Source organism: Neorhizobium sp. S3-V5DH, from assembly GCF_004343065.1.
Classification (GTDB): Bacteria; Pseudomonadota; Alphaproteobacteria; order Rhizobiales; family Rhizobiaceae; genus Neorhizobium; species Neorhizobium huautlense.
Genome location: NZ_SMCL01000020.1, coordinates 1 through 110,240, shown reverse-complemented (window position 1 = coordinate 110,240; position 110,240 = coordinate 1). Strand labels below are relative to the sequence as shown.

Here is a 110,240-nt window from a genome sequence, read left to right as displayed (position 1 = left end):
TTGCCCTCAGCCATTGCGGTGTTGCGATCACCCCAATGACAAACGAGGCCGGAGCATCATAACAGACGCTCCGGCCTCTCAATGTATAAGGGCGGGATATTCTTTCCCGCCCCCGATCTCCTTCAGGTCAAGTCAAAGCCGCGCTTCAAGGATCAGATTGAACGGCGTTGCCATGGCCCGCCTGAAGTGGGTGAAACCTGCCTTGTAGAACAGATCCCGCAATCGCGCCTCGCCGGCTTGTGCCCCCAGCACGGTGCGGCCGCCGTCGGAAATGGCATGCGCACAGCAGATGGTTGTCGAGGCCGCGTAATAGAGGCGCGCGACGGGCGAAATATTGTCCTCCACGCGATCATTGGCAAAGGGCTCCACCAGCATCACGGTACCGCCAGGGGCGAGCATTCGTGCAGCGTGTTTTGCAGCAGCGAGCGGGTCGCCCATGTCATGGAGGCAATCGAAGAAGCAGATCAGGTCATAACCTGCCCCAGGATAGTCTTCCGCACGTGCCTGTTCGAACGTCGCCCTGTCTGCGACGCCCGCATCGGCTGCAATCTTCCTCGCCTCGAGAACGGATTTATGGTGCGTATCAAAACCCCGGAAGCGCGAGGCCGGGAAGGCTTCTGCCATCATGACCGTGGAATGGCCATAACCGCAACCGACATCGGCAACAGACGCCCCGGCCGTCAGTTTTTCGATGATGCCATCAAGCGAAGGCAGCCATTCAGGGACAAGACTGGCCTTGTAGGCGTTCCGGTAGAACGAAGCGACGCCGCAATAAAGACGGCCGTCGTGGTCTCCCCAGGGGATTCCGGATCCTGTCCGGAAGGCCTCAAGCGCCTTGTCCTCATCCGCCCACATGGAGGCCGGCACGGCCCAGGCGCCTGCGACGAAAACCGGGCTTTCGTCATTCGCAAGTACCAGCGCCTGTTCCGGGGTGAGTTCGAAACGATCCGTTGCGGCGTGGTAGGCGAGATAGCCGCCTGCGACCTGCGAGTTCAGCCACTCGCGCACATAGCGCTCCGCACAGGACGTGCGGTTTGCAAGCTCCCGCGAAGTCAGCGGGCCTGCACCTGCCATTGCCTTGTAAAGGCCGAGGCGGTTGCCGATGCTGATCATCACGCCTCCATAACCGGCGGAAAGATCCCCGATGGCACGGGAAACGATTGCGTCCAGCTTTGCCGGATCTATCGCAGTGCTCGTAACATAATCCATATTGCTATCTCCTTTTCATTCATCTGTTGTGATGATGACTGGAAGATCGCAGGTCAGGGGCTCGACCGGCAGAGCGGGAAACACCAAAATCGGGTCGTTTGGGCCACCTGGTTGCAGCGGCACGAATCGATATGGAGAAGGGTGATGTCGCGTGAGGCGACCGGAACGGATGTCAGGCCGATACATGTGAGCCTTGTGGCTATTCCCGACGCGGTGGTCTCGACGCTCAGCGGTGTGTTCGACGTTATGAACGCCTTTTCCGTTTTCCCGCCTCCGGGACCTGCAAGATCGCAACCTTTCGAAGTACAGATCGTCGGGCTTGAGGCGGGTCCGCTACCGCTGGCAAGTCGCGTGCCGATTACCGTGCAGCGGAGTATTGGAGAAATCGAAACTACCGAGATCATCATTGTTCCCTCCATATTGCTCGCAGCAGATGGCTGGCAGAAAGGTCGATATCCGCAGCTGGTTGCCTGGATACGCAGCATGCACGACAAGGGCGCCCTCCTGTGCTCGGCATGTTCCGGCATCTTCCTGCTGGCAGAAACAGGTCTGTTCGACGGCGCCGACGCCACCGTGCATTTCGGCTACGCCGATACCTTTGCGAAGACCTTTCCTAAGGTTTGCATCCATCCTGAACGGGTGCTGGTTGTCTCAGGCGACCGCGAGAATCTCGTTACGTCCGGCGCGTCGATGACATGGCACGACCTCGTTCTTTATCTGATTGCTCGTCATGCCGGAGCCGCAGCAGCGCAGGCTATTGCCCGCAGTTTTGCGCTTCAATGGCATCAGGACGGGCTTGCGCCTTACATCGTGTTCGAAGGGCGCAGGGACCACGGCGACACGGCCGTCAGATCGGCGCAGGATTGGATTGCTGCGCATTTCTCGGTTGCCAATCCGCTCGAAGAGATGATCCGCCATTCCGGGTTGACCGAGCGCACCTTCAAACGGCGCTTCACCAGTGCTTTAGGCATCAGCCCGCTCAGTTATGTTCAACGGCTGCGGATCGAGGAGGCCAAGCGCCGGCTGGAGCGTACGGATATGTCGGTCGACGAGATCAGCTGGCAGGTCGGATACGAAGAACCCGCCTTCTTCCGCCGCCTTTTCAAACGGGTGACCGGCCTTGCTCCGGCAGCTTACCGGAGGCGTTTTTCCATTCCTGATTTTGCCCGTTCAAGCCAGCGCTCCCGTTGAGCGACCATCTCCGATTGAAAGTTCCGGGAACAAATCGCGCGCCGAGGCATTGAAAGCCAGGCAGAAGGAGGAAGCATCATGACTTATGATCCCAATGACAGATTGAATGAACCTCGCACAACCCCCGGGGTGAACAACAATATGGAAGTTCGCCGCAGCTCCTCGTGGGTGCCGTGGGTAGCCGTGCTCGCCGTCATTCTTGTCGGCGCCTTCGTTTGGTCGCAGATGGGCAGTTCGCCCACCGATCCCCAAACCACCTCTTCAACCACGCCGCCGGCCGCCGACAACGCCTCTCCGGCCCCGGCTCCTGCAACTCCGGCTCCGCCGGCTGCCAATCCTGCTCCAGCAACACCGCCTGCCGGTGGTACTGGCGGGACCGGTACGCAGCCTTAAGCCTTCCGTTCTTCCGTGAACGAACTGAAGCCGCCCGACTTTGCCTCGGGCGGCTTCTTTTTTATGCTCTGCGCCCCCGCAGCAGCGTCCGAGCGGATGTTTGTGGCTCCGCAATCCGATCCGCTTCGAGCGAGGCAAATATCCAATCGATGAAGACGCGCACGATGGGCGTGGCACGCACTGCAGGACGGCAAGCGACATAGAAGGAATCGTTTGCTGCCACGCTCAAGTCGAAAGGAACCACGAGTTCGCCGCGGGCGATCAGATTGCTGGCGGTGATCGTGTCGCCAAGTGCAATGCCCTGTCCATGCAACGCGGCTTCCGTGGAGAAGCGGGCGTCTCCCATAAAATGCTGCTGCCGACGCGGCAGCTCGATGGCGTCCGCGGCCGAAAGCCAAGTATTCCACTCACGGCCATCCGCATCGCCGTGCAGCAAGACGTGGTCTTCGAGATCACGCATGGAGCGCAGCGGCCGGCTGTTCAAAAGCGTCGGGCTGGCGACTGGGAACAGTTGCAAATTGCTCCAGAGCCGTGTCCACGCGTCCGGCCAATTGCCGTCCCCATAGAGAATACAGACGTCCACGTCAGGTGAATGAAGCTGCGCCGGGTCATTGGAGGCGAAGATCTTCAGCCTGACGCCCGGAAATTGCTCCGTGAAGGTGTTGAGCCGCGGAACGATCCAGAAGGACAGGAGCGCCGGAACGCAGGTGATCGACAGCTCACCGCTTGTCGCAGGGCGCTTCATTTGCGCGGTGGCGGCAGCAATCTCGCCGAAGGCTTGAGTGACGGCGGGAAGCAGTAATGCGCCCTCAGATGTGAGTTTGAGCCGCTTGCCGCCGCGCTCGAACAAGGAAACGTTCAGCGACTCCTCCAGCGCTTTAATCTGGTGGCTGACCGCCCCATGAGTAACGTTTAACTCACGCGCCGCTGCCGAGACCGACCCGCTGCGGGCCGTCGCCTCGAAAGCGCGCAACGGATTGAGGGGCGGCAGCCGGCCGGTCATTTTGATCCTTATTGTGAGTTTTTCTCACACAAACCCCTAGAACAATCTCAATTGCTTTTCCAGTCTCTCCTGATTGATAATGATGAAAACGAGGGCGATTGCCCCATGGGAACAAAAATTAGGCTGCGTCCCCCGACGCGGCAGAAAAAAAGGCGAGGCATGCATGGCTTTCGACGGCAAGAAGCTCGAGGAATTGCGAGCCAAATATCTCAACAGCCACGGCGGCGAGATCTTCGATGCAAAATTCAGGAAGGTCGGCGAGAAGATCTTCAACAAGGCGGGTACGCGCGTTGCTCCCTATGCCGGAATACCGACGCTGCTTGACGCTCCCTACCTGCCGGTTGATGCACAAAACCCGGATTTCGGTGATCTGCAGGTGGCCATGATCGGCATGCCGATGGACCTCGGCGTCACCAACCGGCCAGGCTCACGCTTCGGGCCGCGGGCGTTACGCACGATCGAGCGGGTCGGCCCCTATAACCACGTCCTGGAATGCGCACCGGCGCATGAACTGAAGGTCGCCGATATTGGCGACGTGCCTTTCCGCAGCCGCTACCGGTTGGAAATGAGCCACGACGACATCGAGAAGCGGATCAATCAGATCGTTGATGCCGGCGTGCTGCCGCTGTCGGTCGGCGGCGATCACTCGATCACTCATCCGATCTTGAAGGCAGTCGGCAAGAGGGCTCCCGTCGGGCTCATCCATATCGATGCCCATTGCGATACGAGCGGCCTCTTCGACGAAACGAAGTTCCACCACGGCGGTCCCTTCCGCAACGCCGTACTGGATGGCGTACTTGACCCGACGCGCACGATACAGATCGGTATCCGCGGGGCGGCCGAATATCTGTGGGAATTCTCCTATGAGTCGGGCATGACAGTGATCCACGCGGAAGAAGTGACCGGCCTCCGTATTCAGGCGATCGTCGAGAAAGCCAAGGCGATCGTGGGCGACGGTCCGACCTATGTTTCCTTCGACATCGATAGCCTCGACCCGAGTTTTGCACCCGGTACGGGCACGCCTGAAATCGGTGGCCTCACCACCCGCGAAGCGCTCGAATTGATCCGCGGCCTGAAAGGCATCAACATTGTCGGCGGTGATGTCGTCGAGGTCGCGCCACAATATGACGCCACTCACAATACGGCGCATGCTGGCGCGCAGATGCTGTTCGAAATCCTGAGCCTGATGGTGTTCAGCCCTTCCGTGAAGGGCCGAAGCTGATTTAAAGTTCGATAGAAGAGTGGGAACAAGCCGGTCCAGGCCAAGAACCGTCCGGCAAACAAAGGAGAGACATCATGTCCGATATCTTCAACAACAAGATCGGCCGCCGTGCCGTGCTCGGCGGAGGGATCGCCGGTGCTTCCATGCTGGCCATGCCGGCCGTGCTGCGCGCTCAGGACAAGAGCCTGAAGGTCGGCGTATACGGCGGCTACTTCAAGGACTCTTTCGACAAGAACATTTTTGCCGACTTTACAAAGGCCAGCGGCATTGCTGTCGAATCCGTCGCGGAACCGACCGGCGAGGCTTGGCTGGTGCAGCTCGAGCAGGCCGCCAAAGCCGGTGCCGCACCTGCCGACGTCTCGATGATGTCGCAGGTCTCGATGCTGAAGGGCCAGTCCACCAATCTCTGGGCACCACTTGACCTCGCCAAAATTCCAAATGCGAAAAACCTGATCGACCGTTTCGTCAACAAATATCCCGACGGCAAGGTCGCAGGCATCGGTGCAGTCTCCTGGTACATCACGCTCGTGTCGAACACCGACGTGTTCAAGGAGGCACCGACATCCTGGGCCGCAATGTGGGAAAAGGACAAGGAAGACAAGCTCGGTCTGCTCGCCCTGGTGTCCAACTCCTTCCTTCTCGAAGTGACTGCCAAGACCTTCATGGGCGGCACCAAGGCGCTTGACACCGAGGAAGGCATTGTCAAGGCGCTTGAGAAGCTCGCCGAGCTGAAGCCGAATGTGCGCCTGTGGTATCGCGATGAGGCGCAGTTCGAACAGGCGCTGAAATCCGGCGAAATCCCGATGGGGCAGTACTACCACGATGTCACCGGTCTTGCCGCCGCGGATGGCAATCCGGTGCGCTCCACCTTCCCGAAGGAAGGTGGCATCCAGGATTCCGGCTGCTGGGCACTCTCACGCGCATCCAAGAAAACGGAAGAAGCTCACACTTTCATCAACTACATGTGCCAGCCGGCCATCCAGGCGATCTTGTCGCGCAAGGTCGGCACTGCTCCGACCATTAAGCGCGACCTGCTCGATCTAACCGCGGAAGAATTCGCCGCCGTATCTTCCGAAATCGAGCCAATCGTCCCGCGCTACGATCTGTATCAGACCAAGTCCGACTTCCTGAACCAGAAGTGGACCGAGATGATCGCGGGCTGACGGGAACCGCTTGTCTTCTGTGACGAGGGTTACGCTCAGGTTCGGGAACGGCTAACATCGGCCGCAGCCGCTTAATCCCTCCCCCTTGAGGGGAGGGTCCCCCACCACTCGCCGAGCCGATTGACGAGAGCAAAATGTCCGGATTGATCCTTGAGCATGTGACGAAGCAATTCGGCACTTTCACCGCAGTCAACGACGTGAGCCTCGCGGTGGCGGACGGCAGCTTCGTCTGCCTTCTCGGCCCCTCGGGCTGCGGCAAGACCACGCTGATGCGGATGATCGCCGGCCTGGATTTGCCGACCGGCGGCTCAATCAGGCTCAGCGGCGCCGACATCACCCAGGTGCCTACCCATAGGCGCGATCTCGGCATGGTCTTCCAGTCATTGGCGCTCTTCCCCCATCTGACGGTCGGCGAAAATATCGCTTATTCGCTGCGCATCCGGGGCGCGGACAAGGACGCGCAGAAGAAGCGCGTCGACGAACTTCTGGCGATGATCCATCTGCCGGGTTTCGCCGACCGCTCGGTCAACAAACTCTCGGGCGGCCAGCGCCAGCGCGTCGCGATCGCCAGGGCGCTTGCGATCTCGCCAAAACTTTTCCTGCTCGACGAACCGCTGTCGGCGCTGGACGCCAAGCTTCGGGAAGCGATGCAGGTTGAACTGCGCCAGTTGCAGCAGCGGCTCGGCATCACCACCATCGTCGTCACCCACGACCAGCGCGAAGCGATGACAATGGCCGACACGGTCGTGGTGATGAACGGCGGCGAGATCCGGCAGGCGGCCGCGCCAGTTGATATCTACCGCCGCCCGGCCGACAGCTTCGTTGCGGACTTCATCGGCCAGACCAACCTCCTGCCATTCGAAACCGACAGCACCGGCCGCGCCGCCGTGCTCGGAACATCTATCGAAGGACTGGCTCCGCTCACCGGACCGGAGAAGGGTCTGCTTTCGGTGCGTCCCGAAGACGTTCAACTGGCGCCCGCAGGCAATGGCTTGATTCCTGGGACAGTGACCTTCGTGCGCGACCTCGGAGGCACGATCGAGACATTCGTGGAGGCAGGCGGCCAGCAGGTGATTGCGGTTTCTTCGCCGCGAAACCGGCCAGCGGTTCACGTCGGTCAGACGGTCGGCATCAAGCTCGATCCAGCGACAAGCGTGGTGCTCGCCAAATGAGACGTGAACCGCCGCAACGCCTAGGCGATTACGGGCCGCTGTTCTTCCCGGCCGGCATGCTGACCCTGTTTTTCGTGGTGCCATTTGCCACGATGATCGCCGTTTCATTTTTCCAACGCCAACAAGGCGGCTTTTATACGCCGGCCTTCGTGCTAGACAACTATGCGAGGTTCCTGAGCCTCTTCTTCGGCAAAGTCCTCGGCTTTTCCCTGTTTCTCGCCGTCGCGGTCGCCATTGCCTGCGTCGTCGTCGGGGTGCCCTTCACCTATCTGCTCGCTCGCTCCTCACGCAAGACGCAGATCGCCTGGCTGGTCGCGCTGCTCTCCATCCTTTCCCTTTCAGAGGTGATGATCGGTTTTGCCTGGTCGACGCTTTTTTCGCGCACTGCCGGCATCACCAATCTCTTCGTCTGGCTGGGATTGATGAGCCAAGCCCAGGCCCTGACGCCAAGCTTTGGTGCGGTGATGACAGCCATGGCCTACCAGGCGTTCCCCTACACTGTCCTCGTCCTTTATCCAGCCCTGGTCCGGCTTGATCCGACGCTTTCGGAAGCTGCGCGTACGCTTGGTGCTTCGCCGGCAAAGGCCTTTTTTACCGTTGTTGTGCCAGCCTTGCGCAACACCATCCTCGCAACGCTGATCATGGTCTTCATCTTCGCGCTTGGCTCCTATCTGCTGCCGCAACTTTTGGGGCGGCCGCAACATTGGACACTCTCGGTTCTCATCACAGACCAGGCAATCTATCAGTCGAACATGCCGTTCGCTGCCGCAATGGCAGTTTTCCTGGTGCTGGTGTCGCTCGCACTGGTCGGCCTTGCAGTTTATGCCGGACGGCAGAAGGAGGCGAAATGACAGCGCTGCGCCGCCTGCTGTTCTTCGTCGTCGGTCTGTTTTTGGCCTTGCCTCTGATCGTCGTTGCCGGCGTTTCGATCAATCAGCGGCAGACGCTTGCTTTCCCGCCTCAAGGCTTTTCGCTCTCCTGGTACGCCCAGATCTTCACCAATCCAGAATGGCGCAACGCCCTGGTCGCCTCGCTGACGCTGGCGGCCACATCAGCCCTGCTGGCACTGCTGATCGCCCTGCCGCTCGCCTGGTTCCTGTGGCGCCGCCTGGCGCCCTGGGCCAATATCTTCCAGCTTCTCGGGGTCGCCCCCTTCACGCTACCACCCGTCATCACGGCGCTTGGTCTCCTTACCTTCTGGGCGACAACCGGCTTTTATGGTCAGTCCTGGACGGCGGTCATCAGTCACGGGATTTTCTTCGTCACTCTGCCGCTTGTGACACTGTCCCTCGGCTTTTCAGCCATCGATCGCTCTCTGGTCGAGGCGGCAGCGACAATGGGCGCCGACGATCGGACGATTTTCCGTACCATCGTTCTGCCGCTCATCCTGCCGTATATCGTCTCCGGTTACGCCTTCGCCTTCGTGCTGTCGCTCAACGAATATATCGTGGCCTACATGACGATCGGCTTCACCATGGAAACGCTGCCCATCAAGATTTTCAACGCGTTGCGCTATGGATATACGCCGACCATGGCTTCGGTGACGGTGCTGTTCCTGGTCATTGCGGCGGTCATTTTCGGTCTGGTGGCACGGTTCGGTGACCTACCGAAACTGCTCGGTGCTCTCTCGGAGGACAAATGAAAATCGCCGGCTTTCAGATGGAGCCGGTCGTCGGCGATATCGAGGCAAACCTCGACAAAATTGCAGGTGCCGCGGCAAAAGCTGCACAAGAAGATGCCAGGCTGCTTATCGCTCCGGAACTGGCATTGACAGGTTACGGTGCCGCTGAAGCCTTTCCCGAACTCGCCACACCCGCTCACGGACCGGTGACGGATAAACTGTCGGAGATTGCCGCCGTGCATGGGATTGCCATCCTTGCGGGCTTTGCGGAGAAGGCGTTTGAAAACACCTTCAACAGTGCCTTCTTTACCGACGGCAAGGGACAGACGGCGGTCTACCGCAAATGCAATCTCTACGGGCCCTATGAACGGAAATGGTTCCGTCAGGAAGACCCACGCGAGGTTCTGGCGGATATCAGCGGCATCCGGATCGGGTTCCTGATCTGCTACGACGTGGAATTCCCCGAAAACGTGCGTCGTCTCGCCAAGGCGGGCGCCGATCTTGTCGCTGTACCGACGGCGCTGCCGGCCGGTTCGTCGGGGGATTTTATCACCGAACACATGATTAAGGTGCGCGCTTTCGAAAACCAGGTTTTCGTGGCCTACATCAATCATTGCGGCTCCGATCCGCTCTTTTCCTACGCTGGCCTGTCGTCCATCGCCGCGCCGGACGGCAAGCTGCTGGGGCGAGCATCGATCACCGACGAGGCACTGATCTTTGCTGATATAGACCCTTCGGTCTACGCTCGCTCGCGAGCGGAAAACACGTACCTTGCCGACCTGTGATCACGGCCGCTTGCATCAGTCCCGCCTACTCGTGCCACTTCTGGATGGAACGGTTTACTTTTTCGTCAGTTAGCTAAGCGTCATCAGTGGCGGGTAGGGACCAACGGAGAAAGACCATGCTCAAGATAATCTCGATATCTCTTCTGTCACTTGGACTGGCGACGAGCGCCTTTGCTCAAAGCAGCGGCGGCGGCAATGCGCAGGACCAGCCTGGTGATCCTTTGAATAAGGTCAACCCAGGTGCGACACATGCGCCACAAGCCACCGACGATATGACCACCCACAGCACGCGCACCAACTGTGCGCCCAATCTGCAAACGAAGAGCACCTCGAACATGCCGGACAAGACCGGTAATACCAACGTCACGGCAGGTGAGGCTGGTGCCAATACAAGCGGCCAGTCGTCGGATTGCTGAGGTGTTGACTGATAGACGAAAAGGTCGGCGTGAGCCGGCCTTTTTTTGATGGCCGGCACAAGCGTCCGTCGGGCTTTCCATTATTGGGTTCCCGCCCTACCTGCATTCGTCGGACGAACGGATAAGGAGGAAGCCGATGATAGTCCGGTCAGGCAGCTGCCTCTGCGGCAAGGTGACATACAGCGTGAGGGACGCTCCTCTTCGCATCGGCCTTTGCCACTGCGTCGACTGCCGCAAGGAAAGCGGCTCGAGCTTCGTTACCTTCGGCCTCTGGCCGCGGAACGCCTTTAAAAGCTCGGGCGATGTGCGATATTTCCGCGGCCGCGGTTTCTGTCCGGATTGCGGTTCGCGTGTCTTTAACGAGAGCGACGGAGACGCCGTGGAGATCCGTGTAGGGTCGCTCGACATGGCGCCTTCCGATCTCGAACCGACCTACGAAATTTGGGTGAAGCGTCGGGAAAATTGGTTGCGTGCGCTTCCGATCGCTCAATACGAGCAAGATCGAGACAGAGAGTAGCGGGACGCCTCGCTGGCACTCCATCAAAGGGGTTTTTCATGCCGCAGAGGGATTTGCTTGCAAGAGCGATCGCGATCGCCGTTGACGCACATGAGGGACAATCGTCCAAGACCGGGGGCCCGTTCATCGAACATGTGCGACGAGTGGCCGAACAAGTTTACGGAAGCGACGAAAAGCTTGTCGCTTGGCTGCACGATGTCGTCGAGAAAGGACCGGGCTGGTCATTGGATCGCCTGCGCCAGGAGGGTTTTCCTGAACAGATCGTCGCGGCAGTGGATGCATTGAGCAAACGCGACGGCGAGGACTATTTCGAATTTGTCCGGCGTTCCATCTCCAACTCGCTTGCACGGCCCGTCAAGCGCGCTGATCTGAACGATAATCTGGCTCAGGCAAAACAAATGGGGGGAGAGATATCCAAATTTGTCGAGGGTCTGCGCATCCTTGATGAGCAATATCCACGCTGAGCGGCGGAACCTTGGGCCGCCTCCCTCGTTCGTTTCCGCGCAGCACGCGCTGGCATTGACCGACAGGATGGGCTCATGGAATTTCGATCTGAAGTGGCTCTGGTGACAGGCGCGGGTTCGGGCATCGGCAAGGCGGCAGCGATCAAGCTTGCAGCTGAAGGCGCCAAAGTCGGCGTGCTTGGGCATACGAAGGAAGAAATCGACAGGACCGTCGATGACATAAGAAATGCAGGCGGCGAGGCTGTCAGCCTGGAAGCGGATGTGTCGGACGAATCTCAGATGCGCGAAGCCGTAGACAGGCTGGCGAAGACTTTTGGGCGCATCGATATTGTAGTCGCAAATGCGGGAATCAACGGCGTTTGGGCTCCGATCGACGACCTGAAACCGCAAGAATTTGACAAGACGATCGCGATCAACCTGCGCGGCACCTATCTGACGTTCCACACCGCGGTGCCGTATCTGAAAAGACAGGGCGGCTCTGTGATCGTCGTCTCTTCGATCAACGGCAATCGCACCTTCAATACACCGGGCGCCACGGCCTATGTCGCGACCAAGGCGGCACAGGTAGCCGTGGTGCAGCAACTCGCCCTGGAACTCGGCAAGCATGGAATTCGGGTCAATGCGGTCTGCCCGGGAGCAATCGATACGAACATCAATGATAACACGACCGTGCGCAGCGAAAAAGATACGGCGGTCCCGGTCAAATTCCCGAAAGGTGATATTCCGATAACCGGCGGCAAGGCAGGAGAAAGCGAAGACGTGGCCGAAGTCATCCTGTTCCTGGCGTCCAGCCGTTCGCGGCATGTCACAGGCGTACCTATTTTCGTCGATGGCGGGCAAGGCCTGCTGAGATAGGTCACGCGGCATTCAATAACGGCTAACCGGTTGTCTCGAGACGCTGCCCTTGGACCGTAGCGACGCCTTCGCTCTTGAAACTCCCGTTGCAGGCAAACTAGTATCAACCGATATGAGGCTGCGAAGGTACTGCTATGCCGATCAAACCGAAATCCGGAAAGGCTCCGATCATCGTCATCGATCTTCAGACTGGCATGTTTGACGGCGTTGCCGATCCACCTCTCAATGAGGCTGACCGTCTGGTCGAACGGGCGAGAGCCATCTTGGACTGGGCTCGCCGGCAGGGTCGAAGGATCGCTTTCATCCGCCATGATGGGCCTCCAGGCGACCCCCTGGCGCCCGGCGAGCCCGGCTGGCCCGTCTGGCCCGCGCTTGGCCAGGCCGACGACGAGCCGACCTTCTCGAAAAGCGTTGGTGATGCCTTCAGCAATCCTGATCTCGGCCGCTGGATCGAGGAGCAGAACGCGCCCGAAGTGGTGTTGCTTGGAGCGCAGACGGATTTTTGCGTCGCGGCAACGGTGAAAGGCGCCCTATCAAACGGTTTCAGGGTCACGGTCATTTCGGATGCGCACAGTACGCTCGACCAGCCGGACGAGGCGGCATCGGCAATCATCAACCGCTACAATGCACAGTTCGCCGAGGCCGGCGTCAATCTCGTGACGACCGCCAGCTTCACTGAAATCTAGGGCCCGATACCGAGTGCGAGCCGACGGGTAACACCGATCTCATTCAGAAACATTTCATCATGGCTGACCACCAGAAGCGCGCCATCATAGACGCGCAATCCGGCTTCCACCGCAGCGATGGAATCGATGTCAAGGTGATTGGTCGGCTCATCGAGGACGAGCAGCGATGGCGGCTCCAATCCACCGAGCACGCAGGCAAGGCCTGCACGCAGCACCTGCCCACCCGACAACGAGCCGACAACCTGTAAGGCAGCGTCGGCGCGAAACATGAAGCGCGCCAGCGCCGCCCGGCAGGCGTTTTCATCCGCGCTAGGATTGAGCCGCCTGAAATTGTCTCGGATCGTCGATGTGGGATCCAGGAGGCTTACCTGTTGGTCGAGCATGGCGGTCTTCACCATTACCTTTATTGTGCCCGAAAACGGGTGCAATCGGCCGGTAACGAGCGACAACACCGTGGTCTTGCCCGATCCATTCGGGCCTGTTACGGCGATGCGCTCCGGCCCGATGATTTCGAAGGAGAGTTTGCTCAGGACCGGAACGTCCGGAGCGTAACCCGCGGTGACGTTCTCCATCCTCAGCACAGTCTTGTTCCCCGGCAGGCCAGTCGGCGAAAACGTGACCAGAAGCGGCTGGAGAATCTCGATTTTTTCCCGCGCCAAAGAAATATCCCGGATTGCCTGACCCCGGCGGCGCTCGGCAAGCCGGGCATTCTCACCGCTGGTGTTGTCCGCCTTGCGTTTTAGGCCGCCCGCCGCGATGCGCGGCATATCTCCCCTCGCCGCCTTCTTTTTTCCAACGCTGTCGCGTCGCGCCTTGCGCTCCGTCGTTTCCTGAACGGTGCGGTTGACCTCTGCCATTCGCTTTTCGGCATCTGCAAGATCATGTTCTGCGGTCGCCAGCGCCAATGTCTTCCGCTCCCGGTAATGGCTCCAGTTGCCGCCGTAGCGATTGGCGCCGAGCCACGTCAGCTCGAAGATCGCATCGACGGTCTCGAGCAGTTCGCGGTCGTGGCTGACGATGATCGCCCCATCTCGCCACTGGCAGAGAAAATCGATCACAGCCCGCCTGCCGTCACGGTCAAGATTGTTGGTCGGTTCATCGAGGATGAGGAAATCCGGTTCGGCGAAGATCAGCGCCGCAAGCCCGGCGCGGGTGCGCTGGCCGCCCGAGAGGGTCTGGAGCGGCGTTTGCGCATTTGCGTCCAACCCGGCGCGCGCCAAGGCCTCCGCCATACGCGCTTCCAGCATCCAGTCGGCCCGGGCGAGTTCGTCTGCCGTCGCCTCGCCGTGTTCGGCCCGGGCGAGGAGGCAGAGTGCTGCACGTGTGCCGAACAGATCGGCGATCGTCTCATGGGGTCCGACCTGTACGCTCTGATGTAACATGCCGAATGTGCCGGAGATGGACACTGCGCCGGAAGCGGGCGAAAGCTCGCCCGTGATAAGCTTCAGGAGTGTCGTCTTGCCGACGCCGTTACGACCGACAAGCCCGGCCTGTTCTATTCCGAAGCTGAGGTTCAGGTTTGAGAAAAGCGGCCGACCGTCAGGCGTGGACCACGAAAGATTGGACAGAGTGATGGAAGCAGGCATGGACAGACCTCCGGATTGCAAGGCGAAGCGGCATTGCGATCGGATTGATATCCATGGTTGACCATCCTGTCGGTGTTGCGGATGGTCGGAAGCTAGGTCGGAAATGCGGCTGGTTCAAGGTGGATGAAGGCACGCAACGGCCTTCCATTCCCGCCGCCGGGTGTGTTCGCCGAAAGCTTAAACCGGTTTGGGACAAGGAAAAAGTTCGTCGGGGTTGGCCGTTGCTAAGGGCGAAAGTCCTACGATGGGCCGCGACCTTCGGACCGAAGTCCCATACGGGGAACCCTCTCCGGAGTTGCGGTGTTTAGGCTGCAAGTACGCGAAGCCCACTCTCAGCGCCACATTGCATCGGCTTCGCCCATAGTGGCGCATGAAAACTGGGGAACCCGTCGCCTTGCGCGGCGGGTTTCCTCATCGTGCCGTCGCATCAGCGGCCCGCTGGCAAGTCAACTTGCATGTCTCCGACAAGTGGCTCGTCATTGGCGTCGTCATTGAGTGCGGAAATGCTCAACACGCATGCGACGAGCCCGGCGACAAGTAGCAACCCATAAGGCATCGGTGTTTCTCCTGTGCCCCCGAGACCGAGTACACGCGGGAAAACCTAACGTTTCGGCAAGGAACGTGGTTAACGGGCCGATAAAGGAGCCGTTCTGGCACACATGGCGCTTGGCTCGTACGTCGTCTTTACTCTCAGTCCATGTTGGAGGCGAGGAGGTCGCCAGATGTGGCGGCCTCCTGGTCGGCTCGTTAATTCGAAGGAGCCGGCGTAGCCGGTGCTGGACTTGCTGGCGGGGTCGTCCCCGTCGAGGCTGGAGGTGTTGCTGGAGCGGTAGCTGTCCCGGCAGGCTCTTGGGATCCTGGCATGAACATCATCACGGCTATGATGATGACTATGACTGCAACGATACCGATTATCACGTTTCTATTCATGAATGCTCCTCCGTAAGCCTTTAGTGGCTCCCGGTGAGTTAGATCGGACTGCGCATTTGTCCACCCGCCGCCTTATTACAGCGGCCTTTTTCATTCTCGCGATTGGGTCTGGCCTCCATCTCGGCCGAGATACCCAATGCCAGATAAGCAGGGAGGACGCCATGCCGCGGCGCCCCAGCAACCTGATGTCGGGGGCAGATCAATATTTGCTTCGGGCGTGGCGCGGGATGCAGGCGATCAATAAAAAAGAGGACCGAAGCGATTTTCGCCTCGGTCCTCGTTGGCCCCCGCCATGTGTTGCGCCTCTTATCGCCGGAATGTGACTATGCGGCAATCCCGGGTTTTCACCTGCGCTAAACGATACGTGGAATCCCCTATGCCGTTCTCGTTCGCGGCACATAGCGCAAACCCTTTTGCAATCGCCTTGTTCTCAGTCGCGACCAAGCCGGCGAGGTCAGCGGTCCACCGCTACCGCGTCTTAAGCTCGCTCTTCCCAGAGCTTGGCAAGCTCGACGACGGTCTTCACCGCCTTTTCCATGTCCTGGCTGCTGACGAATTCGAGCGGCGAATGGAAGGCGTGACCGCCGGCGAAGATGTTCGGACAGGGAAGCCCCATGAAGGAGAGCCGCGAACCGTCCGTGCCGCCGCGGATGCTGCCGCGAACCGGCTCCATGCCGGCCCGGCGGATCGCTTCGACCGCATAGTCCACGATCTCGGGATGCCTGTCGAGCACTGCTTTCATGTTGCGATACTGCTCCTTCACCGTAAAGGTGAAGCTCGAGCCCGGATAAGCGGCCAGCACCTCCCTGGTGATCTTTTCGAGCAACGCTTCCTTGGTCTTGAGGCCTTGCTCCGTGAAATCCCGAATGATGAAACTCAAGTTCGCCCTTTCCATCACGCCGGAAATGCCCGTCGGATGGATGAAGCCGTCGCGACCCCTGGTGGTCTCCGGCGCCAGGTCCTTCGGCAAACGGTCGATGATCGCACCGGCGATGCGGATGGCATTCTCCATCTTGCCATAGGCAAATCCCGGATGGATCGCGACCCCCCTGATGTCAATCTCGACTGCATCGGCGGAAAAGGTCTCGTCTTCGATCGTCCCGGCAGTTTCGCCATCGAGCGTATAGCCGAAATCGGCGCCGAGCTTCGCCAGGTCCACCTTGTCGACACCGCGGCCGATCTCCTCGTCGGTTGTAAAGAGGATACGGATCGCGCCGTGCTTAATGTCGGGATTGTTGATCAGGAACTCGGCGGCCGACATGATCTCGGCAATGCCGGCCTTGTCGTCGGCGCCCAGGAGCGTCGTACCATCGGACGTGACGATGTCATGGCCGATCAGGTCCTTCAGCACCGAGTGTTCGGAAACCCTGATGACCTGGGTTTGGTCGCCGACAAGCCGGATATCGCCGCCCTGATAGTTTTTGACAATCTGCGGCTTAACACCGGTGCCGGAAAAATCGGGTGCCGTGTCCATATGGGCGGTGAAGCAGACGACGGGCACATTGTTCTTCGTGGTGGTCGCCGGAATCGTTCCGTAGACATAGCCGTGCTCATCGAGATGCGCGTCACTCACCCCGATCGCCAGCAGTTCCTCAACCAGCAATCTGCCGAGGTCCTTCTGCTTCATGGTGGAAGGCTGGGTCGGCGACTTGGCATCCGACTGGGTATCGATGACGACGTAACGGAGAAAACGATCGGTAACGCTATCGGCCATGGCTGAAAATCCAATCTAGCAAAACAGAAGGATGAGTTTTAGCGGGCGGAGTCGGTCAGGTGAATGGGCGCCGCGCCGATTTTTCTCCTTATTGTTCCCGCCCCCCTGTCCGTCGATCATCTTCCCCGCACCATTCCCCTCAATCCAAAACGTTTTGGCTTGACTCCCAAAACGTTTTGGAGAATCGTCTTGGTCGTTCTGGGAGTGAGAAGTTGGCCAACCTAAAGCAGCTTGCGCAGTCGCTCGGATTGTCGATCACCACGGTTTCCCGCGCACTCGACGGTTACGCGGATGTTTCCGCCGCGACCCGTGAGCGCGTCCGCGATGCTGCAGAAAAGGCGGGGTATCGGCCAAATGCTTCTGCCCGCAGACTTCGCCGGCAACGCGCCGAACTGGTGGCGGTTACGCTTCCGAGCGACCCCGGCCATATCGGCCCGCCTCACTTCCTCGATATGCTCTCGGGCTGTGCCGAACATCTCGCTGCCGCCGGCCTCAACCTGGTCATCGCGCCCGTTCCGCGCGGCGAAAGCGAACTCGAAATTTGCCGCCGTTTCGTCGACGGACGGCGCGTCGATGCCATGTTGCTCGTCCGCACCAAGCGTAAGGACGAGCGCGTGGAATTCCTGCAGTCCCGTGGCATTCCTTTCGTCACCAACGGCCGCACCGAAAGCCCAGTGCCTCATCCCTATATCGATGGCGACGGATTTGCGGGCTTCCATGCCGCGACACTGCGGTTTCACGCAGACGGCCATCAACGGATCGGCCATATCGCGGGGCCTCAGGAGTATTATTTTGCGCATGTGCGCCGTATGGGTTGGCAAGCGGCGATGCAGAAGGTCGGCCTTCAGGCCAGTCTTTGCTGCGAAGGTCCGCCAACAGAACAAGGCGGATATCTTGCAGCACTCAAGCTCCTGAGCCAGCCTTCCCGCCCCACCGCGCTTATTTGCGCCACCGACGAGATGGCGATCGGCGCGCTCCGTGCGCTCCGTGAGGTCGAGGGCGGAAGTCAGATCGCTATCATCGGTCACGACGACCTTTCAATGGACGCCTTTACCAGTCCACCGCTCTCGACCATGCGCATGACTGGAGGGAACCTCGGCGCGAGCTTCGCTTCCTTGCTGCTTCGCGCCATTGCCGGGGAACCGGCAGAGGATCTCCAGGAACTTCACCCGATCGAGTTTGTCGACCGCGACAGTCACCGCCGCCCACCGATTGCAGCATAAGCAGCAGCACAGCTTACAGAAAGAAACTGGAGGAGGAGAATATGAAACGTATCGTATCATTTGGAATTCTGGCTTCCACCGTGCTGGCTTTCGCCTCACCGGTGCTTGCCCAGACGATTTTCGTGTCGACCCAGCTTCGCCCGATCGAAGAGGCGACCGTCGTTCGCGAGGAGCTTTTGCAAGACGTTGGCGACGTCGACTATGTGGTGGAAGAACCGCCACAATTTGCGGTGCGAATGGAGGCAGAGCGTCAGGCCGGGAAACATACCGTGAGCCTCGTTGGCGCCTTGCATGGAGAGCTTTCGCCGCTCGCCGACAAGAACGCACTGGAGCCCCTCGACGATCTGGCAAAAAAGCTTGCCGCTGGCGGCATGCCGCAGGCGGTCCTTGATCTCGGCAAGCTTGGAAAACCAAACCAGCAATATATCCCGTGGATGCAGGCGACCTATGTGATGGCTGCCCGCAAGGAAGCACTTCAATATCTGCCGGCCGGCACGGACGTAAACGCGCTGAGCTACGACCAGCTGATCGAGTGGGGCAAGAAGATGCAGGAGGCCACTGGCCAGCCGCAGATTGGCTTTCCCGCAGGACCAAAAGGCCTGATGGCCCGGTACTTCCAGGGTTATTTCTATCCGTCCTTCACCGGCGGTGTGGTGCGTACCTTTCAGGGCGCCGAGGCGGCGGCCGGCTGGGAAAAACTGAAGGCCCTCTGGGCCTTCGTAACCCCCAATTCGACCAACTACGACTTCATGCAGGAGCCGCTGGCTGCCGGCGAAGTCATGGTCGCCTGGGATCATATCGCGCGGCTGAAGAACGCCATTTCCGCTTCGCCTGATGACTATGTCGTGTTTCCGGCGCCCTCTGGGCCAAAGGGCCGGGGTTATATGCCGGTTGTCGCGGGGCTTGCAATTCCCAAAGGCTCACCGGACAAGGCTGGGGCAACAAAGGTCATCGAGCATCTCACGACGCCCGATGTGCAGCTCATGACTGCTTCACGAGTGGGCTTCTTTCCGACACTGAACGTCAAGCTGCCGGAAGACCTTGATCCCGGCGTGGCCCTGCTTGCCGGAGCGGTGACGGCCACGCAGACATCCAAGGATGCCTTGATCTCGCTGCTTCCCGTCGGGCTCGGAGACAAGGGCGGCGAGTTCAACAAGGTCTACATGGACGCGTTCCAGCGCATCATCCTCCGCAACGAGCCGGTGGGCGACGTTTTGAAGGCCCAGGCCGCGACGCTCACCAAGCTGATGGCCGACACGAAGGCTCGCTGCTGGGCACCAGATGCCAGAAGCGACGGTCCCTGCCCCGTCCAATAATGCCTTTCAAGGCCGAACTGGCGGCCGGGCGCAAATGCCCGGGCGCTCACCCTGAACGATGGCTTTAGGAGGCGGGAGCTGATGACCAATGATCGCCGCTGGATTCCCTATCTTCTGATCCTGCCGTCCGTCGCCTTTCTGGCGTTGCTCTTCATCGTGCCGCTGGTGCAGACAATATGGCTCGCGGTGTCGGACAATGGCGCCCTTTCGCTAGCCAATGCCGACCGCATGGTGAACGACATCAACTTCACACGCTCGCTCAGGAATACCTTCCTGCTGACCCTGATGGTCGTGCCGGTCCAGATCGCTATCGCGCTGGTGATGGGTTCGATGGTCGCAAAAGTCGGGCGCGGACGTGAAACCATCCTCTGGATCTGGACGATTCCGCTCGGTATTTCCGACCTGGCGGCAGGCCTGGTCTGGCTGTCGATCCTGCAAAACACGGGTTACCTGAATTCCGTGCTCTTCGGGTTTGGGATTATCGAGCGGCAAACAGGATGGCTTTCCTACCAGACACCGGTGGCACTTTTCTTCGCCATTGCCGTCGCCGAGATCTGGCGCGGCACGGCAATCGTCATGGTCATCATCGTCGCGGGGCTGAACCAGGTGCCGAAGGAATTCAGGGAAGCCGCCGAGATCTTCGGTGCAGGACCCTGGACGCGCTTCTGGCGCATCACGCTTCCGCTCATCCGGCCGGCGCTGCAATCGGCACTGATCCTGCGGACGGTCCTCGCTTTCGAGGTCTTCGCCGTCGTCTATGCGCTCGGTGGGCGCAATTTCCCGGTCCTGGTGGGGGAGGCTTATAACTGGCAGAACCAGAACCAGAACTACAGCGTCGCAGCGGCCTACGCGGTTTTAATCATGGTCATCTCGCTCGCCGCAACCCTCGTTTACCTCAAGGCAATCAAAGTCGATCCGGAGCGCCTGCCATGAGTTCGACAAAACCCGCAGGTTTTATTTCTTCCCGCCGGTGGCTCCTCTGGAGCGGCATAGCAGCACTCTGCGCCTGGGTTCTGGTGCCGATCTATCTGGTTGCCCTTGGGGCGCTTGGCGGACGCCAGGGCGTCTATCAATGGCCGAAGACCGGCCTTCCGATCGGTATCTCGATCGACCCATTCGTCCTGTTCCTGAAGACGGAAGGCGTCGTGCAGTCCTTTCTAAACTCACTGGCAGCGGCGGGGATTACGGTTGCGCTCTCGATCCTGCTTGGGGCACCGGCGGGCTACGCACTTGCGCGCTACAATTTCTGGGGAAAAGACAGTTACCGCCTGCTGGTCTTGCTCACGCGCGCTTTTCCGCTGGCGATCCTGGCGCTGCCGCTGACTGTTTCCTTCATCAGGCTCGGCCTCTACGACACGGTGGTCGGGGTTGGCTTGATCCATACCGTGCTGGCATTGCCGTTTGCAGCACTCGTCACGCAAGGAATCTTTCTTGGCGTCCCAAAGGAACTGGAAGAGGCGGCCTGGGTATTCGGATGCACGCGCATCCAAGCTTTCTTCAAGGTCGTGGCTCCGTTGGCGCTTCCGGGCATCGTGGCAACTGCCGTTTTCGCTTTCGTCATCTCCTGGAACGAAGTCTTTGCCGCCTCTGTGCTGACGGTCCGAAACCGGACCTTGACAGCCTATCTGCTGACGGTTCTGTCGGAGAGCCCAATGCATTATCGCTTCGCCGGCGGCCTCATGCTCATTCTCCCATCGGTCGTCTTCATATTCGCGGTCAGGCGCTACCTCTTCGCGATATGGGGCATTTCCTCCAAATAACGGGACCTATCCATGGCCAATATCGTGATCGACCGTGTTCGGAAAAGCTTTGGCGCATTCGAGGCTCTGAAAGAGGTCTCGCTGACGATCCACGACGGCGAGTTCGTGTCGCTGCTCGGTCCCTCCGGCTGCGGCAAGACCACGCTGTTGCGCATTATCGCCGGACTTGAAACGGCGACATCCGGCGACGTACGTATTGGCGACAATTCAATCATCGGCCTGCCTCCCAAAGACCGCGGCCTGGCCATGGTCTTCCAGAACTACGCGGTCTTCCCGCATATGACCGTCTATGAAAACGTAGCGTTCGGTCTGCGCATGCAGAAAGCCGACGACCTCCGTGTAAAAGCGCAAGTCGAGAAGGCTGCCGGCCTTCTCCATATCGAGCCCTATCTCGATCGCTATCCTAACAAATTATCCGGCGGCCAACGGCAACGCGTCGCCGTCGCCCGCGCCCTTGCGGTCGAGCCCAAGGTCCTGTTGATGGACGAGCCGCTTTCGAACCTCGATGCGCTGTTGCGACTGGAAATGCGCACCGAACTCAAAACCGTCCTGCAATCGGCCGGCACAACGACGGTTTACGTCACGCACGACCAGACCGAGGCGATGGGCCTGTCCGACCGCATCGCGGTAATGCATGGCGGTGTCGTCGAACAGATCGGCAGTCCTGTCGAGATCTACAATCGTCCAGCAACACGCTTCGTCGGCGGTTTCATCGGGAATCCGCCGATGAACTTTATCAAGGTTGCGGTCTCAAACGGCCAGGTTGCGGCTGGCGGCGAGCAAATTTCAGCGCCGAAGGACGCCGGGCACGAAGTGATCCTCGGCATGCGCGGTGAGGCTGTCGAACTGGCGCCGCTGTCTGCCGGTCTGGAGATGAAGGTTCGCGTTGCCGAGCCTATGGGCTCGCATCTGCTGCTCACCGGCTCGATTCACGACCAGCCGGTCCGCGTCATCCTGCCCGCATCGGAGACTGTGAAAAGCGGCGACACGATCGGTCTGAAACTCGATCGCAACCGCATTACCTGGCTTTCGCCCGAGAGCGGCAAAGCCTATCCGGCACTGACGGCTTAAGAAATCTCGGAGTACCCGGCATGAACATGCATCTCAATGAGGCCAAGCGGATTCTCGTCGCCAATGATCGCGGCGGTTATACGGTTCCGACGGACCGGCTCTACCCCTTCCAATGGAATTGGGATTCCGCCTTCGTCGCCATGGGGTTTGCACTTTATGACACCGATCGAGCTTATCGCGAACTCGAACGATTGGTCGAGGGCCAGTGGGCGGACGGCATGATCCCGCATATCGTCTTCCACCAGCCGAGTGACACCTATTTTCCTGGCCCGGATGTCTGGCGTACGAGCCATATGATCCCGACCTCTGGGATCACTCAGCCGCCGGTCTTCGCGATCGCCTTGCGCAAAGTTTTCGAAGCAGCAGGCCCACAAGCCAGATCCCGCACCATCCTCCTCTACGAAGCGGCGCTGAAATGGCACCGCTGGTGGTATTCGGCGCGGGATCCGGAGGGCACTGGCCTCGTTGCGTTGCTTCACCCCTGGGAGAGCGGGAGCGACAATTCTCCCGCCTGGGACATCGCGCTCGCCCGCGTGCCGACCACGACTGACACACCCGTGGTACGCAGGGACACCGGTCACGTGAATGCCGAAATGCGCCCGCGTGACGAGGACTATAGTCGCTTCATCCATCTCGTCGACACCTATGCCGCCTGCCGCTGGAATCCAGCAAAGCAGTGGCAGAAGGCGCCGTTCAAGGTCGCCGAAATCCAGACCACGGCGATCCTCTTGAAGGCGGGGGAGGACCTCGAATACCTTGCACGCTTGTTTGGCAGGAGTGCGGAAGCGGATGCGATCGCCGCGCTCAACGATCGTACCCGCAGAGCATTGATCCGCCAGTGGCGGCCGAAGCTTTCCCGCTTCGTCTCACGCGACCTCATCTCGGGCGAGGATATCGAAGCGGCTACGCAAGCCGGGTTTATTCCTCTGCTCGCGCTTGACCTCGAAGCTCCGGTTGCCGATGCTCTGGTCAATGAGATGAGCGCCTGGTCCGAAGGTCTCAAGGTCGCCTTTCCGACCACCAGACCGGGCATCGTGGGCTGGGAGCCGAAGCGCTACTGGCGTGGCCCGGCCTGGGCAATCATCAATTGGCTGCTGATCGACGGGCTGAAGCGAAACCGTTATACGGACGCGGCCGAGGACCTGCGAAGGTCGACTATCGCCGCGATCGAATCCGAAGGATTTGCTGAATATTTCGACCCGGTAACAGGAGAAGGCTGCGGCGGCCTCGGGTTCTCCTGGACTGCTGCCGCCTATCTGTGGCTGATAAGCACCTGACACGTGAGCAAAATCGCAGCGGCGGCCATGACGAGTTTCTACCCTCGCCGCCGCTCGACATCTCCAAGGCCTAAAAGCCCCGGCCGGCCTTTCGGTTATTCTCGATTCGCGTGAGGCAACCCGTCACCTTCGCCATCAGCAGATCAAAATCGATCGGCTTCGTCAGATAGGCTTCGGCGCCCCCCCGCAGTCCCGAGAGAACATTTTCCCGATCCGTCAGAGCCGTCAACATGATGAAGGGGGTGTCGGCGAAGTCAGGATAATTGACCTGAATCTCGGCCAGAAGTTCGTGGCCGCTCATGACCGGCATGGAGATATCGCAGATCACGAGATCCGGCCATTTGGAGACCAGAAGATCCAGCCCCTCCTGACCATTGGCGGCCTGAAGGGTCGAGAAACCGGCATCCTCCATCTCCTCGACCAGGAGCTGACGGATATCATGCTCGTCGTCTATGCATAAGATCGTGGTCATTGTTCCATTCCTAAGCTGTCTTTGCCTCAAGGACCTCTTCAAATGGCAGGTCCAGAATAAAGGTCGTACCTTGGCCAAGCTCGCTTTCGACGGAGATCGAACCGCCGTGAAGCTCGATGATTTCCTTCACAATATTGAGGCCAATCCCCGTCCCGGCGATGCCGGTTGCACTGCGCGCCCGGAAATAGGGCTCGAACAGCTTCGGCACGTCGTCCGAATCTATTCCGATACCGGTGTCCTTGATGGTGACCAGGACGCGCTGCCCCTGCTGCCAACCTCTCACATCGATTTCGGGAGAGTTGGGCGAATATTTCACTGCGTTGGAGAGCAAATTCGTGAAGACCCGACCGAGCGCGACACCATCCACCATCTGGAAGGCGGGCAGGTCGGCGAGATCTGCGCGAATGTTATGATCCTTGCTGATCTCCAACCGGTGCGCGATACATTCCTCAATCACTGCGGAAAGAGAGCAGGGCCTTTTATCGATTGCGATCGTGCCGGTGGCTATTCGGCCGGCGGCCAAAATACTCTCCATCAGCTCGACCATACGCACGACCGCGCCCTTGATCTGCACGCACTTGTCGGAAAGGAATTGCGGCGTCACGGCACCCTTCGTGCGGGTCAGCCGCTGCGCTGCTCCGTCGATAACGGCAAGCGGCGTGCGAAACTCATGAGAAATCATCGCCACGAACCGTCGCTGAAGGGCGTTGATCGCCCTCTCCTGCTGTAGAAGGCGGTCCAGTTCGACATTCTTCAACTGGACTTCGACAGTCCTTTCCTCGACGGTTTTTTCCAGCCGATCGCGGTGCTCGCGCAGCCTCTGCTCGCTTGATTGTAAGGCTTTAAGGGCGAGCTGGCGGTCATGAACGTCTTCCAGCAGACCATACCACCTGCATACCTCGCCAGCCTCGTTCAGGCGGGGTGCCGCGCGGTTGCGAAACCAGCGATACCGACCCTTTACAGGCCCGATGCGATAGACCATGTCGAAGCGGGCGGCGTTTTCCACCGCTGCCTGCCATTGCTCGATGACGTGCGGAAGATCCTGCGGATGGATCGTTTTTTCCCAACCCCGTCCGAGAGCTTCGTGTAAATCGAGCCCGGATGCATGCTGCCAACTCGGTCCGACCTCGATCACATCTCCCGAGGCGTCCGCCACCCACGGGGTCTGTGGGTGGAGCTCCACAAAAGAACGATAATGCTCTTCGCTCGCACGTAAAACCTGTTCGGCGCGGCGCAATTTGGTGATGTCGGAGATAACCGCGATCAACACGGGTTTTGTCGTCCCGCCAATAGGAAGGAGTGCTCGACGTTTATGGGTTACCAGGATTCGAGTGACGCCGCCTCGACCGGTTACTTCTTCTTCGAGCAGGCTTTCCTGGCCGGTCGCCATCACCTCAACGTCTATTGCCCGTATTCGGTCGGCATCCGATTTTTGCAGAAATTCATGCCCCGTGCGGCCTAAGAGATGCTCCGGCTTCATGCCGATCATGTCGCAGGCTTTTTTATTGAGATACAAGAAGCGCGATTGGTCATCTTTGATGAGAATCGGCTGATGGGCTCCTTCGAACAGAGCCTGCAAAATATCCATATCCTGCAGCTGCTCGTCGGTTTCTCTCAAATGGGAACTGCCCGCCAATCAAGCCTCCAAAGTAGCCGGCCATAATTCTAGTGACGCTAATTTAGCGCCTTCGGCTTACCGAATGCTGAAAGAGGCTCCTATCGTTTTAACAGGCAGGCGAAACCAGGCCGAACACTGAGCGCTTACGGGGCATTAAATGCTCTTACGCCCAGTCGAAATCAGACAGCGACGCAAGAACCCTTCTCGCGGCAGCGAAAAGGGTTCCTTCAGATCGGTTTGTCCCGGCTCAATGGGCGGGTCGCGTTCCGCCGCCCTTCTTTTCGGAATCGTGGGTGTGATGGCTGTCTCGCTCACCGCCACCGCCGGAAACACGGCTCTTGGAACGACGATCATCGTCCGCAGGCGGTTTTTTAACTTCAAGCGGCGCCTTTGCATTTTCGTGGGAAGCACCGGGACCACCCTGACGGATGCTGGCAGGGGTCTTATCGGATGTCGACATCGCAAGTCTCCTTATCGATCCTGCTGGTAGCCCTGGTGGGTCGTGTTGACCTTGGTGTTACCCTGCTGCCCCTGCTTTTCGAAATTCGCCGCGCCCGGATTGGTCGTGCGTTCATCGCCGGTTCCCGAGGTCGCAGGTTCGCCGGTACCCTTCGGGCTGCGGTTGTCTTCCGGGACGGGTGGAAGTCTACTGTTCATCGGGTGCTCCTCTAACTTGTTACCTCTTGGACTAACCCCCGAGCCGCCAGCCTGTTCCAATTTTGGGGGAACACGGGTGAGCTTGCGACGTTGCGCCAGTGAGCGATTTGAGCAGGCAGGGAGAGACGACGATATGAACCAGGTCCCACATCAGCCCGCGGCTATGGCCGAGCAACCGACATCGCCTCCTATGGAGCGCAAATGGTGGCACACGGCCACCGTATATCAGATTTATCCGCGAAGCTTCGCCGACAGCAACGGAGACGGTATCGGCGATCTACCGGGCATTACCTCAAAGCTGGATTATCTAAAATATCTCGGCATCGACGTCATCTGGCTTTCACCGATCTACAAGTCGCCAATGGACGACAACGGCTATGATATTTCCGATTACCGAGACATTGCTCCCGAGTTCGGCACCCTGGCGGATTTCGATCGCCTGATAGCCGAGGCCAGGAAACGCGGTATCGGGATCGTCCTGGATCTGGTCGTCAACCACACGTCCGACGAACATCCCTGGTTTCTCGAAGCCCGCAAGTCCCCCAGCAATCCCTATCGCGACTTCTATATTTGGCGAAAACCCGGTCCCGACGGCGCCCCTCCGAATGGCCTCATGTCTTCCTTTGGCGGACCGGCCTGGACGCTCGATCCTCAAACCGGGGAATATTACCTCCACCTCTTCTCCCGTCGCCAGCCGGATCTCAACTGGGAAAACCCGAAGGTCCGGCGAGAAATCTACGACATGATGAACTGGTGGCTCGAACGTGGCATTGCCGGCTTTCGCATGGACGTCATCGACTATATCGGCAAGCAGGTCGACCAGGAACTGGTGAAGGACGGGCCGCATCTGCACGACTATCTGCAGGAAATGAACCGCGAAACCTTCGGTGGCCGCAACATTCTTACCGTCGGCGAAGCCTGGAGCGCGACGCCGGGTTCGGCCTTGCTCTATACCGGGCGCGATCGCAACGAACTTTCGATGGTCTTCCAGTTCGAGCATGTCACGCAGCAATGGGACGAAGTCTACGGCAAGTGGCGCTCCAAGCCCTTCGATCTCGTGAAGCTGAAGTCGGTGCTCAGCAAATGGCAATATGCGTTGTCGGAAGACGGATGGAACTCCCTTTTCTGGGGAAACCACGACCTGCCCCGCGCCGTCTCCAAATATGGCGACTCCCGCGGCTATCCGTCCGAATCCGCCAAGATGCTGGCGACCGTGCTGCATCTCTTGAAGGGCACACCCTTCATCTATCAGGGCGAAGAAATCGGGATGACCAACGTCCCCTTTACCAAGATAGATCAATATCGGGATATCGAGACCCTCAACATGCACCGCCTGCACATCGAGGCCGGGCTGTCGCCGGAGGAATTCATCACAGGCGCCAATGACAACGCACGTGACAATGCGCGTACGCCGATGCAATGGAGCGCTGCGCCCCATGGCGGCTTTTCCTCCGGCGTGCCGTGGATAGAGGTCAACCCCAATTATACAACGATCAATGCAGAAGCTGCCATGACCGACGAACGTTCGGTCTGGAACCACTACCGGCAGCTGATCGCCCTAAGGAAAGCACATCCGGTTATCGTCTATGGGCTTTATCAGTCCTGGCTGGATCAGCATCCGGACGTTTTTGTCTATTCCCGCAGCCTCGACCATGAGCGGCTGGTCGTCATCGCCAACTTCACCGCACGGGAAGTATCTTTGACCATACCGGATGAATTGAAGACCACCGGCCGATGCCTGATCACAAATTACCACCCCATCGACAACCTTGGTCCGGTTGTGGAACTCAAACCCTATGAGGCATTTGCCATCCTTTCACCGACCGCGTAGCAGACGCAGCGCATTGAGCGTGACAAGCACAGTGGCACCGGTATCCGCCAGAATTGCCGGCCAGAGCCCGGTCACACCGAGAACCGTGGTTACAAGGAAGACGGCCTTCAGGCCGAGAGCAATGGCAATGTTCTGGTGGATGTTGCGCATCGTGCGCTTCGACAACTCGATCATGTCGGCAATGTCGCGTACACGGCCGTGAAGTACCGCGGCGTCGGCCGTTTCGAGCGCCACATCCGTGCCCCCGCCCATGGCGATGCCGACGTCCGCCGCCGCCAAGGCCGGCGCATCGTTGATACCATCACCCACCTTGCCAACTGTAAAACCCTTGCGTTTCAATTCCGCAATGATCCGCTGCTTGTCCTCAGGCATCAGCTCGGCATGCACCTCGAGGCCGAGATCCTTGCCGATCGCGCTCGCGGTACGGGCGTTATCGCCTGTCAACATGACCGTCCGGACGCCGGCATTCGTCAGCGCTTTCAAGCCCTCTTTCGCGTCGGGCCGCGGTTCGTCGCGCATGGCGATCGCGCCGGCCAGCACCCCGGCCGCGATCAACACGGATACGGTCTTACCCTCATCATTAAGGCCGGCGATCTGCCGCCGATGCGCCATGGACAGCGAAACCCGATCGGCCGCTGCTTTCGGCGAACCCAGGAAGGCCTCCTGGCCCTCGACGACCGCCGTTATACCCTCGCCGCCAAGCGCCCTCGCATCGCTCGCGGCAGGAATGTCTACTTCATCGTCCGCAGCCTTGGCGAGAATGGCCATCGCCAGCGGATGACTGGACCCGGTTTCGAGCGCGGCAGCGATGCGAAGCACCTCATCGGCATTACGCCCGAAGGCAATCACATCGGTTACCCGAGGCTTACCGGCGGTCAACGTGCCGGTTTTGTCCAGCGCGATGGCTGTGACCTTGCCCACCATTTCGAGGACCGCACCGCCTTTCATCAACAGACCGCGCCTGGCACCGGAGGACAGTGACGCAGCAATTGCAGCAGGCGTTGAGATGACCAACGCACAAGGGCAGCCGATCAGAAGAATGGCAAGCCCTTTGTAGATCCAACCTTCCCAGGCTTCACCAGTGATAAGTGGCGGCAACACTGCGACCAGCGCTGCGACGACCACGACGGCTGGCGTATAATAGCGCGAAAAGCGGTCGATGAAGCGTTCGGTCGGTGCCTTGCTTTCCTGCGCTTCCTCGACCAGGCGCACAATCCGGGCGATGGTATTGTCGGCGGAAGCCGCTGTCACTTGCACCCGCAGGGCCGCGTCTCCATTCACCGTGCCGGCGAAAACCGCATCGCCGACAGTCTTTACGACCGATATGCTCTCGCCCGTCACCGGCGCTTCATTGATTGCGCTTTCGCCGGCGACAATGATGCCGTCCGCAGAGATGCGGTCGCCTGGCCGCACCAGGATGATCGATCCGATCCCAAGATCTTCTGCCGGTACTTCTCGTGTCTTGCCGTTTATTTCCAGCAGCGCGGTCTTCGGCACCAGTGCCGTCAGGCTTTGAATACTCTGGCGCGCTTTGCCGGCGGCGACACCTTCCAGAAGCTCCCCGACGAGGAATAGGAAGACCACCGCCGCCGCCTCCTCCGACGCATCGATGACCACGGCACCAAGGGCAGCGATGGTCATCAGCATCTCGATCGAAAACGGCGTACCCGCCAAGGCCGCCATGACGGCGCGGCGGGCGATCGGCACCAAGCCGACGAGCATGGCGGCTACGAAGATATAGGTGTCGTAGGCCGGAACCAGGTGCCCGACCCCATAAGCTGCTGCCAGTGCAATACCTGCCAGTATCGTCAGCCGTCCTTTGGCGCTCTTCCACCACAATCCGTCCATGCGATCGTGCTCATGCAATCCTGCAAGATCTTTCGTCTCGGGGAGACCATGGTCGTGACCTTCATGATCAAGGCCGTGATCCGGCAGCTCTGCTGGTCGAGGCGACTTCTGCCCAAGAGCGCGCAGCGAGTAACCAAGCCCGGTAACCTTCGTTTCGATCACTGGCAGGTCGCACGTTCCATCATGGCTGACCATCATCGTGCCTGCAGCAACAGAAACGGAAACATCCTGGACGCCGGGAATGCGTCGAACTGCTGTGTCGATCTTTGCCGCGCAACTTGCGCAATCCATTCCGCCGATCTTGTAACGAGCCTGATTCTTTGCTGTCATCTTTCTCTCCGCCTGGGATCGGGTACCATAACTACAACCTCTAGCGACTAGAGCTACAAGTAGTTTTTTTGACAAAAATCGCTGGCGCCCATGGCGGCATATGCGCTAGTCCTTGCCTCAGACAGGGGCGTCCGGGTTGCCGGGCTGAGAAGTACCCTTTGAACCTGAACCAGATCATGCTGGCGGAGGGAGTCGCCTGGGCTTTTTCTGATGAAATGCCCTGCGCCCCTCCACCTGAAAAGGCGAGGACGCAGATGACAGACACTCCAGGCCAGATTCTATCGGCAATGCGCCAAAAGAACCCCCTTGTGCAGAACATCACCAATTTCGTGGCGATGAACATCGCGGCCAATGTGATGCTCGCCGCCGGCGCCTCGCCAGCCATGGTGCATGCGAAGGAGGAAGCAGGAGATTTCGCTCGCATCGCTGCGGCGTTGACGATCAACATCGGAACGCTTTCGCCTTACTTCCTTTCCGGCATGAAGGAAGCGGCAAAAGCTGCCAGCGAGGAGGGCAAGCCCTGGATCCTCGATCCGGTCGCCCATTTCGCGACCCCCTACCGCAGCGCTGCCGTTACAGAACTCCTGGCGCTGAAGCCCACAGTCATTCGCGGCAACGCCTCGGAGATCATGGCACTTACAGGAGCGCAATCTCGCGGTCAGGGCGTCGACAGCGGCGACAAAACCGAAAAGGCCGAAGACGCCGCCGTTGCGCTTGCTCGTGATCACGCCTGCGTCGTAGCCGTTACCGGCGAAATGGACTTCGTTACCAACGGTTCTCGCTCCGTCCATATCCTCGGCGGATCTGATCTTATGCCTCGTGTTACGGCACTTGGTTGCTCTCTGACCGCTCTGGTTGGTGCCTTTGTCGCAGTCCGTCCGGATAGGCCGTTCGACGCGACGGTGGCCGCCCTCGCGATGTTCGCGGTCGCGGGGGAGGAAGCAGCACTCACTGCTAATGGCCCCGGTTCTTTCTCTCCCCTTTTTCTTGACCGGTTGGCATCGCTTTCGCCAGAGACGCTGGATGCCAAAGCGAAGCTCGTAGCAGCATGAAAGCCTTCGATCTATCCGTCTATCTCGTCCTCGATCCCGAGTTATGCCAAGGCCTCGGCATGGCGCAGACCGCTCGGCTCGCCGTGGAAGGTGGTGCGACCATGGTTCAATTGCGTGACAAAAACGCCAGCACCGCAAGGATGATCGAGACCGGTCAGGCGTTGAAAGCGGCACTCGCAGGCAGCGGCATACCTTTGATCGTCAATGACGATGTCGAAGCCGCGATCGCCATCGGCGCCGAGGGAGTGCATGTGGGACAGAGCGACATGGGGGCATCGATGGCGCGCCGCCGCGTCGGAGAGGGTATGATCGTCGGCGTGTCGGTCGAAACCGAGGAGCTTGCGCAGGGCGTCGATCCATCTCTCGTCGACTACGTCGGAATAGGCCCGGTCTTCGCCACTCCCACCAAACCGGATCACAAGCAGCCGATCGGCTTCGATGGATTGGCGCGTATCGTGGCGGCCGCATCGGTGCCAGCGGTCGCCATCGGCGGCCTCAGGGCGGAACACGCCGGCAAGGCGCTGGCGGCAGGTGCCCACGGGATCGCCGTAGTCTCCGCCATTTGCGGCCAGCCGGACCCGAAGGAAGCCGCACGAAGAATAACTGACGAGGTCAGAAAGGCGCGCCTATGATCCGCAATGTTTTATCCATCGCAGGCTCCGATCCCTCCGGCGGCGCGGGAATTCAGGCGGACCTGAAGACGTTTTCGGCGCGGGGCACCTTTGGAATGGCAGTCCTTACTGCCTTGACGGCGCAAAACACGGTGGGGGTAACAGGAGTGCATCTCGTACCGCCTGCTTTCGTGGCCGGGCAGATCCACGCCATTTTTGCCGACATCCGGGTCGATGCGGTCAAGATCGGCATGATTGCCAATGCGGAAATCGCCGAAGTCGTTGCGGATGCCCTCCGTCCCTATAATGACAATCTGCCGATCGTGCTCGATCCTGTCATGGTCGCCAAAGGGGGGGCGTCACTTCTGGCTTCCGATGCGATAGAGATCCTGATCCGTCGGCTAATACCCATGTCCACGCTGGTCACGCCCAACCTGCCGGAAGCCGCGGCTCTTCTAGGTGAAGCGATGGCGGTAGACCGCGCGGGAATGGCCGGCCAGGCCGAGAGACTACTCCGGCTGGGGCCGAAGGCGGCGCTGATCAAGGGTGGCCATCTTGAAAGGGCTGAAAGCCCCGACGTCCTGGCGGAATCCACCGGTCTTCACTGGTTTGAGGGTACGCGGGTCTCCACGCAAAACACCCATGGCACAGGTTGCACCTTGTCCAGTGCGATCGCCGCCGAACTTGCCAAAGGCGCTCCGCTTGCCGAATCCGTTGCGATCGCCAAGGACTATCTTGCAGGCGCCATAGCTGCAGCCGGCACACTGAGTGTCGGCAACGGCCACGGGCCTGTCCAGCACTTCCACGCGCTATGGGCGAGTGAACAACAGCCGAGCTGACCTGGGCGGGAAGGTTGCCTGCCTCCCCTCACGAAAGGCGCTCCATCTCGATGAGATAAACGACGCTGCTCTGCTCGGCGGTCAAATGGACATGCACATCCGGGGCTATCCAGCAAAGGACGTCTTGTCCTTCTGCCGCAAGCTCGATTCCATCCGCTCGAACCATGCAGGTGCCCGTAAAAACAATCGCGGAAAGTGCCTTGGCGGTATTGAAGACAAGGGGTCCCTCGAAGGCACATCGCTGCACGTGATGCCATGCGTAGCCGCGAAGCGTCATGACGTTGAGGTCGGTAATCGGGCCGCCCAGACATCTGGCGGAGACGCTACTATCGCCGGAGAATGGAAAAGGGCCGCACAATGCCCGCATTTCCGGCTGCAGGACGCCGTCCACAGTTAGCTGCATGCCGTCGCCGGCAAGGACCGCGATGGTCCGGTCAATGCCGGGAAAGGGCGAGAAATCACTCTCGCCCTCTACTGTCGCGAGGCTGACGCGCCAGAGAAACCGGCCATCTGGATTGCCCGGCAAGGGTTCGGACGCCACCTCCCGAGTGACGCCCTTGCCATTTTTCCAGGGCATGGCCCTATGCTTGTCTGCCTTGAGGAGACGCATCTCGGTCCTCAATTGCCGAGGATGCCCGGCAGCCGCAAGCCCTTTTCCTTAGCGCATTCGAGCGCGATTTCGTAACCCGCATCGGCATGGCGCATGACGCCGGTGGCCGGATCGTTCCACAGAACTCGCTCCAGACGCTTGGCAGCGTCATCGGAGCCGTCTGCGCAGATGACAACGCCCGAATGCTGCGAGAAACCCATGCCGACACCGCCCCCATGGTGCAGTGAGACCCATGTCGCGCCAGAGGCGCAGTTGAGCAGGGCATTGAGAAGCGGCCAGTCGGATACTGCATCCGATCCGTCCTTCATGGCTTCCGTCTCGCGGTTGGGTGAAGCGACGGAACCACTGTCCAAATGATCGCGGCCGATGACGACAGGTGCTTTCAATTCGCCACTCTTGACCATTTCGTTAAAGGCCAGCGCCAGACGGTGACGATCGCCCAGGCCCACCCAGCATATCCGGGCCGGCAGGCCCTGGAAGGCGATGCGCTCGCGGGCCATGTCCAGCCAGTTATGCAGGTGCTTGTTGTCCGGCAGCAGTTCCTTCACCTTGGCATCGGTTTTGTAGATGTCCTCCGGATCGCCGGAAAGTGCCGCCCAACGGAAGGGGCCGATACCACGGCAAAACAGCGGACGGATATAGGCAGGCACGAAGCCCGGGAAAGCGAAGGCGTTCTCAAGCCCCTCTTCCTTGGCAACCTGGCGGATATTGTTACCGTAATCGAGCGTGGGAACGCCCATATTCCAAAAATCGACCATGGCGGCGACATGGATTTTCATCGAAGCCCGGGCGGCGGCTTCAACCGTCTTCGGATCGCTTTCCTGCTTCGCCCGCCATTCGGCGACCGTCCAGCCGATCGGCAGATAGCCGTGAACCGGGTCATGGGCCGAGGTTTGATCGGTCACGATGTCGGGCTTTACACCACGGCGAACCAGTTCGGGAAATATCTCGGCAGCATTGCCGATGAGACCGACAGACTTGGCTTCACCCGCTTTCGTCCACTGGTCGATAAGTGCCAGAGCTTCATCCAAGGTATGGGCCTTCGCATCGACATAGCGGGTGCGCAGGCGGAAGTCGACGCGTGTCTCGTCGCATTCGACGGCGAGGCAGCAGGCACCGGCCATGACGGCCGCAAGCGGCTGGGCGCCTCCCATGCCCCCGAGACCGCCGGTCAGTATCCACTTGCCCTTCAGGTTGCCGCCATAGTGCTGGCGGCCGGCTTCCACGAAAGTCTCGTAGGTTCCCTGCACGATGCCCTGCGTGCCGATATAGATCCAGGAACCGGCCGTCATCTGGCCGTACATGGCCAAACCTTTGCGGTCGAGTTCGTTGAAATGGTCCCAGGTGGCCCAATGCGGGACAAGATTGGAATTGGCGATTAGGACACGCGGTGCGTCCTTGTGCGTCCGAAACACACCAACCGGCTTACCCGACTGCACGATAAGGGTCTCCTCTTCGGTCAGCGTTTTCAGTGTCGCGACGATGCGATCGAAATCCTCCCAGGTGCGGGCGGCACGGCCGATGCCGCCATAAACCACCAGTTCATGCGGACGTTCGGCAACGTCCGGATCGAGGTTATTCATCAGCATGCGCAGCGGGGCTTCGGTCATCCAGCTCTTGGCGTTCAACTCCGGGCCTTGCGGTGCACGGACTTCGCGGATGTTGTGGCGTGGGTTGCTCATCTCAATTTCCCTCGGTCTTCAATTGATCCGCAACGGTTTCGATGCGTGTCAGGATCTCTTTCAGGTGGAAGCGCAGCTCCTCGGCCTTCGTCTCGTCATAGGCGAAGGGTGGTTCTTCAGCGGCCAGATGCGAAATCTGCGAAAGCTCCATCTGGATTGCATGGACGCCCGTTTCCGGCCGCCCGTAGTGACGGGTCGTCCAACCACCCTTAAAGCGGCCGTTGAGGATCGCCGTGTAGCCTCTGGCTGAGCGAGCCACTTCGATAGCTGCCGCCTCGATACGAGGATCGCAGGTACGCCCCATATCCGTACCGATGTTGAAATCGGGCAGTCGTCCTTCAAACAGGAACGGAATGAGCGAACGGATGGAGTGGCAATCATAGAGCACCGCGACACCATTGATCGTCTTGACCCGTTCAATCTCGGCAAGAAGGGCTGCGTGATATGGGGCATGAAAGTGTTGCAGCCGATAGGTGGTATCGGCTTCAGTCGGTTCTTCGCCTGGCTTCCAGATCGGCTTTCCGTCAAAGTCCGTCTCGGGGATCAGACCGGTGGTATTCTGGCCGGGGTAAAGGCTCGCGCCGGTGGGATCGCGGTTGGCGTCGATGACATAACGATGGAAGGTCGCCCGCACGGTCGTCGCCTGCGGTAACAGATCGGCGTAGAGATCATGAATGTGCCAGTCGGTGTCCGCGAGCAACCGTCCGTTCTCGTTCAGGCGCTCTCGAACGTCTGGTGGAACCTCTGTCCCTGTGTGAGGGAAGGCGAGAATGACGGGGGATGTGCCCTGAACGATTTCAAAGACTGCCATATCAGCCCTCCAATCCCGGAAGCAGACCGTCGGAGACGCTCGCGACGAGTGATCCGTCCGCCACAAGAGCACTTGCAGCAGCCAGATCCGGCGCCATGAAGCGATCCTCTTCAAGGGTCCGGACGACGGCTCGCAAAGTGGCGATCGCCTTCTGCAGTTCAGGACTGGTGGTCAACGGTGCGCGAAAATCCACCCCTTGGGCCGCCGTCACCGCTTCGATGCCGATGATGCCGAAGAGGTTTTCCGTCATCTGCAGCAGCCGGCGCGCACCGTGGCAGGCCATGGAAACATGGTCTTCCTGGTTGGCCGAGGTCGGTGTCGAATCCACCGAGGCCGGATGCGCCATCTGCTTGTTCTCGCTCATCAAGGCGGCGGACGTGACTTCGGCAATCATCAGGCCGGAGTTCAACCCCGGCTTCCTGGCCAGAAAGGCCGGAAGCCCGTAGGAAAGCGTCGGATCAACCAGAAGCGCTATGCGGCGCTGAGCGATCGCGCCGATCTCGCAAACCGCAATGGCGATCTGGTCTGCGGCAAAGGCCACCGGCTCGGCATGGAAGTTGCCCCCGGAAACGACGCTGTCGTCGGACAGAACCAGCGGGTTGTCGGTGACTGCATTGGCCTCGATTTCGAGCGTGTGGCCGGCCATGCGCAACAAGTCGAGACAAGCGCCGTCGACTTGCGGCTGGCAGCGGATGCAGTACGGATCCTGCACTCGCTCGTCACCCTGCAGATGGCTTTCCCTAATAACCGACCCGGCGAGCAAACCACGCAATGCCGCCGCTGTGTCGATCTGGCCCCTGTGGCCACGCAGCGCGTGAATGTCGGCGACAAATGGTGCGGACGACCCCATCGCCGCATCGGTCGAAAGCGCCCCGGTGATCAAAGCCGCCTGCGCCGCCCGATGTGCACGAAACAGGCCAGCGAGAGCCAGAGCTGTCGATGCCTGGGTGCCGTTGATCAGAGCCAGCCCTTCCTTGGCGGCGAGGACGACCGGGGTCAGCCCGGCGCGCTCTAGCGCGACACCGCCCGGCAGCCGCTCGCCTTCATAAAAGGCTTCGGCCTCGCCCATCATCACCGCTGCCATATGCGCGAGCGGGGCCAGATCTCCGGATGCGCCGACCGACCCCTTTTCCGGGATCAATGGTATCACGCCCCTTTCCAGCATGGCCTCGATCAGGCGCACCAGTTCGAGCCGCACGCCGGAAGCGCCACGGCCGAGTGACACCAGCTTCAGCGCCATGATCAGGCGAACGATATTTTCCGGCAGCGGCACGCCAATCCCGCAGCAATGGGACAGGATCAGATTGCGCTGCAGCACTGCCGTATCGCTGGCGTCGATCTTGATCGATGCGAGTTTTCCAAACCCGGTATTGACCCCATAGACCGGTTCGTTGCCGGCTGCGATCGCAGCAATCCGGGCAGCGGCGCGTTCAATGCCAGAATCAAAGCTGCGGTCCAGTACGGCACGCCCGTTGTTCCAGTAGATCGCCGCCAGTTCGGCGAGCGATACGCGGCCGGGATGAAGTGTGATCGTCACGATGAAACTCCTGACATGGATGTGGAAGTCAGCTCGCCGCGCCAAATCCGCCGATGCAGAGGATTGAAGCCGATCCGGTAAACCAGTTCGGCGGGGCTCTCGATATCCCAGATGGCGAGATCCGCCTGTTTGCCGACCTCGATAGTGCCGATGCTGTCCAGACGGCCAAGCGTCCGGGCCGCCTCACGGGTCACACCGGCCAAGCATTCTTCAACCGTCAGGTGAAAGAGAGTGGCGCCCATATTCATTGTCAGCAGCAGCGAAGTCAGCGGCGATGTGCCGGGGTTGCAGTCCGTGGCGAGCGCCATCCTCGTTGCGTGCTTACGAAACAGCTCGACCGGCGGTTTCTTCGTTTCGCGGATGAAATAATAGGCACCGGGCAGCAGGACGGCGACGGTTCCAGCCTCGGACATGGCGACAGCGCCTTCCTCATCGGTATACTCCAGGTGATCTGCCGAAAGTGCGCCATATTCTGCGGCAAGAGCCGCGCCATGAAGGTTGGAAAGCTGATCGGCATGCAGCTTGATCGGGAGGCCAAGCGCCCTCGCCGCGTCGAAGACGATACGCATCTCGTCCGGCAGGAAGGCAATGCCCTCGCAGAAGCCATCCACGGCATCTACGAGCCCTTGCGCATGCGCGGCTTGAAGCCCCGGCAACACCACGTCGCGGATAAAATCGCCATTGCGCCCTTTGTAATCTGCCGGCGTCGCGTGCGCCCCGAGATATGTGGTGGTAAGGTTGACCTTGCGCTCGTTCGCGAGAGACCGCGCAGCGCGCAACATCTTGAGTTCGTCCTCGACGGTTAAGCCATAACCGGATTTGATTTCGACGGTGGTGACGCCTTCCGCCATCAGCGCATCCAGCCGCGGCAGGCTTTCGGCCACCAGATCCGTTTCGCTCGCCTCTCTCACCTGCCGGACGGACGAAACGATGCCGCCGCCCGCACGGGCGATCTCCTCATAAGATGCCCCGGCGAGCCGCATTTCGAATTCTCGTGCGCGGTTTCCGGCATGGACGAGATGGGTATGACAGTCAATCAGCCCCGGCGTGATCCAGCGGCCCTCGCAGTCCAGGACGTCGAGGCGATCGACCGCGGAGACACTTGCTTCATCGCCGACATAGGCAATGCGGCCGCCTTCGATCAAAATCGCCCCGCGGTCAATCACTCCGAGCCCTGGGTGGTTCGGCGACATGGTTGCCAGCCTTGCATTGCGCAACAGTGTCGTCATAGCGCCTCGCTTTCAGATCCAACACGGGTCACGCCAATGAGGCCGCGAACCCGGCCTACAAGGGCATTCAGCGGTTGATCATCCTGATAAAAAGGTACTTCCCGCCGGACCAGATCATAGAGCCGCGCCGTTCGAGCGGCCTTGGCTGCCGATCCCGGCTGCTGATCATAGGCCTGCGCCGCCGCCGCCACTTCGATCGCAAGAACGGTCTGCAGATTGTCGAGGATCGCCAGCGCCTTGTCGGCCGCCGGTGTGGCATGGGTCAGAATGTCTTCCTGCAGCGCGGACGTGATGCCGCCATCAAGGCTTGCAGGCGCAGCCAGTCGACGATTTTCCGCCACAAGCGCGGCGGCCGTGTACTGAATGATCATGAAACCGGAACATACGCCGCTTCCGGCGGCAAGAAACGCAGGCAGGCCGCTCACGAGCGGGTTCACCAACCGGTCGATCCGCCGCTCGGAAATCGCCGCGAGCTCGGCAGCAGCGGTCGCCACGCTGTCCATGGCCAGACCCAAACCGGCCCCGACTGCGTGAGCCTGCGAATGAACCTGCGGCGCTTCCGGTGAGCCGGTGACGATGGGATTGTCCGTCACGCTAGATAACTCCCGATCGATGACCTCCTGGGCCTGCTCCAAAGCATCACGGACGGCACCATGGATCTGCGGCACCGCGCGGAGGCTCAAAGGATCCTGCGTGCGGCTCCCGGCCGATTGCGCCAGAAGCTGACTTCCCGCAAGCCAGTGGCGGAGGTTTCGCCCGACCCGCTGCAGCCCCGCGGAACGGCGCAGCGAAAGCGGCATTTCGGCAAACGGATCAGCCTGGGCACCGAGGTTTTCGTAGGTCATCGCCGCGGCCGCATCCGCCCAGTCGAGCAGATGAAAGAAGCGCGAAATCGCCAGCGCACCAAGACCTGTCGCACAGGGTGTCCCATTGACCAGGCTCAGGCCTTCCTTCGCCTTCAGCGTAACCGGTTCTAGGCCGACCCGGTTCAGCGCCTCGCGTCCAGCGATCAATTCGCCGGCCTGCCTGCATTCGCCTTCGCCGATCAGAACCAGACCAATAGCCGCGGCATGAGTGAGGTAGCCGACCGAGCCCCGCGAAGGAATGACGGGCAGGATATCCGCATTCAGCAATGCCAGAAGCGCCTCGACCACTTTAACGCTGATGCCGGAAAAGCCATGCGCGAAATTGGCAATCTGCGCGGCCATGATCGCGCGCGTCTCCGCATTGCCGAGCGGCTCGCCGACGCCGCAAGCATGGCTGAAGAGGATGTTTCGTGAGAGCGTCTGCTGATCGTCGCGATCGATGACGACATCGCACAGCGCACCAACACCGGTATTGATGCCATAGCCGCGGATTTCCCGTTCGACCAGTGCATCAACAATCGCGCGCGCCTTTGAAATCCGCTGCCAGGATTCGGCGGAAAGAACCAACTCAGCGCCATTGGCGATTGCCGCAATCTCTTTCCAGGTCAAAACTTTATCGAGAACGACAACGTCAGCCATGATGGGCTGCCTCTGCACCGGCACGGCGCTGCACGAAACGGGCAACATAGTCATCTGCCGGCGTATTCAAGATCTGGCTTGGCGTACCGACCTGCACGAGCCGACCGTCCTTCAGAATGGCAATCTCGGCGCCGATACGCAGCGCCTCATCGAGATCGTGCGTGATGAAGACGATGGTCTTGGAGAGATTCTTCTCCAATTGCAGCAACTGGTCCTGCATATCGCTGCGGATCAGCGGATCCAGGGCCGAAAAAGCCTCGTCCATCAGGATCACGTCGGTGTCTGCGGCCAGCGCACGCGCCAGCCCGACACGTTGCTTCATGCCACCCGAAAGCTGGTGTGGATATTTGTTCTCGTAACCGAGCAGGCCGACGGTCTCGATCCATTTCATGCCGATCGGATTGGCCTCCGCCTTGCTTAAACCCCGCACCCGCTGACCGTAGACTACGTTCTGCAACACCGTCCGATGCGGCATCAGGCCGAAGCTCTGGAACACCATGCTCACGCGGCGAGTGCGGAACTCCCTGAGGTCACGTCGATTGAGGGCGAGCACATTGCGACCATCAACGAGGATCTGCCCGCTGGTCGGCTCGATCAGGCGATTGATATGGCGCACCAGGGTGGATTTTCCCGAACCGGAAAGCCCCATGATCACAAAGATGCGGGATGCGCCGATCGTCAGGCTGATATCGTTCAGACCAACGCTGCATCCGGTGCGCTCGAGAATTTCGCCCTTCTCGGCACCGTCGCGCGCCATTGCCAGGGCGTCGCGAGAATTTCGGCCGAAGATCTTGAAGACATTGCGGATCTCTATCTCAGCCATTCTGGCCGTCCTCCAGCTTGGAACGGCCGAAGCCTTGGGTGATACGATCAAGTACGATGGCCAGGATGACGATACCCAGTCCGGCTTCGAGCCCTTTGCCGACATCGAGCGTCTGAATGCCGTTCAACACCTGTTCGCCAAGGCCCCGCGCGCCGATCATGGAAGCCACCACGACCATGGAAAGGGCCATCATAATGGTCTGGTTGAGGCCGGCCATGATCGTTGGCGTCGCAAGCGGCAGTTCGACGCCGAACAGGATCTGCCGCGGGCTGCCGCCAAAGGCGGTTGCCGCCTCGACAACTTCGCCGTCGACCTGCCGGATGCCGAGATCGGTCAATCGGATCAACGGGGGTACTGCATAAACAATGGTGGCCAGCACGGCCGGTACCTTGCCGAGCCCGAAAAGCATGATCGCAGGAATGAGATAGACGAAACTCGGCATGGTCTGCATCACATCGAGAACCGGGAGTGTGATGCCACGCATGAGACGGCTCTTGGCCAGCCATATGCCCATCGGCACACCGATGGCGACCGAGATCAGCGTTGCCATCAGCATCAGAGCGAGCGTTTGCATGGCCAGATCCCACAGACCGAGGGCTCCGATCACGAACAGCATCGCCGCGACGATGAGGGCGAGCGCAAGCTTGCGCGTTGCCTGCCAGGTTAGCGCCATGAAAGCGATAATCACCAGCCACCAGGGCAAGCCGCGCACGATCCATTCGATGAAGAGGATGGCCTGCAAAATCGTCTGCGAAATCGCCTTGAAGACGAAGCCGTAGTTGACCACCAGCGACTGCACCGCCGTATTTATCGGTCCGCGGATGGAGATGTGGAAGCTATCGGGAAACATCGCTCAAGTCCTTGAGATGGCAAACCGCCCACGCCCACGCTTGGTACATCAAAGCGACGCGACGCATGGTCGTGGCCGCGCGCAGAGACGCGCGGCCACCTGAGACTATTTCAACGAGGCTTCGATCTTGGCCTTGGCGTCGGCCGAAACCCAGGCGTTCCAAACAGCACCCTTGGTCTTCAGGAACTGGTCGGCGGCAGCAACCGCGTCAGCCTTCTGATCGACCATGTAAGCGAGGCTCGCATTCACCTCTTCCAGTGGGAAAGTCGCCTTTTCCAGGATCTGGATAATTTCAGGCGCTTCCTTGGCAAAGGTGCTGTTGACGCCGTAGGCCACTTCGACGGCCGGGAAGGCGCAGCCGGCTTCGCGCTTGCCTGTCGCGCTTGTCAGCTCCTTCCAGCAGGCTTCGTCGTAAGCGGGCTCCTCAAGCTGAACCAGCTGGAACTTGCCCATGATGGCCGTGGGGCTCCAATAGTAGAAAAGCACCGGCTCACCCTGCAGATATGCCGAACTGATGGCCGCATCGAGCGCAGTTCCCGTGCCGGGGCGGAAGTTCACATAGGCGTCCGTGAGCTTGTAGGCCTCAAGCTTGGCGGTGTTGACGCCTTCGCAAGTCCAGCCGGACGGGCAATTCAGAAAGCGGCCCTTGGAAGGTTCTTCCGGATCCTTGAACAGCTCTACGATCTTCGGGTCGGAAAGCTGCGAGACGCTCTTCAGGTCGGGCGCCAGCGGCTTGACGCCCCGTGCCTGGTCTCCCTTGACGAGATATTCCGGCACGAACCAGCCTTCGGAAGCACCGACAAACGTCTTGCCGACCGAAGTGACCTGGCCCGCTGCGGCTGCATTGTTCCAGACATCGGAACGGCCGATCCACTCCTCGGCAAAGATCTGCACGTCATTGTTGGCAGTTGCCTGCTCCAACGTGACGGAATTGCCGGGGATCGAGTCCACCTTGCAATCATAACCCTTCAACAGGATCGCCTTCATCACCTCAGTAATGAGGGCGCCGCTCTCCCAATCGATGCCGGCGAAGGTGACGGTCTTGCCGTCTGCGCAATAGGAGGCCGCGTTGGCACCGGTAAAGGAGCCGCCGAACATCAATCCGGCGGCAAGCAGCGTGTATTTCAGTTGGGCACTCAGCATGAAATTCCCCTTTTTGTTAGCTCATGAGTTGGTGCAAGTTGAAGGCCTAGGCCAGTTTCAGAAGAACCTCCCGGAACGCACGATCGATTGCCTCCTCATCCCTGTGGCGACCCTCTCGGACCACCCATTGTCCCCCCGCCATAACGTCGCGAACCGCTTCAGATCCAAGCGCAAACAGCCACCGGTCGAGAACCTGATCGCCGGAAGCTGCGCCGATAAAAGGATTGTTGCCGTCGAGAACCACCAGATCGGCCCTTGCTCCGACTCGGATACCGCTGGTGCGCAGTCCGGCCGCCTGGCAGCCCCCGGCAAGCGCCGCGTCGAACATGGTCCTGCCGACGGATGCACCCGGACGGGTAGCGAGCCGGTTGCGCCGACGATCGCGCAGCCTCTGGCTGTATTCCAAAAGACGCAGCTCTTCCCCGACCGTCGTCGCGACATGGCTATCCGTTCCAATGCCGAAACGTCCACCCGATCCGACGAAATCCGTTGCGGGAAAAATTCCGTCGCCCAGATTGGCTTCGGTCGCCGGACAAAGACCGGCCACCGCCCCCGAGCGAGCAAGCCGCCCGGTTTCATCGGTGGTCATATGCGTGGCATGGATGGCGCACCACCTGTCGTCCACGGGCATCTCGTCGAGCAGGAATTCCACCGGTCGGCGTCTGCTCCACGCGAGACATTCCTCGACCTCGCGCTCCTGCTCAGCCACATGGATATGGATCGGCCCGCCGGTTTCTTCGGCCGCCAAGATCTCCCGCATTTCGTCTGGCGTCGCTGCCCGCAGCGAATGGATCGCAAGACCAAGTGTCGCGCCCGCAGATCGGCAATCGGGCTTCAACGCCTCGAGAAGCCCAAGAAATTGGTCGACGTCATGGATAAACGGGCGCTGCCCCTCGCCGGGAGCGATCCCGCCAAAACCGGCATGGGCATAAAAGACCGGCAGGTGGGTCAGCCCTATCCCTGCGGCTTGTGCGGCACGTAGGATGCGCCGGGATGTTTCCCCCACATTTGCATAGGGGCGGCCACCGGCAGCATGATGGAGATAGTGGAATTCGACGACGTGACCGAAGCCGCCCTTGATGAGTTCACTGTACAACTTGGTTGCGACGATCTCGATATCATCCGGAGACATTCGGCCGACGAGCCGGTACATCGCGTCACGCCACGTCCAGAAGCTGTCATCGGTCGATCCGGCAAGCTCAGCAAGGCCGGCCATGGCCCGCTGAAAAGCATGGGAATGCAGGTTTACTAGAGGGGAAACCACCGGCCCGGCCAGTTCCACGAGATCTTGCCTTGCGTCGGCACTGGTCTCGATTGCGGTAATCAATCCCTCGCCATCGACGGCCAAGACCACATCGGACGCCCAACCTTCCGGTAGCAAAATCTGTCTGCACAGGAGAGTTTGAGATGCCGCCATTTGCTTCACCTGAGAAAGTTGTATAGGGAACATGGCAGAGTTTTTGAAAGGGGGCAAGTGGCCTGCAAAAACTTTACGCTTTATTTTCGATGCGTATTTTGTATGCACATGACGGCATCACGGAGGAGAACCGAGCATGCCCGAGGGCGACCAGACCATCCAGGCTTCGGGTTCACGCGAGCTTCCTATTTATGAGCGGCTAAAAGCAGACATCAAGAAGCGGATTGAAACCGGCGAATGGCCGGCGCATCACCGTGTGCCTTCCGAGAATGAAATCGCCGAGACGCTGAACGTCAGCCGCATGACGGCCAATCGCGCCTTGAGAGAACTTGCCATGGAAGGCGTGATCGTCAGGGTGCAGGGACGCGGCTCCTTCGTGGCCAGCAAGAAGCGAAGCGCACCCTTTATGGGCGTCCGCAATATCGCCGACGAAATTGCGGAGCGGGGTTCCACCCACAGACCTCAGGTCATCCTCGCCCAGACCGAGGTCTGCGGTCATGAGCTTGCGGAAGCCATGAAGATCGAAGTTGGCATGCCGGCCTTCCATTCCGTCATCCTGCATCACGAAGATGACGTGCCGATTCAACTGGAGGACCGCTTCGTCAACCCTGCCGTGGCACCGGATTATCTCACCCAGAATTTTCAGGAAACGACGCCCAATGCCTATCTGACGCTGATAGCACCGATCTCCCATACGGAACAATTCGTCGAGGCCGTGCTTCCGCAACCGTGGGAATGCAAACATCTGGCGATCGCTCGTTCCGAGCCCTGTCTGCTGATCCGCCGGCGCACCTGGTCCGCAGACCGGATCGTCACATCCGTTCGGCTTCTCTACCCCGGCACCCGCTATCGTCTGGAGAGTTCGTCCTAGGCAACATCCGGCGAAGGGAAGCCGCTCTCAGGGCGCCGCTTTTGCCAGCGTGTTGCAGACATGGGGATCTTGATCAAATCACTTGCACCAGGAGACGATCGTTCCATGCCACCTGTTACCGTCGACCCCGAGAAAATCCGCGAATTTCCGGATGCTGACGCTTTCTACAATTGGCTTGGCCAGAACCACGATAATGCCACCGAAATCTGGATACGAATCTTCAAGGTGAATTCCGGCATTCCATCAATAACGCCCAAAGAAGCGATTGACGTCGTGCTGTGCCGGGATGGATCGACGGCATCAGGAAAAGACTGGACGAGAAGAGCTTTCTGCAGCGCTATACGCCGCGGAGCAGGAAAAGCATTTGGAGCCAGATCAATGTCGAGAACGTCGAACGCCTGATCAACGAAGGGCGTATGACTAGGAACGGACTGCGCGAAGTCGAGGCAGCAAAGTTGGACGGACGCTGGCAGCGCGCCTATGCCAGCGGCAAGGATATGCAGGTTCCCGACGACCTTCAGGCGGCGATCGACGCCGAGCCGAAGGCCAAGGAAATGTTTGGCCGGCTCAGCGCACAAAACCGTTTCGCTCTCGCCTTTAAAGTCCACAAGATGAAAACGGAGGCAGGCCGCCGGAAGAAGATCGAGAGCTTCGTCGAGATGCTCAAGCAAGGGCAGACGATCCATCCGCAAAAGAACTTGTCGTAGCGGGAATTCATTGGCGAGAAAAGGCAGGGAAGGGAAGGTCCCATCAACCAAAAATGCTGCTGAACTCGCACCCCAACTCCCCACGATCGCCCCCCTCTTCGTAGAAAGGGTCAGCCGGCACTAAGCCGACGCATTCGCCTTTCTTGAGCGGTCCGTGGGCTGCAGCGCAGGGATCGAACATTGGTTCGCCGTCGACATCCAGAATGTCGGCATCCTTGCGATCCGATATCCGCCACATGCCGCGAAACCTAATCGGATGTGAACCAGCCGAGACCCTCTACGATACGACCGCCATGAGCCGTGGGATCGCTGATGCGCGCAAACGCCTTACCTTCGCGATAGACGAACCGCTGCTGATCGTATCAGGCCCGCCGGCCAAACAAATGCATTTGTCGCCGAGAACCGCTATCGGAACGCCTTCCACCGTTACCAGTGTCTGTGCTTCCGAGATCGGGCCTCCAACGTGCGGCTTCGGCCCGGGTTCAACCATCGGGCAAATGTGGTTGTGACCTTTGAGGGAAACGTATGAAGACATATTTCCACTTGATCCGTTGAAAGAATACTCTCAGCTTCAGACGCTTGGGCGTACCTCTTCTATCTTTTCCCGGGCATTCTCCGGGGACAAATCCCACCGCTCAGGCTCCTCAAGTTCGACGCTCAAAAGTGCATGTTGTGTTGACCTGTTATACTGCAGCAACACGCGAGAGAGGCCGTCCGGTACTCCGCCGACCTTCTCCTCCAGAAAATCGACTACGGATTCGCGCACTGAAGTTACGGGAAAGCTTACGGCCCACCAGTCTCGGCCTTCGCTGTATGCGTATCCGGCATTAGCAAAGTTTCGTCCTCCTTTGGGCATCGAGAACACCACCGATATTGAGTTCCATCGCGGATCCTCCAGCTTTTCGTCTGAAAGAACCGCGGTTAAAATTCGCTTCAGATGATATTGGCGCCGCTCGCGAGACAGACGTCCACGGCCTTCCAGCGCTCCACGGAAAGCTGGCACGCTAACCTCCCAGTTTAGGGCGCAGTTCATCAACAATTGTGTCTATGTTCCATGGCGTGACCTGCCAACGCACTGAGTTTTCATATTCGAAATCAACGTTGAATTTGCCGTTAGCTTTGTTGAATTGGAGGAGCATTTTTAGTACTCCCTTTTTATCGTCCTGCCGTAGCCATTCACGGTAGTCGCACGCTTCCGATCTAATGAGACGAGGCCTGACGGCTATAGCTTCCCACTCGCCGCTTCTGTCGTAGGAATATCCATAAGCTTGGTTAATGTCGTCATCCTCGAAGACTAGAACAAGAGAAAACTCCTCCCAATCCTGCTGCTCAATCTCCTCGCTCTGGATTATGGCTTCGACCAAATTGCCCACGTATTTCTCGTTTTCAGCCACTCTCTTTAGTGCCGTCGGAAACAGCGATATCAGTTGTCAGGATGCTGTATTCTTTCAACCGTCTTGCCGTCGTACCGAAAGACGTGCCGGTCGCCGACGATCCAGAGATAGTTGTCGTCGACGCTGTCGATCTGCTGGATGACGGTGGTCTCGCCGAAGTGCGTAGCGGGATCAATCACGAACTCGAACTTTCCACCCCGGAACCTCCGCAGTCCCGAGGTCGTCCCGGCATAAATCTCCCCTTGGAATTCTCGGACCGAATAGAGCTTGATATCTCGGTCGGATTCATGAAGCACCTTGAAGCCGTCGCGGGCGTTCCCCACCAGCAGTGTCTGTCGGTAGCCGGACATGATGACCTTGTCCGCGTTCACACAATGGATGTCGAGCAGGTGCCCTCCGGTAGGAGACTCGAGCAGCTTCAGCGTGGTGCCGTCGTGATGGCCGATGACGCCGTCCAGCCCGCATACATAGACATCGTTTTCGTTTGAGCCGTCGACGCAATTGAAGTTGGGAATTTCCTCACCGAGGCTGAGTTGCTCATCGAAACTGGGGCGCGCCTGCCCGCTGAAGTCGCCGAGTCCGAATTGCCGATCAAGAAGCTGGCTGGACTGATCCCGCAAGCCTCCGTCTATGGCTTTCCAGCCGCCGTCGGCTCGTTGGTAGAGCTGGCCGCCAAACCCGCATGCAAATAGCGTCTGCCCTATTTCCTGAATGGAGCGGAACGATCCGTACGTTTCGTAGATAGTCTCGCTCAAATGCTCGACCGAGTTCAGGATTTCGACGCGGCCTTCTTCGGACAGGAAGCACCCCGCCCGCCGCACGGCGCCACGCTGCCGCCGCAGGCATGCGGAAACGACGGTCTCTCCTGCCCAGTCCTGATAGGTGAAAGGCGTGGCGCTGTCGAGATTGAGGTAAAAAATCCTCGTCAGTCCCTCGTCGCGTCCGGCGGTCTCGTCGGGAAAACCGACGATGATGAGAAACCGGCCCGAAACGGCAACCCCATTTCCGAGTGATACAGGTGTACCTGGCGTCATTCGGAAATATTCCTCGACATCAGGGATTGTCGCCGTGACGATAAATTTTTATTCCTGCACCGTCGTGCAGGAATGCGTGTCGATCACTGGCGATCCACATGGCATCGTCGCCCACGGAATCCATCGCGATAACGTGTGTCCTGTCGTCCAGGCCCTCCGACTTGACCAGGACCGCGCGGTCACCGACCAGTCGATAAAGGCCGTGCAGAGTGCCTAAATAAGTCTCGCCGCGGAACCTCCGGACCGACCAGACATAGCTGTCCGGAAAGAGCATTCCGATCGATTGAAATCCGGCGCGCGCACTGCCTCGCATAACCAGACCATCCTGGCCCGCAACCCAGGTTTCTTCCGCGGAGACGGTGTGAATCGAAGTAAGGATGTTTTGCCTGCCAATGTCGACTTTTTCCCAGCTACCCGTGTAGTGGTAAAGGTTCCCGCCGAGTCCGCAGACATAGAGGTCGTTTTCGCTCGTACCGTCGATAGCATTGAAATTTGGCAGTGCACGCGGTCTTTCAACGCGTTGACGCATCTGCGTTGCTCGGTCTGAACCGCCGTCAGGTTCAGCCTCGAGCAGCCTCCGGGCCGCACCCACGATGTCATCGTCAATGGCAACCCAGCCTTGCGGGTCGCGCCGATAGACCTGCCCCATACCGCCACAAGCAAACAAACGGGAGCCGATCTCCTTGATCTTCGTGAGGTCTCCTAAGCCCCGCGAACCTTCCAGGCCAGCTCCAGGAATGTCCTCATAGGTCGCGCCTTGAGACTTCGCGATTTCGATCCGGCCGCCTCCCGTCATCGCGCATCCGGCGCGCGGCCGGTCCTCAGTGGCGCGAAGCAGGCAGACGGAGACCACTTCGTGATCCGGCCAGTCCACGTAGTGCCACAGTTCATCCGTCTGCAAGTTCAGATAGTAGATTCGCGTGAATTTTGCGTCGCCCTCCACTGCATCGGGGATCGTCGCGATCATCGCCATCGTGTCACTGACGGCGCAGGCGGAAACAAACTTGACGGGCACAACCATAGTTATCTCCTGCATACCGCTACGGCTTCCGGCGCGGCCGGAACCTCGTCCGACACTACTCGAATCCACGGGAATTCTACCAGTCGGGTCGGCTCGGAAAAGATCACTTCCCGACAGCTCCCGTTCGCTCCTGTGATAGTTTTGAAGCTGGGCCAGCAAATCACCGGATCGCAGCCGGTAGTGCCGCTACCGCCTCCACACCAGCTACTTCCAAGTCTTCCAACCGGGCAGTGCCTTTTGGGTTTCCAGCCGGGCCGAGTCGGCGCTCCTCAGCATTATAAATCCCGTGAATCAAGCCGTGCTCGTTAGCATCGGGTCCAGAAACCTTTGGAGTAGCTCCCTCGACGCAAATACTGAGCCATCCGCATGCGGCACCCTGCCCTATAAAGGGTTCCACTAAGAGTGCGAAACGCCCTGTCTGGGACAACGTGATGGGGAGTCGTACAGGGCAGCGCATCTGCGCAACCTTCTTGGTACTTCCGCAGCCCGCAGTTGCGCCGACACCGGCGACGCCCTTTCACGGAAACGTTGCCCTCCGTTCGGGTGTTCGGTATCGGCGCAGCGTGCGTTTCCTCCTCTACCCGCTGGCGTTCCGCTTCGATCTGCTCGCGCGCCCACCGTCGCACTTCCTGCGGATCGGACCCGTTGTCTATCGCCTCTTGCGCTTCGCGGATAATCCCTCGCTCGGCATCTGTGAAGACAAGCATGTCGGCGAAATAGCCGGGATTTTGTCCAGCGGACCCGTTCCCCGGCGATGCGGAATGCTGGATAGGAGGTGTCGGATCGTACGACAGATTGTGCTTCGGCCAAACCAGCTTTTCGACGGTGTTGCGATTGTTCATCCACCATTCGTTGCCGTGGCGGGTCGCCCACTGGCCTTCGATGCGGACGTTCTTGGAATGCCCCTTGCGGTGGCAGACGGAGGAAACGGTGTTCGACTTGACGCCGAGACCGACCGGCTCGTCGCCTGTGCAGCGGGTCACGACCGAGTTCTGCTTGTGGGCGCGCTGCCCCGTCATGAAAACAGAAGAGGCGGTGTTGGCGCCGTCAGACTGGTAGGCGACGATCGTGTACGGGACCGGGCTTTCGGACATGATCGCCGAGGCCTTCTGCTGCACATGCTCCTCATAAGGATGATCGGGATGGGCGACTTTATAGAGGCATGGTAATCCCCCGACTGGCCAATTTCACCAGTCGCACATCTTAGCAAAAACAGGGGACCATATCCGGTTGACGCCACGAGAACGTGCCCTGGGGGAATCGAGCCGTCTTCACCTGCTCTGCTTCGCCAGTATTATCGAGAACAAATCCTGAAAGCTCCGCGATCTACTGGGGGCGGAGCGCACCCATAAAACGGAATTTCGTACGTCCGTTAGGGTCACCGCTGCCTTATCCTATGCGGCGAACAGGCACTACATCATTCGGGGTAGTCTTCATCAGATTGAACTCGTCAACTTGAACAAGAATGCTGAAATGATCGAGCGCCGACAAGCGTTTGATGTTTCGAACCCGTTGAAGCAGACCAAATGCTCCCGATCTCGCCAAAGCCGGCCCGAAGCCGAAGCATTCGCTTTTATTGAGGCGGTTCGTCGGCGGCAACGCAGCGATCGAACATTGGCTCGCCGTTGACATCCAGGAAGTCGGATCCTTGCGATCCGATATCTTCCACATGCCGCTAAATCTATTCGGATGTGAACCAGCCGAGACCCTCCACGATACGACCGCCACGAGCCGTGGGGTCGCCGATGCGCGCAAGCGCCTTGCCTTCAATAAAAACGATGGATGAGCCGCCGCTGATTGCGTCAGGTCCGCCGGCCAAGCAAGTGCATTTGTCGCCGACAACCGCTACCGGAACACCTTCCACCGTTACCAGTGTCTGTGTTTCCGAGATCGGGCCGCCCACATGCGGCTTCGGCCCAGGTTTCAACCATCGGGCATACGTGGTTGTGACCTTTAAGGGAAACATGAGCCGTCATCCGAAACCCTCCGAGGGATAAGAAAATAAACGTCCCCCAATTATCATCTATACTTTAGGTATTCATCCACATGCGCAAGAACAAAATCTCCGAAGCTCTCAGCAACTCGGTTTGTTCCATACTCCATTTCGCGCTGTTGCACTTCATAGATCGGAGATTCTCCAAACTGATCTCTCTCAGCACAATCTATGACGAAAAACGGCCCGTATCCGGAGGCCTTGATCCGAAGCATGCTGTTGGAAATTTCTCCATCACGGCGAGATAGCTCAGTGGCGAACACAACCCTCGGCGAAAATTGGCAGCGAAACTTCCAGCCGCCCCTCAAGAGCCATGATCAGTTCCCGCTGGCGGTTGCAAAACGGATCGGTTCCACGCTGACAAAGAATATGATTTCCCAATACATTACGCGGTATCGCTTTTATGAATCCACGGCTTGGAGGAGGATTGAACTACGCCGTCACTTGAAGCTGATACTCTCGAAATCGCCCATCTTGCCGTCCCAGGTGCCGGATGAGAAAGCCGTAACCGAGTGTCCGGTACGCGGACCTTCATCCAGGCGACCCGCAGTCAGGCCGAGCTTGTCGAAAAGGATGATGCCAACGGACAATCTCGCATCGCCATTCAATTCTTCTAGGCGGCGAAGAACCTCAATTCCATTGGTGTGGAAAAGATCAATCCCTTGGAACGTGACCGATTCCAGATCGTAGAAGGCCTCGATTTCTCTAACGCGGTTTTCGTTATAACGCACGATCGGCGCTTTGGTACCGCGAAACTCATTGAAGGTGCCGGGCCGCAAGCCTCGCCTGGATCGATCAGGTGGACCGACAATGCCTGCGACTTCCTCAGGCGACATCCCGAAACGGATTGGCCCCATGCCGACAAAGGACACAATTTCCCACTCCATACCGATCTCCTACTTTTTCTTGCCGGGCAACCAACCGTGCTCTTGCAAGCACTTATAGTATGCAAGCAATTCGCGGGTAGCCTGATTGTACTTTCTTATATCGCCACCCTCTTCCGCGATCCTTCGAACATCGCGAATGTCCATCGCAAGAGCGTCACGATAGCTACCCGCTTCGATAAGTTCCTGCTGGGCCTTACGCCATTCCTGCGACTCGAGACTTGACCCCGTCGACATCGCCTTCCGGTGATCTTCCTTATCCATCTGCATCGAAGGGCTTGGGTATTCGCCAAGCGGCGAAACCGACTTCGGCGGCATATGATTGGATTCCATATCCTTGTCGCCAACGCCCTTGGTGCCGCCGTAAGAACCGCCGCGGAAATCACCTTCTCCATCCTTATCGCCCTTGGCAAGGTGCAAACACGGATTACGGGTAGGTTTCTTTTTGTTGGTGACACGTCCGCCGCCACTGCCATCGACCGTGTCGCTGGCGCGTTCGGCCCTCTTGGCATGCTCGGCCTCGCGAGCAACCTTGCCAATATCGCCGGCCTCTTCGAGCCCCTCACCGGCTTCCTTCAGCATCTTCAGCTTCTTGCCAGGGCTAACTATTCCCGCAAGCACGCCGGTGCCTGCGCCCAATGCTCCGGATATGCCGTGCTTATCGTAGCCCTTCTCGACGCTGTCGACAGCACCCTCGACACCATCAACCACGTAGTCACCGACCGCCTGTGCACTGCCGAGTGGATCGTTGATGACTTTGCCGCCGACATCGACCAAGCCACGGCCGATATTCTGGGTACCCTCCCAAATTTCCGCCCCGGTCGGAAGGTTGTTGTAGACGCCTTTCGCATCATCCAAAATAGATGCTTCGCCACTGTACCACTGGCCTATCTTGTTAACGGCTCCGTCCACGAAGGATGCCTCGTCGGATGTCGCCTTCATGCCCGACCAAAAATGGCCCCACTGCTCTTTGGTGTGATCGAGGAAAGACTTGTTCTGGTCGTCCATCCCGTCCGGCGCATTTTTAGTCTCGATCGACTGGACGTAACAGTACTCGCCCTCCGTATTGCCGTTGTTCAGGGTGCAGCGATCGGCGTGGCGCTGGATCGGAATACCGTTAGCTCTAACGATCGGCGAGGACGTGACGGGCTCCACGACATCGCCGACAGTTCCCGATTTGATCCCAAGTCCGACCCCCGGCTCATCGCCATAGGTCGTCGTGAATTTTGAATCCCGCCGCTTGATGATCTCACCGTTGGCACGAACGTTGGGCGAGTAATTGTAGTCGTTGTCCGCCGTCCCATAGACCGCATAGGGCACAGGCTTCTCCGGAGACTTGCAGACGTCCGGGGAGAGGCAAACCGCAATCGCCTTCTTCTCGTCAGGTATGATTTCAGGCGGAGCAGGATCCGGCGAGGCGGGACGCGGCTTGCGTTTGGCCTCGCGAGTGTAAGGCGCTGCGATCCTGTCGGCTTCGGCCCATTCCCGTTTCGCCGCATCCCGATCGGTGCTGTAAAGTGCATCTCCCCTTGCCAGCGCGGCATTATAAGAACCGAGGACATCCGGCGGCATCGCAGCCGTATCGACGATCTTGCCTGCGCCGACGATATCCACAACCAACGGCTGATCATCAGACATGATCGCGCATCCTTCCAGATACACCGGTGTTGGCGACTATGAGCCTCGGCATTCCTCGCCGTTTTGGCCAAGGAAAACCGATGCGCCATGTCAGGAACACCCGACCGATACCGGGCCGCATGTCGAAATGCACACCATCGAGAACCATCAGACCGCGTGAAGGGCCATCACCCTGATCGATCTCGATCTGAAGCCGTATATTAGGCAGATACCCGCGAAACATCTTGCGGCCCGGCAGGAGATTATCCAGTTCATAGGCTTCATTGCCGCGCAGCCACGGAGTAGCGATCAGGTCGGGATGTGCGGCCTGCCAGAAGGCAAAGTTGAAATCCCGCGGCAGCAGCGGGTGCCGTTCTTTCAGCCAGATTTCGTCATAAGTGCCTGCTCGCGCAACGCGGTCTTCCCAGAAAGGCGAGATCGGCCCCAGACCGGCCGGTGCCGGTCGGTCGCTTATGCTCCGAATAGGTTCGTTCGCGTCTTCGATCTGGGGTGCGGGCCATTCCGGCTTCTCCCGAAAGAGGGTCTCGTCGACGAGGCCTATTCCGATCGGATTGCGCTCGAACACCTCGCCGCCTTCTACCCGCCCCCCGAATCCAAGTCGCCAATCGATTGGCACCCGAGCGACAGGTTCTCCCTCCGTCAATTCCCAACCTTCGAGAAGATCCTCCTTGTCCCGGTCGATCAGGCCGCGCCAAGTCTTCCGGGTCTTCGCGCGCCAAAGACGTGGCCCGTGGACCTGAAGACGCTTTTCGACCGGACCGACCTTCAAGCCGCATGTCCAGGATGGCGCCTTGACGCCGTCCGGGGCAAAGGTCGAACCAATAAAGGTGACATCCGTGTTCGGCTTGAACGGCGCCAGGTCGGTGCAGGCCAGCTGGGGTGTCAGGTGGGGATCGCCCGCGTAGGTGTCGGACATGACCAGAGGACGCTGTATGCTGTCCAGCACTAGCGGGCCGCCATTGCTCAACTGAAATGTGCCCCGCGCCACGACCACGCCAAGCAACTCACCCGACTGATTGTACTGTCGGAATGCAAGTGCGGGAAACGGCGTACGATTGTCGACCGACATCGGCGCCTCAACCCGTTGCTGTTGTATCGGACGAACTTGGATCCGCCTCGTCAAACCCTCCACCCGGTTTGTTCAGGTCCACGACCTTGCCGTTGATCTGTGTCGGGCCGGATGCCGTGAAGTTGAAATGCGTGCCCAGGATGATGACGGTGCCGTCCTTGCGCATGATGAACTTGGACGCGCCGCATTCGATGACGAATTCTTCGCCAACGATCAACTTTTTGAATTTACCCACCTTTTCGAGGGAGGTCTGGCCGACGTTGGTGACCTTGCTGACGCCGATCTGTTCAACCCTGGCAACGCCCACCGTGTCCGATTTGAAGGAGCCGACAATCGTGTTCATGATCCCGGGCAGCGGGAAGAGGCTTGAGGCCGCATCGCCGATACCACTGCCGGCGCCGGCCAGCGCGGTGCCGGCATCAGCCCGCGGGCTTGGGCCGGAAACGACACCCTGACGACTGCTGAGACCGCCCGCATTCAGAAACCCGAGTGCCGAGGAAGCAAGCGTTCCCGCGAATGCGGCAAGGCCCGGCCCGCCGCCCCCGGCGATCTGGCCCGCCTGACCAAGTAGCGTCGCTGTTTGGCCGGCAAGCCCCTGCACGGCCGCCATCAGCGCCATGGCCCCAGGGCCTGTGCCGCCGACGACGGTGTTCATCGAACCGCCGACCTCGTGTTTCTGGTTTCCGGAGACCTCCACTGCGCGATTGCCTCCGACCGAGGCGACTTCGTGCCGGTCTACGCGTTTCGTCCGATCGTTCAGGACCCGGGTGGTCTGGTCCTTCTGGGCATGGAAGAACATGTTCTCCCGCCCCGCATCGTCCTCGAAGGACATTTCGTTGAAGCCGCTCCCCTTGTGGGTGTTCGAGCGCATCACCATGCGCGTCTTGTTGGCGGGCAGATCGTAGGGCACGGCGTTCGCCGGGTTCGGCACGACACCGGTCACCAAGGGCCGATCGGGATCGCCGTCAACGAACGCGACCATCACCTCCATGCCGATACGCGGGATGATCTGCCCGCCCCAGGTGGAGCCTGCCCAGTTCTGCGCCACCCTGACCCAGCAGGTGTCGGAGCCATCCTTCTTTGCCTTGCGGTCCCAGGGAAACCACAGCTTGATGCGGCCATATTGATCCGGATGGATTTCCTCACCAGCAGGTCCCGCGACGATCGCCACCTGGGTGCCTTCGATCCGCGGCCGCTTCGTCTGACGATGCGGGGTCATCGGCACCCGGGAGGGAATTGCCTCGAAGCTGTTCCTGTATTCCGGTTCGTTGGAATTGGTCTCGTAGGAGCGGTCGACGACGATATGCACCGCCTTGACCAGCACATGCTCTTCGTAGTGATGCTCCGGATGGGCCACTTCGTATGGCGTGAAGCGACGACCGGTTTCAAGGATACGGGAGGTCGAGGTCCCGAAGACCCGGTCGTGATCGGCCTCAGATGCCTGCATCCTCAGCTTTTCCGCCCGCTCGGCTTCCGCCACCGTGGAGATGCGGGCCGGATATTCGTAAAGCTCGCGCTTTATGGCGTCTGGCATCTGCACGAGCGAGGGCGTCATGGTGCCGGGCACCATGCGCGGCGTTTCGAAATTCCAGTCGGCGCCTGCCCTTTGTCCGGGCACATAGGAATAGCGCCGGCTCCAGTCATTGATGTGGTTGCGATCCGACGATCCCTGCGCCAACCGGACCTTTGCCTCTCCTTGCGCCGATGGTGAGGGGCCAAGCCATCCGGAGGCGGCGTCTGCCACATGCAGCTTGTGTTTGCCGTCCTCGTGGCTGAACCAATAGAACAGCCCGTCCTCCTCGAAACGGCGGGTGAGGTATGCAAGATCCGTCTCGTTCCACTGCACCGAATAATGCTGCGGCGGTGGCGGCGTAATGATCCCCGAGGTATCCGGGGCCGGAATGCCGTGTTCGGAAAACAGCGTCTCGACGATATCGATGGCCGTCTTGTCCATCCAGATGCGGCAGTCGGAGCGGCGCGACAAAAGCCACATCTGAGGCCTCAGCACCATAGAATAGGAGCGCAAGCCGCGGGTGATCGGCGGGCCCTCGTTGAGCTCGGTCACCAGACCGTTGAACGGCCGGCGCACCGCGCTGCCCTTCTCCCCATCGCCCTGCTGGACTTCGATCGACACATCCATCAGCCGGCCGATCAGTTCCTCCGGCTTGACAATCGGCTTCTTGGCTCGCGCCGAAACCCTGATCTCGAAGAGCGATGAAACACCCTCCTCGATTGTTACCCGTTCGGCCAATAGCTGATCTTGCCCAAGCGGCGAGACGATCTTCAGAATGCGGCTCGCCTGGATGAAATCGGCGGAGGATGGCTGATCATTCATGTTTCTATCCGGATCATCTCATTCATCGGAAAGATAAAGTCGGCGGCGAGGTTTTTGCTTCAGAGAAACTGCTGATAAGAATCTGGATCGATCAGAATGGCGTTCACCATTTCAAAGAATTCTCCCACCGATTGGCCAATTTCGTCGGGTGTGAAATCGCGGCCAAACCGCTGCGCAAATTCATCGGCTGCGCGGTTGTGGTACTGTTGCATGAAGGATTGCATGTCAGAGACGACGCCCTCGCGCATCGGTGCGTCCGCGTGCCTTGCAAAAACGGCAATTGCCTCCGGCACGCTATCTGCCTCCAAGTCCATGTCCTGGTGTAGATAGCCGCCGATCATCTGCCGGAGAAATTCGAATTCGTCGTTTGCCATGTCAGATCGGATACGCGGTCAAAATGTAATAAGGCATGCCGTTATAGGTTTCCTTTTTCAGGACGATCTTTATCCGGCTGAGACGCTGTGCCTTTCCGGATGCCCGTTCAATACCAAATCCCACCTCGCGTCCGGCAGAATACTCCAGTGGAAGGTTGGTTCTGGCTCCGGATCGCGCCCAGGACTGGATGGCCACCTTATGCGCCTGCAGCCCGCGGCTGATTGCCCGCTCGGCCATTGCAACGTCGTCGAATGTCGAAATCATCTGCGGCGGACGCCGCATATTAGCCGTCTCCGCCAGCCGCTGCCGCAATTGCGCTTCGGTCCAGCCAACATGTTTTCTGATCGTATGTCCACCGATGCGGGACGCTTCACTCACGGCTTCATGCCGCATCAAGGAGATGCGTCCGGCCCTGATAGCGCCTGTGCGTACCGCATTGGCAAGAATGGCTCCGCTGACCGGGACCAGGATTTCTGCTGCGAGGCCCACATTGCGCGCCGCGCCCGGAGACGCTCCCAAGCTTTCTGCGAGCGAACTTGCGCCGCGGTCGGCAAATGAACGGACATCGCGACCCGTCCATATCTGCCTGCCCCCGGCAATACATTGATCAACCCCATGGGCGCCAAGTGCGACCCCACCTGCCTTCGTGAGCATTGTAGGCTCGGGCGCCGCCAGCAGTGCGCCGGCTCCAACCAGCTCGGCTCCACAACCCAAAAGGCGCAGGCCTCCGATGAGGCGATTGCCGATTGTCCCTTCCGGCTCGATGGTTTCATTTTCCAGAACCGCAGCAAGCTGTGTGGCCGACAGAGCGATCCTCAGGCCTTCTTCCTCGTTCTCGATCATTCGCCCATCGGGGCTCACTGCCAGTCCAGCCATCGTCAGCTCCGTTTCCTCGATGAATGTTGACGGGGGCGCCGGCGAATCCGCCAGCGCCCAGCTCACATGGCAGTTAAGCCGCCTTGGTGGTGGCGAGGTCGTAGGAGGCGATCATCGGCGACTGCGGCGAATGCATGTCGTCGTATGGCGTGTACTTCACTTCCATCTTGGTGAAGTTCAGCTTCAACGTTTCGACTGGACGATCGCCGTTGGAATCGATCGAATAGCTGGCAATCAGCGTATTGGTCAGCGTATACTCGATATAGGTGTCGCCGGGGTTGCCCGTGGTCACCAGATGGATGGTCGCACGCTTGCCGGTGCGGCCCGAGCAGGCTTCCTGGAAGAGTTTGGTCGACGAGGAATCGCTGACCTTGGTCAAAATGACTTCCGAAACAGTCGGCTCGGAAGCTTCACGGTTTGCCGCGGAACCGGCAGACGTGTTCATGTTGCGGGAAACGTTCCAGTGAATGGCTTCGATATCCATCCACTTGCGATGCTGCTCGTGGGTCGCGTCGCCCTGAATACCGTCGATCTGCAGATAAATCGGCATGCTATCAGCTCTCCTGTAATGATTGCCTAGTTGCTGCTAAGGCGCATTGGCCTTTCTTGCTGCTCCTCCCCGAGAGCGCTTTCGCTTCGGGGCTTCTTCATCCGCCTGCCGGTCTTTTGCTGGGTCGGCGAATTGGGGACGAACTGGCGCGTTTTCGGCGCGGATGCCGAACCCTTGGCCGTCGTAACTGATGATAACCTCTGAGATCTTGCGGTCCTCTGAAACCGCGTCGAGGAACACGGTCGAAAGCATGGGCAAGAGATCGCGCGCGATCATGACCTCGATCATACGCGCGCCCATCTCGCTCATCTTCGCCCGGGAAATCAGCGCTTCGCGCGCTTCCGGCGACAGCACGAGGTCCGAGCCGTAAGCCAAGCTTACGCGCTCGCGGATGCGGTCGATCTGGATGTCGACAATGCCCGACAAGGTTTCGCGGCCGAGCGGCATGAAGGGCAGCACGGTGGTCCGTCCGAGAAATGCAGGTTTGAAGTGGTTTTGCAGTTCCGGCAACAGCAACGCTTCCAGCGCTTCACCCTCGGGCATCGTTTCAGGATCAGCCGAGAGGGCTGCCATAAGTTCAGACCCCGTATTCGCCGTCATGAAGATCGTCGTATTCTTGAAATCGATGTCGCGGCCTTCGCCGTCTCGAAGCGTGCCCTTGTCGAAGACCTGGTAGAAGATCTCCTGGACGCCGGGATGCGCCTTGTCGACCTCGTCCAGCAGCAGCACTCCATAGGGACGCCGGCGCACGGCTTCGGTCAGAACGCCCCCCTCTCCGTATCCGACGTAACCCGGCGGCGAGCCGAGCAACATGGAGATCTTATGCTCTTCCTTGAACTCGGACATGTTGATGGTCGTCAGATACTGGCTGCCGCCATAGAGGATATCTGCGAGCGAAAGCGCCGTTTCGGTCTTGCCTGTGCCTGACATGCCAACCAGCAGGAAGACGGCCGGCGGCCGGCGCGGATCGGAAAGACCGGCCCGGGCGGCGCGCATGGCAGATGCGATCCGATCGATCACATAGTCCTGGCCAAGCACCCGCTCCTTGAGCCGCGCATCCAGCGTCTTCACCGTCTCGATCTGGTCCGACAGGAGCTTTCCGACCGGGATTCCGGTCCATCGGGCAAGAATTGTCGCCACCACATCTTTGTCGACCACACGCGGAACAAGCGGGGTCTCCCCAGCAGCGGCAGCAAGGCCTCTCTCGGCCGCGGTCAATGCGGCTCGCGCACCCTCCAGCGTCATGGCATGCGAGGGAAAGGAGGCAACGTTTGTGTTTTTCGCTTCGTCTTCAGATGCGGCGAGCGGCAGGACGGCAGCGTCCGAGGAGAAAGCTTCTTCGAGGCGGTCGGCTTCGCGCACGAGCCGCAGTTCCTCGTCGAATTTCGCCTGCGCGGCGCCAATCCTGGTCGCGATCTCGTCGCGAGCTCCGGCAATTTCTGTCAGTCGGGCGACGGCCTGCGGTGTCTGCGGCTCCCCTGCCAGCCAGTCCGCCTCGGCATCCAGCAGATCACGCTCATTCAGGAGCAGCTGCAGCGCCTCCGGCCTGGTCTGCCGAGCAAGTGCAACCGCGGCCGCAGCGGTATCCAGCAGGCTGATTGCCTTGTCGGGAAGCTGCCGGGCCGGCAGGTAACGTGCCGAAAGCCGTACGGCCGCAACCACCGCCTCGTCACGGATGCGCACCCGATGGTGCGCCTTGAGCTTTGCCGCGACCCCGCGCAGCATGCGGATCGCGGTTTCCTCGTCCGGCTCCTGCACATGCACGGTCTGGAATCGTCGGGTCAGCGCGGGATCCTTCTCGATGAAGCGCTTGTATTCGCTCCAGGTGGTCGCCGCGATCGTACGCAGTTCGCCGCGGGCCAGCGCCGGTTTCAAGATATTGGCCGCATCACCCTGACCGGCCTGCCCTCCGGCCCCAATCAATCCATGCGCTTCGTCGATAAACAGAATGATCGGCTCCGGTGACGCCTTGACGGCGTCGACCACACCATGCAGGCGCCGCTCGAATTCACCTTTGACCCCCGCGCCCGCCTGCAACAGACTGAGATCGAGCAAAAGGAGCCTGACATTCCGGAGCCGGTCGGGCACGTTCCCAGCCGCGATTTCCAGAGCCAGGGCTTCCGCCACCGCCGTCTTGCCGACGCCGGCTTCGCCCACCAGAATAGGATTGTTCTGGCGTCTCCGCGTCAGAATGTCGATGATCTGACGCAGCTCACGATCTCTGCCGATAACCGGGTCGATCCGTCCGGCGCCGGCATCTCCCGTCATGTCGCGGGTGTAGAGCCGCAGGAACTCGTTCTCGCCGGATGAAAAAACCGGCGTCATCGACACCGGCTCGGCCACATCCGGATTGGGGGCACTCGCCTCCCGCATCTGGTCCTCGAGCATGGCTCGATCGAGACCACGCAAGGACGGAGCCACGCCGCGCATAATGGTACGCAAGGTCTGGTCGTCGACCAGCGCAAACAGCAGGTCGGGCAACGTCACCACGTTGCGGCCCCATTGAAGCGACGCAATCAGCCAAGCTTCACGCCCCAGCAACAGCAAATTCTGAGATAGCGCAAGCGAACCTCCGGCGTCACGGGCAATGTCGGCAACCGCCATGTCCAGCTCTTGCCGCAGTGCGGTGCAGGAGAGTCCGAGGTCCTCAAAAAAGGTCGAAAACGCAGGAAGATCAAGCATCGCCCGGAGCCAGTGGGCAATATCGACCACGGCGTGCTGCTGCCTGGCCGCAAGCGAAGCGGCTGTCTCAAGACCGACACGCAGATTTGGCTCAAGCGTTCTGATGAGACGATTGAGGTCGATGTTTGACATCCGCCAAGCCCTGTCTTTTGCGTCGAAATTCAGCGTTCTCTTAGATGCGAGGCAACAACTAGGGCGGTAACCAGGGCTTGTCCAGATCAAAAATCGCGCTATTTGCAAAATTGCTGGAATCGGGAGAAGTCATAAATTTGTCATGCTTCCAGCACGGTTGACAAGCCAGTATAGGCGCAACAAGATACCGCATAACGTACTGGACCCGGTGATTTTAGGGGGAAAATGAAGAGTGAATGTCCTCGCAATAGTAGATCCACTTGCGGAAGACAGACCTTGCGGAGAAAATCTGCGCAATAATACTTCTTTGCGGCAAATATACTATAGAATTAAGGACGCGAGGAGCGCTGCAAGGACCGCAGAACGCGGCATGGCGCCAGGGGAAATTATTGGTGTTTCTCCTGAATGGAGTGAAGTTAGCAATCTGGGGTTGCACATTCTTTCTTCTCAGAGTAAAGATATCGAAGTATTGGCTTGGCTTGCAGAGGCCCAATTGAGGCTCCGGGGCTTTGAAGGATTGCGCGATGTCTACATCGCGATTATGTCGCTTTTAGACAACTATTTTGATGCACTTCATTCGATCGGAGACGAGGACCTTGACGAGCGCTTCGCCCCGCTCGCCGGCCTCAATGGTGTCGGTGGAGAAGGCACGATTATTCAGGCGATCCGACTGACTTCATTGGTTCCGGGCGGAAAATTCGGGCAACTGTCGCTTTGGGATTTTCAGCTGTCACAACGCGCAGGTGAAGAGTCCCGCCGGGAGCAACTCCAGCAGGCCGCAGCAGACGCCGGTGTCGCACGAATGTCTGCCCAGTTGAATGTTCTCATGGAATGCATCGCTGCTTTCGATCGCCTGGTCGAAATACTTGACACTCGCTGCGGCGAGCATGCCCCGCCTAGCTCGAATACACGCAGAGTGTTACATGAGGCCGCGTCCGCAATCAGGATCATTGCAGGTCTCAGCGCCCCAGACGCGGCGGAGCCGTTCACGGCAGGTCCCGATTTGAAGGCGGCGAATGCCAATCAGGCAGAAGAATCATCAATCCCGATGCGTATCCCCCCTGCGGAGTCGATCCGCTCACGCGAGGAAGCGCTGGAGCTTCTGACGTCCGTTGCCCGCTATTTTCGTCGGACCGAGCCACATTCTCCGATCTCGATGTCGATAGAGACGCTCGTCCGCCGGGCCCGGATGGATTTTTCGGAGCTTCTTGCTGAATTGCTTCCGGAACAGCAGGCGCGCAATGCCGTCCTCTCGGCGGCCGGGATCAAGCCTCTGGCTGAACGGGGAGGCTGAACCTTCTTCCAATCATGAGGGCATGGCCCGCTCATCAGTTTTACAGTCCTAAATCGCGATCCGCCGACGGCATTAAGGAGAATTCTAATGGCAAGTGTGCATGAAAAATTGGAACGGGTGCGCAAACCGCGGGTCCACATCAAATATGAGGTGGAAACCGAAGGCGCGATGGTGATCAAGGAATTACCCTTCGTCGTAGGGGTTCTCGGCGACTTTTCCGGAAATCCGACGCAGCCCCTCAAGCCGTTCGGCGAACGCAAGTTCGTGCAGATCGACCGTGACAACTTCGATGATGTCATGCGCCGCATGACACCCGGCCTTACCATCTCGGTTGACAACACATTGCAAAACGACGGAACCCAGCTGCCGGTTTCGTTGAAATTCGAAAGCATGGAAGATTTCGAGCCTGGCTCGATCGTCAATCAGGTGCCGGCGCTGAAAGGGCTCCTGGATGCACGAAACGAACTGCGGGACCTGATGAGCAAGGCCGATCGCTCCGAGGAGCTGGAGCGGCTCCTTGAGGACATCCTCCAGAACAAGGCGGATCTTTCTCAACTCGTTGCTCAGCTTGGCGGCAACAAAGCCGATGAAAAAAAGAACCCGGTCAATTGAATGAGGGATGTGCGGGCCGGAAACCCGGGCATCTTCAAATTCTTGCTTCTCTTTGGTTGAGCAACGGTCTTCTCGGGAAAGGACCTCGTCCTTCAAAACCGCGGCTCTCAAAAAAAGGATCACGACATGAGCGCTGACACGCAATTGCAGACGAAGGAAGAGGTCGGATTCGCTCCGGATCAGGATCTGCTTTCAAAGGTCGTCGCTGCCACCCGGCAGACAGAACCCAACCGAGCCCAGGACTTGCTGCGTACCCTGACAGACCAGGCCCTCAAGGGCACCGTCACCTATGATCGCAATCTGACGATCACCCTGAACAATGCCATTGCGGAGATCGACAAGAAAATCTCCGAGCAACTTGCCGCCATCATGCAGGCTCCCGAATTCCTCAAGCTGGAAGGCACCTGGCGGGGCTTGAACTATCTCGTCAAAAACAGCGAGACGAGCGCCAACTTGAAGATCCGGGTTTTGAACGCCTCGAAGCGGGAGATTTCCAAAGATCTGGCCAAGGCGGTCGAGTTCGATCAGTCACGGCTTTTCAAATCAGTCTACGAGGACGAATTCGGAACGCCTGGCGGCGAGCCCATGGGCGCACTCGTCGGCGACTATGAATTCGACAATTCGTTCGAGGATGTCCAGCTTCTGCAGGGCATCTCTTCGATTGCCGCGGCAGCCTTCGCGCCCTTTATCTCGGCGGCAAGCCCACGCATGTTCGGCTTTGAGGATTTCAGAGGACTCGCCAAACCCCGTGACCTCGAGAAGATCTTTGAAACAGCCGAATATGCAAAGTGGCGTGGCCTGCGCGACAGCGACGATTCCCGCTTCGTGACTCTGGCCCTGCCGCGTGTTCTCGCCCGCATGCCCTATGGCCCGAAGACCAGCCCGATCGACGAATTCAACTACGACGAGACGAACGGATCGAAGACCGGTGAGTTGCCGCACGGTTCCTATTGCTGGATGAACGCTGCCTACGTGATGGGAACGCGACTGACGGAGGCTTTCGCCAAGAGCGGTTGGTGCACGGCAATCCGCGGTGCCGAGAACGGCGGCAAGGTGGAAGGCCTGCCGATGCACATCTTCTCCAGTGATGATGGCGATCTCGATCTCAAGTGCCCGACGGAAGTCGGCATTACGGACCGTCGGGATGCCGAATTGGGCAAACTCGGCTTTCTGCCGCTCTGCCACTACAAGAACACCGATTATGCTGTGTTCTTTGGGGCCCAGACCACGCATAAGCCCAAACTCTACGACCGGCCGGAGGCAACTGCAAACGCTGCCGTTTCTGCCCGCCTGCCGTATATGATGGCGACCTCGCGCTTTGCTCACTACCTGAAGGTCATGGGCCGCGACAAGATCGGTTCCTTCATGGAAGCAGAAGATTGTGAAGCCTGGCTCAACCGCTGGATTTCGAACTATGTCAACGCGAACGATGACGCGGGCGAAGAATCGAGAGCCAAGTACCCTCTAAGGGAGGCCAAAGTCACCGTGCAGGAGGTTCCCGGAAAACCCGGAGCCTACAATGCGGTGGCCTGGATGCGCCCCTGGCTGCAGATGGAGGAGTTGACCACCTCGCTTCGCATGGTCGCTCGGATCCCCTCCAAATCCTGATGTGACCGCACGCGCGGCGCCATCCCCTGCGCCGCGCGTGACCTCTCGATTCACGGATTGACCACAGGACGGCTATGGCTTCGAGCAGCACATGGCAGCGCCGCGCAGATCAGGTAATCGCCTTGATCGATGAAGCGCTTAACCAGCAAATCAACATGATCCTGCATCATCCGGACTTCCAGGCGATGGAAGCACGGTGGCGGGCGCTTGCCATGCTGGTGCGACAGGCCGGCCGCGGTGGTGACGTCAAAATCAAACTCTTAAGCGTCGGCTGGCGAGACCTTACACGCAGTATGGAGCGCGCCGCAGAATTCGATCAGAGCCACCTCTTCGAACTCGTCTACAGCCGCGAATTCGGCATGCCCGGCGGTGAGCCTTTCGGCCTGCTGGTCGGAGACTACTATTTCTCCCCTGACGAACCGGAGGGCGCCGATGCAATCAGCACGCTCTCGCAGCTTGGCATGGTAGCAGCAGCAGCTTTCTGCCCCTTCGTAGCAGGCGCCTCGCCCGGAGCGATCGGGCTTGAAAGTTTCGACGAACTGAACCGTGTCCACGATTTTTCATGGCTCGCGAACGATCCTCGCCGAATCCGCTGGAACGGGCTTCGATCCCGCGAAGATTCCCGTTTCCTTGGGCTTGTGGCGCCGCGCATCCTGCTGCGACCGCCGCTTGAACCTTATTCCCGCCGACGTGATGACGGTTTCCCTTTCCGGGAGAGCGTCTCCGCCGACGGCAGTTCTCTTTTATGGGGCAACGGCGCATTTGCCTTTGCTACAGTCGTGATCCGCAACTTCATCGAATCCGGCTGGTTCGCAGACATTCGCGGCGTCACCCAGGATGCCATCGATGGCGGCTTACTCGGCGCCAGCGAATTGAGGCCGTATGACTTCGGTACCGAAAGCAACGGGCTTTCAGCTCAGGCGCCGGTCGAAATTCGGATCACCAGCGCCCAAGAGCAGCAATTCAGCGATCTGGGAATAATCCCGATTGCCACGACCTATCTTTCTGCTTCGGCGATCTTCAACTCGAACCAGTCGCTGCACGCGCCGGCGCATTATTCCAACGAGCACGCGCGGCAGAACGCGCGCCTGGCAGCAATGCTGCAATACGTGCTCTGCGCCTCGCGTTTCTCGCATTACCTCAAGGTCATCATGCGCGACGAGATCGGCCAGCTTTCCGATGCCATTTCGATCGAGCGGAAGCTGACGGACTGGCTTACCGGCTACACACTCGGCAACGACGATGCCGATCTGGCGTTGCGAACCCGTTTTCCGCTTCGCTCTGCCGGCATCGTTGTCAGCGAGATTCCAGGCAAGCCCGGCACCTTCTCGTGCACTGTCCGACTGCAACCCCATTTCCAGCTGGACGACGTTTCCACGAGCTTTCACCTCATCGCCGAGACCGCGACCTCCGGCAGGACCTCAACCCATTCTGCTGCCGTGCCCGAAAGGATGTCCGCATGACACTGTCCGAAAGTATCGCCAGATCGCTGGGCGACAACCTTCTTGATGACGCGCTGGAGGAGACTAGGGCGTATTTGAAGGGAAAGCCGTCCGACCAGCATGCGCGGCACCTTTACATCGACCTGCTGGTGCTCGCCGGCGACTATGAACGCGCCGACAGCCAATGCAGTCTCGCGGCGACATTCGCTCCGGAGAGCACGATGGGATTTGCTCTGTTGCGCAACGAACTTCGCGCCATGGTCGCCCGTGAGGCATGGTTTGAAAGCGGCGCGGTGCCGGGTTTGCCGCAAGGGCCGAGCGAATTGGACAAACTTGCCATCCGTCTCGGCATCGCCCATCGCCGGGGCGATGCAGATGATGCAAAGACCGCACTTGGCAGTCTGGAAGAAAGCCGCGGCGAACGGCCGATGATCTGGAACGGAAAACAGGTTTCCGATTTCCGCGACCTGGATGACCGCCTCCCGCACGGTCTGGAAGTGATCATGACCGGAGGTGCCTATCTCTGGGTCGATTTGGCCAAGATTGCAGAAGTGACCCTATCCCCCATCGCCCGACCACGCGACCTTGCCTTCCGCCCTGCCGAACTGACATTGACGGACGGTGCCGTCGCCCCCGTTCTTCTGCCGGCGATCTATTACGGCACCGGTCAAGAGGCGCAACTCAGGCTCGGGCGCGAAAGCGATTGGATCGATGAGCCGACCGGTATCACCACCGGCCGCGGCCAGCGTTGTTTCCTTGCCGGCGAGGAGCTGGTTTCGTTCCATGAAACCAATAGTCTGCAGGCAATTGCAACAACGACTGCCAGCAAGCGGGTTGCGCATGGTTGACCCGCTCGAACGCTACCGCCCGCGTGATCGCCTCTTGGCGCGGTCGATCCTCGACAGGCTGATTGATGAGGCTCCCGATCGGACCTTCGACGCGCCGAAAAGCCTGACGGTACAGACACGAGAGATGCGGGAAGCCATTCGAAGGGATCTGGAGGCCCTGCTCAACACACGCCGTTGCCCGGCGGAGGCACCCGCCTTGCTGTCTGACTTGAAGGATGCATTGGTCAACTACGGCGTCGACGGGATGGTTTCGGCCAACCTCGTCACGGACGAGGCAAAACTCCGGCTGGCGCAAATGATCGAGCGGCGCATATCGATGTTCGAGACACGCCTCTCCGACATTCGCGTAACGATTCTGAAAAGCCGGACAATGACCGAGCGAGCGTTACGGATGAGGATCCAGGCAAGTTTCCGCCTCCACGAAGGCATGCCACCGATCAGCTTCGAATCGACAATCGATCCCTCCACCCAACGCTTTCTGGTGGAGGCCGCAAATGGCTGAAGGCTTCCTTCATCGTTACAATGACGAACTCAAAGCGCTTCGCCGTCGGGCCGCGCGATTTGCCGAATCCTTTCCCAAGGTCGCCGGTCGCCTGCGCTTGACCGGAGATGTCGCCGATGACCCCCATGTAGAACGGCTTATCCAGAGTTTCGCCTATTCAGCTGCACGCATACGCCAGAAGCTCGACGACGAATTTCCGGAACTAACCGACGGTCTGCTTGAGACCCTTTATCCTCACTATCTTGCCCCTCTGCCCTCGATGAGCATCGTACGCTTCCGCCCAAGCGACACGTTGGCCTCCATACAGTCGGTGCCTCGGCACACGGAGATCCTTGCAGAACCGGTCGGGGGGGAAGCCTGCCGTTTCCGTACCACACAGGATGTGGAGATGGCACCGATCGAGATCGTGGCAGCCAAGCTATCGGGCCAGCCCATAAACGCCCCTGCACCTCCCTATTCCGGCATAGCCGGATGCCTGCGCCTGTCGATCCGCTCCCTCGACCCTCGCAGGCCGCTTGCCGATCTCAGAATGAAGCGGCTGCGCCTGCACATCCCTTCAGCATGGCAGCAGGCCGTCGCGATTTATGAATTGCTGGTAAATCAGTCTCTCGGGATCGCGCTCGCAAAGCATGCGGACGATGACCAGGCGATCTTCCTGCCGAGCAGCAACCTGAAGCCGGTGGGCTTCGAACTTCAGGAGGCGATGCTGCCTTATCCGGCGCCCAGCTTTACTGGCTACCGGCTGCTTACGGAATTCTTCGCGCTGCCGCAGAGGTTTCTGTTTATCGACATCGAGGGCCTCGATGTCTGGAAGAGCGAGACCCTGGAGATCTTCGTTTACCTGAAAGATACCGACCCCAAACTCGAGCGGATGATCTCGGCAGCCGATTTTGCTCTCCACGCCACCCCGATCGTCAATCTCTTCCGGCAGACCTGTGAGCCCATCACCGTGGACGGCACGCGGACGGAGTATCGTCTGATGCCGGACGCGCGACGCCAGAAGACCCGGGAAATCTACTCCGTCGATCGCGTATTACTAACCGGTTCGCGGGGAGAGGAACAATTCTGCCAACCTTTCTTTGGCCGCTCCCAGCGCCCTAGCGCCACAAGCAGCACCTTCTGGCAGGTTTACCGGCGTTTCGATGCGGATGACCGAACCAGCGATGTGGAAATTGCCTTCGTCGATCGAGACCGCCGTTACGCAGCGCCGATAGATGCTGTGGCGAGCATCGATACATTGTGCATCAATCGCGACCTTCCCGAACAGCTTCCTTTTGGCGGCGGCCATCCGGTGCTGGAGCTGGCATCGGGCCATGAGGCCGTCGCCGGCGCGGAAGCTCTCATTCCGCCCACTCCTTCGGTGCGAATGAACGACCAGGACGGTCGAAACTGGCGATTGATGTCGCATCTGATCCTGAACCACCTCTCGCTCTTCGACAATGAAGGAGCTGCGCTGAAGGATGTCCTCTCGCTCTATGCCTTCCGTGACAATCCGGAGACGAAACAGCTCGTCGACGCTTTGGTCGGCATCAGGGCAGAAAATTCGACCGCGCGGCTCGGCAACGGCGGCATGGTTCCCGGGACGAAGATAGTGTTGGAATTTGATCCCGCTTCCATCGATCGCCCTTCGGCTTTCCTGTTCGGGAGCATACTCGACCGCTTCTTCGGCCTTTATTCCTCCATCAACACCTTCACCCGTCTCACCGTCTCGATGAAAGGACAATCGCGCCCGATCGCGACTTGGCCTGCACGGGCTGCCGACCGCCCATTGCTCTAGGAAAGGAAAGATGGATCTCTCAACCTCGCGCCAGACTGACGCCTTACCCGACTTGCTCGAACGCGATCCAGGTCGTCTCGAGCCTGTGACGGCATTTCGCGTCGCGCAGGCGTCCGTCGAACGAGATCTCAGCGTGGTTTCCCATGTCGGCGTTTCACTGGCGCCGCTTGCCGTCAGTGGTCTTGAACGAAGGGGGTCGCAGGCTGCACTTCGGGTGGCACTGGCCGGTCCTATAGGACCGATCGGATCTTTGCCCCCGGCCTACAACGAACTCATCATGCGCGAGGAGCGCAATAAATCACGGGCTTTGGTGAGCTTCTTTGACCTGTTCACCACTCGTTTCACTGAACTCTTTGCCGACGCCTGCGAGAAGTACCGGATTGCCAGACGGCTGCGGTGGGGCCGGGACCAGAAGCGCAACGCATTTATCACAGCCCTTCTTTCGCTCACAGGCTTCGGTACCGAGCGGCTGGCAAAACAAAGCGGCTTCCATGAAGACGTGATCCTGCGGTTCTCGGGTTTCTTTGCCGCACGCACCCGCAACGCCGCCAATCTGTGTGCCATGTTGCGCGAATTCACTGGCTTGCCGGTAGAGATCGAGCTTTTCCGTGCCAGGTGGCTGACAATTCCCGAGGAAGATCGCAGTCGCATGGGACAACCCCATGGCGTCCAGCTCGGCGTGAACGCGACGGCCGGTGCCGCCATTCAAGATTTCAGCGGCGGCTTCAGGTTGGTGATCGGCCCACTCGGTTACGCCGACTATCTGGCGCTTGCTCCTGGCGGGCGCAAGATTGCCGAGCTCTTTGCGCTCACCCGTCTCTATGTCGGTTCCGGCTTCGATTTCGATGTTCAGGTGGTCTTGAAAAAGGAGGACATTCCTTTCTGCCAGCTTGGCCCAGGTGGAGCGGGAGCGGGTGACCCGCCCCGGCTTGGCTGGAATAGCTGGGCTCGCCTGGCTCCAGCGTCTCAAGATAGCGGCGATGCAATCATCGTGGAGCATCTTGCGGCACAGGTTCGGGGAGGCAGGGATCATGCGGCTTGAATTGAAGCCTCTTTCGAGCGGCTCCACAGCATTCCCCACGCGGCAGAAGTGGTTCCTCGAACGGGGCCGGCGCACATTGGGCCGCGCGCCGGATTGTGACTGGCAGGTGCCTGAAGATCAGCGCTCCGTTTCGAAGCTCCACTGCGTCATCGAGCGCGACAGTCGCGGTTATCTCCTTCGCGATCAAAGCGCCAACGGTTCCAAGGTGGACGGAGTCATTATTCACGAAGGCGAGGTGGCACGGCTAGCGGATCAATCCCGTTTGGAGCTTGGCGGTCTTGCCTTCCTGGTCGAAATCTCCGGGCAGAAAGACGCAGCAATAGAGGATCCCGACGCCAGCCTCACCGTCAGCGACGAACCGCTGACCATATCCGCGATCCTGGCTGACATCGCGCCGGGCGGGAGCATCGCCACCGGCATCCTCGGCGAGCGGCCGGAGGACGAATGGGCAGGGTCCATTTTTGGCTCAAGGGAGGGTCAGGGAAGATCTCGGCATGTCGAGATCGGTTGGAGCGGGCCGCCCGAGATACAATCCGTCTCAAAGATCATACCCGACGACTGGCTTTCCGATCTTAATCTTTCGTCGGACTATGGCAGCCAGATCGAACACGGCACCGCGACGCGTGTCTCAGTACCGATCGGCTCCGCGCGAACGGTTCCAATACGGAATACCCCCGAATATGACCCGCCATCAGCTAAGTCTGAAGACTTGCCCGCCGTTTCACCAGTCGTGCAGAGCTACATCGGGGAACGGTTGGAATCCCTTCTCGGCAGGCTGGAGGAAACGGTCGAGGATGCCTTCGCGCTTTTCGACCTGAGCGCTCCAGCTGGTCTGCCTCAACCGGAATTTTCCGACAGGGGCGCCGATGAGGCTCTAGTTAACCGCGTTGAGAGGCTGCTCGAGCACCAGCTTAAACTCAACTCGGCGCTGCAGGCTCTGGTGCACGAAGCGGGCAGGACCCTGGAGCCGAGAGTTCTCGAAGCACGGGTTGACGCCGGCAGAATGAGCCCCGCCTGGGGCCGTGACCGCCGCTATTGGCAAGCTTACCGGGCACAATTCGACAAGAACGGCAAGACACTGTCGATCCTGGAACTCCTCCGGGATGCGATGGCTCAGGCCTCCGGCAGAACCGCTGACGCAGCACCGGGAATTGGGAAGGAAGAAGGTATACCGCATGAGGAATGAGAACAGGGTAGCCTGGAGCGAAGGCATGTTTCTCCGCGTGCAACACTTCCAGCAGGCAGACCGATGGACCGAACGGCTGGTCCGTACCAGCACGCGTGGCCTCTCGCCCTATCCATGGGGTGTTCTTGAGATTGGCATCGATCGCAGCGCACTGGCAATTGGCCATTTCGCATTGTCAAACCTGCGCGGCATCCTTCCGGACGGCACTCCTTTCGAAGCCCCCATCGATACGGACCTGCCGCCGCCGCTCGAACTCGATGAAGGCGTCAGAAATTCGGTCATCTATCTCGCGCTACCGGTCAGGCAACCCGGCAAGGCAGACGTCGCGCTGAATGGCGGCGCAGCCCTCAACAGCGTACGCTTCGTGGCTTCCCACTACGAGGCACCGGATGCCAATGTCGAGACTGATTTCATGGCTCCAATCGATGTGGGGCGCCTCAAACTCCGCTACCTTAAAAGCGGAGATGAACTTGCCGGCTACGAACTCATCGGCCTTGCCCGCGTGATCGAGGTGCGTTCCGACCGAGCCGTCATTCTCGATCCGGAATATATAGCCCCGAGCCTCAACTGCGCGGCGGAAGCACGGCTGACGGAACTGATGACCGAACTCCTCGGCATCGTGCGCCACCGTGCAGAAGCAATCGCCGAGCGGATCGGTGATCCGACGATCCGGGGCACGGCGGAAGTGGGCGATTACTTCCTGCTGCAGATCCTGAACCGCGCAGATCCGATGCTGAAGCATATCCTGGCCAATGCGACGCGGATACATCCAATCGAATTCTACGAGACATGCATTCAGCTGGCCGGTGAACTCGCCACCTTCACCACCGATCGCAAGCGTTCTACCGATTTTCCGCCGTATCGACACGAGGACCTCAAGGCAACTTTTGCTTCCGTGTTCGAAGACCTTCGCATGTCGCTCTCGGCTGTACTGGAGCAGGCTGCCGTTGCCATCGAGCTTGCCGAACGCCGACACGGCGTGCGGGTCGGCACCATCAACGACCGCTCGCTGCTTAAGGATGCCGGTTTCGTCCTGGCGGTTCGGGCGGAAATGTCGGCCGAGGAGGTTCGCCGCAAGCTGCCGGCGCAGATCAAGGTCGGGCCCGTTGAGCGCATCGCGGATCTTGTCAACGTCGCGCTGCCCGGCATCCCGGTCCGGCCGTTGCCCGTGCTGCCTCGCCAGCTGCCCTATCGGGCTGGCACCATCTATTTCGAACTCGACACCAAAAATCCGCTTTGGAAGCAACTCGATACGTCAAGCGCCATCGCCATGCACCTTGCGGGCGATTTTCCTGGCCTTGAAATGGAACTGTGGGCCCTGAGAGAATGAAGAACGAACCCGCATCCTCCTGGCAGAACCTGCCGACCATCGTCGAACTCACTGACGACGGCATCAAGAAGAAACAGTCCGCCCGCAAGATGGCGGAAATGCTGGATGACGTCTTGGACTTCCCCGACGGCGCCGTGGGAACCGAAACCGACCGGACGAACTCCAGGAGTGGCTGGTCCGTCGAAGCACTGCTGCGTGATTTCAGGTTCGGTGGAGAGGAAGTCCCGACGCTTGTCCGCTCGGCAGCCCCCCTGCTCAACCTCGCGCACGCCCTCCGTTACAGTGATGATCAGCCGGATATCGATGAACTTCGGCGGTCTTCCGTCCAGGCCGTCAACCGATATGAACGCGATCTGGCAGGCGCCCGGATCAGTCCTGAACGCGCCCGCGCTGCTCATTACGTCGTCTGTGCGACGGTTGATGACGTGATCCTCAGCAAACCCTGGGGTGTACGCGCGGGCTGGGCGCGCTCCGGTCTTGTCTCCACATTCCATATGGACGTGACCGGTGGTGACCGGGTGTTCGACCTGTTGGACCATTTCCACCAGAGCCCCGGTGCAAACAGAGACCTGCTGCTGCTCATCTATCTCTGCCTGTCGCTTGCATTCGAAGGCCGCACCCGTGTTTCGCCGCGCGGCAACCTGGAGCTCGGCCGCATCCGCGACAGCCTCTACAAAACCCTCCTCGGTCAATTCGGCGTTTTCGAACGCGAACTTTCCCCACATTGGAAGGGCGTTTCTGCCCGCCACAAGCCGCTGCGAACAGCTGCTGCTCTCTGGACCCTTCTTTCCGTGCTCGCGTTGGTCTTCGCGCTCGGTTATCTCTTCTTCACGCTCTCGCTCAACAGGGCATCCGACGGAACATTTCAACGTCTTGCCAGCCTCCCGCCGCGCGAACCGCCGAGCGTATTGATCACAGCGCCCACACCGGAACCAGACCCGGCGCCGGTAGCGGTACAACCTGTGCCCGCGCCTCCGGCTGAGCCTCCCGTGGCCGCGGCACCGCCGGTGCCGAGCCGGCTCGACAACCTGCTCGCCTTCCTTCAACCAGAAGTCGACAAGAAGCTCGTCACCCTCTCGGATTCGAACGGCCGGCTTCTGGTGCGCATAAACAATTCCGGTCTGTTCGAGGTCGGCAGCGCTGAGGTCAGCAACGAGTTCCGCGACCTGCTGCAGAGAATCGGCGGTGCGCTGGCAGCCGACAATTTCAGGGCCGTGGTTGTCGGTTACACGGACAATGTGCCGATCCGTACGATCCAATTTCCCTCGAACTGGCACCTGTCGGAAGCCCGCGCCAAGGCCGTGGGGCAGATACTCAGTTCCTTCACCGGTCCGGAGGCGATCCTCACCGAAGGCCGTGCGGACAGCGACCCGATTGCCGACAACGCCACGCCGGAAGGTCGTGAAATGAACCGGCGCACGGAAATTTTGGTCCTCACCAACCCGTCCGAGCGGCTGAACGGTTCCCCCCTCAGGGTCCCGCCTATTCAGTCTGAACGGCCGGCTGCACCCGCGGGCGTGATGACAGGAGGCGCTTCGAGATGAACCCCTTAAGCCTCTTTTATACGCTTCGCTCCTATGTGGAGGCCTATGCGGGCCTGCTCGGACGGCGTTTCATTTCCATCATCTGGGTGGCCGCCATCTGCGTCGTCATCTGGTTTTACGGCCATCTCGCCGCCTATGGCGACTTCAAGCCGCTCGCAAGCGCCAACGCCCGCCTCACGCTGATCGCTGTCGTGATCGCAGGCTGGGTTGCATATCTTGCCTACACGATCATCCGCGACCGGCGCCGGGACAAGCAGCTCGTCGAAGGTATAGAGCGGGATGCCGCGGCCGAGGCCGCAGCCAGCCAGCAGGCGGAAATCGGCGAGATCCACAGCCGCCTCAAGGAGGCCCTGCAGCTCCTCCGTCGCATCACCCGCAAGCGTTTCGGCTACATTTATGAGCTTCCGTGGTATGTGATCTTCGGAGCACCCGGCTCCGGCAAAACGACTGCTCTTACCAACTCCGGGCTCAAATTTCCGCTTGGTGACGCGCTCGGAAGCAATTCCGTGCAAGGTATCGGAGGTACGCGTCACTGCAACTGGTGGTTTGCCGATGAGGCAATCCTTATCGATACTGCCGGACGTTATACGACCCAGGACGATCTGAACGGTGCCGCCAAGGCGGGTTGGGAGGGTTTCCTGGGGCTTCTGCGCAAATATCGCCCCTCCCAGCCGATCAACGGCGCATTGGTGACGCTCTCCGTCGACGACCTGCTCACACGCGATGCGGAAGCGCAGCGCGAGGAAATCAGGATCATTCGCCAGCGGCTTTCGGAACTGGACGAGTTTCTGCAAGCCCGCGTTCCGGTCTATCTGGTGCTAACAAAAGTCGATCTTCTGACCGGTTTCGTCGAGTTCTTCGATAGTTTCAATAAAAGCGACCGCGAACAGGTCTGGGGAACCACATTTGGATTAGAGGAGAGTTACAAAGCCACCACCCTTCCCGATCGTTTCCTCGAAGAATTTGCAATGCTGCAGGAACGCGTCGGCGCCATGCTGATAGAACGCCTGCAACAGGAGCCGAACCCGGAATTGCGGGGCCGGATTTTCCGTTTTCCCGCTGAACTAGCCTCGCTGAAGGAACGCCTGCACGAGGTTATGACGGAGCTGTGCTCCGGTTCAAAACTGATCGAGCCACCCTTGCTGCGGGGGATCTACTTTGCCTCCGGCACGCAAGCGCAAGCCATGGCCTCAGCGGGTGCTCCACGCTCGCGGCGCAGCTATTTTCTATCCCGCCTCTTCAAGGATGTGATCTTCGACGAGGCTTCGCTCGTCGCTCGCGACAAGCGGCTGTCCAGCCGACAAGTCTTCCTCCGTCGCACCGTCTATGCCTGCGCAGTTGCGCTGCTTGCCGTGGTCCTGGCGAGCTGGATCGCGACCTATTTCCAGAACACCTCGGCGCTCGCAAGCGCTGAACAGCGCATCGACGCCTATGAGCAGCTCGTGCGGGACGTGCCGGTGCGCGAGGTCACCGATACTGATTTCCTGCGGGTGTTGCCGGCGCTCGACAACCTGGCCGCGGTGACGACGGACTTTTCTCAAGCACGCGTCTGGCCTCTCAGTTTCGGCCTCGACCAGGAAAGCAAAGTTTCAGGCCGACAGCGTGATGCCTATCAGCGGGCTTTAAACGCACTCCTGCTGCCACGCATCCTGGTCCAGCTCCAAAAGGAGATGACGGGAACAACGGAAGTCTCCAAAGTCTTCAATGCGCTGAAACTCTATGCAATGCTCGGCGGTCTCGGCCGACTGGATCCCGCCTTCGTTACCGCAAAAGCCGAAGACATGTTCACGGCTTTATACCCCGGCGAAGGACGTGCCTCAGCGCGGCAAGCCCTGATTGCTCACACCAGCGCGATGGCGACCGGTTCGCTGCCGCCGATCGAGCTTGATGGTATCCTGATTGCCAAGGCTAGGGAGACCATTCGCTCGCAAAGCATCGCTGCCCGTGCCTACGATATTCTCGCAGACTACCCGCAGGCGCGTGCGCTCCCAGCCTGGGCTCCCGCCACTGCGCTTGGTCCCCTCGGCGAACAGGCCTTCGAGCGAAGCTCCAGAATCCCTTTGAGTGACGGCGTTCCAGGCTTATTCTCCAGTACGGGATATCGTCTGGTCGTGTTGCCGAAGATTACCGAGGCCGCGCGTGAGGCACTGGATGAACACTGGGTACGAGGCGTCGCCAACCCTGCCGGAGCCACCGTCGACACGATTAGCCAGGCCGCTCTGCAGCTTTATTTCGGCAGCTTTCAGCAACGATGGTCTTCGCTGCTCGCCGACATGCGGGTGAAGCCGTCTCAAACTATAGCCGACGCGGCCGAAACCACGCGTATCTTGGCCGGGGACTCAAACCCGGTGGAAACGATCGTCAAGTCGATCGCCGCTGCTACCGATTTGCGCGTCCCCGGCAAGGAGGTCGCTTCTGCGGCTGATATTCCCCTTCCGGCGTCCACTACAGGACTCGACGGCGCTGCAGATGCACCGGATCTTTTCGGTTCGCTACGCGAGGCCCTCGAGCCGCCTGCGGGTCAGACATCACCTGCCGATCAAAAAGACGTACCGAAATCCCGGATCGCCCAGCTCAAGCCGGTGTTGCAGAAGGTCCACGAACAGCTGTCGCGGGCAACCACCTCCACAGCCGAAGTGGCAAAGGTCTTTGATGTCGACAGCCAGCTTACCGACGCCAATCAAAACCTCCTGCAGCAGGCTCGCCGTCTTCCCGCGCCTGTCGATACGTGGATGGCCGGTGTCGCAGCCGATGTCGGCTCTCTTGCCGTGAAATCGGCTCGCTCTCGTATGAGTGACGCTTGGGCCGCCCAAGGTGGGGCTTTCTGCTCCAATGTGGTCAGTGGCCGATATCCCTTTGACCGCGAGTCTCCCCGTGACGTAGCGATGAGCGACTTCGTTCGCCTGTTTGGCCCGCAAGGCCTGTTCAAGACATTCTTCAACGAGAAACTGGCGGCCTTCGTGGATACGACATCAACTCCCTGGGGATGGAAGGGCACCTTCGGTGCCCCCAGTATCCCGAGCGAAGCGATCGCCCAGTTTGAAAATGCCGACAAGATCAATCGGGCCTTCTTTCCGGCGGGTAGCGAAAATCCGGCAATCACCATCAACATCAAGCCTGTCTCGTTATCGAACGATGCCAATGCTGTGATGCTGGAGATCGAGGGACAGCGGGTGGTTTATTTCCATGGGCCCGTCCAATCCAAGTCGATTGTCTGGCCGTCGACTGAAGCGAGCAATGTCTCGCGTCTGGCTTTTCAGCCCGGCGGCTGGCAGCAGGCCCTGACGGAAAACGGCGACTGGTCGCCCTTCCGACTTTTCGACGACGCAAATATCACCCTGCAGGGCGACGACCTCTTCCGCGCAAAATTTCAGCAGAACGCTCAGGCGGCGGAGTTCGACGTCCAGTTCGGCTCGGTGCTGAACCCCTTCCGGCTGGAGGCACTCAGCGCCTTCTCATGTCCCACGCAGTTCTGATCGCTCCGCCATGAACGAGCACGCCGCCCTTGATCACACTATGACCGACGCCGACCGGATCGGCTTTTTCGGCAAGCTGCCAACGCATGGCGATTTCGTCTCGACGGGCCTAAGCCGAAATGTGCAAGTCGCCCTCGACAGCTGGCTCCAGGCAGGTCTTCAGGCTACACAGCAAGAGATGGGCGAGGAGTGGGAAGACCGGTTCCGGTCGATGGCCGCCTGGCGCTTCATCATCGAACGCGGCCTTTGGGGACCGGTGACGCTTGCGGGTGTCATCGTTCCGAGTACGGATCGCGTCGGGCGTAGCTTTCCGCTGGTCATCGCCGCTCAGCTTTACGGTTTTATGGACCATCCGCGCAGGCTTTACCTCGATGCCCCTTGGTTCACCGCGTCCGAAGCTATCGCTGAAAGTGCTGCCAAGCGTGACTTCGATATCGCTCGTTTCACCACAAGCCTTCAGCGGCTGAGGAACCCCCGACCAGCCGACGCCGACGAAGGCGAGGTGGATCCAAATCCTGTCTCCCGGCGAGGAACGCTGTGGTGGCGCATCGATTCGACAGACCTTCGTGCCAAAGGCTTTCGCTCGGAAGGACCGCCGCAACCGGCGATTTTTCCGAAGCTGATATGCCAAACCGATGTCTCAGTTCCAATACCATCAGACGCTCCGCCGGTTGAAACTCGCCAACAAAAATTGGTTCATCGGGTCGAACCACGCCGTGGCCTAAGCCTCACCCACAGCTATGCCAGCCATCCTGGGACACGCCTGGCGCTAAACGCAGATTCACTGCTCATCTCGCGAAACCCACCGCTATTCGCAATCGCCGATGGCGTCGGGGATGACACCGGCGCGGTCGAAGCCGGACGCATCGTGACCAGCGCGCTGAAAGAAGCTGCCCCGCAGGAGACCATCGAAGCACTCGCGCACGAGATCAAAGGCAAATTGGGCCGCGCTCATGGCCTTCTTCAGTCAACCCACCTTTCATCGGCCCGGGAACCGGCCTCGGCGAGTGTCGTGGTGCTAGCAAACACCGACGACCGTTTTGCAGTCTTTTGGGCCGGCGATGCGCGATGCTATCTTATCCGTGAGGGCATGATGCGTTGTTTGACCCGCGATCACGTCGAAGTCGGCCTGCGGCGCAGGCTCTCCCGCGGCGTCGGGATCAGGGGCCAGCTCAGTCCCGAGCTGAGTTTGGACAAGCTGCTTTCGGGCGATCGGTTTTTGCTGTGCAGCAGCACCCTTCCCCGCGTCCTGCCTGAGCGGACCATCGCCGAAATTCTTCTGTCCGTAAACCTCGATGAGGTGTCCGCAGTCCTCGCGCAAGAGGCGCTGATTGCCAATTGCCGCGAGAATGTCAGCGCCATTGTAATCGACGCCCTGGCCAATGATCGCTGACGAACCTGACGAGCACGTCGAAGAGCTTGCGCGTCGCTTCTCCGATCTATGGCAAGCCCTCATCAATGGGGAAAAAGGACCGCATTCTGAAGATCACAGAACAATGCTTGCGGATCGTATCCGTGACGCACTGGATCGCGGCATGGACAAGCTCGATACGTCGGACAAGAACATCATCGCCAACAGTTTTACATTGGAGGCTTTGGTCCACAGCGGTACTGCCACCGATGTTTTTCGCGCCCGTCATCGGGATCTCGGCACATACCACGCGATCAAGATGCTTCGTGCGGACCATTCCCACGACCCGATTGCGCGCAGGCTTCTGCTGCGCGAAGCGCAGATCGGGATGATGTTGCGCAATCCTCGCATTGCGGCAACCCAGACGGTATTGCGCCTGTCGGACGGAAGGCCAGCGCTTGTCACCGAATGGATCGATCAGCGGATTGCAGACCTTTTGCCGGGGTCGCTTTCGCTCAAAGACGTGGCGACGATCATGGCTGCGGTGCTGTCGGCTCTCACCGCCGTGCATGCCGCAGGTTTTGTCCACTGCGACCTGTCGCCTTCAAACATCCTTCACGGAAACGGGATTCGGGATATCAAAATCGTCGATTTCGGAATTGCGCTGGAAATCGGCCGTAGACATAACGAGCTCGATCTTGCTTTCGCCGGTCAACCGGATTTCGCCTCGCCGGAACAAATCGCGGGAGAAGCACTGGATCCGCGCTCGGACCTCTACGCCGCCGGGCTTTTGCTGTCGCTGCTTCTGCGGAATTTTCGCGAAACAGGCGAGAAGGCAGAAGAACTGAAGACTCTCGCGATCCGATTGTCGCAACGGCGTCCGGAAGACAGACCGGAAAGTGCGGAGGCCGCCCTGTGTCTGCTAGGCGACCTGAAAGAGCTGTGACGATCTCTAGTTCGAGCCTGGAAGCGGAGCCGCCGCCGTCGGCGCACTCTTCTGGTATACGGTAAACAGCTTTGCGAAATCCACCAGGCCGGAATTGCTGGCGTATAGAATGTCGCCATCCATGACTTTGAACTGCTGCATCAGCGCCAGATTAGAGACATCGTTCAGATCTACCCGGTAGATCGCCGGCTTGTTGGTCACGAAGGGCGCACCAGGATTTTTGGCGGCATTCACCGCTGCGGCCTGGGTGAAGACGGGCTGATTGCGCAGAACGTAAAAATTGCTCGCGTCAGCGCGATCGTCGAGCAAGCCGCCGGCTCGGCCAAGCGCCTGTGCCAACGTCAGCTTGCCCGGCTCGAATTCGAATTCGCCAACACTCTTGAACGCGCCGAAGGCGGTAAAGGTCACAGCGTCCTTTCCGATGTAAAGCTGATCGTCGGGCAGGAGATGGACGTTCTGCCGGTCCTCGTTCAACACCCGCTCAAGCGGTGCGCTGGCACGCTGCTTGCCGCGAATAAGCGTCACTGTTGCAGCGCTTGGTGCAGACGATGCTCCCCCGGCAAGCGCGATCGCATCGAGCACCTTTTCCCTGCGGGCCGTGAGGGGGAAGCGTCCGGCCGAGCGGACATCGCCATTGACGGTAAAGCCGCTCGTCGGTTTGTCGACAACCGTAACGATTGCCTGCGGGTTGACGGCCGATCCTTTTAGTCCGGTAACAATGCGTGCCTGCAGGGCCTCGGGCGACGATTCGAGCACACGTTGCCGCCCCACAAATGGGAGAGTTACAGTTCCGGCCGAGTCGACTGTGAAACGACCAAGATTGAGGGTTTTGCTCTGGGTCGAGGAGAAAAGTCCCTCTTCACCGGTGTCGAGAATCGTCACCTCGATGACGTCGCCGCGACGCAACCGGTTGTCGGCAAAACCGCCGGAGCGCATAACACTAAGGCCCGGATCCGCCCCCGAATAGGCAAGCGGAGATACGGCCACGGGATCCATCGGCGCGTCGGCAAGCCTGACGACACGGATTTTTTCATTCGTTCGGGGATCGGTAGCGCTATAGAAACTGCCGGCCGTCGGGCCATCCGATGGGCGTGCGCACGCAGCGAGAACCGCGACAAAGACGAAGGGCACCAGCTTCCGCATCACCTATCCTATGGCAGTGTTCTGATGATTCAGAGAAATACCAATCTGGATTCCGGCGACAACATCTGGTTGCTAAAAAAATTGATTTGTGACGACAACAAGGCATTGAATGTGGCTTATCGGCAACCCTACCGAGCGGGGAACCGAGACCTCTTCACCCGAGGCGCATCGTACCGGTTTTACGGCTTTGCTCATGCCATGCGAAAGCTTCGTCGAGGAGATGAGGAGTTTGCCCGCCTCTAGCACAGGCACGGGTGAAATAGTCTGATAGACGGTCGCGGAAATCGGGATGGGCACAGTTGGCGATGATCCGCTCCGCGCGTTCGCGTGGCGCCAGTTCTCGTAAATCCGCCAGCCCATGTTCGGTCACGATGATATCGACATCGTGCTCGGTATGATCCACATGGGGCACCATTGGAACCACGGAAGAAATGCGACCTCCTTTCGCCACGGACTTGCTGACGAAGATGGAAAGATACGCGTTGCGGGCAAAATCGCCGGAGCCGCCGATGCCGTTCATCATGTGCGTGCCATTCACATGGGTTGAATTGACGTTGCCATAGATATCGACCTCGAGAGCGGTGTTGATGCCGATGACCCCCAGCCGGCGGATCACCTCCGGATGATTGCTGATCTCCTGGGGGCGAAGCACCAGCTTGTCCCTGTATTTGTGGAACTGCCCAAAAACTCTCTCGGCACAGGCGGCCGACAGGGTAATGGAGGAGCCGGACGCGAAGGTCAGTTTCCCGGCGTCAAAGAGATCGAAGGTGCTGTCCTGCAGCACCTCGCTATACATCCGCAGATGGTGGAATGGCCCGGCGGCCAGCCCGGTCAGAACTGAGTTTGCGATCGTGCCGATCCCGGCTTGCAGAGGCTGCAGCGTCAGGTCCAGACGCCCGTCCTTGATCTCCTGCTCCAGAAAACGAATCAGATGCTCGGCAATCGCATCCGTGTCGGCATCGGCAGGCTCGACCGTCGAGAAACTGTCCTTCTCGTCGGTTACAACGATCGCTACGATCTTCTCCGGATCGATAGGCACATAAGGGAAGCCTACACGGCTATCGCAGGCGACTACCGGGATAGGCACGCGGGACGGTCGCTTTGTCGGCGTATAGATGTCGTGCAGGCCTTCTAACTCGGCGAGTTGGCTAAGATTGATCTCGACAATGATATTTTTTGCCAGGATGGCGAAACTTGCGGAGTTGCCGATCGAAGTGGAAGGGACGAGATAGCCTTCCTCGGTAATCGCAGCCACTTCTACAACCGCATAGTCGATGGGACCAAGCTGGTTCGACCGCAGGTGTTCGACGGTTTCCGAAAGATGCTGATCTATGAACATCACCTCGCCGCGGTTGATAGCGGCGCGCAGTGTCGCATCGGACTGGAAAGGGATCCGGCGAGCCAGAACGCCCGCCTCCGTCAGCATGCGGTCGATATCATGGCCCAGCGAGGCGCCGGTGATCAAGGTAATCTTGAAGGGATCGGTTTTCGCCCGCTCCGCCATCGCGATCGGCACAGCTTTGGCATCGCCGGCGCGGGTGAAGCCACTCATGCCGATGATCATGCCATCCTTGATCAGGCTGGCTGCCTTTTGCGGCGTGGTTATACGATCGAGAAGCGAGGGGCGGCGAATACGGGTTTCGAGCATGGCAACATTCTGATGACTGAACGGCGAGACCTTTAGACAGCTTGTCTATGCCTCTCATTGACCAACGTCAAAGCTGAAGCAGGCTCGCTTAGCCTCATATTCCTTCAGTGCCTTGCACCACCCTTCTCCACTCCGAGATGCTGGCCAAGCACCGCCTCGTCGGCAAGCAACTCGGCGCTGGTGCCCTGGTAGACGATTGCGCCGCGATCTAGAATGACTGCCTCGTCGGAAAGAGGCAGGACCTTGCGTGCCTTCTGCTCGATGATGATCGCCGACATACCCTCGCCCTGGGTAATTCGCTGGATCGCAGCGAGCAGCTCGTCGACGATGATCGGCGCCAGACCTTCGGTCGGTTCGTCAAGCAATAACAGTCTGGGATTGACCATCAAGGCGCGGCCGACTGCCAGCATCTGCTGTTCTCCGCCGGACAGCTGATTGCCAAGGTTTTTGCGCCTCTCCTTCAAGCGGGGAAACATGCCGTAGACACGCTCGACATTCCACACCCCGGGACGCGCGATTGCGGTGAGATTTTCCTCGACTGTCAGAGACTTGAAAATGTTGCGCTCCTGCGGCACCCAGCCGATGCCTGCGGCAGCTCTCCTATCGGCCCTGAGCTTGGTGATATCGCGGCCCATCAGATGGATCGACCCGGAATGATGTGTCGTAACCCCTGCAAGCGTATTGACGAAGGTCGTCTTTCCTGTGCCGTTACGGCCGAGCAGCGCCAGTGTCCGACCTTCGGCAATCGTCAGGCTTATGCCGGCAAGCACACTCGCCTCACCGTAGCCCGCAACGAGTTTTTCTGTCACCAGAACCGGCGCGCTCATGCATTTTCCCCGAGATACACGGCCTTGACGCGCGGATCGGCGGAAATTTCCGCGACCGTGCCTTCTGTGAAGAGCGCGCCAGCAACCAGAACAGAAATGCGGTTGGCAAACGAGAAGACCAGATCCATATCGTGCTCGATCAGAAGCACCGTCACGTCGCTCGGCAGGTCCGAGACGATCGCCAAGACCTCGTGCCGTTCGTCTTCGGGCACGCCGGCCGCCGGCTCATCAAGCAACAGGACGCGCGGCCTGGAAGCGAAGGCGAGCGCGATTTCCAACAGACGCTGCTTGCCGTATGGCAAAATTACGCTTCGCTCGCCCATCACCGAAGCAAGACCAAAACGAGCCAGAAGCGCTGCCGCTTCATCCACGACGGCGCCGTAGCCAGCAATCGAAGTCCACAAATTGTGGCCGATCCCTTGCCGTTCGGCGATTGCCAATGCGACCGTCTCAAGTGGGGTAAAGTCGTTAAAGAGCTGATTGATTTGAAAGGTCCGGGTTAGTCCACGCTTGACCCGGCGGAAGGACGCGAGCGAGGTGATATCCTCCCCTTCCAGGAAGACCTGCCCTTCGGACGGCGGCAGAACACCCGTCAACAGATTGATCAGGGTAGTTTTGCCGGCCCCGTTCGGTCCGATGAGGGCGTGGCGGGCGCCACGTTCCACCTTGAGGCTCACGTCATTGGTTGCGAGGAATGCCCCGAAACTGCGCTTCAAGTTTCTGGTCTCGAGAACGATATCGCTCATCTGCCTTCCTCCTTCGATTTCGAAAGATGCTCCGGCAGATACTCAATCCACCGCGCCAGGCGGTCGCGACCGACCAAAACCAGAACGACAAGGATCAGCCCGATATAGAACATCCAGTACTGCGGTGTGACGATCGAGAGCCAGTCTTTCACCAAGGTGAATAGAACCGCCCCGAAGATGCCTCCGTAGAGGTAACCGGTGCCGCCGATCGTCAGCACGAGCAGCACGTCGGCAGAGCGGTGGAATGCCAGCACGTCCGGCGACACGAAGCTTGTCGTCTGGGCCAGCAATGCACCCGCCATGCCCGCGAACACGGCAGCGATGGTGTAGACCGTCACGATGCGCTTGCGAGCCGGGATTGCGATCATTCCCGCCCGCATCGGGTTTGCCTTGATGGCCTTCAAGGAGAGCCCGAACGGCGAAAAGGCAAGGCGTCGCATCAGCATCGTACCGACGAACAGAACGACAAGGCAATAGACATACCCGGTCTTGCCGAAGAGATCGAACTCGAACATCCCGAGAATTGGGCCAAGCGAAAAGCCGCTGAGGCCGTCCGCACCACCGGTCAGCCATGCCATCTGATTAGCCATTTCCGCCATCATCAAGCCGATGCCAAGCGTCGTCATCAGGCGCGTCAGATCCGAACCCCGCAGAATCAGAAAGCTCGTAATGAAGCCGAGCAGACCGGCTCCGATGCCCGCCGCCAAGAGCCCCACCACCGGCTCCGCCACGTAATGCAAAGCAACCAGGCCGGCGATATAGGCTCCCAGGCCGAAGAACGCGGTATGACCGAGCGACACGATACCGGCAAAACCGAGAACCAGATCCAATGAGACGGCAAACAACGCCAGGATGGCGATCTCGGTCAGAATCAACATCTTCGACGGCAGCACAAAAAAGGCGGCAATCGCGGCAAGCCAGACGATGATTTCATAAAAGCGCACGCGGCTCCTGCGCTTCATCAGCTTGGCGGCACGGCTCGCTGCCGCAGTCGGGGATGACGTCGCAACCATGGTCGCTTCCTGTGGGAGAACACTCATCGGCCACCTCTGGCGAAGAGACCGTTCGGACGAACGATCAGCATCACGATCATCAGCGCGTAGATCACAAACGGCCCGATGGCGGGAACGTAATATTTGCCGGCAACATCGGCGATACCGAGCAACATGGCGGCAAGGAACGGACCGGAGACGGTCGAGGTACCGCCAACCGATACGACGATCAGAAAATAGATCATGAACTTCAACGGGAAATTCGGATCGAGACCCAGAATTTCCGCACCCATCGCGCCGCCGAGCCCGGCCAGACCGGAACCGAAGGCGAAGGTCAGCGCGAAAACCAGCGGCACATTGATGCCAAGCCCCATTGCGACCCGGCGGTCGTCGACAGCGGCGCGCAACCGGCTTCCAAAGCGGGTCTTGGACAGGATGAGCTGCAGGGCGAGAGCAAGGGCTGCGCAGACAATGATGGTGAAAAGCCGATATCGACCAACTCCTACACCGAATACGTCCATCCTGCCGGAAAGCTCCGGCGGAAGATTGATAAGCTGCTGCTGGCCGCCCATGAAATAGTCGGTCGCCGCAACCGCCATGAACACGATCCCGATCGAAAACAGAACCTGATCAAGATGGCTGACCTGATAGAGACATTGGTAGAGCGTCCGCTCCAGCACCAACCCGATCAGCGCCGAGACGATGAAGGCTGCCGGCAAGCACCAATAAAAGGATATGCCATAGCGGTTCATCATTACGACGGTTACATAGCCGCCCGCCATGGCAAAGGCACCATGTGCGAGGTTGATGAAATTCATCAGGCCAAGCGTCACCGTCAACCCGCAGGCCAAGATGAACAACAACATACCGTAGGCGACGCCATCGAACAGGATTGTCAGCATTTGGATCTTCTTTGGGACCGATCATTGACGCTTTCAGGAAGCCTATGATCGCAGGATTTAGCGCGACCGACCATGGCCCTTATCGCCGGAGCCACGGTCGTGATCGAAGATGGCAGGCTTCGCGGCAAAGGGAAGAAGCTGCGGCTCCAGTCCCGCCGCCTGCCGCTGAAGCAGAACTTATTTCGCTTCTGCCTTTTCCGGATCCTTAAGCGCGGCAAATGTCTTGAACTCGACGTTTTGCAGTTCGCCGTTCACGTCCTTGACTTCCCGTATGTAGATATTCTGGATGATGTCGCGGGTATCGGGATCGATCGAGACGGGGCCGCGAGGGCTCGTCCAGGAAAGCCCCTTGACGGCTGCCATGAAAGCCGGGCCGGTCGCATCGCCCTTGGTCTTTTCGAGCGCCGCATAAATCAGCGCCATGCCATCATAACCGCCAACCGACATGAAGTTCGGCCGCATGTTATTGTTGGCCTTCTTGAAAGCTTCAACATAGGCCTTGTTTTCCGGGCTGTCATGCGCGGTGGCATAAAAGTGGCCCGTGATGGTGCCGATCGCCGGTTTGCCCATGCTGTTGAGGATGTCGTCGTCGGTGACGTCGCCAGTTGCAATCAGCTTGATGCCGGCCTCGGCAAGGCCACGGTCGGCGAACTGTTTCATGAACAGCGAGCCAACGCCGGATGGCAGGAAAACGAAGACTGCGTCAGGCTTTGCATCGCGCACCCGCTGCAGGAAGGGCGCAAAGTCCGGATTCTGCAACGGGACCCGCACCGCTTCGACGATTTCGCCGCCCTTGGATTTGAACTCCTTGGTGAACCACTTTTCCGCATCGATGCCCGGACCGTAGTCCGTTACGAGCGTCACCACCTTCTTGATACCGTTTTCGGCCGCCCAGGTTCCTACGGGAAGGGAATATTGAGGCAAGGTGCCCGAGGTGCGAGTGATGTATTCCGATGCCTTGGTGATCGAGGCCGTACCGGCGGCCATCACCACCGTCGGCACCTTCGCCTGGGTCGCGACCGGTGCGACCGACATCGCAAGTGGCGTCAGACCGAACCCGGCAAGCACTTTCGCGCCGTCATTGACGACCAGTTCCTGCGCAATTCTGCGCGTCTGGTCGGCGACCCCGGCATCATCGCGGATGATCAACTCGATCTTCTTGCCCGCAACCGTATCGCCATGAGTTTCGATGAAAGTCTTGACGCCGGCCGAAACCTGCCTGCCCGTCGATGCAAACGGGCCTGTCATCGGCAGGATGAGACCTATTTTTACCGCTTCCTGCGCCGCTGCCGGAAACTGCGCAAGGCAAGCAAGTGCCGCGCTCGCAGCAGCAAGCAATGTTCTTCTGTTGAGCATACCTTCCCTCCTCCTCTTGAATGCTTAGATCCCGTGCAGACACCCAAGGACTGCCGAAAACGAACCAGTTGGTAAACCTGCAGCTCCCTCGCGGGCTTGTCCGAGATTGGTGGCGGCAGTCACCGCAAGATGCTTTGATGCCCCACTATCTTCACTTTCCTCAACTTAGCAACCCGAGAGATCACCGCTTGGCAGATTGTGTCGGCATCATCCGAATTTCTTCCGTTCATCCTAAACGCGCGTTTCATTTCTCGTTAATCAGATCATCTGCCCGGGCATAATTTTTCGTTATAGATCCCTTTCCGGCGGCGTCGGCAAAAGTTCCAGAAAAGTTCTCTGAGCGGCCGTGGGCAACCAGTCTTTACGCACGGTCACCCCAATCGGTCGAGACGTCTTGCTCATATCAAACGGCAGGGCCTGCATGAGGCCTCGCGCTATCTCCGCTTCCGCCTGAAGTCGGGACGTGCAGCCCAGATGTTCGGAAGTGTCCAGGAGTTCACGCATCAGGATAAGTGATCCCGTCTCCACGATATTCTTTGGCGCCCCACCTTCGGCATCGGAAAAAATCTGGTCGAAATAGCGCCTGATGGGCGTTCCCTTCTGGGCCACGACCCAAGGGAAGCTCGTCAAATCTTCGATTGCAATTTCACGCCGACCTGCCAGCGGGTGGCTGCAGCCTGAAACGAGTACGATCGTATCATGAAACAGCACTTTTTGTTCCACGTCGCCGATGGGTGGAGGATCTCGCAAGGCTCCGAGCAAGAAATCGACATCCCCACGGCGAAGAGCGGTTAAAAGATCGCCGTAGGGGCCTTCCTGTATCTGAATGGGCAGATTGGGGCGAAACTTCCGAAAGCTTGCGATCGCTTTCGGCAGCAGGTAGGATTTTGCCAGCGGAGTTGCCCCGATAACAATCCGTCCGATCTCGGCGGCAGTCAATTCGGCAAGATCGGCATCGGCCTGCTCCAATTCAAGCAACGCGAGCCGGGCAGCCTGCGCCAGAGCTTGCGCCGGTCGTGTCGCGACGAGGCCATAGGGGGTTCGCTCAAAAAGCGGGCGAGCCGCCACTTCCTCAAGCTGGCTTACTGCGCGATATACCGCAGGCTGGCTGAGGCCCAATTGCCGGGCGGCCAGCGTGAAATTTTCCGTTTCCCTTACCGCGATCAACGCTTTCAGCTGGGAAGTCGTCGCCGTGACACGCAGTCTTGGCGACAGTTCCGATAACGCAGGGTCCAGATAGCCAAAGGCACGCTCGACACGTCTGGCGAGCACCTCCCCGGCCGAATTGGCAAAAATACGTTGTGGCGTGCGGGAAAACAGCATCAGCCCAGCCGTCTTTTCGATCTTCGACAGGGCTTGCGTAACAGCAGGCTGCGATACGAAACAGAGTTCAGCAGCCTTTGTAATCGAACCGGTATCGATGACCGCGAGAAACGCCCTGAGATGCCGCAGGCTGTGCTGCTGAATCTTGGATTCAGAGAGGATGGGCGGAGACATCATGGCGCCCATCATCTACGGGAACTGCCGTCCAGGCTCAAGCAGCGGCGCACTCTCTTTCATCGATCGGATGGCGGCAGACCCGCCATCCGATTGCGCTGCGTTACTTTGCCGCCGCATTGGGATCCTTGATCTTGGGATAAGTAGCAAACTCGACATTGTAGAGTTCGCCATTCACCTCCTTGACCTCACGCATGTAGATGTCTTGAACGATATCACGGGTCTCCGGATCAATCGTGATTGGGCCACGCGGGCTTGTCCAGGACATGCCCTTCATGGCATCGACGAGCTTTGCCCCATCGGTGTCGCCATTTGTCTTCTTGAGGCTTTCATAAGCCAGATGGATGGCATCGTAACCGCCGACCGACATGAAATTCGGCCGCATGCCCTTGTTGGCCTTTTTCACCTGCTCGACGAAGGCCTTATTTTCCGGGCTGTCATGCAGAGCGGAATAGAAATGGCCGGTGATCACACCCTTTGCGGCCGCGCCAATTCCGTTCAGCAGGTCGTCGTCCGTGATATCACCGGTACCGATCAACTTAATCCCCGCATCCGCCAGACCACGCTCGACGAACTGCTTCATGAAAAGCGAACCGACACCCGACGGGACAAAAACAAAAACGGCATCCGGCTTTGAGTCACGGACGCGCTGCAGGAAGGGAGCGAAATCGGGATTGGCAAGCGGAACGCGCACGGCTTCCACGATCGTGCCGCCTTCCTTTTTGAACTGGTTGGTAAAACCCTTTTCGATGTCGATGCCCGGACCGTAGTCGGAGACTAGCGTCACGACGCGCTTCAGATTGTTCTGCACCGCCCAGGTGGCGACCGGGACCGCCGATTGCGGGCCGGCCATCGAGGTGCGGACAAAATACTGCGACTGCGGCATGATCGCCGAAGTCGTTGCCGACGTGATGATAGCCGGGACCTTCGCCTGGTTGAGAACCGGCGCAACCGACATGGCAAGCGGGGTCAAACCGAAGCCCATCAACATCTTGACCCCATCGTTGACAACGAGTTCCTGGGCAATACGGCGCGTCTGATCGGCGACGCCGGCATCGTCGCGCAGCACGACTTCAACCTTCTTGCCTGCCACTGTATCGCCGTTGAGCGCCATGTAGGCTTTCACGCCCGCCTCGACCTGGCGGCCGGTGGATGCGAACGGTCCGGTCATTGGCAGGACGAGGCCGATCTTGACCACCTCCTGGGCGACGGCCGGCAGAGCCGCCATCGTGCCCAGCGCAACGCCTGCAACGGTAATAAGTGTTCTTCTGGTAATCATCTTCTTCCTCCTCCTAAGACGAACCATCGAAAGCTCTTGTCGGGCGGCATCCTCCTCAAGAGCGCCCTTTAGATTGCCCCAACAGACGCCGCATGCTCAACGGCGATCGATTGGGCATGGGAATAATGGCGTCGACGCCGGCATCCTCATCCTATTCTGTAGACACCGCTCTTTGTATACACACCACCGTAATCTTCTTCCGAGATAGAGCCCGCAAATTCATGCAACTCCGTCTTTTCCCTAGACTCGTTGCGAACGAAATCTCGCGGGAACATCATCATGGCCGTCCGTGGGTGCCCAAGCAGCTTTCATTTCCTCACATTTCTTCCAAAGACTTAAGTCTGTATACATGAAGTGTCAATATTGACCTTTGGCGGGTGCTTTGCGCTCAAACGCATCCACCGTCGGGAACATTCCGATGACCTGCCTGTTGTCGAAGGCGATATTGGAAGGCTCATCAGGCGAATGCTGGAGCTGGAATGGAAACTGCGCCAGGGGCGATCTTTGACCAACGCGACATCCGGCGAGCGCAGATGCTAAACCGCGCGCTTGGTCTGCTTCCCCGTTATCACCCGGGCCGACGGGTAAATGCGTCCATCCTAAATACTCTGATTGGAGCGGGCCAGCGCGTTTTCCCGAAATTCCGTGCGGCTCGAGGCGTCAAGTTCGAAACGGTTGCTGCTGAAACGGGCCAGCGAAGGATAATGCTTCGAGTGCTTCGCGGCCACAGCGGCTCCGCACCGCGCGGCGTCTATCTGCATTTCCATGGAGGAGCCTGGGTTCTCGGCAACGCGCGCCTCGACGACGGGTGGAACGCCGACATGGTGCGTGCCTGCAACGTCACCGCCGTTTGCGGCGACTTTCACTTGGCTGTCGATGACCGGCTTGAGCAAACGATAGAGGACGCCGTTGCGATAACGCAGTGGGTCCTTGACCACCTTCCCGAGCTCCAGGCGGAGCGCATCGTCATTGGAGGCGAGTCTTCCGGTGCTCATCTTGCCGCCATCGCGCTCATCCGTCTTGCCGCCAAGCGATCAATAAATTCGGTCGCAGGCTTCCTCTCCTTTTGCGGGGCATTCGACATGCAAGGGTCGGCAAGTCTCAGGGCGGCAGGAGAAACAAGCCTTGTTATCGACGCCCGCTCGGCACTCGAGAACCTCAAGCGGCTGACGCAAGGCATGTCGGATCACGCGCACCGTTCTGCCGAGCTTTCCCCCTGTTACGCTGATCTCAAGAAAATGCCGCCGGCGCTTTTCATCGCGGGAGCGCTCGATCCAATAGTCGATGATAGCCGCAAGATGTATGAGCGGTGGCAGCAATTCAATGGCAACGCCGAACTCATCGTCGCGCCCGAAGCTCCTCACGGATTTGAGCGCCTTCCCACATGCCTCGCATCCAAAGCCAAAGCTTATGCTCGAGAATGGATGAAGGAACGGCTTACATAGGAGCGAGCACTCCGCCAGAAGCCTTCACTGGGTATTATAAGAACGGCATGCGAAAATAAGCCTATTCTCCTCGTCCACCTGTTTTTGGCTTCTTCTTCTGAAAGGGACGGGTGGGGCCGGGACGTTTCCCGGCGTTTTTGTTGGGCTTGCCCTTTTGCTGGAAGTCAGCCTTCGGACCTCCGGAAAATGCTTTCTTCGCCTTGGGTTGCGACCCCGCCGAGCGATCAAAATCGGGAACGCCGGGCAGTTTCACGACCTTGATGCCGCGCTCAAGCGTCTTGTCCTTGCCGATGGACTGCGCGAAGCTCTCGGCGTGATCCGCTGCGATCTCGACAAAGGTTTCCTCCGCCTGCATCTTGATGGCGCCGATTTCTGACTTGGTAAGATTGCCGTTGCGGCAGAGCATCGGGATGAGCCAACGCGGCTCGGCATTCTGCTTGCGGCCGACCGACAGCGAAAACCAGACTGCCGGGCCGAATTCTGCGCGCGGCGTGCGGGGCGTGCTGGGGAATTCGGAAGCATGACCGCCGCCTTCGCGCGGCTTGCGAGCCGCTCCCTGCTGAACCGAAATCTCTAGAAGATCTTCCGGCGCCGACTGCTTGGCGCGGTAGAGATTGACAAAGGCGGCCGCAAGCTTCTCCGCGCCGTAGGCGGACACCAATCTCGCGACCAGGTCCTGCTCTTCCTCACGCGGTGCCTCATTGAAGATCGGATCGGCCAGCAGGCGCTCCTGGTCTCGCGCGATCACCTCTTCCGCCGACGGCGGCCGCGCCCAGGTCGGCGTGATTTCGGCCCCCGCCAACAGGCGCTCGGCCTTGCGGCGAGCATTGACCGGCACGATGAGGGCGCTGATACCCTTTCGGCCCGCACGACCCGTACGACCGCTTCGATGAAGCAGGGTTTCGGAATTGGTGGGCAGGTCGGCGTGGATCACCAGATCGAGACCGGGCAGATCAATACCACGTGCGGCGACGTCGGTTGCAATGCAGACACGCGCACGGCCGTCGCGCATGGCCTGCAACGCATGGGTACGCTCATTCTGCGTCAGTTCCCCGGAAAGGGCGACTACGTCAAAATTGCGGTTGTTGAATCGAGCCGTGAGATGGTTGACGGCGGCACGCGTCGAGCAGAAGACGATGGCGTTGGTCGCATCGTAGTAGCGCAACACGTTGATGATCGCATTCTCGCGATCGGAAGGCGCGACGGCCAGGGCACGGTATTCGATATCGGCGTGCTGCTTTTCCTCTGTCGTCGTGGAAATGCGAACGGCGTTCCTCTGATAGCGCTTCGCAAGTTTGGCGATGCCGGCCGGGACGGTGGCCGAGAACATCAATGTGCGGCGATCATCGGGCGCCGACTCCAGGATGAACTCCAGATCTTCGCGGAACCCAAGATCGAGCATCTCGTCCGCCTCGTCCAGCACCGCGACCCTCAGGTCGGAGAGATCGAGCGCATTGCGGCGTATGTGGTCGCAAATTCGGCCGGGCGTGCCGACGACGATATGGGCTCCGCGTTCGAGCGCACGCCGTTCGTTGCGGATGTCCATGCCTCCGACGCAACTGGTAATCACAGCACCAGTCACCTCGTAAAGCCAGTCGAGCTCGCGCTTCACCTGCATCGCAAGTTCCCGGGTCGGCGCTATGACGAGCGCCAGGGGATTGCGAGCCTGCCCAAAACGCTCCCGCTCGGCAAGCAAGGTCGGCGCCATGGCAATGCCGAAGGCCACAGTCTTACCCGAACCCGTTTGGGCCGAAACAAGCGCATCGGAGGCGACAAGCGCAGGATCGAGCATTGCCTGCTGAACAGGGGTAAGCGTTGAATAGCCGCGGCTCGACAACGCCTTCGCAATCGCCGGAACGGCGCCGTGGTGATCGGACATTAAATTAACTTTCGGATCTAAGGCGCATGCGCCGGCGCCGCAAAGACGCGGCTAACCTTTAAGCACCTCCTACTCGGGCAACCAGCCAATGTCAAAGAGCGACTTTTGCCTAGGGCAGAGCAATTCAGGTCAGCTTGATGCGTCAGCCAGTTATCTGCGATAAAACCTCGTTACTGACAGCTCGAAAACATGACCCTTAAGCGGCTCGGAGGTGCCGCCCGATGATCATGCAACCGTTGCGTCTTCATGCTTCGACGAAGTCAAGTCCGATGTCGAGCGTTGGCGCGCTGTGGGTGATCCAGCCTAAGGAGAGCAGGTCGACGCCGGATGCCGCGACGGATGCCGCCGTTTCAGGCGTAATGCCGCCCGAAGCTTCGGTAATAGCGCGCCCGGCGACGAAATGCACCGCCTCGTGCAGTTGGGTCGGCGTCATGTTGTCGAGCAGCACCGCATCCACCCCGACTTCCATTGCCTCCCGAAGCTGGTCGAGCGTATCGACCTCGACTTCGACTTTTACCATATGGCCTGCGACAGACTTTGCGCGCCGGATGGCTTCGGAAACGCCCCCGGCAATGGCTATATGATTGTCCTTGATCAGAATGGCGTCATGCAGGGCGAACCGGTGGTTCATACCACCACCCGCCCGGACGGCGTATTTTTCAAGAGCCCGCAAACCCGGTGTCGTTTTGCGGGTGCAGACCACTGCGGCCTTCGTATCTTTGATCGCGCCAACGATCTTAGCCGTCACCGTGGCAATACCGGAGAGATGACCCAGGAAATTGAGCGCCGTGCGCTCGCCAGTCAGGAGCCCCCGCGATGGCCCTTCGATGGTTGCGATGACCTCGCCCGGCTGGACGCTGCCGCCGTCCGGAACGTGGCGCGTTACCGAAATCCTGGGATCAACCAGTGCGAATGCGAGTTCAACTGCATCGAGACCGGCGACGACACCGCATTTGCGGGCAGCCATGACGGCAGTCGAGCGATGATCTTCGGGTATCACCGCCGCCGAAGTCAGGTCGCCGGCAAGCCCGAGGTCCTCCATGAGAGCTGCGCGAACGGCAGGTTCGACGACAATGCGGGGAAGAGCAGCAAGGTTCATGTTACGCAGTCCTGGCAAGCGGTTGGCGGATGGTGAAGCGAGCAACATGCAGCGCTTCGGCAAGGCTCATCCTGCGCCGCTGTGCATCGGCAAACTTGGCTGGAAAATCGGTGCGTGCGTGCGCGCCGCGGGATTCTTGTCGCAAGCTTGCAAAAACTGCGATCAGCAATGCAACAATTGCCGGGTCGGCGCCTGTCCCTTCGCTCTCCACCAGCGGCAGCAGGCTGGCGATGGCGGTGTTGATGGCCTCGCCGTTACGCAATACGCCGAGATCGCGGGACACGATCAGCCGGACGGCGGACAGATCCGGTGGCATAGGCAAAGTGGCAGGCGCAACAGTTGCGACCTCGGTCGCCGGAATGCTCGCAACGTCATGTGCCGCCCGCATACCCATGACGGCTGCTTCGAGCAGCGAGTTGCTGGCAAGCCGGTTGGCACCGTGAAGCCCCGTGCACGCGGCCTCCCCAACGACCCACAGCCCGTCAACCGAGCTCCGCCCGCTGTTATCCGTTGCAACGCCGCCCATGTGGTAGTGAGCGGCGGGCCGGACCGGGATGAGTTCACATGACGGATCGATGTCTGCCTCTTGGCAGAGGGCGGCAATTGTTGGAAAACGGTTGGCGAAGCGGCTTCCAAGCGCCCGCCGGGCGTCCAGGAAGACGCGGCCGCCGCGCGCGATCTCGCCCGCGATGGTACGCGCCACGATATCCCGTGGCGCAAGTTCAGCGCCTGGCTCTCCGACAAGAAAACGGTCGCCGCGTTCGTTTACCAGGATCGCGCCCTCGCCTCGCACCGCCTCGCTGACCAGCCCAAGCGGTCGCCGCGATGAATCAAGCGCCGTCGGATGAAACTGCACGAACTCCATATCGGCAAGTACAGCACCGGCACGAGCCGCCAGCATAATGCCCTGACCGAAATTTCCGAGCGGGTTCGTGGTCGCATCATAAAGGCCACCGAGGCCGCCGGTTGCCAGAACGACGCGCGACGTCCGCAAGACCGCAGGGCCGCGGCCGGTCGCACAAAGCAGTCCGGCGACCACTCCGTTCTCCATCAGAATGCGGCGCACCTCCATATGCGCGAGAACGGTAATGGACGGCGTTTTCAGAACCGCTTCGACGAGCACTTTCATAATCGCCGCGCCGGAACCGTCGCCCGCCACATGCACTATCCGCCTGCGGCTATGGGCTGCTTCAAGTCCAAGCGCATAACCGCCGCCATCCGCTCGATCAAACCGGACCCCGTGGCGCTCCAGCGCCGCGACGGCAAGCGGTGCATCCCGGAGGATCGAACCGGCAATGGCCGGGTCGCAGAGACCGTCACCCGCAGCAAGCGTGTCGGCGAGATGCAGCTCGGCACTGTCGTCATCGGCAAGGCTTGCCGCCATGCCACCCTGCGCCCAGCCGCTCGAAGTCGCTTGGCCAAGTCCGTCTCTGGTCACCAGAACCACAGGCTGCGGAGCGAGCGTAATTGCCGCCATCAGCCCCGCCAGCCCGCCGCCGACGACGGCGACCTGTCCGCTGAGGTGCCTGATCTCGTCGATCATATCGCGAGCATCCTTTCGACCGAGCGACGGGCGGCCGCCGCGATCGCCGGATCGACGGTGACCTCGTGGCGATTCTCCTCAAGCGCACGGCGGATATTGGAAAGCGTGATGCGCTTCATATGGGGGCAGAGATTGCAGGGGCGGATGAATTCTACATTCGGATGGTGTACCGCGACATTGTCGCTCATCGAGCATTCCGTCAGCAGCACCACCCTTGCCGGTTTCTTCTCGGCGACATAATCCGACATGACGGCCGTCGACCCGGCAAAGTCGGCCTCCGCAACCACATCCGGCGGGCATTCAGGATGGGCCAGGACCGTGATCCCCGAATGAGCCTCTCGAAGGTCGCGTACATCCTGCGCACTGAAGAGTTCGTGAACCTCGCAATGCCCGTGCCAGGCGACGACCTCGACATTCGTCTCGCGGGCCACGTTCTGCGCCAGATATTCATCGGGGATCATCAACACCTTCGGCACGCCGAGCGACTCAACGACCCGCTTTGCGTTTCCGGATGTGCAGCAGATATCGGAAGCAGCCTTTACGGCAGCCGATGTGTTGACATAGGTGATAATGGGCACGCCCGGATGCGCCTGCCGGAGCAAGGCAACATCCTCTGGCGTTATCGACTCCGCCAGCGAACAACCTGCCTCCATATCGGGAATCAGCACCGTCTTTTTTGGATTGAGGAGCTTGGCGGTCTCGGCCATGAAATGGACGCCCGCGAGAACGATCACGTCGGCATCCACCTCGGCGGCCTTGCGAGCCAACGCGAGACTGTCGCCGATGATATCGGCAACCCCGTGGAATATTTCCGGCGTCTGGTAGTTGTGGGCGAGGATGACGGCGTTGCGCGAGCGCTTCAAAGCCAGGATTGCATCGATATCTTCCTCAAACGTCATCCATTCGGCCTTGGGAATGACGCGACTGACGCGATCGTAGAGTGAGGATGCGGAAATCGAAGGGTGCACGCGCTTTCTCCTTATACTCTGGATGAGTATATCATGGGCAGAGAGATATTCTCTATTCGAGTTTATGTCAATTGCGCGAGAGAGGAAGTTTCGAGCCGGACAGAGCACGTTCCTCGAGCACGGCGTGACGGTAGCGGAAGAGCTTCGCCGGACGACCGCCGGTTTCGCTGGTGACCTCGCCGGTTTCCTCGATCAGTTGCTGCTGGTCGATCAGGCGACGGAAATTCGGCTTATGCAACGTCAGGCCGGCAAGCGCTTCCACAGTGCGCTGCAACTGCAGGAGCGTGAAGCTTTCCGGCATGAGCTCGAAGACAACGGGACGGTATTTGATCTTGGCCCGCAAGCGGGCGATTCCGGTGGCGAGAATGCGGCGATGGTCGGCAAACATCGGACGTCCACTGGAGATCTCGGCTGCTCCATGACCCGCCTCGGCGACCAGTCCGGCTTCATACATCAATTCGTAGCGCTGCAAGGTGAGATCCTCGTTCCACGCCGCATCGTGAAGGCCGAAGGCGAACTCCACGCGGCGCTTCCGATGCTCGCGGCGAGGCAATTCCGCAGCCGCCCAGGCCTGGAGCTGATCGGAAATGTCGGACAGGATCGCGGGCCTGCCGTTCCGGTGATCCTCCCAGGGGAAATATTCGTACCAGCCATGCCAGCCCGGCTTTCCGGCACCGGGAGCCGCTTGTTCGCGAACAAGACCGAGATAACTGATCGAAATCGAGCGCCGCTTGGCGCTCTCGTGAGTGCGGTCTCGATCTGCAAATGTGTAGAGCTGCTCCAGGTATCCGACGGGATGACCGGTCTGGTCCTGAACCCACTCCCGCAGGCCGGATTGCAGGCTTCGGTGGCCGAGCTCGAACGGACCGGAGGGCAGAGCCTCCCCTCGCCTCACCGTCATGACCTTGGGCTCCCCTTGGGTCACGGCGGTCAGCACGGCTATGAGTTCAGCAAGGGCAAGGCCGACCGTCACGCGGATCATCTCCAACTGGTATCGGCCGCCTTTATAACCAGCAGCGCACGAATTGGTAGAGCTGGAGGCGTCCCGGCATTCGTAAACGCAGTGGCGAACGAAAGCTTTCGAGGCCCTGGGAGGCGGAGAGTATTATGGCCGAGCCTTAAACGTATGTTGCTCCGCCGGAAATTCCCGCGCACGAACCTCCCGGGCATATTCCTCGACAGCCTTCGATACTCTTTGGCCAAGCTCGTCATATCGTTTGACGAACCGCGGCGTGAAGTCGTTGAACAGTCCCAGCATATCATCGGAAACCAGAATCTGGCCGTCACAGGCGGAAGATGCGCCGATGCCAATCGTCGGGATATCGATCAACCCGGTCAGCTCGCGGGCGAGAGGTTCAACCGTACCCTCGACGACGACGGCGAAAGAACCTGAAGTGCCGATGGCGGCCGCGTCACGCCGAAGCTTTGCACCTTCCTGTTCGGAATGTCCGACCGACCGGTAGCCGCCTGCAGTGTGCACCTGCTGAGGCATCAGGCCGATATGACCAAGGACCGGGATCCCTCGCGCAGTCAGGAAGGCGATTGTATCGGCCATTTCCGTTCCACCCTCCAGCTTGACGGCGTCGCACCCCGTTTCCTGAAGGACACGAGCGGCATTTCTAAACGCAACTTCCTTCGATTCTTGATAGGTCCCGAACGGCATGTCGACTACGACACAGGCATTGGCTGCGCCCCGCATCACCGCCTGTCCATGGGCAATCATCATATCCAGCGTGACGCCGAGCGTGGTCGGCATCCCGTAAAGCACCATGCCGAGCGAGTCCCCCACGAGCAGCAGGTCGCAGTGCGTATCGAGCAACCGCGCCATCGGTGTGGTGTAGGCGGTCAGGCAAACGATCGGATCGCCGCCTTTCATCGCCCGGATGCGCGGGGGTGTCAGCCGCTTCTGTCCTCCCACAGCGCTCATTCGACAATTCCTTCCAGTCTCTTTCGAGGGCCTGAGATAACCCTGTTGTCTAGCAATCGGGTGGAGCCGAAGCGGACAAAAAGAGCCACGACAACCGGTTCGTCGATTGAACTGACGGGGCGCAATGTCGAAGCGTCTCTCACTGCGACGACTTCAGTATATGCCAAAGGTTCGCGCGCCAAGAAAGCGCGCAGTTTTTCCTCAAGCTCATTCGGGTCCCCCAAGCCGGCCGCAACCAGCCGTTCGGCTTTGGCAAGCGCCTGCGGCACGATGACTGCCGCAGCTCGTTCCGCTTCAGTGAGGTAGACGTTGCGCGACGATAGCGCCAACCCGTCTTTATCCCGCACCGTCGGCACGGCAACGATACGGACCGGCAAGGCGAGGTCTTCCACCATTCGTTTGATGATGATGACCTGCTGATAATCCTTCTCGCCGAAATAAGCCGCCTGCGGCTGGACGATGTTGAAAAGCTTGCAAACGACCGTCGCAACGCCGGCAAAGTGCCCAGGCCGAACCGCGCCTTCAAGTTCGCCTCCGAGCCCTGGGACGTCAACCACGGTTTCCATCGGGCGCGGATACATATCCTGAACACCCGGGGCAAACAGGATATCGACGCCCGCTTCTTCGAGCATGCCGCTGTCGCGCGGCAGGTCGCGGGGATATCTCGCCAGATCCTCGTTGGGACCGAATTGGAGCGGGTTTACGAAAATAGAGGCAACAACGACCTCGTTTTCCGCTCTCGCACGCTTCACAAGTTCCATATGGCCGGAATGTAGATAGCCCATGGTCGGAACGAACCCGACACTTCTTCCGGTCGCCGTAAGCTGCCGGAGATGTTCCCGCAGCTCGCCAATGGCACGAATGACACGCATAATCCCTCCATGATCAAGCTTGGCCAGGGCGCGTAATACCAACCCCTGCCTTGGTCAATGCACGCGGGGTATTAATAACGATTAGCACCGGCCGCCTATTCGCTTGAAGAGCAATGCGCGTTGTCGCTGCCTGGCAGAGCGCCACTCGCTGCGCCTGTGGCGAGTGCACTTGGCGCTTGGCCGAAAATCTCCCGCCGTCCTGCTGAATCATCACACGGCCGCCCAGACGGCAGGTTGACACATGTCATAAGACGTCATATCACAATTAGGACATTTGAAGCTGCCGGTGAGGAGACCTGCAGCGCAAGGGAGGATCGATCATGAAGTCACTTCTCAAACTGGTTGCCCCGGTTTTGCTGGGCTCTACACTGCTTTCGCCACCGGTGCATGCAGAAACCCCACCGAACATGCTGGTCGTCGGTTTCTCGATGAACAACATTCTCACGCTCGACCCAGCGGCTATTACCGGCAAAGAAACCGTACAGGTTCTCACAAACATATATGATAACTTGGTTGCGCTGAATGCCACCAACCGGTCCCAGGTCGACCCGCAGCTTGCGGAGAGCTGGACCATCAGTGACGACAATTCCGCAATCACCTTCAAACTACGCAGCGGCGCGACATTCGCTTCCGGCAATCCGGTCACCTCGGCCGATGTGATCTGGTCCTTCAAGCGCCTGATGAAACTCAATCTCGCCCAGGCGTCGTTCCTCAAGACGCATGGCTTCTCCGCTACAAATGCGGACGCAAGCTTCACCGCCCCCGACGACCAGACCGTGGTCGTCAGGCTGCCAAAAAAGGTCGATCCGCAGATCATCGTCCAGACGCTCGGCATCGTCGGTCCCGGCTCCATTCTCGACAGCAAGGCCGTCATGGAGCACGACAAGGATGGGGACATGGGTGCTGCCTGGCTCACCAACAACTCGGCCGGTTCGGGTCCCTTTACGCTCGGTCAATGGCAATCCAACGAGCGGGTCACGCTGGAACAAAATCCGAAATATTGGGGCGAGAAGCCCGCGATGCGGCGCATCATGATGCGGCATCTCGCTGAATCGCAGAGCCAGCGGCTGATGCTCGAAAAAGGCGACATTGATATCGCCTATTCCATGTCGGCAGCAGACCTGAAGGCACTCGAGTCAAACAAGGACGTGAAGATCCAAACCAACGGCGGCAGCGGCTTCTATTACCTCGCGGTGTCGATGAAAGACGAGAAGTTCCAGAAGCCCAAGGTCCGCGAGGCGCTTCGCTATCTGATCGATTACCAGGGGCTGAATGACAGCGTATTGCCCTATTTCGGCAGGCTCCGTGACCGCCCTATCCAGACGGGCTTGCTCGGCGCCCTTCCCAATGCGGGCTACAAGCTCGACGTCGCCAAGGCCAAGGCCCTGTTGGCCGAGGCAGGTTATCCGGACGGCTTCTCGACGACGCTGAGAGCAATCTCGGACGTCCCGTTCATGAATGCCGCAACGGCGATCCAGGCTACGCTCGCTCAGGCAGGCATCAAAGCCGAGATCATCACCGGCGCCGGCGACCAGATCTATGGTGCGATGCGTGAGCGCAAATATGAGCTGATCGTCGGTCGCGGCGGCGGCGGACAGCTCCCGCATCCAGACTCCAACCTGCGTGCAATCGTCTACAATCCCGACAATTCGGATCAGGCCAAGCTGACTAATTTCCAGGGCTGGCGCACGTCGTTCTACGATGAAAAGATCAACAAGATGGTCGACGAGGCTCTCATCGAGGGCAACAAGGATAAACAGCTCAAGAGCTACCAAGATATCCAGAGCTATTACGCGGAGATGGTACCGGCAATCCAGCCATTCTCCGAGGTCGTCGACAGTGTCGGCTTCCGCGCCGATATTAAGGGGCTGGAACTGAACCCGTCCTGGTCGACCCAGCTCCGGACGGTCAAAAAAGAGCGGTAATCGCAGATGCCGTAGCGCCGCCGGCGCTGCGGCTTTTCACAATACGCTATCGAGGTGCCCCATGGGAAACGAGCGTCTATCCGCCTTCACGCGGCAGGCCGGCACGATATTGGCGACTCTTGTGGGCCTGCTGATCCTGACGTTCTGCATCGGTCGGCTCATGCCGGTCGACCCGGTGCGCGCGATCGTTGGCGAAGAGGTCGATCAGGCCACCTATGAGATGGTCGCAGAGCGGATCGGCGCCAACCTGCCGCTCTACCAGCAGTTCATCCGCTACATGAACGACCTTCTGCATGGCGATTTCGGCATCTCGATCCGCACCGGGCAACCGGTGATCAACGACATATTGCATGTCATGCCGGCAACGATCGAACTTGCCACATTTGCCATTCTCTTTGGCGCCGGCATCGGTATCCCGCTCGGCATCCTGGCGGCGGTGCGCCGCAATCGGCCGGTCGATCATGTGATCCGCTTCGTCACCCTCATCGGTCATTCTATGCCAATCTTTTGGACCGGCATGATCGGATTGATCGTCTTTTATGCGGTATTGGATCTGGTCGGCGGCGGTGGTCGCCTATCGGACTATTACATCGGCCTCGTGCCGGAGACCACAGGCTTCCTGCTGATCGATGCCGTCCTGGCAGGCGATTGGGAAGTCTTCTGGGACGCCGTCAACCATCTGCTTCTGCCCGCAAGCATCCTCGGCTATTCGTCGATGGCCTATATCACCCGCATGACCCGCAGTTTCATGCTCGACCAGCTGAACCAGGAATACATCATCACCGCCCGTGTCAAAGGTCTGTCGAAGGGGCGCACCGTCTGGCATCATGCCTTCGCCAACATTCGCGTGCAGCTCGTCACCATCGTAGCACTCGCCTATGGCAGTCTGCTTGAAGGGGCGGTGCTCATTGAGACCGTGTTCTCCTGGCCGGGCTTCGGTCAATACATCACCAACAACATGCTGATCGGCGACATGAACGCGGTGATGACCTGCGTGCTTCTCGTCGGCATCATCTTCATTGCGCTCAACCTGCTCTCCGATGCGCTCTACAAGATTTTTGATCCAAGGACGCGGTGAGATGACAGTCAGCTTTCTCTCCATGCAGGATGTCGCCATGCCAAACCCCCGTTCACACCGAAATTCGGCCTTTCACCGGCTGTTGGCGGTCATCCGTGAGCTTCTCGGCAACCCATCCTCCGGTTTCGGCTTCATCGTCATCAGCATCCTGCTCCTGACAGCGCTCGTTGCGCCGCTGATCGCTCCTTACGACCCCAACGTTATCGATCTCGGGCAGACGCTACAGGCGCCGAGCGCCCAGCATTGGTTCGGCACAGATGAGCTCGGCCGCGACATCCTGAGCCGCATCATCTACGGCACCCGTATAAGCTTGACGATCATCACCATCGTGTCCGTCATCGTCGGGCCTGTCGGCCTCGTCGTCGGAACGACCGCCGGTTATTTCGGCGGCTGGTACGATACGATCATGATGCGTATCACCGATATTTTCCTGTCCTTCCCGAGCCTCATTCTGTCGCTCGCCTTCGTCGCTGCCCTCGGGGCGGGACTCGAAAATGCGATCATCGCCATTGGCCTCACCGCCTGGCCGCCGATCGCCCGTCTGGCGCGCGCCGAAACGCTGACTTTTCGGGGCGCGGATTATATCTCGGCATCCCGCATGCAGGGTGCTTCCCCGCTGCGCATCATCGTCAAGTCGATCATGCCGATGTGCCTTCCTTCCGTGCTTGTCCGCATCACACTCAGCATGGCGACCGTGATCCTGACCGCTGCCGGCCTCGGTTTCCTCGGTCTCGGCGCTCAGCCGCCGCTGCCGGAATGGGGCGCGATGATCGCGACCGGCCGGCGCTATATGCTGGACAACTGGTGGCTGGTCGCTTTCCCGGGCGGCGCCATCCTGCTCGTCAGCCTCGCCTTCAACCTTCTGGGCGACGGCCTGCGCGACGCGCTGGATCCCAAGCAAAGATAGGCCCGAAACAGCGTTAGGATTTTCCGCCATGGACAACAGCCAAACTCTCCTGCGTGTTGAAAACCTCCGCGTCAGCTATCGTGCTGGCAAGGCTTACAACACGGTCGTCAGAGGCGTCTCCTTCGATCTCGGCCGCGAGCGCCTCGGCATCGTCGGCGAATCCGGCTCTGGCAAGTCGACCATCGGCCGCGCGCTGCTGAAGCTTCTACCGACGGCGAAAATCGAAGCCGACCGCATGGACTTCAGCGGCACCGACCTTCTCGCCGCTAACGAAAGGCAGATGCTGTCGATCCGCGGCCGGCGCATCTCGATGATCCTGCAGGATCCGAAATTTTCGCTCAACCCCGTCCACCGGGTCGGCGACCAGATCGCCGAGGCCTATCGGGTCCACTACCGGGCCTCCGCCCAGATCGCCCGGCAGAAGACGCTCGAAATGCTGGAGGCGGTGAAGATCCGCGATCCGGAACGGGTGTTCGGTCTTTATCCCCATGAAGTGTCCGGCGGCATGGGCCAGCGCATCATGATTGCCATGATGCTGATCCCGGAACCGCAGATCATCATCGCCGACGAGCCGACATCCGCTCTCGACGTTACCGTGCGCATGCAGGTTCTCAACATCCTGAACGAACTGGTGACAAACAAGGGTATCGGGCTCATCATGATCAGCCACGACCTCAATCTGGTCCGCAATTTCTGCGACCGCGTGCTGGTCATGCGCTACGGCGAAGTCGTTGAGGAACGTGCCGCTCGCGACATGAGGAACTGCACCCATCCCTATACCCAAGGACTGCTCGCCGCCCAGCCCCATATCGGCGGCAGCCGCAGGCCGCTTCCGGTCTTGAGCCGTGAGACCTCTCCAGCCGTCGTCAAGGAGGTGCGCCCATGACCGCCATCGATGTCAGCAATCTCTCGATCGATCTCGGCTATGGTTCGGCGAAGAAGCGAATCCTGGGAGATGTCTGCTTTTCGGTCGAAGCGGGGGAATCCTTCGGCCTGGTCGGCGAATCCGGCTCAGGCAAGTCGACCATCCTGCGATGCATCGCCCGCCTCCTCACGCTGTGGGAAGGCGACATCGAGCTCGAGGGCCGCTCTGTCAAGAACATGCCGTTTGCCGAATATTGCCGGATGGTCCAGATGGTTTTCCAAGACCCCTACGGCTCCTTGCATCCCCGTCAGTCGATCCGCACCGCGTTGCAGGAGCCGCTGCGCATCCATCGCATGGACCGGCAGATGGACCGCATGGAGCGGGCATTGGTCGATGTCGGGCTCAATCCGGATTTCCTGTCGCGCTATCCCCACGAACTGTCCGGCGGCCAGCGGCAGCGCGTGGCGATCGCCCGCGCGCTCATCCTCGAACCGCGCATCCTGCTTCTCGACGAACCGACCTCGGCGCTTGACGTCTCGGTGCAAGCGGAAGTGCTGAACCTGCTGGCCGATCTGCGGGCCAGGCGCAATCTCACCTATCTTTTCGTCTCCCACGATCTTGCCGTTATCGATCATATGTGCGAGCGGCTGGCGGTCATGCAGCACGGCCGGGTGGTCGAGGTCATGGGCCGTGAGGTGCTCGCAACAGGCCGGGCCAAGGATCCCTATGCGAGGGAACTGATCCAGGCGAGCCTCGAATACGATCAGGCTGTTTAAAGCTCCGCATCTGGCAGGGAGGTGTCTTGGATGTTAACCGAAGGCGAAAAACTGGGTCTGCCGTCCTCTCTGCGTAACAGGAGGGAGACGCTGAGTTCGCAGGTGGTGCGCACCATAGCCGAGCGGATCAAGCTCGAGATGTATCCACGAGGATCGAAGCTTCCCACGGAAAAGGAGCTGATCGAAGATCTCGGGGTCAGCCGGACGGTCATACGCGAAGCGATCGCCAATCTGAGAGCCAGCGGCCATGTGTCGATCCATCACGGGATCGGCGTTTTCGTTCGCCAGGACGCGGGCGTCGCGCCGTTCCGACTGGGCGACGAAAGCTTGATGATGGTCGAGAACGTGCTGAAAGGGCTCGAACTGCGCATCGGCATCGAGTCAGAAGCGGCCGCCCTTGCGGCAGAAAGAAGAACGCAGGCCGATATCGAGGCGATGATCGCGGCATGCGAAGCGATGGATCTGGCTGCCCGTGAGGTGCGCAGAGACACACAGGATGATTTTCGCTTCCATTGTGCGGTAGCCGCCGCGAGCCAGAACGAACATTTCTACGGGATATTCAACTATCTCGGCGAAACCCTGATGCCCCGCATGCGGCTTCAGGCGCATCAGGTCAGTGACGAGACCTTTTCGGCACATCTCGTTCGCGTCAACCAAGAACACCGCGCCATCCTGCATGCGATCGAAGCACGCGATGCGGAAGGCGCCCGCGCGGCCATGCGCAAACACCTGAGCGATAGCCGTGAACGGCATATCGAAAGGGTGCGACGCGGGCCGTGATCGACAGCGAGAACATGTCCAGCCTTGCAACGAGGCTGCGCGACAACCTCTCGTTCGCCTGGAACTTCGACCCGGAGAAGGAGAGTTTTCCGGACTGGAAGAGACGCACGAGAAACCGGGTGCGGGGCGCGTTAGACGCTCAGAGGATCATACCTGCCGACGCTTCGGTCACCGGAGAGTGGACTGCAGACGGCTGTATCGGCCAGCAACTCGAACTCCGATTTTCGAATGGCGAAAAAACCGCCGCCTACCTGTTGCGCCCGACTACGACTGCGCCGACTCCGGCGGCCCTGCTGTTGCACGACCATGGTTCCTTTTTCTCTATCGGCAAGGAAAAGATGATCGGCCGCCCAGGCGAGGTGCCCGAGATTGGTGCGGCCATCAAACAATGGACCACAAAGCTCTATGGCGGGCGCCATGTGGGCAACGAACTTGCCAAGCGCGGATACACGGTCTTGTGCGCCGACGCGCTCGGCTGGGGGAGCCGGAGGGGCAACGGCTATGAGGCGCAACAGGCGCTGGCCGCCAACCTCATGCAGTTCGGCGTCTCGCTCGCCTCGGTCATTCTGCGCGAAGACCTGGAGGCGCTCGCCTGGCTTTGCGAGCTCCCGAGCGTCGACGTGAACCGCGTTGCGAGCTTCGGCTATTCCATGGGCGGCTCGCGCGCCTGGCAGCTGGCTGCCCTTTCGGATCAGGTCAAAGCCTGTGTCGCGGGCGGCTGGATGGGGACCCTCGAGGGTCTCATGCAGCCGGGCAACAATCAGCTTCGCGGCCAGTCGGCTTTCTGCATGTTGCATCCGACGATCGCCGGAAAGCTGGACTACCCGCATTTTGCGGGTCTGGCGGCGCCCAAGCCGGCATTGATCTTCAGCGGCGCAGAGGATCGGCACTTTCCCGAAGCGACCGCCCTGGCAGCGCATCGGCAGATCCATGACATCTGGAATGCAGCCGGTGCCGTCGAACGGGTCGAGACGCATCTCTTGCCGGGCGCCCATGGCTTCCCTGCCGATCAGCAGGATTACGCGATCGACTGGCTCGATCGCGTAATCTGACATCAGTCCTCTCGCCGGCTATCAGCAAACGAGATTTGCATTGATGAATTCGAAGTTGATGTCCTCGCCAAGACCCGGCTTGTCCGAGATGTGAACGAAACCGTCTTCGTCCATCGGATCGACAAGAGCGTTCAGATATTCAAAGCCGTCATCATATTCGAGGAACGGATGCAGCAAGCCGCGCTCGTACCACTTGGCATTCTTGGTGCAGGCCGCGATGATCAGGTTCGGAGCGCCGTTTCCATGGATCTCGCAATTCATTCCAAAGGATTCGGCCAGATGCATGCATTTCATAGCCGGGCTGATGCCGCCGACATCGTGGACCCCGGTACGCAGGATGTCGCAAGCCTTGGAAGTGATCCATTCGGCGCGACTGAAGTGCTTGCCGCCGGCGCTTTCGGGCCCCAGCACCGGAATGTCGAGATTTTCCGCAAGCCAGGCGTAGGAGGCAGAACTCTGCTCGTCCATCGGCTCCTCGATCCAGTCGAAATCGAGCTTTTCCAGCCCCCTGCCGAGTTCCAGCGCCTCGGTGCGGGTATACCAATGGAAAGCGTCGATCATCAGGTGGATATCCGGCCCGACCGCTTCGCGTACGGCGGCACAGGCCTTCAGATCCATCTTGACATCAGGCGCCCAGGAAACGGGCGGCATCCAGGTATGCAGCTTGATACCTTTGTAGCCGCGCTTGACGAGCGTTTCGGCAAACCGGCCGTAATCCTCGGGTGTGGCCAGACCGTTTTTAAGTTCGTCGCCGCACATGATCGAGCCGTAGGCCGGAATCTTGTCACGATAGCTGCCGATCAGCTTGTGGACCGGCATGTTGAGCTTGCGGCCGGCAAGATCCCAGAGCGCGCAATCGACGATCGCGAGCGCGCGATCAGTCAGCTGCATGGCGCTGCCGCGCTGCCAGTGGGCAAGATCCTGCCACAGCCGCTCGCGGGCGAACGGATCTTCCCCGACCAATACCTTCTTCACAAACTTATCGATGACGTGCGGACGGATGACTTCCTGAGGCGCGAAGCAATAACCTTCGGTTCCATCATCGGCGACAATCGTGAGCAGGGCCTGATTGACCTTGTGTGGCGGACCGGGATGGGCATGGCCTGCGCTGTCCTGGTGCCGGCGCGTGGTATAAGAAAATACCCGCACATTGACGTCTGCGATCTTCAATCAGTTCTCCTGTTAACAAGCTGAAGGCGAATCTTTACGGCCTGCAGGCGCCTTTGAATGGTGAGCGGGTGCATATTGTTCAACTTAACACCCTATCGGTTTAACACCCTATCGGTCGCTGCGGCGCCTTCCGCCCCCAGACAAAAATGAACCGCGTCGATCTGATCCGCCATCTTATAATATCTTTTATCCAACGTCATATTATAAGATAGGAAACGGGCGTCAATGAATTTTTCAACATATTGGCAGGGTGCGCCAATTTCGTATTCACCTCCGAGCATTGGCAAGGCGACGTACCTTTGAAGGCTTTTAGCGAGGATGCTCTGAGTTCGCCACAACGTGGCACACCTGCGAGGCATAGCCTGGGCGACTCCATGGTACTATAAGTGCCCGATGTCATAATATGACAACCAGCATCCAGGAATAGCTGCCTGTCGATCGCTCAGCGCCATATCATCGGGGAGCGGAGGAAGCCATGTCGATGGTGTGGCATCGGCATAGGGGGCGATTCAATCAATCGCACCCCTGCCACACCACCCGGCATGCGGGTCCGCACCGGGCGGTTTGAGAGATTGAGGCTAAGCGAGCCTGGGTAGTCCGATTTGA

The 110,240-nt window shown here is 59.6% G+C and carries 97 protein-coding genes, 1 pseudogene and 1 riboswitch; of the genes and pseudogenes, 47 read left to right on the top strand and 51 right to left on the bottom strand.

All coding sequences use genetic code 11. From position 1 onward, the window contains the following. Nucleotides 1-132 precede the first annotated feature (132 nt). Entirely contained in the window at nt 133-1,209 is a 1,077-nt protein-coding gene (locus EDE09_RS22275; RefSeq protein ID WP_105371024.1) for a class I SAM-dependent methyltransferase, read from the bottom strand. A 144-nt stretch (nt 1,210-1,353) separates the two neighbouring features. Between EDE09_RS22275 and EDE09_RS22270 the strand changes: the two genes are divergently transcribed. Both EDE09_RS22270 and EDE09_RS22265 read left to right on the top strand, forming a co-directional pair. Next, a complete protein-coding gene (locus EDE09_RS22270; RefSeq protein WP_105371023.1) occupies nt 1,354-2,400 on the top strand; it encodes a helix-turn-helix domain-containing protein in 1,047 nt (348 codons plus the stop codon). A 78-nt stretch (nt 2,401-2,478) separates the two neighbouring features. Next, nucleotides 2,479-2,793, top strand: a complete 315-nt coding sequence (locus EDE09_RS22265; RefSeq protein ID WP_105371022.1) for a hypothetical protein — start codon at nt 2,479-2,481, stop codon at nt 2,791-2,793. Nucleotides 2,794-2,854: 61 nt separating this feature from the next. Here the strand turns inward: EDE09_RS22265 and gcvA are convergent, their stop codons facing one another. Then, the gene (gene gcvA, locus EDE09_RS22260; RefSeq protein WP_105371021.1) at nt 2,855-3,796 is read right to left on the bottom strand and encodes a transcriptional regulator GcvA; all 942 of its coding nucleotides are present in this window, start codon (nt 3,794-3,796) and stop codon (nt 2,855-2,857) included. Nucleotides 3,797-3,959: 163 nt separating this feature from the next. On the opposite strand from gcvA, the gene speB reads away from it, so the two are divergent. From speB to EDE09_RS22205, 11 genes are all read left to right on the top strand, one after another. Further along, nucleotides 3,960-5,018 carry an agmatinase gene (gene speB / locus EDE09_RS22255; RefSeq protein WP_105371020.1) on the top strand — a complete coding sequence of 353 codons (1,059 nt, stop codon included), beginning with the start codon at nt 3,960-3,962 and terminating at the stop codon, nt 5,016-5,018. A gap of 74 nt (nt 5,019-5,092) precedes the next feature. Then, the gene (locus EDE09_RS22250) at nt 5,093-6,181 is read left to right on the top strand and encodes an ABC transporter substrate-binding protein (RefSeq protein WP_105371019.1); all 1,089 of its coding nucleotides are present in this window, start codon (nt 5,093-5,095) and stop codon (nt 6,179-6,181) included. A 134-nt stretch (nt 6,182-6,315) separates the two neighbouring features. Then, nucleotides 6,316-7,353 (top strand): ABC transporter ATP-binding protein, encoded by a 1,038-nt coding sequence (locus tag EDE09_RS22245; RefSeq protein WP_105371018.1) that lies wholly within the window; start codon nt 6,316-6,318, stop codon nt 7,351-7,353. Then, nucleotides 7,350-8,204, top strand: coding sequence for an ABC transporter permease (locus tag EDE09_RS22240; protein ID WP_105371017.1), 855 nt, complete (start codon nt 7,350-7,352; stop codon nt 8,202-8,204). Before EDE09_RS22245 ends, EDE09_RS22240 begins: the two co-directional genes overlap by 4 nt. Beyond that, complete coding sequence (locus EDE09_RS22235) at nt 8,201-8,995, top strand: ABC transporter permease (RefSeq protein WP_105371016.1); 795 nt, start codon at nt 8,201-8,203, stop codon at nt 8,993-8,995. The genes EDE09_RS22240 and EDE09_RS22235 overlap by 4 nt, the downstream gene beginning before the upstream one ends. Next, the gene (locus tag EDE09_RS22230) at nt 8,992-9,759 is read left to right on the top strand and encodes a carbon-nitrogen hydrolase family protein (protein WP_105371015.1); all 768 of its coding nucleotides are present in this window, start codon (nt 8,992-8,994) and stop codon (nt 9,757-9,759) included. The genes EDE09_RS22235 and EDE09_RS22230 overlap by 4 nt, the downstream gene beginning before the upstream one ends. A gap of 116 nt (nt 9,760-9,875) precedes the next feature. Then, nucleotides 9,876-10,175 (top strand): hypothetical protein, encoded by a 300-nt coding sequence (locus EDE09_RS22225; RefSeq protein ID WP_105371014.1) that lies wholly within the window; start codon nt 9,876-9,878, stop codon nt 10,173-10,175. Between the two features lie 136 nt (nt 10,176-10,311). Next, nucleotides 10,312-10,692 (top strand): GFA family protein, encoded by a 381-nt coding sequence (locus EDE09_RS22220; RefSeq protein ID WP_105371013.1) that lies wholly within the window; start codon nt 10,312-10,314, stop codon nt 10,690-10,692. 38 nt (nt 10,693-10,730) lie between these two features. Beyond that, nucleotides 10,731-11,156 carry an HD domain-containing protein gene (locus EDE09_RS22215; RefSeq protein WP_105371012.1) on the top strand — a complete coding sequence of 142 codons (426 nt, stop codon included), beginning with the start codon at nt 10,731-10,733 and terminating at the stop codon, nt 11,154-11,156. 75 nt (nt 11,157-11,231) lie between these two features. Then, a complete protein-coding gene (locus EDE09_RS22210) occupies nt 11,232-12,011 on the top strand; it encodes an SDR family NAD(P)-dependent oxidoreductase (RefSeq protein WP_105371011.1) in 780 nt (259 codons plus the stop codon). A 134-nt stretch (nt 12,012-12,145) separates the two neighbouring features. Then, complete coding sequence (locus EDE09_RS22205) at nt 12,146-12,697, top strand: isochorismatase family protein (protein ID WP_105371010.1); 552 nt, start codon at nt 12,146-12,148, stop codon at nt 12,695-12,697. Here EDE09_RS22205 and EDE09_RS22200 read toward each other — a convergent pair. Next, nucleotides 12,694-14,283 (bottom strand): ABC-F family ATP-binding cassette domain-containing protein, encoded by a 1,590-nt coding sequence (locus tag EDE09_RS22200; protein WP_132412980.1) that lies wholly within the window; start codon nt 14,281-14,283, stop codon nt 12,694-12,696. The genes EDE09_RS22205 and EDE09_RS22200 overlap by 4 nt on opposite strands. A gap of 1,408 nt (nt 14,284-15,691) precedes the next feature. Continuing rightward, nucleotides 15,692-16,927 carry a peptidase T gene (pepT, locus tag EDE09_RS22190; protein ID WP_132412978.1) on the bottom strand — a complete coding sequence of 412 codons (1,236 nt, stop codon included), beginning with the start codon at nt 16,925-16,927 and terminating at the stop codon, nt 15,692-15,694. A 212-nt stretch (nt 16,928-17,139) separates the two neighbouring features. Here pepT and EDE09_RS22185 point away from each other — a divergent pair, with 212 nt between their 5' ends. The 6 genes from EDE09_RS22185 (at nt 17,140) to EDE09_RS22160 (ending at nt 23,574) form a co-directional block, all read left to right on the top strand. After that, nucleotides 17,140-18,150 (top strand): substrate-binding domain-containing protein, encoded by a 1,011-nt coding sequence (locus EDE09_RS22185; RefSeq protein ID WP_105371006.1) that lies wholly within the window; start codon nt 17,140-17,142, stop codon nt 18,148-18,150. 41 nt (nt 18,151-18,191) lie between these two features. Then, nucleotides 18,192-19,466, top strand: a complete 1,275-nt coding sequence (locus EDE09_RS22180) for an ABC transporter substrate-binding protein (protein WP_132412976.1) — start codon at nt 18,192-18,194, stop codon at nt 19,464-19,466. Nucleotides 19,467-19,547: 81 nt separating this feature from the next. Beyond that, nucleotides 19,548-20,399 carry a sugar ABC transporter permease gene (locus EDE09_RS22175; RefSeq protein ID WP_105371004.1) on the top strand — a complete coding sequence of 284 codons (852 nt, stop codon included), beginning with the start codon at nt 19,548-19,550 and terminating at the stop codon, nt 20,397-20,399. Continuing rightward, on the top strand, nt 20,396-21,226 hold the full coding sequence (locus EDE09_RS22170; protein ID WP_132412974.1) for a carbohydrate ABC transporter permease: 831 nt from the start codon (nt 20,396-20,398) through the stop codon (nt 21,224-21,226). The genes EDE09_RS22175 and EDE09_RS22170 overlap by 4 nt, the downstream gene beginning before the upstream one ends. A gap of 12 nt (nt 21,227-21,238) precedes the next feature. Continuing rightward, complete coding sequence (locus tag EDE09_RS22165; protein ID WP_132412972.1) at nt 21,239-22,297, top strand: ABC transporter ATP-binding protein; 1,059 nt, start codon at nt 21,239-21,241, stop codon at nt 22,295-22,297. Between the two features lie 20 nt (nt 22,298-22,317). Continuing rightward, nucleotides 22,318-23,574: a neutral trehalase gene (locus EDE09_RS22160; RefSeq protein WP_132412970.1), complete on the top strand. Its 1,257-nt coding sequence runs from the start codon at nt 22,318-22,320 to the stop codon at nt 23,572-23,574. A gap of 70 nt (nt 23,575-23,644) precedes the next feature. On the opposite strand, the gene EDE09_RS22155 is transcribed toward EDE09_RS22160, so the two are convergent. The 4 genes from EDE09_RS22155 to EDE09_RS22140 form a co-directional block, all read right to left on the bottom strand. Next, nucleotides 23,645-24,046, bottom strand: a complete 402-nt coding sequence (locus tag EDE09_RS22155) for a response regulator (protein ID WP_105371000.1) — start codon at nt 24,044-24,046, stop codon at nt 23,645-23,647. 10 nt (nt 24,047-24,056) lie between these two features. Beyond that, entirely contained in the window at nt 24,057-25,682 is a 1,626-nt protein-coding gene (locus EDE09_RS22150) for a PAS domain-containing sensor histidine kinase (protein ID WP_105370999.1), read from the bottom strand. Nucleotides 25,683-25,911: 229 nt separating this feature from the next. After that, the gene (locus tag EDE09_RS22145) at nt 25,912-26,124 is read right to left on the bottom strand and encodes a hypothetical protein (protein WP_105370998.1); all 213 of its coding nucleotides are present in this window, start codon (nt 26,122-26,124) and stop codon (nt 25,912-25,914) included. An 11-nt stretch (nt 26,125-26,135) separates the two neighbouring features. Beyond that, complete coding sequence (locus EDE09_RS22140) at nt 26,136-26,321, bottom strand: hypothetical protein (protein ID WP_105370997.1); 186 nt, start codon at nt 26,319-26,321, stop codon at nt 26,136-26,138. Between the two features lie 133 nt (nt 26,322-26,454). Between EDE09_RS22140 and EDE09_RS22135 the strand changes: the two genes are divergently transcribed. Then, nucleotides 26,455-28,152 carry an alpha-glucosidase gene (locus tag EDE09_RS22135; protein ID WP_280952512.1) on the top strand — a complete coding sequence of 566 codons (1,698 nt, stop codon included), beginning with the start codon at nt 26,455-26,457 and terminating at the stop codon, nt 28,150-28,152. On the opposite strand, the gene EDE09_RS22130 is transcribed toward EDE09_RS22135, so the two are convergent. Further along, nucleotides 28,138-30,330, bottom strand: a complete 2,193-nt coding sequence (locus EDE09_RS22130; protein WP_112802994.1) for a heavy metal translocating P-type ATPase — start codon at nt 30,328-30,330, stop codon at nt 28,138-28,140. The two genes, EDE09_RS22135 and EDE09_RS22130, sit on opposite strands and share 15 nt — an antisense overlap. Nucleotides 30,331-30,443: 113 nt before the next feature. Further along, nucleotides 30,444-30,538: riboswitch (TPP riboswitch) on the top strand. A 46-nt stretch (nt 30,539-30,584) separates the two neighbouring features. Between EDE09_RS22130 and thiM the strand changes: the two genes are divergently transcribed. From thiM to thiD, 3 genes are read left to right on the top strand one after another with little or no spacing between them, the layout of a single operon-like run. Then, a complete protein-coding gene (thiM, locus tag EDE09_RS22125) occupies nt 30,585-31,382 on the top strand; it encodes a hydroxyethylthiazole kinase (protein ID WP_132412968.1) in 798 nt (265 codons plus the stop codon). Then, nucleotides 31,379-32,014, top strand: coding sequence for a thiamine phosphate synthase (thiE, locus tag EDE09_RS22120; RefSeq protein WP_105370994.1), 636 nt, complete (start codon nt 31,379-31,381; stop codon nt 32,012-32,014). The genes thiM and thiE overlap by 4 nt, the downstream gene beginning before the upstream one ends. Beyond that, nucleotides 32,011-32,832, top strand: coding sequence for a bifunctional hydroxymethylpyrimidine kinase/phosphomethylpyrimidine kinase (gene thiD, locus EDE09_RS22115; RefSeq protein WP_105370993.1), 822 nt, complete (start codon nt 32,011-32,013; stop codon nt 32,830-32,832). Before thiE ends, thiD begins: the two co-directional genes overlap by 4 nt. A gap of 28 nt (nt 32,833-32,860) precedes the next feature. Here the strand turns inward: thiD and EDE09_RS22110 are convergent, their stop codons facing one another. The 10 genes from EDE09_RS22110 to hutF form a co-directional block, all read right to left on the bottom strand. Next, nucleotides 32,861-33,442, bottom strand: a complete 582-nt coding sequence (locus EDE09_RS22110; RefSeq protein ID WP_132412966.1) for a HutD family protein — start codon at nt 33,440-33,442, stop codon at nt 32,861-32,863. 8 nt (nt 33,443-33,450) lie between these two features. After that, nucleotides 33,451-35,124 carry a urocanate hydratase gene (gene hutU, locus EDE09_RS22105; protein WP_105370991.1) on the bottom strand — a complete coding sequence of 558 codons (1,674 nt, stop codon included), beginning with the start codon at nt 35,122-35,124 and terminating at the stop codon, nt 33,451-33,453. A gap of 1 nt (nt 35,125) precedes the next feature. Then, a complete protein-coding gene (gene hutG / locus EDE09_RS22100) occupies nt 35,126-35,935 on the bottom strand; it encodes an N-formylglutamate deformylase (RefSeq protein ID WP_105370990.1) in 810 nt (269 codons plus the stop codon). A gap of 1 nt (nt 35,936) precedes the next feature. Then, nucleotides 35,937-37,472 carry a histidine ammonia-lyase gene (gene hutH / locus EDE09_RS22095; protein WP_105370989.1) on the bottom strand — a complete coding sequence of 512 codons (1,536 nt, stop codon included), beginning with the start codon at nt 37,470-37,472 and terminating at the stop codon, nt 35,937-35,939. After that, a complete protein-coding gene (gene hutI / locus EDE09_RS22090) occupies nt 37,469-38,701 on the bottom strand; it encodes an imidazolonepropionase (RefSeq protein ID WP_105370988.1) in 1,233 nt (410 codons plus the stop codon). Before hutI ends, hutH (EDE09_RS22095) begins: the two co-directional genes overlap by 4 nt. Next, complete coding sequence (gene hutH, locus EDE09_RS22085; protein ID WP_105370987.1) at nt 38,698-40,206, bottom strand: histidine ammonia-lyase; 1,509 nt, start codon at nt 40,204-40,206, stop codon at nt 38,698-38,700. Before hutH (EDE09_RS22085) ends, hutI begins: the two co-directional genes overlap by 4 nt. Next, nucleotides 40,199-41,029 (bottom strand): glycine betaine/L-proline ABC transporter ATP-binding protein, encoded by an 831-nt coding sequence (locus tag EDE09_RS22080; protein WP_132412964.1) that lies wholly within the window; start codon nt 41,027-41,029, stop codon nt 40,199-40,201. Before EDE09_RS22080 ends, hutH (EDE09_RS22085) begins: the two co-directional genes overlap by 8 nt. Beyond that, the gene (locus EDE09_RS22075; protein ID WP_132412962.1) at nt 41,022-41,879 is read right to left on the bottom strand and encodes a proline/glycine betaine ABC transporter permease; all 858 of its coding nucleotides are present in this window, start codon (nt 41,877-41,879) and stop codon (nt 41,022-41,024) included. The genes EDE09_RS22080 and EDE09_RS22075 overlap by 8 nt, the downstream gene beginning before the upstream one ends. Nucleotides 41,880-41,984: 105 nt before the next feature. Then, nucleotides 41,985-43,022: an ABC transporter substrate-binding protein gene (locus tag EDE09_RS22070; RefSeq protein WP_132412960.1), complete on the bottom strand. Its 1,038-nt coding sequence runs from the start codon at nt 43,020-43,022 to the stop codon at nt 41,985-41,987. A 46-nt stretch (nt 43,023-43,068) separates the two neighbouring features. Further along, the gene (gene hutF, locus EDE09_RS22065) at nt 43,069-44,439 is read right to left on the bottom strand and encodes a formimidoylglutamate deiminase (RefSeq protein WP_132412958.1); all 1,371 of its coding nucleotides are present in this window, start codon (nt 44,437-44,439) and stop codon (nt 43,069-43,071) included. Nucleotides 44,440-44,575: 136 nt separating this feature from the next. On the opposite strand from hutF, the gene hutC reads away from it, so the two are divergent. Beyond that, nucleotides 44,576-45,310: a histidine utilization repressor gene (gene hutC, locus EDE09_RS22060; RefSeq protein ID WP_132412956.1), complete on the top strand. Its 735-nt coding sequence runs from the start codon at nt 44,576-44,578 to the stop codon at nt 45,308-45,310. A gap of 105 nt (nt 45,311-45,415) precedes the next feature. After that, a pseudogene (locus EDE09_RS22055) lies at nt 45,416-46,017 on the top strand (YdeI/OmpD-associated family protein). 277 nt (nt 46,018-46,294) lie between these two features. On the opposite strand, the gene EDE09_RS22050 reads toward EDE09_RS22055, so the two are convergent. From EDE09_RS22050 to tssH, 15 genes are all read right to left on the bottom strand, one after another. Beyond that, nucleotides 46,295-46,507, bottom strand: coding sequence for a PAAR domain-containing protein (locus EDE09_RS22050; protein WP_348631332.1), 213 nt, complete (start codon nt 46,505-46,507; stop codon nt 46,295-46,297). Between the two features lie 81 nt (nt 46,508-46,588). Beyond that, nucleotides 46,589-47,020, bottom strand: coding sequence for a hypothetical protein (locus EDE09_RS22045; RefSeq protein ID WP_132412954.1), 432 nt, complete (start codon nt 47,018-47,020; stop codon nt 46,589-46,591). Between the two features lies 1 nt (nt 47,021). Continuing rightward, nucleotides 47,022-47,411, bottom strand: a complete 390-nt coding sequence (locus EDE09_RS22040; RefSeq protein WP_132412952.1) for a hypothetical protein — start codon at nt 47,409-47,411, stop codon at nt 47,022-47,024. Between the two features lie 29 nt (nt 47,412-47,440). Continuing rightward, nucleotides 47,441-48,445, bottom strand: a complete 1,005-nt coding sequence (locus tag EDE09_RS22035) for a hypothetical protein (RefSeq protein ID WP_132412950.1) — start codon at nt 48,443-48,445, stop codon at nt 47,441-47,443. A gap of 19 nt (nt 48,446-48,464) precedes the next feature. Beyond that, nucleotides 48,465-49,466, bottom strand: coding sequence for a hypothetical protein (locus tag EDE09_RS22030; protein WP_132412948.1), 1,002 nt, complete (start codon nt 49,464-49,466; stop codon nt 48,465-48,467). 305 nt (nt 49,467-49,771) lie between these two features. After that, complete coding sequence (locus EDE09_RS22025) at nt 49,772-50,584, bottom strand: DUF4150 domain-containing protein (RefSeq protein WP_245505221.1); 813 nt, start codon at nt 50,582-50,584, stop codon at nt 49,772-49,774. Nucleotides 50,585-51,147: 563 nt separating this feature from the next. Continuing rightward, nucleotides 51,148-51,432: a PAAR domain-containing protein gene (locus EDE09_RS22020; RefSeq protein ID WP_348631331.1), complete on the bottom strand. Its 285-nt coding sequence runs from the start codon at nt 51,430-51,432 to the stop codon at nt 51,148-51,150. A gap of 467 nt (nt 51,433-51,899) precedes the next feature. Next, nucleotides 51,900-52,346 (bottom strand): hypothetical protein, encoded by a 447-nt coding sequence (locus EDE09_RS22015; RefSeq protein ID WP_132412946.1) that lies wholly within the window; start codon nt 52,344-52,346, stop codon nt 51,900-51,902. Between the two features lie 9 nt (nt 52,347-52,355). Continuing rightward, entirely contained in the window at nt 52,356-53,981 is a 1,626-nt protein-coding gene (locus EDE09_RS22010) for a DUF4150 domain-containing protein (RefSeq protein WP_132412944.1), read from the bottom strand. Continuing rightward, a complete protein-coding gene (locus EDE09_RS22005; RefSeq protein WP_132412942.1) occupies nt 53,974-55,050 on the bottom strand; it encodes a DUF2169 domain-containing protein in 1,077 nt (358 codons plus the stop codon). Before EDE09_RS22005 ends, EDE09_RS22010 begins: the two co-directional genes overlap by 8 nt. Before the next feature lie 7 nt (nt 55,051-55,057). Next, complete coding sequence (gene tssI / locus EDE09_RS22000) at nt 55,058-57,385, bottom strand: type VI secretion system tip protein TssI/VgrG (RefSeq protein WP_132412940.1); 2,328 nt, start codon at nt 57,383-57,385, stop codon at nt 55,058-55,060. A 59-nt stretch (nt 57,386-57,444) separates the two neighbouring features. Then, nucleotides 57,445-57,759, bottom strand: coding sequence for a contact-dependent growth inhibition system immunity protein (locus EDE09_RS21995; RefSeq protein ID WP_132412938.1), 315 nt, complete (start codon nt 57,757-57,759; stop codon nt 57,445-57,447). A 1-nt stretch (nt 57,760) separates the two neighbouring features. After that, entirely contained in the window at nt 57,761-58,636 is an 876-nt protein-coding gene (locus EDE09_RS21990) for an RNase A-like domain-containing protein (RefSeq protein ID WP_132412936.1), read from the bottom strand. A 73-nt stretch (nt 58,637-58,709) separates the two neighbouring features. Further along, nucleotides 58,710-59,186: a type VI secretion system tube protein Hcp gene (locus EDE09_RS21985; RefSeq protein ID WP_105370965.1), complete on the bottom strand. Its 477-nt coding sequence runs from the start codon at nt 59,184-59,186 to the stop codon at nt 58,710-58,712. 36 nt (nt 59,187-59,222) lie between these two features. Then, nucleotides 59,223-62,000: a type VI secretion system ATPase TssH gene (tssH, locus tag EDE09_RS21980; RefSeq protein ID WP_132412934.1), complete on the bottom strand. Its 2,778-nt coding sequence runs from the start codon at nt 61,998-62,000 to the stop codon at nt 59,223-59,225. 232 nt (nt 62,001-62,232) lie between these two features. On the opposite strand from tssH, the gene tssA reads away from it, so the two are divergent. The 14 genes from tssA (at nt 62,233) to EDE09_RS21910 (ending at nt 80,958) form a co-directional block, all read left to right on the top strand. After that, complete coding sequence (gene tssA / locus EDE09_RS21975; protein WP_132412932.1) at nt 62,233-63,294, top strand: type VI secretion system protein TssA; 1,062 nt, start codon at nt 62,233-62,235, stop codon at nt 63,292-63,294. 87 nt (nt 63,295-63,381) lie between these two features. Continuing rightward, nucleotides 63,382-63,906, top strand: coding sequence for a type VI secretion system contractile sheath small subunit (gene tssB / locus EDE09_RS21970; protein ID WP_132412930.1), 525 nt, complete (start codon nt 63,382-63,384; stop codon nt 63,904-63,906). A gap of 126 nt (nt 63,907-64,032) precedes the next feature. Then, nucleotides 64,033-65,514, top strand: coding sequence for a type VI secretion system contractile sheath large subunit (gene tssC / locus EDE09_RS21965; protein WP_112797081.1), 1,482 nt, complete (start codon nt 64,033-64,035; stop codon nt 65,512-65,514). 74 nt (nt 65,515-65,588) lie between these two features. After that, complete coding sequence (gene tssC, locus EDE09_RS21960) at nt 65,589-66,977, top strand: type VI secretion system contractile sheath large subunit (protein WP_132412928.1); 1,389 nt, start codon at nt 65,589-65,591, stop codon at nt 66,975-66,977. Further along, a complete protein-coding gene (locus EDE09_RS21955; protein WP_105370959.1) occupies nt 66,974-67,804 on the top strand; it encodes a type VI secretion system accessory protein TagJ in 831 nt (276 codons plus the stop codon). Before tssC (EDE09_RS21960) ends, EDE09_RS21955 begins: the two co-directional genes overlap by 4 nt. Beyond that, nucleotides 67,797-68,306 carry a type VI secretion system baseplate subunit TssE gene (gene tssE / locus EDE09_RS21950; protein WP_105370958.1) on the top strand — a complete coding sequence of 170 codons (510 nt, stop codon included), beginning with the start codon at nt 67,797-67,799 and terminating at the stop codon, nt 68,304-68,306. The genes EDE09_RS21955 and tssE overlap by 8 nt, the downstream gene beginning before the upstream one ends. Then, on the top strand, nt 68,299-70,083 hold the full coding sequence (gene tssF / locus EDE09_RS21945) for a type VI secretion system baseplate subunit TssF (RefSeq protein WP_105370957.1): 1,785 nt from the start codon (nt 68,299-68,301) through the stop codon (nt 70,081-70,083). The genes tssE and tssF overlap by 8 nt, the downstream gene beginning before the upstream one ends. A 10-nt stretch (nt 70,084-70,093) precedes the next feature. Beyond that, nucleotides 70,094-71,125, top strand: a complete 1,032-nt coding sequence (tssG, locus tag EDE09_RS21940) for a type VI secretion system baseplate subunit TssG (RefSeq protein ID WP_105370956.1) — start codon at nt 70,094-70,096, stop codon at nt 71,123-71,125. Continuing rightward, nucleotides 71,115-72,311: an FHA domain-containing protein gene (locus tag EDE09_RS21935; protein WP_105370955.1), complete on the top strand. Its 1,197-nt coding sequence runs from the start codon at nt 71,115-71,117 to the stop codon at nt 72,309-72,311. Before tssG ends, EDE09_RS21935 begins: the two co-directional genes overlap by 11 nt. Beyond that, nucleotides 72,301-73,641, top strand: a complete 1,341-nt coding sequence (gene tssK, locus EDE09_RS21930) for a type VI secretion system baseplate subunit TssK (protein ID WP_105370954.1) — start codon at nt 72,301-72,303, stop codon at nt 73,639-73,641. The genes EDE09_RS21935 and tssK overlap by 11 nt, the downstream gene beginning before the upstream one ends. Continuing rightward, nucleotides 73,638-75,185 (top strand): type VI secretion system protein TssL, long form, encoded by a 1,548-nt coding sequence (gene tssL, locus EDE09_RS21925; protein WP_132412926.1) that lies wholly within the window; start codon nt 73,638-73,640, stop codon nt 75,183-75,185. The genes tssK and tssL overlap by 4 nt, the downstream gene beginning before the upstream one ends. After that, nucleotides 75,182-78,661 (top strand): type VI secretion system membrane subunit TssM, encoded by a 3,480-nt coding sequence (gene tssM, locus EDE09_RS21920; RefSeq protein ID WP_132412924.1) that lies wholly within the window; start codon nt 75,182-75,184, stop codon nt 78,659-78,661. The genes tssL and tssM overlap by 4 nt, the downstream gene beginning before the upstream one ends. A 40-nt stretch (nt 78,662-78,701) precedes the next feature. Further along, nucleotides 78,702-80,054, top strand: a complete 1,353-nt coding sequence (gene tagF, locus EDE09_RS21915) for a type VI secretion system-associated protein TagF (RefSeq protein WP_245422771.1) — start codon at nt 78,702-78,704, stop codon at nt 80,052-80,054. A gap of 103 nt (nt 80,055-80,157) precedes the next feature. After that, nucleotides 80,158-80,958: a serine/threonine-protein kinase gene (locus EDE09_RS21910; RefSeq protein WP_245505220.1), complete on the top strand. Its 801-nt coding sequence runs from the start codon at nt 80,158-80,160 to the stop codon at nt 80,956-80,958. A gap of 6 nt (nt 80,959-80,964) precedes the next feature. Here the strand turns inward: EDE09_RS21910 and EDE09_RS21905 are convergent, their stop codons facing one another. From EDE09_RS21905 to EDE09_RS21865, 9 genes are all read right to left on the bottom strand, one after another. Then, nucleotides 80,965-82,101 (bottom strand): polysaccharide biosynthesis/export family protein, encoded by a 1,137-nt coding sequence (locus EDE09_RS21905; protein ID WP_105370950.1) that lies wholly within the window; start codon nt 82,099-82,101, stop codon nt 80,965-80,967. Nucleotides 82,102-82,255: 154 nt separating this feature from the next. Continuing rightward, nucleotides 82,256-83,749, bottom strand: a complete 1,494-nt coding sequence (locus tag EDE09_RS21900) for an acetyl-CoA hydrolase/transferase family protein (protein ID WP_105370949.1) — start codon at nt 83,747-83,749, stop codon at nt 82,256-82,258. Between the two features lie 104 nt (nt 83,750-83,853). Next, nucleotides 83,854-84,576 carry an ABC transporter ATP-binding protein gene (locus tag EDE09_RS21895; RefSeq protein ID WP_105370948.1) on the bottom strand — a complete coding sequence of 241 codons (723 nt, stop codon included), beginning with the start codon at nt 84,574-84,576 and terminating at the stop codon, nt 83,854-83,856. Further along, nucleotides 84,573-85,322 carry an ABC transporter ATP-binding protein gene (locus EDE09_RS21890; RefSeq protein ID WP_105370947.1) on the bottom strand — a complete coding sequence of 250 codons (750 nt, stop codon included), beginning with the start codon at nt 85,320-85,322 and terminating at the stop codon, nt 84,573-84,575. The genes EDE09_RS21895 and EDE09_RS21890 overlap by 4 nt, the downstream gene beginning before the upstream one ends. Next, nucleotides 85,319-86,335, bottom strand: a complete 1,017-nt coding sequence (locus EDE09_RS21885; protein WP_245422770.1) for a branched-chain amino acid ABC transporter permease — start codon at nt 86,333-86,335, stop codon at nt 85,319-85,321. Before EDE09_RS21885 ends, EDE09_RS21890 begins: the two co-directional genes overlap by 4 nt. 23 nt (nt 86,336-86,358) lie before the next feature. Next, the gene (locus EDE09_RS21880; RefSeq protein ID WP_132412922.1) at nt 86,359-87,216 is read right to left on the bottom strand and encodes a branched-chain amino acid ABC transporter permease; all 858 of its coding nucleotides are present in this window, start codon (nt 87,214-87,216) and stop codon (nt 86,359-86,361) included. A 177-nt stretch (nt 87,217-87,393) separates the two neighbouring features. Continuing rightward, nucleotides 87,394-88,572 (bottom strand): ABC transporter substrate-binding protein, encoded by a 1,179-nt coding sequence (locus tag EDE09_RS21875; protein WP_105370944.1) that lies wholly within the window; start codon nt 88,570-88,572, stop codon nt 87,394-87,396. Between the two features lie 288 nt (nt 88,573-88,860). Then, entirely contained in the window at nt 88,861-90,084 is a 1,224-nt protein-coding gene (locus EDE09_RS21870; protein WP_245505219.1) for a LysR family transcriptional regulator, read from the bottom strand. Nucleotides 90,085-90,172: 88 nt separating this feature from the next. Then, a complete protein-coding gene (locus EDE09_RS21865) occupies nt 90,173-91,348 on the bottom strand; it encodes an ABC transporter substrate-binding protein (RefSeq protein WP_132412920.1) in 1,176 nt (391 codons plus the stop codon). A gap of 704 nt (nt 91,349-92,052) precedes the next feature. Between EDE09_RS21865 and EDE09_RS21860 the strand changes: the two genes are divergently transcribed. Then, on the top strand, nt 92,053-92,793 hold the full coding sequence (locus EDE09_RS21860) for an alpha/beta hydrolase fold domain-containing protein (protein WP_245505218.1): 741 nt from the start codon (nt 92,053-92,055) through the stop codon (nt 92,791-92,793). A gap of 61 nt (nt 92,794-92,854) precedes the next feature. On the opposite strand, the gene EDE09_RS21855 is transcribed toward EDE09_RS21860, so the two are convergent. The 7 genes from EDE09_RS21855 to panC form a co-directional block, all read right to left on the bottom strand. After that, a complete protein-coding gene (locus EDE09_RS21855) occupies nt 92,855-94,672 on the bottom strand; it encodes a DEAD/DEAH box helicase (RefSeq protein ID WP_132412916.1) in 1,818 nt (605 codons plus the stop codon). 244 nt (nt 94,673-94,916) lie between these two features. Then, nucleotides 94,917-95,771: a carboxylating nicotinate-nucleotide diphosphorylase gene (gene nadC, locus EDE09_RS21850; protein ID WP_132412914.1), complete on the bottom strand. Its 855-nt coding sequence runs from the start codon at nt 95,769-95,771 to the stop codon at nt 94,917-94,919. A 1-nt stretch (nt 95,772) separates the two neighbouring features. Continuing rightward, the gene (locus EDE09_RS21845; RefSeq protein ID WP_132412912.1) at nt 95,773-97,314 is read right to left on the bottom strand and encodes an L-aspartate oxidase; all 1,542 of its coding nucleotides are present in this window, start codon (nt 97,312-97,314) and stop codon (nt 95,773-95,775) included. Continuing rightward, nucleotides 97,311-98,282: a quinolinate synthase NadA gene (gene nadA, locus EDE09_RS21840; RefSeq protein ID WP_105370938.1), complete on the bottom strand. Its 972-nt coding sequence runs from the start codon at nt 98,280-98,282 to the stop codon at nt 97,311-97,313. Before nadA ends, EDE09_RS21845 begins: the two co-directional genes overlap by 4 nt. A gap of 67 nt (nt 98,283-98,349) precedes the next feature. Next, nucleotides 98,350-99,264 (bottom strand): hypothetical protein, encoded by a 915-nt coding sequence (locus EDE09_RS21835; RefSeq protein ID WP_112797059.1) that lies wholly within the window; start codon nt 99,262-99,264, stop codon nt 98,350-98,352. A 123-nt stretch (nt 99,265-99,387) separates the two neighbouring features. After that, nucleotides 99,388-100,209 (bottom strand): 3-methyl-2-oxobutanoate hydroxymethyltransferase, encoded by an 822-nt coding sequence (panB, locus tag EDE09_RS21830; protein WP_105370936.1) that lies wholly within the window; start codon nt 100,207-100,209, stop codon nt 99,388-99,390. Further along, nucleotides 100,206-101,081 (bottom strand): pantoate--beta-alanine ligase, encoded by an 876-nt coding sequence (panC, locus tag EDE09_RS21825; protein WP_105370935.1) that lies wholly within the window; start codon nt 101,079-101,081, stop codon nt 100,206-100,208. The genes panB and panC overlap by 4 nt, the downstream gene beginning before the upstream one ends. 320 nt (nt 101,082-101,401) lie before the next feature. On the opposite strand from panC, the gene EDE09_RS21820 reads away from it, so the two are divergent. The 7 genes from EDE09_RS21820 to EDE09_RS21790 all read left to right on the top strand — a co-directional run bounded on the left by EDE09_RS21820 (nt 101,402) and on the right by EDE09_RS21790 (nt 108,464). Beyond that, nucleotides 101,402-103,006 carry an ABC transporter substrate-binding protein gene (locus EDE09_RS21820; RefSeq protein ID WP_105370934.1) on the top strand — a complete coding sequence of 535 codons (1,605 nt, stop codon included), beginning with the start codon at nt 101,402-101,404 and terminating at the stop codon, nt 103,004-103,006. A 61-nt stretch (nt 103,007-103,067) separates the two neighbouring features. Next, a complete protein-coding gene (locus EDE09_RS21815; protein ID WP_132412910.1) occupies nt 103,068-104,084 on the top strand; it encodes an ABC transporter permease in 1,017 nt (338 codons plus the stop codon). Between the two features lie 37 nt (nt 104,085-104,121). Next, nucleotides 104,122-104,991 (top strand): ABC transporter permease, encoded by an 870-nt coding sequence (locus EDE09_RS21810; protein WP_105371051.1) that lies wholly within the window; start codon nt 104,122-104,124, stop codon nt 104,989-104,991. Between the two features lie 28 nt (nt 104,992-105,019). Next, nucleotides 105,020-105,877, top strand: a complete 858-nt coding sequence (locus EDE09_RS21805) for an ABC transporter ATP-binding protein (RefSeq protein WP_105370932.1) — start codon at nt 105,020-105,022, stop codon at nt 105,875-105,877. Beyond that, the gene (locus EDE09_RS21800) at nt 105,874-106,632 is read left to right on the top strand and encodes an ABC transporter ATP-binding protein (protein ID WP_105370931.1); all 759 of its coding nucleotides are present in this window, start codon (nt 105,874-105,876) and stop codon (nt 106,630-106,632) included. Before EDE09_RS21805 ends, EDE09_RS21800 begins: the two co-directional genes overlap by 4 nt. A gap of 30 nt (nt 106,633-106,662) precedes the next feature. Beyond that, nucleotides 106,663-107,412 (top strand): FadR/GntR family transcriptional regulator, encoded by a 750-nt coding sequence (locus tag EDE09_RS21795; protein ID WP_105370930.1) that lies wholly within the window; start codon nt 106,663-106,665, stop codon nt 107,410-107,412. Continuing rightward, on the top strand, nt 107,409-108,464 hold the full coding sequence (locus EDE09_RS21790) for a dienelactone hydrolase family protein (protein WP_132412908.1): 1,056 nt from the start codon (nt 107,409-107,411) through the stop codon (nt 108,462-108,464). The genes EDE09_RS21795 and EDE09_RS21790 overlap by 4 nt, the downstream gene beginning before the upstream one ends. Before the next feature lie 21 nt (nt 108,465-108,485). On the opposite strand, the gene EDE09_RS21785 is transcribed toward EDE09_RS21790, so the two are convergent. After that, nucleotides 108,486-109,634, bottom strand: a complete 1,149-nt coding sequence (locus EDE09_RS21785) for a mandelate racemase family protein (RefSeq protein ID WP_105370928.1) — start codon at nt 109,632-109,634, stop codon at nt 108,486-108,488. Between the last annotated feature and the right edge of the window lie 606 nt (nt 109,635-110,240).

Excerpts from the sequence above, each read along its gene's own strand:
- EDE09_RS22110 (WP_132412966.1), bottom strand. The coding sequence starts at position 33,442 with ATGCGTCTCCTCAAGGCAGACAAGCATAGGGCCATGCCCTGGAAAAAT.
- EDE09_RS22165 (WP_132412972.1), top strand. The coding sequence starts at position 21,239 with ATGGCCAATATCGTGATCGACCGTGTTCGGAAAAGCTTTGGCGCATTC.
- EDE09_RS22135 (WP_280952512.1), top strand. The coding sequence starts at position 26,455 with ATGAACCAGGTCCCACATCAGCCCGCGGCTATGGCCGAGCAACCGACA.
- EDE09_RS22075 (WP_132412962.1), bottom strand. The coding sequence starts at position 41,879 with ATGTTTCCCGATAGCTTCCACATCTCCATCCGCGGACCGATAAATACG.
- EDE09_RS22265 (WP_105371022.1), top strand. The coding sequence starts at position 2,479 with ATGACTTATGATCCCAATGACAGATTGAATGAACCTCGCACAACCCCC.
- EDE09_RS22175 (WP_105371004.1), top strand. The coding sequence starts at position 19,548 with ATGACCAATGATCGCCGCTGGATTCCCTATCTTCTGATCCTGCCGTCC.
- EDE09_RS21795 (WP_105370930.1), top strand. The coding sequence starts at position 106,663 with ATGTTAACCGAAGGCGAAAAACTGGGTCTGCCGTCCTCTCTGCGTAAC.
- EDE09_RS22145 (WP_105370998.1), bottom strand. The coding sequence starts at position 26,124 with ATGTCGACATCCGATAAGACCCCTGCCAGCATCCGTCAGGGTGGTCCC.
- panB (WP_105370936.1), bottom strand. The coding sequence starts at position 100,209 with ATGAGCGCTGTGGGAGGACAGAAGCGGCTGACACCCCCGCGCATCCGG.
- tssE (WP_105370958.1), top strand. The coding sequence starts at position 67,797 with ATGGTTGACCCGCTCGAACGCTACCGCCCGCGTGATCGCCTCTTGGCG.
- EDE09_RS21865 (WP_132412920.1), bottom strand. The coding sequence starts at position 91,348 with ATGATTACCAGAAGAACACTTATTACCGTTGCAGGCGTTGCGCTGGGC.
- EDE09_RS21955 (WP_105370959.1), top strand. The coding sequence starts at position 66,974 with ATGACACTGTCCGAAAGTATCGCCAGATCGCTGGGCGACAACCTTCTT.
- tssH (WP_132412934.1), bottom strand. The coding sequence starts at position 62,000 with ATGTCAAACATCGACCTCAATCGTCTCATCAGAACGCTTGAGCCAAAT.
- EDE09_RS22230 (WP_105371015.1), top strand. The coding sequence starts at position 8,992 with ATGAAAATCGCCGGCTTTCAGATGGAGCCGGTCGTCGGCGATATCGAG.
- EDE09_RS21860 (WP_245505218.1), top strand. The coding sequence starts at position 92,053 with ATGCTTCGAGTGCTTCGCGGCCACAGCGGCTCCGCACCGCGCGGCGTC.
- EDE09_RS22080 (WP_132412964.1), bottom strand. The coding sequence starts at position 41,029 with ATGGCTGAGATAGAGATCCGCAATGTCTTCAAGATCTTCGGCCGAAAT.
- EDE09_RS21995 (WP_132412938.1), bottom strand. The coding sequence starts at position 57,759 with ATGGCAAACGACGAATTCGAATTTCTCCGGCAGATGATCGGCGGCTAT.
- tssL (WP_132412926.1), top strand. The coding sequence starts at position 73,638 with ATGAAGAACGAACCCGCATCCTCCTGGCAGAACCTGCCGACCATCGTC.
- EDE09_RS21885 (WP_245422770.1), bottom strand. The coding sequence starts at position 86,335 with ATGGTTGCGACGTCATCCCCGACTGCGGCAGCGAGCCGTGCCGCCAAG.
- EDE09_RS22160 (WP_132412970.1), top strand. The coding sequence starts at position 22,318 with ATGAACATGCATCTCAATGAGGCCAAGCGGATTCTCGTCGCCAATGAT.
- hutC (WP_132412956.1), top strand. The coding sequence starts at position 44,576 with ATGCCCGAGGGCGACCAGACCATCCAGGCTTCGGGTTCACGCGAGCTT.
- EDE09_RS21875 (WP_105370944.1), bottom strand. The coding sequence starts at position 88,572 with ATGCTCAACAGAAGAACATTGCTTGCTGCTGCGAGCGCGGCACTTGCT.
- EDE09_RS21900 (WP_105370949.1), bottom strand. The coding sequence starts at position 83,749 with ATGCTCGAAACCCGTATTCGCCGCCCCTCGCTTCTCGATCGTATAACC.
- tssB (WP_132412930.1), top strand. The coding sequence starts at position 63,382 with ATGGCAAGTGTGCATGAAAAATTGGAACGGGTGCGCAAACCGCGGGTC.
- EDE09_RS21905 (WP_105370950.1), bottom strand. The coding sequence starts at position 82,101 with ATGCGGAAGCTGGTGCCCTTCGTCTTTGTCGCGGTTCTCGCTGCGTGC.
- hutU (WP_105370991.1), bottom strand. The coding sequence starts at position 35,124 with ATGAGCAACCCACGCCACAACATCCGCGAAGTCCGTGCACCGCAAGGC.
- EDE09_RS21855 (WP_132412916.1), bottom strand. The coding sequence starts at position 94,672 with ATGTCCGATCACCACGGCGCCGTTCCGGCGATTGCGAAGGCGTTGTCG.
- EDE09_RS22180 (WP_132412976.1), top strand. The coding sequence starts at position 18,192 with ATGAAACGTATCGTATCATTTGGAATTCTGGCTTCCACCGTGCTGGCT.
- EDE09_RS21910 (WP_245505220.1), top strand. The coding sequence starts at position 80,158 with ATGCTTGCGGATCGTATCCGTGACGCACTGGATCGCGGCATGGACAAG.
- EDE09_RS22140 (WP_105370997.1), bottom strand. The coding sequence starts at position 26,321 with ATGAACAGTAGACTTCCACCCGTCCCGGAAGACAACCGCAGCCCGAAG.
- EDE09_RS21815 (WP_132412910.1), top strand. The coding sequence starts at position 103,068 with ATGGGAAACGAGCGTCTATCCGCCTTCACGCGGCAGGCCGGCACGATA.
- EDE09_RS22220 (WP_105371013.1), top strand. The coding sequence starts at position 10,312 with ATGATAGTCCGGTCAGGCAGCTGCCTCTGCGGCAAGGTGACATACAGC.
- nadC (WP_132412914.1), bottom strand. The coding sequence starts at position 95,771 with ATGAACCTTGCTGCTCTTCCCCGCATTGTCGTCGAACCTGCCGTTCGC.
- EDE09_RS22210 (WP_105371011.1), top strand. The coding sequence starts at position 11,232 with ATGGAATTTCGATCTGAAGTGGCTCTGGTGACAGGCGCGGGTTCGGGC.
- EDE09_RS22205 (WP_105371010.1), top strand. The coding sequence starts at position 12,146 with ATGCCGATCAAACCGAAATCCGGAAAGGCTCCGATCATCGTCATCGAT.
- EDE09_RS22030 (WP_132412948.1), bottom strand. The coding sequence starts at position 49,466 with ATGGTTGTGCCCGTCAAGTTTGTTTCCGCCTGCGCCGTCAGTGACACG.
- EDE09_RS21810 (WP_105371051.1), top strand. The coding sequence starts at position 104,122 with ATGCCAAACCCCCGTTCACACCGAAATTCGGCCTTTCACCGGCTGTTG.
- tssG (WP_105370956.1), top strand. The coding sequence starts at position 70,094 with ATGGATCTCTCAACCTCGCGCCAGACTGACGCCTTACCCGACTTGCTC.
- EDE09_RS21890 (WP_105370947.1), bottom strand. The coding sequence starts at position 85,322 with ATGAGCGATATCGTTCTCGAGACCAGAAACTTGAAGCGCAGTTTCGGG.
- panC (WP_105370935.1), bottom strand. The coding sequence starts at position 101,081 with ATGCGTGTCATTCGTGCCATTGGCGAGCTGCGGGAACATCTCCGGCAG.
- EDE09_RS22015 (WP_132412946.1), bottom strand. The coding sequence starts at position 52,346 with ATGGAGTGGGAAATTGTGTCCTTTGTCGGCATGGGGCCAATCCGTTTC.
- EDE09_RS22170 (WP_132412974.1), top strand. The coding sequence starts at position 20,396 with ATGAGTTCGACAAAACCCGCAGGTTTTATTTCTTCCCGCCGGTGGCTC.
- hutI (WP_105370988.1), bottom strand. The coding sequence starts at position 38,701 with ATGACGACACTGTTGCGCAATGCAAGGCTGGCAACCATGTCGCCGAAC.
- EDE09_RS22155 (WP_105371000.1), bottom strand. The coding sequence starts at position 24,046 with ATGACCACGATCTTATGCATAGACGACGAGCATGATATCCGTCAGCTC.
- EDE09_RS21800 (WP_105370931.1), top strand. The coding sequence starts at position 105,874 with ATGACCGCCATCGATGTCAGCAATCTCTCGATCGATCTCGGCTATGGT.
- EDE09_RS22005 (WP_132412942.1), bottom strand. The coding sequence starts at position 55,050 with ATGTCGGTCGACAATCGTACGCCGTTTCCCGCACTTGCATTCCGACAG.
- EDE09_RS21990 (WP_132412936.1), bottom strand. The coding sequence starts at position 58,636 with ATGGCTGGACTGGCAGTGAGCCCCGATGGGCGAATGATCGAGAACGAG.
- tssK (WP_105370954.1), top strand. The coding sequence starts at position 72,301 with ATGAGGAATGAGAACAGGGTAGCCTGGAGCGAAGGCATGTTTCTCCGC.
- EDE09_RS22250 (WP_105371019.1), top strand. The coding sequence starts at position 5,093 with ATGTCCGATATCTTCAACAACAAGATCGGCCGCCGTGCCGTGCTCGGC.
- tssM (WP_132412924.1), top strand. The coding sequence starts at position 75,182 with ATGAACCCCTTAAGCCTCTTTTATACGCTTCGCTCCTATGTGGAGGCC.
- EDE09_RS21985 (WP_105370965.1), bottom strand. The coding sequence starts at position 59,186 with ATGCCGATTTATCTGCAGATCGACGGTATTCAGGGCGACGCGACCCAC.
- EDE09_RS22245 (WP_105371018.1), top strand. The coding sequence starts at position 6,316 with ATGTCCGGATTGATCCTTGAGCATGTGACGAAGCAATTCGGCACTTTC.
- EDE09_RS22275 (WP_105371024.1), bottom strand. The coding sequence starts at position 1,209 with ATGGATTATGTTACGAGCACTGCGATAGATCCGGCAAAGCTGGACGCA.
- EDE09_RS21935 (WP_105370955.1), top strand. The coding sequence starts at position 71,115 with ATGCGGCTTGAATTGAAGCCTCTTTCGAGCGGCTCCACAGCATTCCCC.
- EDE09_RS21835 (WP_112797059.1), bottom strand. The coding sequence starts at position 99,264 with ATGATCCGCGTGACGGTCGGCCTTGCCCTTGCTGAACTCATAGCCGTG.
- hutG (WP_105370990.1), bottom strand. The coding sequence starts at position 35,935 with ATGGCAGTCTTTGAAATCGTTCAGGGCACATCCCCCGTCATTCTCGCC.
- gcvA (WP_105371021.1), bottom strand. The coding sequence starts at position 3,796 with ATGACCGGCCGGCTGCCGCCCCTCAATCCGTTGCGCGCTTTCGAGGCG.
- EDE09_RS21870 (WP_245505219.1), bottom strand. The coding sequence starts at position 90,084 with ATGATGGGCGCCATGATGTCTCCGCCCATCCTCTCTGAATCCAAGATT.
- EDE09_RS21880 (WP_132412922.1), bottom strand. The coding sequence starts at position 87,216 with ATGCTGACAATCCTGTTCGATGGCGTCGCCTACGGTATGTTGTTGTTC.
- tagF (WP_245422771.1), top strand. The coding sequence starts at position 78,702 with ATGACCGACGCCGACCGGATCGGCTTTTTCGGCAAGCTGCCAACGCAT.
- EDE09_RS22225 (WP_105371014.1), top strand. The coding sequence starts at position 9,876 with ATGCTCAAGATAATCTCGATATCTCTTCTGTCACTTGGACTGGCGACG.
- speB (WP_105371020.1), top strand. The coding sequence starts at position 3,960 with ATGGCTTTCGACGGCAAGAAGCTCGAGGAATTGCGAGCCAAATATCTC.
- EDE09_RS21845 (WP_132412912.1), bottom strand. The coding sequence starts at position 97,314 with ATGATCGACGAGATCAGGCACCTCAGCGGACAGGTCGCCGTCGTCGGC.
- EDE09_RS22240 (WP_105371017.1), top strand. The coding sequence starts at position 7,350 with ATGAGACGTGAACCGCCGCAACGCCTAGGCGATTACGGGCCGCTGTTC.
- thiM (WP_132412968.1), top strand. The coding sequence starts at position 30,585 with ATGACAGACACTCCAGGCCAGATTCTATCGGCAATGCGCCAAAAGAAC.
- EDE09_RS21805 (WP_105370932.1), top strand. The coding sequence starts at position 105,020 with ATGGACAACAGCCAAACTCTCCTGCGTGTTGAAAACCTCCGCGTCAGC.
- EDE09_RS22020 (WP_348631331.1), bottom strand. The coding sequence starts at position 51,432 with ATGTTTCCCTTAAAGGTCACAACCACGTATGCCCGATGGTTGAAACCT.
- EDE09_RS21895 (WP_105370948.1), bottom strand. The coding sequence starts at position 84,576 with ATGAGCGCGCCGGTTCTGGTGACAGAAAAACTCGTTGCGGGCTACGGT.
- thiD (WP_105370993.1), top strand. The coding sequence starts at position 32,011 with ATGATCCGCAATGTTTTATCCATCGCAGGCTCCGATCCCTCCGGCGGC.
- EDE09_RS22235 (WP_105371016.1), top strand. The coding sequence starts at position 8,201 with ATGACAGCGCTGCGCCGCCTGCTGTTCTTCGTCGTCGGTCTGTTTTTG.
- hutF (WP_132412958.1), bottom strand. The coding sequence starts at position 44,439 with ATGGCGGCATCTCAAACTCTCCTGTGCAGACAGATTTTGCTACCGGAA.
- tssC (WP_132412928.1), top strand. The coding sequence starts at position 65,589 with ATGGCTTCGAGCAGCACATGGCAGCGCCGCGCAGATCAGGTAATCGCC.
- EDE09_RS22050 (WP_348631332.1), bottom strand. The coding sequence starts at position 46,507 with ATGGTTGAACCCGGGCCGAAGCCGCACGTTGGAGGCCCGATCTCGGAA.
- EDE09_RS22270 (WP_105371023.1), top strand. The coding sequence starts at position 1,354 with ATGTCGCGTGAGGCGACCGGAACGGATGTCAGGCCGATACATGTGAGC.
- EDE09_RS22010 (WP_132412944.1), bottom strand. The coding sequence starts at position 53,981 with ATGTCTGATGATCAGCCGTTGGTTGTGGATATCGTCGGCGCAGGCAAG.
- tssC (WP_112797081.1), top strand. The coding sequence starts at position 64,033 with ATGAGCGCTGACACGCAATTGCAGACGAAGGAAGAGGTCGGATTCGCT.
- thiE (WP_105370994.1), top strand. The coding sequence starts at position 31,379 with ATGAAAGCCTTCGATCTATCCGTCTATCTCGTCCTCGATCCCGAGTTA.
- EDE09_RS21820 (WP_105370934.1), top strand. The coding sequence starts at position 101,402 with ATGAAGTCACTTCTCAAACTGGTTGCCCCGGTTTTGCTGGGCTCTACA.
- EDE09_RS22070 (WP_132412960.1), bottom strand. The coding sequence starts at position 43,022 with ATGCTGAGTGCCCAACTGAAATACACGCTGCTTGCCGCCGGATTGATG.
- EDE09_RS22200 (WP_132412980.1), bottom strand. The coding sequence starts at position 14,283 with ATGCCTGCTTCCATCACTCTGTCCAATCTTTCGTGGTCCACGCCTGAC.
- EDE09_RS22130 (WP_112802994.1), bottom strand. The coding sequence starts at position 30,330 with ATGACAGCAAAGAATCAGGCTCGTTACAAGATCGGCGGAATGGATTGC.
- tssI (WP_132412940.1), bottom strand. The coding sequence starts at position 57,385 with ATGAATGATCAGCCATCCTCCGCCGATTTCATCCAGGCGAGCCGCATT.
- pepT (WP_132412978.1), bottom strand. The coding sequence starts at position 16,927 with ATGGCCGATAGCGTTACCGATCGTTTTCTCCGTTACGTCGTCATCGAT.
- hutH (WP_105370987.1), bottom strand. The coding sequence starts at position 40,206 with ATGGCTGACGTTGTCGTTCTCGATAAAGTTTTGACCTGGAAAGAGATT.
- tssF (WP_105370957.1), top strand. The coding sequence starts at position 68,299 with ATGGCTGAAGGCTTCCTTCATCGTTACAATGACGAACTCAAAGCGCTT.
- EDE09_RS22215 (WP_105371012.1), top strand. The coding sequence starts at position 10,731 with ATGCCGCAGAGGGATTTGCTTGCAAGAGCGATCGCGATCGCCGTTGAC.
- EDE09_RS22035 (WP_132412950.1), bottom strand. The coding sequence starts at position 48,445 with ATGACGCCAGGTACACCTGTATCACTCGGAAATGGGGTTGCCGTTTCG.